Origin of the sequence: Actinomadura rifamycini DSM 43936 (assembly GCF_000425065.1) — a bacterium.
Lineage (GTDB): Bacteria > Actinomycetota > Actinomycetes > Streptosporangiales > Streptosporangiaceae > Spirillospora > Spirillospora rifamycini.
In genome coordinates this window covers 113845-229187 of record NZ_KE384301.1, presented here as the reverse complement: position 1 = coordinate 229187, position 115343 = coordinate 113845, and the positions used below count along the sequence as shown (strand labels likewise).

Sequence of the window (115343 nt, the reverse complement as noted above, 5' to 3'; positions counted from 1 at the left end):
CACGCGGGACGGGTCAGACCAGACCGGTCAGACCAGGCCCTGCGCGAGCATCGCGTCGGCGACCCGCTCGAAGCCGGCGATGTTGGCGCCGACGACGTAGTCGCCGGGGGCGCCGTACCGCTCGGCGGTCTCGAAGCAGGTGGCGTGGATGTCGCGCATGATCCGCGCCAGTTCGCTCTCGACCTGCGAGAACGTCCATGACTCGCGGCCCGCGTTCTGCCGCATCTCCAGCGCGCTGACCGCCACGCCGCCCGCGTTCGCGGCCTTCCCGGGCCCGAACGCCACGCCGGCGTCCTGCAGGATGTGGACGGCCTCGGGCGTCGTCGGCATGTTCGCGCCCTCCGCCACCGCCTTCACCCCGTTGCGGACGAGGATCCGGGCGGACTCGGCGTCCAGCTCGTTCTGGGTCGCCGACGGCAGCGCGATGTCGGCCGGCACGTCCCAGACCCGCCCCGCCGGGACGAACCGGGCCGAGGCGCCGCGCAGCTCCGCGTAGTCGGAGACGCGGCCCCGGTCGACCTCCTTGACGTGCTTGAGCAGGTCGAGGTCGATGCCCTTCTCGTCGACGACGTAGCCGCCCGAGTCGGACACGGTGATGACGTTCGCGCCGAGCGCCTGCGCCTTCTCGATCGAGTAGATGGCGACGTTGCCGGACCCGGACACCACGACCTGCTGCCCGTCGAGGTCCTCGCCGCGCCGCTTCAGCATCTCGGCGGTGAACAGGACGCTGCCGTACCCGGTCGCCTCGGTGCGGCCCGCGGAGCCGCCCCAGCCCTGCCCCTTGCCGGTGAGGACGCCGGCCTCCCAGCGGTTGGTGACGCGCCGGTACTGGCCGAACAGGAAGCCGATCTCGCGGCCGCCGACGCCGATGTCGCCCGCCGGGACGTCGGTGTGCTCGCCCACGTGCCGGTACAGCTCGGTCATGAACGACTGGCAGAACCGCATGATCTCGTCGTCGGACCGCCCGTGCGGGTCGAAGTCGCTGCCGCCCTTGCCGCCGCCGATGCCGAGCCCGGTGAGCGCGTTCTTGAAGATCTGCTCGAAGCCGAGGAACTTCACGATCCCCAGGTTCACCGTGGGGTGGAACCGCAGGCCGCCTTTGTACGGGCCGAGCGCGCCGTTGAACTCGACGCGGAAGCCGCGGTTGACGTGCACCCGGCCGGCGTCGTCCTGCCACGGTACGCGGAACATGATCTGCCGCTCGGGCTCGATCAGCCGCTCGATCAGCCTGCTCGCGGCCAGCCGCGGCCGCGCGGACAGCACGGCGGGCAGCGACTCGAGCACCTCGTGGACGGCCTGGTGGAACTCCGGCTCGCCGGGGTCGCGGCGCAGGACGCCGTCGTAGGTCTCCTCGAGCGCGGCCAGGACGTCGGGCGAGCCGGGCAGACGGGGGGACAGGGGCATGTGGTGGTTCCTTTCGGCGAACGGTGATCGTGCGGGTACGCCGGCGACCGAGACGTTCACCTCCCGCGGCCCCATTGCCGGGACGCCACGGCCTCAAGCGGCCTTCTCACTCTAAAACGTGATCGCCGTACGCATGACGCTGCTAAGCTGTCCCGTTTGCCAACATCTGCGCCGTCAGGGACATTCCACGCCGCGCCGCCGCTCAAACCCGGTGCGCCGCCTCCGGAGCGGGCCGGATGCGCGGATCGCGGGCGGTCGGGGAAGATGGTCGCGTGGTGACCCTCTCCCGGCTCGGCGGACTTCCGAAGCGCCTCGTGGGCGGCGGGACCGGCGCCCGCGGCGGGACCGCCGCGCGCGACGCGGTCCTCGCGCTGCTGCTGGCGGCGGCGGCCGTCGCCGCGGCCCTGGCGTGGCCGGGCGTGCGGCCCCTCGACGCGCCCGGCGCCGTGCTGCTCGCCGCCGCGCACCTCCCGCTGGCCGCCATCCGGCGCCGCCCGGCCCCCGGGCTCGCGGTCCTGGTCGCCCTGGCGCTGGCGTACCACCTGCTGCAGTACCAGCACCACGCGCTCGTCCCGGCCGAGGTCATCGCGCTGTTCGCCTACGCCGTGTTCGGCCGGCGCGTGCGGGTCGTGCTCGGCGCGGTCGCGTCCCTGCTGGGGATCTGCGTCATCGGGATGGCGATGCGGGCCGGGGGGAGCGGCGTCCGGGAGCAGATCGCGGTGATCGAGGCCGTGGTCGCGGTGGTGATCGCGGTGCAGGTCTGGCGGTCGCACCGGGCCCGGCTCGCGGCGATCACCGAGCGCGCCGAGCGGGCCGAGCGGACCCGCGAGGAGGAGGCCCGGCGCCGCGTCGCCGAGGAGCGGCTGCGCATCGCCCGCGACCTGCACGACCTCCTCGCGCACAGCATCACCGTGATCGGGGTGCAGGCCGGCGCCGCCGCCCACCTCGTCCGCGGGGACCGGCCGCTGGACCGCACCGAGCTGGCCGACGCGCTCGCCTGCATCGCCGCGACGTGCCGGGACGCCCGCGTCGAGCTGCGCGGCACCCTGCAGGTCCTCCGCGGGACGGACGCGCCCGTGTCCGGGCGGCCGCCGGGGCTGGACGGGATCGTCGAGCTGGTGGCGGCCGCCCGCGGCGGCGGGCTCCGGGTGACGTTCGCGGACGGGTCGGCCGGGCCCGCCGGGGAGCGCCCGCCGCCCGACGTGGGCGTCGCCGCCTACCGGATCGTCCAGGAGGCGCTGACCAACGTCGTCAAGCACGCGGGCGCGGCGTCGGCGGACGTGAGCCTCACCCGCGCCGGCGGCGACCTCGTCGTGCGGGTCGCCGACGACGGGCGCGGCCTCGCCGCGGACCCGTCCGGCGGACCCGGGGGCGGCGGGGGCGGGCCTTCCGGCTTCGGTGTGCTCGGCATGATCGAGCGGGCCCGCAGCGTCGGCGGGACGCTCGACGCCGGGCCCGCCCCCGGCGGCGGGTTCGCGGTCACCGCGGTCCTCCCCGCGGGCCGTCCGGCCGCTCCCGCCGGCACCCCCGTCGACAGCGCCGTCGACAGCGCCGTCGAAACCTCCGCCGACACCTCTTCCTGACCTCGGGGGACGCTCCGCGCGACGTAACCGCCCTCACATGATCCGCGCCGGGGTCTTTCCAATGCTGACCTGTAAGGTCAACATCAAGGGCATGGGGGAGGCGAGCGCGCCGGTGAGCACGGAGACGGGGACGACGTCCGAGGCGGCCGAACGGGTCTTCACGGTGCCCAATGTGCTCAGCATGGCGCGGCTCGTGGGCGTCCCGCTGTTCCTGTGGCTGGTCCTGGTCGAGGCCGACTGGTGGGCGCTCGGCCTGCTGGTGGCGGCCGGGCTGTCGGACTGGCTGGACGGCAAGCTGGCGCGGGCGCTGAACCAGACCAGCAGGCTCGGCATGGTCCTGGACCCCGCCGCGGACCGGCTCTACATCCTCGCCACCCTCGTCGGGCTCACCATCCGCGAGATCATCCCGCTGTGGCTGGTCGCGCTGCTGGTCGCGCGCGAGGTCGCGATCGTGCCGATCGCGCCGCTCGTCCGGCGGCTCGGCTACAACGGGACGCTCCCGGTCCACTTCATCGGCAAGACGGCGACGTTCTGCCTGCTGTACGCGTTCCCGCTGCTGCTGCTGGGCGACCACGACGGCGGCGCGGCGACCGCGGCGAAGATCATCGGCTGGTCGTTCGCGATCTGGGGGACGGCCCTGTACTGGTGGGCGGCCGTCCTTTACTGGGCGCAGACGCGGCGACTCATGTCGGCCGGCCGCGGCTCGCCGCCGGGGCCGCCGGCCGGGGACGCGTCCGGTCCGCCGGGCGGCCCCTCGCGCGATCCGTCGCGCGCCCCCGCCGCGGGCCCCCCGGCCGGCGGCCAGAAGGGAGCGGAGACCCCCCGATGAAGGCCGTCGTGATGGCGGGAGGCGAGGGGACGCGGCTGCGTCCGATGACCGCCAACCAGCCGAAGCCCCTGCTCCCGCTCGTCAACCGGCCCATCATGGAGCACGTGCTGCGCCTGCTGAAGCGGCACGGGTTCACCGAGACCGTCGTCACCGTCCAGTTCCTGGCCGCGCTCATCCGCAACTACTTCGGCGACGGCGAGGAGCTCGGCATGTCGCTGAGCTACGCCACCGAGGAGATCCCGCTCGGCACCGCCGGCAGCGTCAAGAACGCCGAGGAGGCGCTGCGCGACGACCGGTTCCTCGTCATCTCGGGAGACGCGCTCACCGACATCGACCTGACCGACATGGTGCGCTTCCACGAGGAGAACGGCGCCCTCGTCACCATCGGGCTCAAGCGGGTCCCGAACCCCCTGGAGTTCGGGATCATCATCGTGGACGACGAAGGCCGCGTGCAGCGGTTCCTGGAGAAGCCGACGTGGGGGCAGGTGTTCTCCGACACCGTCAACACCGGCATCTACGTCATGGAGCCGGAGGTCCTCGAGCACGTCGCGCCGGGGGAGTCGGTCGACTGGTCCGGCGACGTGTTCCCCGAGCTGCTCGCCGCGGGCGCGCCGCTGTTCGGGTACGTCGCCGACTGCTACTGGGAGGACGTCGGCACCCACGAGAGCTACCTGAAGGCGCAGGCCGACATGCTGTCGGGGCAGGTCGGGATCGACCTCGGCGGGTTCGAGATGTCGCCCGGCGTGTGGGTCGCCGAGGGCGCCGAGGTCGACGCCGAGGCCGTCCTGAAGGGGCCGCTGTACATCGGCGACTACGCGAAGGTCGAGGCGGGCGTCGAACTGCGCGAGTACACGGTGCTCGGCAGCAACGTCGTCGTGAAGGAAGGCGCCTTCCTGCACCGCGCCGTCGTCCACGACAACGTGTTCGTCGCGCCCTCCACGAACCTGCGCGGCTGCGTGATCGGCAAGAACACCGACATCATGACGGGCGCGCGCGTCGAGGAGGGCGCGGTCGTCGGCGACGAGTGCGTCATCGAGGCCGAGGCGTACGTCTCCAGCGGCGTGAAGGTCTACCCGTTCAAGACGATCGAGGCCGGCGCCGTCGTCAACACCAGCGTCATCTGGGAGTCGCGGGGGCAGCGCAACCTGTTCGGGCCGCGCGGCGTGTCCGGCCTGATCAACGTGGAGATCACCCCGGAGCTGGCGGTGCGGCTCGCCAGCGCCTACGCGACCACCCTGAAGAAGGGCGCCACGGTCGTCACCGGACGGGACGTGTCGCGGGCCGCGCGCACGCTCAAGCGCGCGGTGATCAGCGCGCTGACGTCCAGCGCGATCAACGTGCGCGACCTGGAGGCCGCGCCGCTGACCGTCGCCCGGTTCGAGACCGGCCGCGCCGAGTCGGCGGGCGGGATCTACATCCGCACCACGCTCGGCGACCCGCAGGGCGTCGACATCCTCTTCCTGGACCCCGGCGGCGCCGACCTGTCGCAGGCCGCGCAGCGCAAGCTCGAGCGGGTGTTCGGCCGCCAGGAGTACCGGCGCGCGTTCCCCGGCGAGATCGCCGAGCTGACCTACCCGCCGCGCGTCGTCGAGACCTACATCCGCGAGCTGCTGCGCGGCGTCGACATCAGCGGCGTCCGCGAGGCCGGGCTCAAGATCGTCCTGGACTGCGCGGGCGGGGTGTCCTCGCTCGTCCTGCCCGCCCTGCTGGGGCAGATCGGCGTGGAGGTCCTCACCCGCAACCACGGCCTGGACGAGGCCAACCCCACCGAGACCCTCGCCGAGCGGATGCGCGACCTGGAGCGGCTCGGCGAGCTGGTGTCGTCGGCGCGGGCCGCGTTCGGCGTCCGGTTCGACCCGGTGGGGGAGCGGATCTCCCTGGTGGACGAGAACGGGCGGCTGGTCGGGGACGACCGCGCGCTGCTGGTCATGCTCGACCTGGTGGCCGCCGAGCGGCGCGGCGGGCGGGTCGCGCTGCCCGTCACCACGACCCGCGTCGCCGAGCAGGTGTGCCGGTTCCACGGCGTCCAGGTCGAGTGGACCTCCACGTCGCAGGACGTCCTCACCAAGGCCGCCGCCCGGCCCGGGGTGATCTTCGCGGGGGACGGCCGCGGCGGGTTCCTCATGCCGGAGTTCAGCGGCACCGTGGACGGGATCGCGGCGTTCGTCCGCCTCGTCGGGCTCGTCGCCCGCACCCGGCTGACGCTCTCGCAGATCGACCGCCGCATCCCCGACGCGCACCTGCTGCGCCGGTCCGTCCCGACGCCGTGGGCCGCGAAGGGCAGCGTCATGCGGCACATCGTGGAGGCCGCGGGCGCCCGGACGGTCGACACCACCGACGGCGTCCGCGTCGTCGAGGACGACGGCCGCTGGGCGCTCGTCCTGCCCGACCCGTCCGAGCCCGTCACGCACCTGTGGGCGGAGGGGCCCGACGCGGACGCCGCGCAGGCCCTGCTCGAGGAGTGGGCGGTCGTCGTGGAGCGCGCCGGGGCCTGACGGCCGCCGCGGCCCCGCCGGCGGGTCAGTCGACGGGGGAGTCGTCGGGGCTGCCCGCGGCGATGTCGGCGAGGACGCCGAGGGCCCGGTCCAGCCCGTCCGGGGGCGGCGACGCCAGCATCAGCCGGACCGCGCGCGGCGCCGCGCCGGCGCCGGCGGCGAACGCCGCGCCGGGCGTGACCGCGATGCCGCGCCGCCCCGCCGCCGCGACGAACGTCTCCGCGCGCCACGGCGCGGGCAGCTCCCACCAGCAGAAGTACGAGCGCGGGTCGGCGCGGACGGTCCCGTTCCCCGCCCGCCCCGCCGCCAGCCGCGCGGCCGCCGTCCGCTGCCGCTCCGCGGCGTCCGCCCGCTTCGCGCGGGCCACGGCGGCGGCCGTCCCGTCGGCGATCCACGCGGCGGCCGCCGCCAGCGCGAACCCGGCCGGGCCCCACGCCCCCGAGCGCAGCGCGCCGGCGACGCGCCCGCGCAGCTCCGGCGGCGCGACCGCGAACCCGACCCCCAGGCCGGGCGCGAGCCGCTTGGCGAGGCCGTCGACGGCGATCGTGCGGGCCGGCGCGAACGCCGCCAGCGGGGGCGGCCCGTCCTCGGCCAGGAACGACCAGACCCGGTCCTCGACGGCGTGGACGCCGGTCCGCTCGAGGACGTCCGCGATCTCCGCCCGCCGCCGCGCGGGCATCGTCGTCCCGGTCGGGTTGTGCAGCGTGGGCTGCAGGAAGACGGCCGCGAACGGGGTCCTGCGGTGCGCGTCGGCGAGCGCGTCCGGGCGCAGCCCGTGCCCGTCCGCCGGGACCGGGACGAGCGCGACGCCGAGCCGCGCGGCGGTCGCCCGGACCACCGGGTAGGTGAGCTCCTCCACCGCGAGCCGCCCGCCCGGCGGGACCAGCGCCGCCACCGCCCCCGCGATGGCCTGCCGGCCGCCCGCGGCGAACAGCACGTCGTCGGGCGCGGGCGTCCAGCCCGGCACGGCCAGCAGGGCCGCCGCCGCCTCCCGGACGTCCGGGGTCCCGGCGACGCGGGCCGGGACGAGCGCCGCTCCGGCCGCCCGCGCCAGCCCCGGCGCCAGCAGCGCGCCCTGCCCGGGCGCCACCGGGTGCCCCACCTCCAGGTCGACCGGCGCGGCGACCGGCTCGCCGAGCGCCGGGGCGGGCGCGGGCCGGGCCGCGCGGACGAACGTGCCGCGCCCGACCTCGCCGACGACCAGGCCGCGCAGCGCCAGCTCCCGGTACACGCGGCTCGCCGTGGACGGCGCGATGCCGCGCTCGCGGGCGAACGCGCGCTGCGGGGGCAGGCGGTCGCCGGGACGCAGCCGTCCGGCCGCGATGTCGGCGGCGACGGTGTCGGCCACACGCCGGTAGTCGTCCATCTGCCCGCCCTCACCCCACATTGCACCGAGATCAATATCCGTATTGTGCCAGATTGCTCCGAGTTTTACGATCGGTGCAACACTCACGGCAGGAGCACCCATTGATCTCGTCCACCGCGGTGGCCGCCATCGCCCTCGTCTCCCTCGGACTGGTCCTCACCCCCGGGCCGAACATGATCTACCTGGTGTCGCGCTCGATCACCCAGGGCCGCCGGGCCGGACTGATCTCCCTCGCGGGCGTCGCCACCGGGTTCGTCGCCTACGTCCTCGCCGCGACCGCCGGGATCACCGCCGTGTTCGGGCTCGTCCCGCCCCTCTACACCGTCCTGAAGGTCGCCGGGGCGCTGTACCTGCTGTGGCTGGCGTGGCAGGCGGTCCGGCCCGGCGGCCGGTCGGCGTTCGAGCCGCGGGAGCTCCCGGCCGACCCGCCGCGCCGGCTGTTCGCCATGGGCCTGGTCACCAACCTGCTCAACCCGAAGATCGCGATCCTGTACATGTCGCTGCTGCCGCAGTTCGTCGAGCCCGAACGCGGGCACGTCGCCCTGCAGAGCCTGCTCCTCGGGCTCGTCCAGATCAGCATCGCGATCACCGTGAACGCCCTCATCATGCTCGGCGCCGGAAGCTTCGCGGCGTTCCTCGCACGGCGCCCCGCCTGGCAGCGCGCCCAGCGGTACCTCCTGGGCTCCGTGCTCGCCGGGCTCGCCCTGCACGTCGGCCTCGACCGCTCCGGCCCCGCCGTCGCCCGCCCGTAGCCGCACCGGCGGAACCGGAGACGGCCGCTTCCGGACGCCCGCCGCGACCCGCTCCGGGCCGTCCTGCGGCGCGGGCGGCGGGGACGGCGCGACGCGCAGCCACCACGGTGGCGTCCAGCAGGATTCCGCGGCCCGGCCCCGTCGCGAAGACCTTCACCTCGATGACCGGCGCGGCGGCCGGCGACGCGAACGCCGGGAACAGGACGAGCGCCGCGCTCGTCACCGGCCGCCCCGTCCGGCCGATCCCCTCGACGACCGCCGCCTCGGTGGACCGGTGCGCCCGCGCGCACGGCGGGCGGGCGGCCGCGGCGGACGTCCCCGCCGGCGGGGACGTCCCGACCGTCGCGCCGCCGATCGGGGAAGGCGGGGAGAAGGACGGGGAAACGGCCGCGGACGTGACCCTTCCGACAAGTTGATCACCCTGGGCGCGAGGACCGCCCCGGGCGCGATACGGTCGTGTCCTGAGGGGAACACGGGGGACGTGGTGGACCGGAGACCCGGCCGGTGCGTCATGACCGGAGGCGTGCCGCGCGGCGGCATGGACCTGCGATCATCGGCGGCGGTAGTTTGGGTCTCGCCGGCCCCGGTTGACCCCTCGGGTCATACCCGCGTAAGTTGCGGCGACCGTCGGTTGCGGCGACCGTGGCGAGCGCGGGCGGTGAGGATGGACCGTGGTCGGGGGCGGGTCCCCGGCGTGGGTTGGTTGAAGGATGCGCGTGACGCGCGCGGCTCCCGCGGCGAGCGGAGGTCCGCGAGCGGCACGCCGAGGTAGGAGGCCGAGCCGATCGATGCCGAGCGTCTACTGCACGCAGTGCGGTCACGCCAACCCGGATGATGCCCGCTTCTGCTCCTACTGCGGCACCCCGCTGACGCGGAACGCGCCGCCCCCTCGCGAGTCGCCCGGCGAGTCCACGTCCACGATCTCCATCGGGGGGATCGAGGCGCTGGACGCCGACACGGGCGCCGAGGAACCGCCCGTCCCGTCCGACCAGATGGGCGTGGACGCGCTGCCTCCCGGCACGGCGCTGCTCGTGGTCAAGCGCGGCCCGAACGCCGGCAGCCGGTTCCTGCTCGACCAGGACCGCACCTCCTGCGGCCGGCACCCCGAGAGCGACATCTTCCTGGACGACGTCACCGTCTCCCGCAAGCACGCCGAGTTCCTCCGCCAGGGCGGGACTTTCTCCGTCCGCGACGTCGGGGCCCTGAACGGCACCTACGTCAACCGGCAGCGGATCGACCACACCGCCCTCGCGGGCGGCGACGAAGTCCAGATCGGCAAGTTCCGGCTGGTCTTCCTCACCAACCCGCAGCACGGCTGACGAGCCGGCGATCCGGAGGCGAACCTGACGCGGCCATGACGGGACCACGATGGGAGGGGCCTTGAACGCGCAACCGGCCAGGTCCCTGATGACGATAGGGGACGTCCTCGGGCTGCTCCGGCCCGAGTTCCCCGACATCACCATCTCCAAGATCAGGTTCCTGGAGTCCGAGGGGCTGATCGAACCGCAGCGCAGCCCCTCGGGCTACCGCAAGTTCGGCGCCGGAGACGTCGAACGCCTCCGCTTCGTCCTCACCGCGCAGCGCGACCACTACATGCCGCTGCGCGCGATCCGGCAGCACCTCGAGGCCCGCGACCGCGGCGAGGCGGTCCCGCCGCTGGGCGCCCGCCGCCCCGAGCCCGACCGGAGCCGCCCCCGCACCCTCGTCGCCGCCGACGCGACCGCCGAGACCGCCGCCGTCCGGCTCACCCGCCGCCAGCTCCTCGACGGCGCCGGGATCGACGAGGCGCTCCTCGGCCGCCTGGAGGAGTACGGGCTGATCCGCCGCCGCGGCGCCCACTACGAGGCGGAGGCCCTCACCGTCGCCCGCGCCGCCGCCGCGCTCGGCGACTACGGTTTCGAGGTGCGGCACCTGCGGGCCGTCAAGGCCGCCGCCGACCGGCAGGCCGGGCTCATCGAGCAGACCGTCGCGCCCCAGCTGCGCCGCCGCAGCCCGGACGCCCACGAGCAGGCCGCCGAGACCGCCCGCGAGATCGCCGCGCTGTCGGTGAAGCTGCACGCCGCCCTGCTGTCGGCGAGCCTCCGGGAAAGCCTCGACCACTGATCACCCGCGCCTCGCAGGATTTTGCCGCCCCCGGGGCGCGGCGTTCCGTCCGAACCTGGGTGTACGTTGGCTACAGGGCTCGGGTTTCGGGCTCGGCGGGACTCGGTCCGGCCGCACGCGGATGATCGAGACAGCGAACGAGCAGGGAGCCGCAGTGAAGCAGATGGAGGTCGTCGGCGTCCGGGTCGAGATGCCCTCCAATCAGCCGATCGTCCTGTTGAAGGAGACGGAGGGCGAGCGGTACCTGCCCATCTGGATCGGGGCCGTCGAGGCCACGGCGATCGCCTTCGCCCAGCAGGGCGTGCTGCCCGCGCGCCCCCTCACCCACGACCTCTTCCGCGACGTCCTCGACGCGCTGAGCGTCCAGCTGAGCACCGTGAACATCACCGCGCTCCGCGAGGGCATCTTCTTCGCCGACCTGGTCTTCTCCAACGGCGTGGAAGTCAGCGCCCGGCCGTCCGACTCCATCGCGCTCGCCCTGCGCACCGGCGCCACGATCTTCGCCAGCGAGGACATCCTCGAAGAGGCCGGCGTGGCCATCCCGGACGAGCAGGAGGACGAGGTCGAGAAGTTCCGCGAGTTCCTCGACACCATCACCCCCGAGGACTTCGGCCGCGCCGGCTGACCCGGCGCCGCGCCTCCCGCGGGCCCGCACGGTCCCGTCGGCGCGCTCCCGCGCGGGGCGGAGGCGCACCGCTGACCCGGGCTTCACGAACCCGCTCAACGATCTTGAAAGACGCGGGGTCGTTTGCGCCGCCGCAGCGGGGTAGGTACGCCTGGGACGGGGGCGCCCGTGGGGAATATCACTCCGCGAGGTATATTCGAGGTCTGACGCCATTGGTCGTACATCGTCCTGGGAGTTGGCGGTTTCCGGGGGGCGTCCGGCGGGGTAGGACCGCAGTGGCGGAAAAGGTGCGCGGTTTGCCCACGTGAAGCCGGTTCATCCGGGCATGCGACGCGCCGACGGCGAACGTTGACCACACCCTGACCGGCACCTACCGTGCTGGTGGAACACCCGTGGTGTAATTCGTCAAACCCCCTTGACGAACCGGCACGGGCTGATAGAAGCCGGAGGTCCGCGTGGCGGTGAGCAGCGGCGAGGGCAAGGCCACCCCCGACAGGCACGTCGCGTCCCGGCGCGCCGGAGAGCAGGGCCTGCTCTTCGACACGCGGGTGTCGGCTCCGCCGGAGGACGTCGGCTACCGCGGCCCGACGGCCTGCTCGGCGGCGGGCATCACCTACCGCCAACTGGACTACTGGGCCCGCACCAAGCTCGTCGAGCCCAGTGTGCGGTCGGCGCACGGATCCGGCAGCCAGCGGCTGTACAGCTTCCGCGACATCCTGGTCCTCAAAGTCGTGAAGCGGCTCCTGGACACGGGCGTGTCGCTGCAGCAGATCCGCACCGCCGTGACCCACCTGCGCGACCGCGGCGTCCAGGACCTCGCGCAGATCACGCTCATGAGCGACGGCGTCAGCGTCTACGAGTGCACCTCGCCCGACGAGGTCGTCGACCTCCTCCAGGGCGGGCAGGGCGTGTTCGGCATAGCGCTGGGACGGGTGTGGCAGGAGGTCGAGGGGAGCCTCGCCGAACTGCCCGCCGAACGGGCCGCCACCAGCGACCGCGACGACCACCCCCACGACGAACTCGCCGACCGGCGGCGCGCCCGCCGCACCGGCTAGCCGCACGTCCCACCGCTCGTCAGGCCGCGGCTAGAGCGACTCCTTGCGCTGGAGGTACGCGAACGCCGCCCAGCCGGGCAGCACCGGCAGCCACAGCGTCAGCAGGCGGTACAGCAGGACGGCCGACGCCGCCGTCTCCGCCCCCAGCCCCGAGATCGTCAGCGCCAGCGTCAGCGCCCCCTCCACCGCGCCGAGGCCCCCGGGCGTCGGCACCGCCGACCCCACCGCGTTCGCCGTCAGGAACACCACCACCACCGTCGTCCACGGCAGCGAACCGCCGAACGCGCGGATCGAGGCGTCCAGGCACAGCACGAAGCCCACCGTCAGCAGCAGCGAGCCGCCGATCCCGGTGAACAGCTTCCGCGGCGACTGCAGGACGTCCACCAGCCGCGGCACCACGCCCGAGAACATGCTGCGCAGCCGGCCGGTGACCACCCGCCGCACCCGCGGGATCGTCATCGCCAGCCCCGCGACCAGCCCGATCAGCAGCACCGCGACCACGACGGTGCGGGACGGCGCCAGGTCCTTCGTCGCCGTGCCCGTCGACCCGGTCAGGAAGCCGAACAGCACCAGCAGCAGGACGTGCACCACCAGCCCGACGAGCTGGGACGCGCCGACGCTCGCCACCGCCGGGCCTGGCCGGACGCCCGACCGCTGCAGGTACCGGGTGTTGACCGCGACCCCGCCGACCGCCGCCGGCGCCACCAGCTTCACGAACGACGCGGCGACCTGCACCAGCACCGTCCGCCACAGGGGGAGCCGTTCGGGGACGAAGCCCATCAGCATGAACGCCGCCGCCAGGTAGGTCAGCGCCGCCCCGCCGAGCGCCACCCCCGCCCACCACCAGGTCGCCTTCGCGACCAGCTGCATCAGGTCGACGCTGCCGAACTGCGGGATCACGATGTAGGCGGCGATCGACAGCGCCACCATGCTGAAGATCGTCCGCGGCCGGAACCGCTCCAGCCGGACGGGCGCGGCCTCCGACTCGGGCTTCAGCCGGGCGATCTCCTCCCGGATGCGCGGCAGCAGCTCCCGGTCCCGCCGCACCGCCTGCCGCGTCGCCCGGGACAGCGCCACCCGCTGCAGCATCGGCACCGCCGCCGCCAGCGCCTCCTCGCCCAGCACCGGCACCGCCGTCCGCACGGCGCGCTCCGGGCCGACCCGCAGCGCCAGGGTCGTGAGCAGCTGCGCGAGGTCGAGCCGCAGCGCCAGGTCGCCCGCCGCGATCTCCCCGGACCACAGGTCGACGAGGTGGGCGGCGCCGTCGTCGCCGACCAGGACCGCGTCCTCCTCCAGGCGGCGGTGCGCCAGCCGGCCCTTCTGCAGCAGCCCGAACTGCCGCCACACGTCCGTCAGCAGCTCGTCGGTGACCTCCTCCGCGGGGACGTCGCGCAGCCGCCGCCCCGGCACGTGCTCGTACGCGAGCAGCGCCGCCTGCGTCCCCACCTCGAGCGTGCCGACCAGGCGCGGGGTGCGGGCGCCCGCCGCGGCGGCGGCGTACGCGGTGAGCGACTCCTGCTCCAGCGACCGGCGCAGCGACCGCAGCGTCCGCCCGGTCGTGGTGCGCCGCAGCCGCAGCATCCGCCACAGCCGGTACGGCAGCCCGGCGGTCTGCTGGTCGCGGTCCAGGACCCGCAGCTCCAGATGCCAGGCCCCGGTGCCCCCGCCGGACGCCGGGGCCGGGTCGGCCCCGGCGGGGGAGGAGGCCAGCAGGACGCCGTAGCGGCGCGCCTCCTCGCCGCCGTCCGCGGGATCGTCGAGCCGCGCCGCCCGCCGCGGGCACAGCCCCAGCCGCTCCAGCGCCGTCACCACCGTCATGCCCGTCGGGCGCGGGTTCGGGGTGCCGACCGCGTACAGGGTGCCGTGCCCGATCGCGCGGCCGAGGAAGTACGTCGCCGCGAGCGCCGACACCGACGCGTAGGCGGCGGTCAGGCCGGTCAGCGCGGCCAGCCCGATCATGGACCAGGTGGCCGTCTGCCAGCGGATCCGCCCGGCCATCCCGACCACGCTGACGAACGCGATCACCGGGGCGATGTCGGTGTGCACGGGGGCCGTGTCGGTGCCGCCCCAGATCAGCGAGTCGAGCACGCCGCCGGGCGCGGCCTGCACGACCAGGTCGTCCAGGGTGATGGTGACGGCGAGCGCGATCATCGCGGCGAGCAGCGCGATGGCGACCCGCATGCCGTCCTTGTGGAACAGCCGCTCGACGGCGAACGCGATCGGCACGGCCAGCACGCCGAAGCTCGACGCCAGGGTGGCCAGCGCCAGCAGCAGCTGGGGCGCGTGGGCGGTGCCCTCGGCGATGTCGGTCTGGATGCCGTGCGTGGTCTGCTGCGCGAACGACACCAGCAGCATGACCGCGGCCAGCCCCGCGCAGGAGACGCCGAACCGGATCGCGTCGGACGGGCGGCGGATGCGGTCCGGTTGCGCGGGCTCGTCGACGGGCACGCCCGCGGACGCGCCCCGCCTCGGGCGCACCGCCTCGTCGTGCGTCCGCGTCACCCGTCCCCGCTCCGGCCGTCCGGCGTGCTGATCGGCGTTCCGGCGATCAGCGTTCCGGTGCTCAGTGTTCCGGTGATCAGCGTCCCAGAACCGGCCGCGCTCGGTCGAGCGGCGGACCCCCGTCCGGCCGTCGCTCCGTCCACCCGTCGCCCCTCGTCGTCCGTCCCGCCGCGTGCCCGGCGGGGCGGTCATATCGTACTGTCCGGGGTACTCGCCGGTACGGCACCGGCGCCGAGGTCACGGCGGTGGAGATCCCGTTCCGGCACCGGGACGATCGCGGGCCGCCGCGGTTGGGTAGGGTTTGTCCCGGACATGCCGTCGACCCTGTGCGGGAGAGACCTCACGCAGCCGGCGTGGGGCGCCGAAGGGGCAACCTCCCCGGAACCTCTCAGGCAAAAGGACCGCTCGGGCGAGGCACCTCTGGAAAGCAGGCGTCGATCCCGGCGGAACGGGAACGGCGGCTCACCGAAGGGGAAACCCCGCGCGCGCGGGTGAAGCTCTCAGGTGCCGATGACAGAGGGGGAGACCGGCCGTCGGCCCGCGCGCCGTCGGTGGACCTGAGCGACCGCAGCTGCCAGGAGGCTCCTCCATGACCGCCCAGTTCTTCGCCCCCGTGGCCGCGCCGCAGCATCCCCGCGCCGCGTTCGCCGACCGGCACATCGGGCCCTCCCAGGCCGACCGCGACCGGATGCTGGCCGCGATCGGCTACTCGGGCGCGGAGGCGCTGATCGACGAGGCGGTCCCCGCCGCGATCCGCACCGGCCGCCCGCTGGACCTGCCGCCCGCGCTGAGCGAGACCGCCGCGCTCGACCGGCTCCGCGAGCTCGCCGCCCGCAACACCGTCCTCACCTCCATGATCGGCCTCGGCTACCACGGGACGACCACGCCGGGCGTGATCATGCGGAACATCCTGGAGAACCCTGGCTGGTACACCGCCTACACCCCGTACCAGCCGGAGATCTCGCAGGGGCGCCTGGAAGCGCTGCTGAACTTCCAGACCGTGGTCGCCGACCTGACCGGGCTGCCGGTCGCGAACGCCTCCATGCTGGACGAGGGCACGGCCGCCGCCGAGGCGATGGCGCTCGCGCACCGCGCGTCCCGGCGCAAGGAGCCCGGGCGGTTCCTCGTGGACGCCGACGCGCTCCCGCAGACGATCGAGGTCGTCCGCACCCGCGCAGTCCCGCTCGGGATCGAGGTGGTGGTCGCCGACGTGTCCGGCGGGCTGCCCGACGGCGACTTCTTCGGCGTGCTGCTGCAGTACCCGGGCGCGTCCGGTGCCGTCCGCGACCTGGCGCCGCTGTCCGCGCGGGCCCGCGAGCGGGGCGCGACGGTCGTCGTCGCCGCCGACCTGCTCGCGCTGACGCTGCTGCGCCCGCCGGGGGAGTCGGGCGCCGACATCGCGGTCGGGTCCGCGCAGCGGTTCGGCGTCCCGTACGGCTTCGGCGGCCCGCACGCCGGGTACATGGCGGTCGCCGACGACCTGCGGCGGCAGCTCCCCGGACGGCTCGTCGGCGTGTCCGTCGACGCCGACGGGTCGCCCGCCTACCGGCTCGCCCTGCAGACCCGCGAGCAGCACATCCGCCGCGAGAAGGCCACCAGCAACATCTGCACCGCCCAGGTGCTCCTCGCGGTGATGGCGAGCATGTACGCCGTCTACCACGGCCCCGAGGGGCTCGCCGCGATCGCGCAGCGCGCGCACCGCCGGGCCGCCGAGCTCGCCGACGGGCTCCGCCGCGGCGGCGTCGAGGTCGTGCACGGCGCGTTCTTCGACACCGTCCTCGCCCGCGTCCCCGGCCGCGCCGCCGAGGTCGTCGCCGCCGCCCGCGGGCGCGGCGTCAACCTGCGGCAGGACGGCCCCGACCGCGTCGGCGTCGCGTGCGACGAGACGACGCTGCCCGAGCACGTCGCCGCCGTCCTCGAGGCGTTCGGCGTCGACGCGGGCGCCGCCGGGGACGCGGACGGCGCCGCCGAGGCGCTCCCCGACGGGCTGCGGCGGGAGAGCCCCTACCTGACGCACCCCGTCTTCCACGCGCACCGCTCCGAGACCGCGATGTTGCGCTACCTGCGCCGCCTCCAGGACAAGGACATCGCCCTCGACCGGTCGATGATCCCGCTCGGCTCCTGCACGATGAAGCTGAACGCGACCGCCGAGATGGAGCCGATCACCTGGCCGGAGTTCGCGAACGTCCACCCGTTCGCGCCGCTGGACCAGGCCGCCGGGTACGTCGAGCTGATCGGGGAGCTGGAGGCGAACCTCGCCGAGATCACCGGCTACGCGAAGGTGTCGGTGCAGCCGAACGCCGGGTCGCAGGGCGAGCTGGCCGGGCTGCTCGCCATCCGCGGCTACCACGCGTCGCGCGGCGAGCGGCACCGCGACGTCTGCCTGATCCCGTCGTCCGCGCACGGCACCAACGCCGCGAGCGCCGTCATGGCGGGGATGCGCGTCGTCGTCGTGAAGTGCGACGAGGGCGGCAACGTCGCCCTGGACGACCTGCACGCCAAGATCGAGAAGCACGGCGACCGGCTCGCCGCGATCATGGTGACGTACCCGTCCACGCACGGCGTGTTCGAGGAGACGATCACCGAGGTGTGCGGGGCCGTGCACGCGGCGGGCGGCCAGGTCTACGTGGACGGCGCCAACCTCAACGCCCTCGTCGGGCTCGCCCGTCCCGGCGAGTTCGGCTCGGACGTCTCGCACCTCAACCTGCACAAGACGTTCTGCATCCCGCACGGCGGCGGCGGGCCGGGCGTCGGCCCGGTCGGCGTCCGCGAGCACCTCGCGCCGTTCCTGCCGAGCCACCCGCTGCGGCCGGAGGCCGGACCGTCCGACACCGGCGTGGGGCCCATCTCGGCGGCGCCGTGGGGATCGGCGGGCATCCTGCCGATCTCGTGGGCGTACATCGCGATGATGGGCCCGGACGGGCTGCGCGCCGCCACCGAGGGCGCGATCATCGCCGCGAACTACCTCGCCGCGCGCCTCGCCCCGCACTACCCCATCCTCTACACGGGCCGGAACGGGCTCGTCGCGCACGAGTGCATCGCCGACCTCCGCAAGATCACCAAGGAGACCGGGATCACCGCGGAGGACGTCGCCAAGCGGCTCATCGACTACGGCTTCCACGCCCCGACCCTGTCGTTCCCGGTCGCCGGCACCCTGATGATCGAGCCGACCGAGAGCGAGGACCTCGCCGAGCTCGACCGGTTCTGCGACGCGATGATCGAGATCCGGCGGGAGATCCAGCGGGTCGCCGACGGCGGCTACGACCGCGACGACAACCCGCTGAAGAACGCGCCGCACACCGCCGCGCAGCTGATCGCCGACGGCTGGAAGCACCCCTACACCCGCGAGGAGGCCGCCTACCCGCTGCCCGCGCTGCGCGAGGGCAAGTACTGGCCGCCGGTCCGCCGCATCGACCAGGCGTACGGCGACCGCAACCTCGTGTGCTCGTGCCCGCCGCCCGAAGCGTTCGAGGACTGACCGTTCGAGGACGGACCGTTCGAGGACGGACCGTTCGAAAGTCGACCGTCCGGGGAGCGGCGGGCGACCCCCTACTTCGGTAGGTGCCGCCCCCGCTCCCGCCGCCGCTACCTTAGGGCCCGTGAACAGGGGAAACCACGGCCGGGCGGCCGCCGTCATGGTCGCCGCGACCGGCGTCCTCGCCGCGCTGACCGTGTGGAGCACGGCCCAGGGCGGCGGGGCCCGCCATCTGCTCGGCCTCGACATCGCGGTCGCCCTGGTGAGCTGCGCGGCGGCGCCCGTCCTGCTGCGGCGGCCGGTCGGCGGCGCGCTCGGGCTGGGCCTGCTGGCGGCCGTGTCGCCGGCGGCGACGCCGGCGGCCACGGCGGGCGCCCTGCAGGCCGCGCGGTGCCGCCGGTTCCCGGTGGCCGCCGCGGTGGCCGGGGCCGGCGTCGCGGCGCACGCGGTCCAGGGGCTGTGGCGGCTCAGCGCGGGCATCTCCCTCGGCTGGTGGCTCGCGCTGATCGTCGTCGCGTACGGCGCGCTGGCCGGGTGGGGGGCCCTCCTCCGGGCGCGCGCGGCGCTCATCGCCTCGCTGCACGAGCGCGCCCGCCGCGCCGAGGCCGAGCAGGGCCGCCGGGTCGCCGAGGCGCGGATGCTCGAGCGGACGCGGATGGCCCGGGAGATGCACGACGTCCTGGCGCACCGGCTGTCGCTGCTCGCCACCTACGCGGGCGCGCTGGAGTACCGCCCGGACGCCCCGCCCGAGCGGCTCGCGCACGCCGCGGGCGTCGTCCGCACCGGGGTGCACCAGGCGCTGGAGGAGCTCCGCGAGGTCATCGGCGTGCTGCGCGACGAGGACCGCGACCACGGCGACCGGCCGCAGCCCGTCCTGACCGACGTGCCGCGCCTGGTGGAGGAGTCCCGGGACGCGGGCGCGACCGTCACGCTGCGCGACGAGGTCGACGCGCCGGACGCCCTGCCGCCGGCCGCGGGCCGCGCCGCCTACCGCGTCCTGCAGGAGGCGCTCACCAACGCCCGCAAGCACGCGGCCGGGCTGCCCGTCCGGGTGGCCCTGGAGGGACGGCCCGGCACCGAACTGGTGATCGACGTCCGCAACCCGCTGCCGCCGGACGGCGCCCCGGCGCTCGTCGCCGGCTCCGGGACCGGGCTCGTCGGGCTCACCGAGCGGGTCCGGCTGGCGGGCGGGCGGCTCGACCACGAGGCCGCGTCGGGGGAGTTCCGGCTGCGCGCACGGCTACCATGGCCCGCGTGACCCGGCAGGTGCGCGTACTCATCGTCGACGACGACCCGATGGTCCGCGCCGGGCTCACGATGATGCTCGACGGCGCCGAGGGCATCGCCGTCGTCGCGGAGGCCGCCGACGGCGACGAGGTCCCCGCCGCCGCCGACGCGCACGCCCCCGACGTGGTGCTGATGGACCTGCGGATGCCGCGGGTGGACGGCATCACCGCCACCCGGCGGCTGCGGAGCCGCGCCGCCCCGCCCGAGGTCGCGGTCCTCACCACCTTCGACAGCGACGAGAACATCCTGCGGGCGCTGCGCGCCGGCGCCGCCGGGTTCCTGCTGAAGGACACGCCGCCCGAGTCGCTCGTCCAGGCCGTGCACCGGGTCGCGGCCGGGGACCCGATCCTGTCCCCGCAGGTCACCCGGCGGCTGATGGAGCGCGCGGTGGTCCAGGCGGGGGCGTTCGAGCGGGCCCGCACCGCGCTGGAGGTCCTCACGCCCCGCGAACGCGACGTGGTCGTCGCCGTCGCCCGGGGGCGGTCCAACGCCGAGATCGCCGCCGAGCTGTTCGTGAGCCTGGCCACGGTGAAGGCGCACGTCTCGACCGTCCTCGACAAGCTCGGTTTCGACAACCGGACGCAGATCGCGCTGCTCGCCCACGACGCCGGGCTCGCCTGAGCCGCGGCGGGGCCGGCGGCATCGGGGCAAGGCCCCAGAAGTCGCCGCAAAAGGTGATGGGTGTCGCCACGGGACGCGGCGCCGCCGGATCGCTAGGCTCGGTGCCGACCCCGACCCCCAGAGGGCAGAAGACCGATGAGCGAGTCCCCGGATCCCGTACCCGCGGCCACCGAGCGCGCCGTGCCCGACGAGCACGGGCCGGACCCGGCCCGGCTGTGCGACCAGGCCCGCGACCTCGCCGAGCGCGGCGAGTCCGCGCGCGCCGCGGCCCTGTTCGACGAGGTGCTCGCCCTCGGCGACACCCCGTACCGGGCGCAGGCGGCGCTCGGGCTCGCGGTCGTCCTCGACGACGCCGGGGACACCGGGCGCGCGCGGGAGGCCGACCGGGCCGCCATCGCCACCGGCGACCCCGAGTACGGCCCGCGCGCCGCCTACCACCTGGCGCTCACCTACGAGCGGGCCGGGGAGCACGACCTCGCGGCGCCCGCCTGGCGCGTCGTCGTCGACTTCGGCAACCCCGCCTACCTGCCGCCCGCGCACCTCGCGCTCGCCCGGCTCGCCGACGACGCCGGCGACTTCGACGCCGCCCGCGGCCACTGGGAGGCCGTGCTGGCCACCGGCGACCCCGAGCACGGGCCGCCCGCCGCGCACGACCTCGCCCAGCGGCACCTCGAGCGCGGCGACCCCGTCCGCGCGCAGCGCGTCCTGACCGCCGGGCTCAAGCTGATCGACCGGGCCGCCGCGCCGTACGCGCACGCGCGGCTCGCCGTCACCCTCGGCATCGCCTGCCTCGACCAGGCCGTCGCCGCATTCGGCGCGGCCCTCGGCGACCCGGGGGAGCCCGCCGACCCCGAGGCCGGCCCGCTCGCCACCGAGCTGCTCGCCCGCACCCTGCCGCTGCGCGGCAGGGACGCCGAGGCCCGCGAGGTGTGGCGGCGCGGCCTGGCCGACCCGGGGACGGCCCCGCAGGTGCGGGCCCGGCTCCGCCGCGACTTCGGCGGCGACGACGAGGACGCCGACCCCGCCGACCTGTGGTGGGAGCCCGTCGTGGAGCAGGCCGTCACCGACGGGACGCTCCCGGCCCTCACCGGCGAGGCGTTCGGCGCCCTCGACCACATGTACGCGCTGCTCGCCGCCCGGCGGGCGGGCGACCCGCCCGGGCACCGTCCGGGCGAGGCCCGCGAGGCGATCGGCCGCGCCATGGACGTCCCGGCCGGCTACCCGTGGGGCCCGCTGCTGGAGGAGAGCTTCGCCGAGCGCCTCCGCCTGGCCGCCGACCCGGCCGACCCGGTCGACCGCTGACCCCGGCGCGGCGCCGCGGCGCGCCGCGCTCCCGGCGTGCGTTCCGGTGGCGGGGGTGTTCGAACACGTGTACGGTCTGATGGTGCCGTCCGCTCCCTGCGGGACGGGCGGGGGACTCGAGGAAATGCGGCGGCGACCAGCGCTGTTATGGATTCCGGGGACGATGCGTCCTCCCACTCCGCATCGCCGCGCCCAGAAGGGGAACCGGGAAACACCGTGCATGACCGACTCATCGTGCGTGGAGCGCGCGAGCACAACCTGAAGGACGTCTCGCTCGACCTCCCGCGGGACTCCATGATCGTGTTCACCGGTCTGTCGGGTTCCGGGAAGTCGAGCCTGGCGTTCGACACGATCTTCGCCGAGGGCCAGCGCAGGTACGTCGAGTCGCTGTCGGCGTACGCGCGCCAGTTCCTCGGGCAGATGGACAAGCCGGACGTCGACTTCATCGAGGGCCTGTCGCCCGCCGTGTCGATCGACCAGAAGTCGACCAGCAAGAACCCGCGGTCGACGGTCGGGACGATCACCGAGGTCTACGACTACCTGCGCCTGCTGTACGCGCGCATCGGCCACCCCCACTGTCCCGAGTGCGGGCGGCCGATCAGCAGGCAGGCGCCGCAGCAGATCGTGGACCGGGTGCTCGAGATGGAGGAGGGCACCCGGTTCCAGGTGCTGGCCCCAGTCATCCGCGGCCGCAAGGGCGAGTACGTCGAGCTGTTCCGCGAGCTGCAGTCGAAGGGCTTCTCCCGGGCGCTGGTGGACGGCGCGATGGTGCGGCTGGACGAGCCGCCGAAGCTCAAGAAGCAGGAGAAGCACGACATCTCCGTCGTGGTGGACCGCCTCTCCGTCAAGCCCTCCGCCCGGCAGCGCCTCGCCGACTCGGTGGAGACGGCCCTCGGCCTCGCCGGCGGCACGATCTTCCTCGACTTCGTCGACCTGCCCGAGGACGACGAGCAGCGCACCCGGATGTTCTCCGAGCACCTGTACTGCCCGTACGACGACCTGTCGTTCGAGGAACTCGAGCCGCGGTCGTTCTCGTTCAACTCGCCCTACGGCGCCTGCCCCGACTGCACCGGCCTCGGGACCCGCATGGAGGTCGACCCCGAACTGGTGATCCCCGACGCCGAGCTGACGCTCGGCGAGGGGGCCGTCCAGCCGTGGTCCGGCGGGCACGTCAGCGACTACTTCCTGCGCCTGCTCTCGGCCCTCGGCGACGCCATGGGCTTCGACCTCAACACCCCCTGGGGCGAGCTGCCCGCCAAGGCGCGCAAAGCCGTCCTGAACGGCCACGAGACCCAGGTCCACGTCCGCTACAAGAACCGGTACGGGCGGACGCGCTCGTACTACACGGCGTTCGAGGGCGTGATCCCCTACATCCAGCGCCGGCACGCCGAGTCCGAGAGCGACTACAGCCGCGACAAGTTCGAGGGCTACATGCGGGAGATCCCGTGCCCGACCTGCAAGGGCGCGCGGCTCAAGCCCGAGATCCTGGCCGTCACCATGGGCGGCATGTCGATCGCCGAGGTGGCCGCGCTGCCCATCGGCGAGTGCGCCAAGTTCCTGCTCGCGATGGAGCTGAACGACCGCGAGAAGCAGATCGCCGAGCGGGTGCTCAAGGAGATCAACGCCCGGCTCGGGTTCCTCCTCGACGTCGGCCTCGACTACCTCACGCTCGACCGGGCGTCCGCGACGCTCGCGGGCGGCGAGGCGCAGCGGATCCGGCTGGCGACGCAGATCGGCTCCGGCCTCGTCGGCGTCCTGTACGTGCTGGACGAGCCGTCCATCGGCCTCCACCAGCGCGACAACCACCGGCTGCTCGAGACGCTCCTGCGGCTGCGCGACATGGGCAACACGCTGATCGTCGTCGAGCACGACGAGGACACGATCGCCGCGGCCGACTGGGTCGTCGACATCGGCCCCCGCGCGGGGGAGCACGGCGGCGAGATCGTCGTGTCCGGCACGGTGGACGAGCTGCTGCGGTCGGAGAAGTCGCTGACCGGCGCGTACCTGTCGGGCCGCCGGGCGATCGCCGTCCCGGAGATCCGCCGGCCCCGCACCAAGGGCCGCGAGATCACCGTCAAGGGCGCCCAGCAGAACAACCTGCAGAACGTCGACGTGGCGTTCCCCCTCGGCGTCCTCACGGTGGTGACGGGCGTGTCCGGGTCGGGCAAGTCCACGCTGGTCAACGACATCCTCTACAACGCGCTCGCCAAGAAGGTGAACGGCGCCAAGACCGTCCCCGGCAAGCACCGCCGGGTGAACGGCATGGACCAGCTCGACAAGGTCGTGCACGTCGACCAGTCGCCGATCGGGCGCACCCCGCGCTCCAACCCGGCGACCTACACCGGCGTGTTCGACCACATCCGCAAGCTGTTCGCGCAGACGACCGAGGCGAAGGTCCGCGGGTACCAGCCGGGCCGCTTCTCCTTCAACGTCAAGGGCGGCCGCTGCGAGAACTGCTCCGGCGACGGCACCATCAAGATCGAGATGAACTTCCTGCCGGACGTCTACGTCCCGTGCGAGGTGTGCCACGGCGCCCGCTACAACCGCGAGACGCTCGAGGTCCACTACAAGGGCAAGACGATCTCCGAGGTGCTCGACATGCCGATCGAGCAGGCCACCGCGTTCTTCGAGCCGATCAGCGCGATCCACCGGCACCTGAAGACGCTCAACGACGTCGGCCTCGGCTACGTCCGGCTCGGCCAGCCCGCGCCGACCCTGTCGGGCGGCGAGGCGCAGCGGGTCAAGCTCGCGGCCGAGCTGCAGAAGCGCTCCACCGGCCGGACCGTCTACGTGCTGGACGAGCCGACGACCGGCCTGCACTTCGAGGACATCAACAAGCTCCTCGGCGTCCTCAACGGCCTCGTCGACAAGGGCAACTCGGTCATCGTCATCGAGCACAACCTCGACGTGATCAAGACCGCCGACTGGATCATCGACATGGGACCCGAGGGCGGCTCCCGCGGCGGCACGGTCGTCGCCCAGGGCACGCCCGAGGACGTCGCGAAGGTGGAGGGCAGCCACACCGGCCAGTTCCTCGCCAAGCTCCTCGGCTGACCCGCCCGGCGCCCCGCCTCCGGCCCCCGTCCGTGTCCCGCTCGGCGCGCTCGCCGGGCGGGGGCGGCGCGGTGCGCACGCCCCGAGGACGGGGGTCGGTGCGGGGTTCCGGGGGGTGTCCGCCAGGATTGGGGACATGAGCAACGAAGAGACGCCCGGAGCCGCGTGCGAGGCCGCGCGGGCCGCCGGGAGCGGGGGTATCGGGCGGCGCGCGGTGCTGTGCGGCGCGGGCGCCGCCGGTGCCACGGCCGTGCTCGCGGGCTGCGGGTCCGGCGGGGAGACGAAGTCGGCGGAAGAGCTCAAAGGGCAGGAGATCGCGAAGGTCTCGGAGATCCCGGTGGGCGGCGGCAAGACGTTCGGCGACACCAAGCTCGTGGTGACGCAGCCCGAGGAGGGGCGGTTCAAGGCGTTCACCGCCGTCTGCACCCACCAGGGGTGCACGGTCGGGCGCGTGGCGGACGGTCTGATCAACTGCGCGTGCCACGGCAGCGAGTTCAAGATCACTGATGGGTCGGTGCAGAAGGGCCCCGCCGACCAGCCCCTCAAGGAGTACCCCGTCCAGGTCCGCGGCGACGGGATCGTCATCGTCGCCTGATTGATGTTCGGATGTGAACCATCCGGCGTCCGGCCCCGTGCTCTCCGGTGAACGAACCACAAGCACCGGAGGGCTCGACATGGCACAGGAGACGACCGAACACACGCGCCGGACGCTGCTCGTCGGCGCGGGCCTCGCGGGCGTCGCCGGTCTCGCGGCGGCGTGCGGCGGGGACGACGAGCCGGCGGGCGGGTCCGGCGAGGCAGGCGGGTCCGGCGACGCCGGCGGCGGCGCCACCGGCGGCGGGACGGGCGGCGGGCAGGCGCTCGCCACGACCGCGGAGATCCCGGTCGGCGGCGGGAAGGTGTTCGAGGACGCGAAGGTCGTCGTGTGCCAGCCCGCGCAGGGCGAGTTCACGGCGTTCTCGGCGGAGTGCACCCACAAGGGGTGCAGCGTGAAGTCCGTGTCCGACGGGGCGATCGTCTGTCCCTGCCACAACAGCAGGTTCAGCATCACCGACGGGTCGGTGGTGCAGCCGCCCGCGGAGAAGCCGCTGCCCCGCAGGAACGTGACCGTCCAGGGAGAGAACATCACCCTGGCCTGAGCACGCCCGACGCGCGCACCGGGCCGTCCTACTCCCGGACGGCCCGGTCGCCGCCTCTCTTCCGCACCCACCGCCGGACGGTGCCGCGGTGGAGGAGCAGGCCGACCGCCACCAGCACCGCCGCGGCGAGCGCCGGGAGCAGGTGGTCGAGCGGCCGCGGATCCGGGGTGGCGAAACCGCCGGCCTCCAGCAGCCGTTCGGTCTCCGTGCCGGAGCCGCCGTCCCGAAGCGCCGACAAGGACTGCCAGAGGGCGTAGACCAGGAACACCGTCCCGGGCAAGACCAGCATCATCTTGAGGTAGCGGATCGCCGCGGACCCGCCCTCCCACACGCGCCAGAACCAGACGAGGAGAGCCGCCGTCCAGCCCACGACGTAGAAGAACGTGATGTTCGGGTCGTCCTCGCCGCCCAGGCCCGACAGCGCCCGGCCGATGAAGAGGACCCAGACCACGCCCACCGCCGCCAGGGCGGCGACCACCTCCCAAGGACGCCCGCGCATACACGCCTCCGATACCGCCGATGCCACCGGTTACGACGGGGCGCGGCGGCGGAGGGTTCCGGCTCGGCCGCGCCGTGACGGCGGCCGCGCCGTCAGGCGCCGCGCACGGGGCCGTTGGCGCGGCCGCCCTCGGACGGGCGGGAGGCGTCGGCCCGGGCCGACGCGGCCGGTGCGCCCGGCTCGCTCTGCCCGGTCTGCAGTGGCGCGTCCGGCGCGTCGGTGCGGAAGCGGGGGAGCGCGTCCGGATGGTGCGTGCGCACGTAGGAGATCAGGTGCTCCCGGACGTCGCAGCGGAGGTCCCACGTGGCGGACGAGTCCGCGGCGGTCATGATCGCGCGCAGCTTCACCAGGCCGTTCGGGAGGACGTCGGTGGCCTGCAAGGCCCAGTCGCGGCCGTCCCACAGCCGGTGCCCGCGCAGGTACGCGTGCAGCGACTCGCGCAGCTCGTCCAGCGGGACCGACCAGTCGACGGCCAGCTCCACCGAGCCGTACAGGCGGGTGGAGTGCCGGGTCCAGTTCTCGAACGGCTGCTCGGTGAAGTACGACACCGGGAAGATCATCCGGCGGTCGTCCCACAGCCGCACCACCACGTAGGAGAGCGTCAGCTCCTCGACGCGCCCCCATTGGCCGTCGGCGACCACGACGTCGTCCAGCCGCAGCGCGTCGCCGAACGCCAGCTGCAGGCCCGCGAGCAGGTTGCCCACGGCCGGCTTGGCGGCGATGCCGACGACGACGCCCGCGAGGCCCGCGGACGCCAGCACCCCGGCGCCGATCGCGCGGACGGCGGGGAAGGTGAACAGCGCGGCGCCGACCGCGAGCACGATCAGGACGACGGCCCCGATGCGGCGCAGCAGCAGCATCTGGGTGCGGGTCCGCCGGGCCCGCCGGTTGCGGTCGCCGCCGACCTCCATGAGGCGGTCCAGCGGCGGGTCGGTCAGCGCGTAGATGATGCGGAGCACCAGCCAGGCGGTCGCGCCGATCACCGCGATGCGCAGCGCGTGCGCCACGACCTGCTGGCCGCCGTCCCACAAATGCTCGTACGGCATCGCGCCGCCGAGGCTCGCGACCACCGCGAACACGAACGCCGGCGCCGCGCAGCGGCGGGCGACGTTGCCGGCCGCCGGCCAGCGCGCGGACAGCCGCCCGGCCAGCAGCCGCCGCACGGCCTCCACGACGACGACGCAGACGGCGACGGCGGTGGCCAGCACGATCCAGGCCCAGAAAGCGGACACGGTCGCTTCGACCCCCTCGGAGAGCACGAAAAGAGCAGTTCAACGATACTTTCCGATGGCTTTGCCGATATACGCGTGTGCCGCCGAGATCTCGGTCACCGGCCCCGCGGTCCCGTCCATCGGGAAGGGCGGGCGCCGCCGGGGGCGGAGGCGCGCGGCGTGTCGGCACCGCCCACTAGCATTTCGAGCGTGGCAGATCCGGCGACCTACCGACCAGCACCCGGCTCCGTCCCGGAGTCCCCGGGCGTGTACCGGTTCCGCGACGAGCACGGCCGCGTCATCTACGTCGGCAAGGCCAAGAACCTGCGCTCGCGGCTGAACTCCTACTTCGCCGACTTCACGGCCCTGCACCCGCGCACCCAGACGATGGTGCGGACCGCGGCGCGGGTCGACTGGACGGTCGTCGGCACCGAGGTCGAGGCGCTGCAGCTCGAATACTCCTGGATCAAGGAGTTCGATCCGCGGTTCAACGTCCGCTACCGCGACGACAAGTCCTATCCCTATCTCGCGGTCACCCTCGGCGAGGACTTCCCGAGGGTGATGGTGATGCGGGGCGCCAAACGCAAGGGCGTGCGCTACTTCGGGCCGTACTCCCACGCCTGGGCGATCCGGGAGACGGTCGACCAGCTCCTGCGCGTGTTCCCCGTCCGGACGTGCAGCGCGGGCGTGTTCAAGCGGCAGCACCAGCTCGGCCGGCCGTGCCTGCTCGGCGACATCGGCAAGTGCTCCGCGCCGTGCGTCGGCCGCGTCTCGCCCGACGGGCACCGGGCCCTCGCCGAGGACTTCTGCGCCTTCATGGCGGGCGAGACGGGCCGCTTCATCAAGAGCATCGAGACGGCGATGCGCGCGGCCGCCGCCGAGCAGGAGTACGAGCGCGCCGCGCGGCTCCGCGACGACATGCGCGCCCTCGAGCGGGCGCTGGAGAAGCAGGCGGTGGTGCTGCCCGACAGCACCGACTGCGACATGATCGCCTTCGCCGAGGACGAGCTGGTCGCGGCCGTCCAGGTGTTCTACGTGCGCGGCGGCCGCATCCGGGGGCAGCGGGGCTGGGTCGTCGACAAGGTCGAGGAGGTCACGACCGCCGACCTCGTCGAGCACTTCCTCATCCAGATCTACGGGGAGAGCGAGGCGGTGCCGCGCGAGGTGCTCGTCCCGGAGCTGCCGCCCGAGCCCGACCCGATGGCCGAGCTGCTGGCCGAGCGCCGCGGCGGGCCCGTCCGGCTGCGGGTGCCGCGGCGGGGCGACAAGAAGGCGCTGCTGGAGACGGTCGAGCGCAACGCGCACGAGGCGCTCAAGCAGCACAAGACGCGCCGCGCCGGCGACCTGACGACCCGCAGCGTGGCGCTGCGCGAGCTGCAGGAGGCGCTGGAGCTGGACGACGCGCCGCTGCGGATCGAGTGCTACGACGTGTCGAACCTGCAGGGCACGAACGTCGTGGCGTCCATGGTCGTGTTCGAGGACGGGCTGGCCCGCAAGAGCGAGTACCGGCGGTTCACGATCAAGGCGGTGGAGGGGCAGGACGACGTCCGCTCGGTGCACGAGGTGATCACCCGCCGGTTCCGCCGCTACCTGGCCGAGAGCGAGCGGACCGGCGAGCTGGACTCGCTCGGCGACCCGGAGGCCGAGACCGGGGGGACGCCGGACGGCGGGACGCCGATCGACCCGGAGACCGGGAAGCCGCGCAAGTTCGCCTACCCGCCGAACCTGGTGGTGGTGGACGGCGGCCCGCCGCAGGTCGCGGCGGCGCAGCGGGCCCTGGACGAGCTCGGCATCGAGGACATCCCGGTCTGCGGCATCGCCAAGCGGCTGGAGGAGATCTGGCTGCCCGGGGAGGACGACCCGGTGATCCTCGCCCGCAACAGCGAGGGCATGTTCCTCGTCCAGCGGCTCCGCGACGAGGCGCACCGGTTCGCCATCACGTTCCACCGGCAGCGGCGTTCCAAGGCCATGACGTTCAGCGAACTCGATAATGTTCCCGGTCTGGGCCCGGCGCGGCGCTCGGCGCTGCTGAAGCACTTCGGCTCGGTGAAGCGGCTGAAGGAGGCGACGCCGGAGCAGGTCGCCGAGGTCCCGGGCATCGGGCTGCGCAGCGCCGAGACCATCGTCGCCGCGCTGCACGGCACGACCGGCCACGGAGCACCGGGCCACGGAGCACCGGGCCCGGAGACGACGGAGCAGGGCACGACGGAGCAGGGCACGACGGAGCAGGGCACGACGGAGCAGGGCGCGACGGAGCACGGCACGGCCTCGGGCACGGGCCCGGGGAGCACGACGGGGAAGGAACCGGGCGACGGGCCCGCGGACACGGACGCGGGCGGGCCCGCGGCCGACGGGGAGCACAGGGGGAGACGGGCGTGACCAGCGAGACCAAGATTCCGGACATCGTCATCGTCACCGGGATGTCCGGGGCGGGCCGCAGCACCGCGGCCAAGTCGCTGGAGGACCTCGACTGGTTCGTGGTCGACAACCTCCCGCCGGGGCTGCTGGCCACCATGGCCGACCTCGGCGGGCGGGTGAAGGACGCGGTGCCGCGCATCGCGGTCGTGGTGGACGTGCGCAGCCGCGCCTTCACCGAGGACCTGCACTCCTCGATCGCCGAGCTCGAGGCGCGGGGCGTCCACCCGCGGGTGGTGTTCCTGGAGGCGAGCGACGCCGACCTGGTGCGGCGGTTCGAGAGCGTGCGGCGGCCCCACCCGCTGCAGGGCGACGGGCGGCTGGTCGACGGCATCGCGCGGGAGCGGGAGCTGGTCCGCGAGGTGCGCGCCGAGGCCGACCTGGTGATCGACACCAGCGGGCTGAACGTGCACGAGCTCCGCGCGAAGATCATCGGCTACTTCGGCACGGACACGGGGGAGTCGCGGCTGCGGGCCACCGTGGTGTCGTTCGGGTACAAGTACGGCCTGCCGGTGGACGCCGACCTGGTCGTCGACTGCCGGTTCCTGCCGAACCCGCACTGGGTGCCCGAGCTGCGGCCGAAGACGGGGCGGGACGGCGCCGTCCGCGACTACGTGCTGGGGCAGCGCGGCGCGAAGGAGTTCCTGGAGGCGTACACCGACGTCCTGCGGCTGCTCGCCGACGGGTACGAGCGCGAGGGCAAGCACTACGTGACGCTCGCCGTGGGATGTACCGGCGGCAAACACCGTAGTGTGGCCATGGCGGAACAGATCGCCGCCCGGCTGCGGGACGAGGGCCTCGACGTGCAGGTCGCCCATCGTGATCTCGGCCGTGAGTGAGACCCGGGCCGCGGTGACCCGGTGCGGGTCCCGGACGAGGAGAGAAACGGCACGGTGAAGCCCCTCGGGCCGAAGGTCGTCGCGCTCGGCGGCGGCCACGGACTGTACGCCTCGCTGTCGGCGCTGCGCCGCGTCACCGACCGGTTGACCGCCGTGGTCACGGTCGCCGACGACGGCGGTTCCAGCGGACGGCTCCGCCGCGAACTGGGCGTGCTGCCGCCCGGCGATCTCCGGATGGCGCTCGCGGCGCTGTGCGGCGACGACGAGTGGGGGCAGACCTGGCGGGACGTCGTGCAGCACCGCTTCCGGAGCGAGGGCGACCTGCGCGGCCACGCCGTCGGGAACCTGCTGATCGTCGCGCTGTGGGAGCTGCTCGCCGAGAACCCCGACTCGACCGTCGCCGGGCTCGACTGGGTGGGGCGGCTGCTGGGCGCGCACGGGCGGGTGCTGCCGATGGCGGCCGTCCCGATGGACATCGTCGCCGAGGTGCGCGGCGCCGACCCGTCCCGCCCGGACGAGGTCGGCCGGGTGCGGGGTCAGGTGGCGTGCGCCAGCACCCCGGGCGCCGTCCTCGGCGTGTCCCTGGTGCCGGCCGACCCGCCCGCCTGCCCGGAGACGATCGCGGCGGTCGAGGACGCCGACTGGATCGTGTTCGGCCCCGGCTCGTGGTTCACCAGCGTGCTCCCGCACCTGAAGGTGCCCGCGCTCGCCCGCGCCCTGACCTCGTCCAAGGCCCGCCGCGTCGTCGCGCTGAACCTGGCTCCGCAGCCCGGCGAGACCGACGACTTCTCCCCCCAGCGCCACCTCGAGGTGCTCCAGGCGCACGCCCCCGACCTGACGGTGGACGTGGTCCTGGCCGACGACGGCGTGGTGGACGACCCGGACGCGCTCGACAAAGCCGTCCGGGAGCTCGGCGGGCGCCTCGTGCTCGCCGGGGTCGCCGCCGACGACGGCTCCCCGCGTCATGAACCCGCCCGCCTGGCCCAAGCCTTCGTACAGATATTCAGCGAGTGACGACCGGCGCGGCCGTTTTCGGCCACACTGCTGGAAGTCCGATAGGGGGAGGGGTCAACAGATGGCGATGACCGGTGTGGTCAAGGACGAGCTGAGCAGGCTCACGGTACTGAAGCCGTGCTGCCGCAAGGCGGAGGTCTCGACGCTGCTGCGTTTCGCGGGGGGTCTGCACCTGGTCAGCGGCCGCATCGTGATCGAGGCAGAGATCGACACGAACGTCGCCGCGCGGCGGCTCATCAAGGACATCTCGGAGGTGTTCGGGCACACCTCGGAGGTGGTGGTGCTCGCGCCGAGCGGGCTGCGCAAGGGCAACCGGTACGTGGTCCGGGTGTTCCGGGACGGCGAGTCCCTGGCGCGGCAGACGGGGCTGATCGACAACAACGGCCGCCCGGTGCGGGGGCTGCCGCGGCACGTGGTCGCGGGGGCGGCCTGCGACGCCGAGTCGGCCTGGCGGGGCGCGTTCCTGGCGCACGGGTCGCTGACCGAGCCGGGCCGGTCGATGTCGCTGGAGGTGACGTGCCCGGGCCCGGAGGCGGCGCTCGCGCTGGTCGGCGCCGCCCGCCGGCTCAAGATCCACGCGAAGGCCCGCGAGGTCCGCGGGGTGGACCGCGTCGTCGTCCGCGACGGCGACGCGATCAGCGCCCTGCTGACCCGGCTCGGCGCGCACGGCGCCGTGCTGCAGTGGGAGGAGCGGCGGATGCGCCGGGAGGTGCGCGCCACCGCGAACCGGCTCGCCAACTTCGACGACGCGAACCTGCGCCGCTCGGCGCGCGCGGCGGTCGCGGCGGGCGCCCGGGTGGCGCGCGCGCTGGAGATCCTCGGCGACGACGCGCCCGAGCACCTGGTGAACGCCGGGCGGCTCCGGCTGGAGCACAAGCAGGCGTCGCTGGAGGAGCTGGGCCAGCTCGCCGACCCGCCGCTGACCAAGGACGCCATCGCCGGCCGTATAAGGCGTCTGCTCGCCATGGCCGACAAGCGCGCCGGCGACCAGGGCATCCCCGGTACCGAGGCGAACCTCACCGCCGAGATGCTCGCCCCCTGACGCGGCCCGGCGGCGCGCCGTCCGGCGCCCGCCGGACGGCCGCGGCGCGGCCCGTCAGCGGGCGTGGTCGCCGCGCAGGATCCGTTCGATCAGGTCGTCGCGGAGCTGGCCGTACCCGGTCGCGGCCCACACGCTCCCCTCCGGGTCCGCCTCGAAGTACGGGACGGGACGGTCGCCGCGCTCGTCCAGCAGGTACTTCGGGGCGGTGCGGTTCTTCGCGGCGCGGGCGCACTCCCGGCAGGCCCGCACGTGCAGGCTGCGGCGGGTGCCCGGCGGCCGCCAGGTGAGCCGCTCGGCGACGTCGCCGTGCAGCGGGTTGAAGAAGCACAGCGGCTCGGCCGGGATCTCCGGGCCGCCGGAGGCCAGGGACGCCGCCGAGGCGAGCGCGTCCCGCCCCTGGTCGACCAGCACCAGCACGCCCGCGAGGTCGGGGACGCCGCGGGCGGCGTCGAGCACCTTCCCGGCGGCGGAGTAGGCGTCCAGCGCGCGGGCCAGCGGCCCGCGGACCGCGGGGTCGCCGCCCGGCAGGTCGGTGCGGTCCAGCGCCTCGCCGAACGCGATGACCTCGGCGGACGCCTGGGCGCGCAGCTCGTCGAGGGTGGCGCGGTCCGCCGTGGCGAACACCGTCCGCGGCAGCAGCAGCGCGTCGGCCCGGGACGTCCGCGCCTGTGCGGCCGCCGCCATCCGCCGCTGCCGCCACAGCAGCAGCCCGCCGACGGCCGCCGCCGCGACCGCCGCGCCGCCCAGCGCGGGGCCGAGGAACCCGCCGTCGCCGTCCCCCGCGCCGCCGGACCGCTCGCGGGACCGTGCGTCCAGCGCTTTCGCCTGCTTCTGGTACTCCTCGTTGCCCTTGCGGGTGCGGAGCAGTTCCAGCGTCCGGTCCAGCCGGTCGGCGAGCGACGCCTTCTTGAACTTCGGGTCCAGGGTGACCGCGAGGGCCGCGCGGCGCACCTCGCGGCTCTCGTCGCTGCCCGGATCGTCCGGCACGAGCCGGGAGGCCAGGGCGTCGGAGTAGTCGCCGAGCGTGACGAAGGCGCCGGAGCCGCCCAGCCGGGACTGGACCACGGCGGCGAGCTGCTCGGGCTCCTGCCAGGTGCCGCCCGCGATGATCGGCACGAGGACGACGTACGTCGGGCGGGGCTGCCGGCGCAGCTCCGCCAGGACCCGCCGCTTGCGCTCCGCGGGCAGCGCCGACTCCAGCGACGGGTCGACGTACAGCGGGGACCGGCGCAGCGCGGCGGCGATCTCCTCGCCGGGGGAGGGGGCGGTCATGACTCGACTCCGAGATGGGTGAGGACCTCCGCGGCCAGCGGGGCGCGCGCGCCGTACTCGGCGGCGACCCACGGGCCGGTCAGGTCGTGGTGGGGGACCCTCCCGCCGGGGCGCGGGATCCGCAGGGTCAGCGACGCGATCCGGGAATGCTGCGCGTCGGCGCACGGCGCGCAGACGCGCCGCCGCTCGTTCCGGCCGGCGGCGCGGATCCGCTTCCGCCGCTCGGCCGGGCCGTGCAGCGGGTTGACGAAGCAGGGCGGGGCCGCCCGGTCCCCGGCGAGCGCCGCCGCCCCGTCCCGGGCGAGCACGATCACCACGACCAGGTCGTGGGCGCGGTCCGAGTCCGAACCGATGTCGTCGAACAGGATCTGCGCGGCGTCGAACGCCTCCGTCGCGCGCCGCTCGTTCGCTGCGCCGTCGCCCTGGGCGCCGACGAGCGCCGTGCGCAGCGCGGCCAGCTCGCTCTCGGCCTGCCGCCGCAGCCACCGCAGGCTGGGCGCGGACGGCGCCTGCGGCCGCTTGCGGTCCGTGCGGTCCCTGCGCCGCCACCGGCGGACCAGCCGCACGGCGGCGTAGAGGGCGCCGCCGGCGGCCGGGCCGATGAGCAGCAGCCCGAGGAAGAACGGCCCGGCGGGTTCGGGCTCGACGTCGCGGAGCGGCCTGTGCTCCGCGCCGAACGGGTCCAGCGTCCCGTAGAGGCCGCGGTTCTGCGGGGTCTCGGTGGCGGGCAGCGCCCGCACCTCCCGGATCCGGTCGATGATCCGCCCGCCGAGCCCGGCGAGGCGGTCGTCCTCGGGCGGCCTCTCGTCCTCGTAGTCCATCGCCGTGAGCCGGCGGCGGACATCGAAAGCCGTCACGTCCAGCCAGCCGCGCGCGTCGGCCACGACGTACAGGCCGCCCGTCCCGGTGCGCTGCTGCAGCAGGCGGGCGAGCAGGGGGCCCTGCCCCTGCGACTCCGACTCCGCCGGGTTGGGCACCACGACCACCCGGACCGGGACGCCCAGCTCGGCGGCGGCGTCCCGCACCTCCGCCCGGACGCGGGCGAGGTCCGCGCCGGGCAGCGCCGTCGGCAGGTCGGGGTCGACGAAGACGGGGTCGCGCGCGAGGGCGGCGGCGATCCGGTCCACGCGGGCGTAGCCGTGGTCGGGGAGCCGGGGCAGCGGATCGTCCGGGCCGGCGGCGGCGGGCGGCGCGAGCAGCGGCACGGCGAGGACGGCGGCGGCGAGCGCCGCGAGCAGCGACGCGGCGCGCCGGAGGTGCCTTCTCATTTCGCGCCCCGCTTCTTCCGCGTGCGCCCCCGCCGGACGCCGACTCCGGTGAGCAGCCCGATCGTGGCGAGGGCGCCCAGCGCGGTGCCGCCGAGCACGGCGGCGCGCTCGGCCGCGGCCGCCGCGGCCTCCTGCCGCTCCCGCCGGTCGAGCTGGATGCGCACCCTCGACTTCGGCTGCTGGTCGACCGGAAGGCGCTCGTCGGCGGTGCCGTCCAGGATCACCTGGACGAACGTGTCCACCAGCTTGACCACGCCGGCGTCGGAGGGCAGCCGGGACCGGGCGGACATCAGGGCGTCCTTGGCGGGCACCGAGCGCCCGCCGCCGAACATCCGGGCCGCTCCGCTGCGGTGGTTCAGCACGAGGTAGAGGCCGGGGCGGTTCAGGCGGTCGTACAGCAGCGCGGCGAACTTCTCCTGGTCCACATAGGACTCCAGCGACGCCGGGAAAACGACGACGTAATAGGGCACGTCGAGCCGGTCGAGGGCCCGCGCGACGCGGGGGCCGGTATCCGGCGGGACGGCACGGAGCATGTGGTCCGTGACGTACACGGGGTTCTCGCGCAGTGCGCGGGCCATCCGGTCGGCCCGCAGCCCGTCGGCGGACGCGCCCGGGGCCGGGGCGGCGAGGACCGCGGCCGGCGTCGCGAAGGCGAGCAGCACCGCGGCCATCAGCACGTACGCGATCCGCAGCATGGCATGAGATCTTAGGGGTCAGCCTAATAAAAGGCATTTGGGGTGCTAAATAACCCCACGATGGGCGGGTGCGGGCCGCCCGCGGGTTCCGGTCACCGCTCGCGGCGGAGGGTGCCGTCGGCGGCCGCGGTGAACACGAGCGGCCGCCCGTCAAGCAGCGCCTCCACCCGCACCCCGCCGTCCGGCAGCGGCGCCGCCCGGACCTCCGGCGGGGCCCCGCCCCGGACCGGGGCGATCAGCGTCAGGATCCGGGCCCGCTCGCCGCGGGCCCGGAACTCGACGACGGGCGCGGCGACCCGCTTCCCCGGGCCAGGGAAGACCCACCCCTGCGGCGGCGACGCCCGGCCCCGCACCGCCTCGGCCGCGCCCGGAGCCGCCGAGCCCGGCAGCGGGATCCGGACGAAGTGGACGCGGACGCCGTCCGCCTCGGCGACCGCGCCCGTTCCCTCGGCCGCCGCGGTGAACGCCGCCGGGAGGTGCCAGGACTGCGTGATGGCGCGGGGCGCCGCCGAGCGGGCCTCGTCGAGCACCGCGAGCGCGTCCGGACCGGACGCCGCCAGCACCGAGCGGGTCCGGGTCGTCCCGGCGAACGCCCTGTCGGAGAACGAGAACGTGTCGGCGCCGTCCGCGAACCGGTGCCGCGTCAGCTCGGTCCCGGCGGCGTGGTCGAACGCCGCCCCTTCGACGACGAACGTGTTGTGCGCGCGCGGAGAGTGCAGCCACTCGCGCCACGCCCGGTCGTTGTACCCGACGTGCCCGCTCGGCACGAGGACGTCCCGCCCGAGGGCGAAGAACGTCAGCGCCATGTGGTCGTTGTGGCCGTGCGCGTACCGGCCGGGCCCGAACCGCGCCGTGTACGCCATCTCGTCCTCGTAAGCCCGCTCGCCGTTCCCCCAGCCGGAGCGGCCCATCACGTACCCCGCCTCGTACACGCGCGCCCGCGCGTCCGGCGGTGCGCCCTTCTTCCCCCGCGCGGCGACGTAGGCGAGCGGCCCGCCGCCCGCCGTCCCGATGTCCTCGGCCCTCCCGGCCTGCGACTCGCCGATCTGCACGAGGTCCCCGGCCGGGGTCGTCTGGAACGCGATGAACTCGTCCATCAGCGCGTGCCTGCGCTCCAGTTCGGGCGGGACGGCCCGGCCGCACGCGCGCATCACCGTCATCGCCTTCCGCCACCGCGACCGGTTGTAGACGGTGTAGTGCGTCGACTGCTCGTTGTTCGCGCCCTGCGCGTCGATCGCGGGCCGGACCCCGTCCGGCGGGTCGAACACCGAGTCCAGCAGCCGCCCCGCGGCGAGGTCCGCCAGGTCGCGGCGGCCGATCGCGCAGGCGGCCGCCAGCAGGGTCATCGACTCGTCGGTGCCGTGGTTCCAGGGGCCGGAGTAGTGCTCGGGGTCGGCCAGCCAGGACGCGTGCCGGGCGATGGCCGCGTCGAGCCACGGCGCCGCCCGGTGCCCGCGCAGGCACACCAGCGTGGCGAGGCGGAACTTGGTCCCCTCGGCGATCGCCTCGCGCCGGTCCGCCCCGAACCGCTCCGGATCGCGGTTGTCGGCCAGCCAGTCCCGGACGATCCCCGCCGCGAGGTCGAGGGCGGCGGCGTCGCCCGTCCGCTCGTGCGCCTCGATCGTCCCGCCGAGCCATTCGAGGGAGTGGAACCACAGCAGCCACGTCCGGTCGCCGTACGGGTCCAGGCTCCAGTCGACGTCCGTCCCGGACGCGACCCGCACGGGCTCCCTGCCGACCGTCCGGAACCGCCCGGCCGCGGTCTCCGCGAGCGGATTCAGCCGGTCGAGCCCGTTGTAGCCGAGGCACACGCCCCGCACCCCGGCGGCGACGGCCTCCGCCGGAGGCACGGCGCTCTCCGGCGCGGCGTCGCGGCATCCGGACGCCGCCACCAGCAGCAGGACCGTCGCGGCGATGGCCGCGGCGCACGGGTAGCGGATCATCATGAGGCAGGGAAAACGGAAGACCCGGTAGGGATGACCAGCGCCGATGTCGGGACGGTGAACGCTCCGTAGGCCCGGCGGAACGGCGGGCGAACTCGCGGCCGGGGCGGGCCGCCGGGGGGCGGCGGTGCCGGTCGGGCCTCCCTCGCGCGGGGGAGGGCGGGTCACCCGGCGTTTCCCACGTGACCGGTGTCAAGCTACCGGCGGGTCATTGGATAGGGTCGGAGGCGGGGAGATCCCCGGAGATCCCTGCACCGACCGTAACCGTCCTGGACGACGCGCCGGGCGATTGACGTACGAGGAGAGCCGTTCCGTGACCATCCAAGTAGGCATCAACGGGTTCGGCCGGATCGGCCGCAACTTCTTCCGCGCCGTGAAGGCGAGCGGGGCCGACATCGAGATCGTGGCGGTCAACGACCTGACCGACAACGCCACGCTCGCCCACCTGCTGAAGTACGACAGCATCCTCGGCCGCTTCCCCGAGGACGTGCACGCCACGGCCGACGAGATCGTCGTCGGCGGCAAGACGATCAAGGCGTTCGCCGAGCGCGACCCCGCCAACATCAAGTGGGGCGACGTCGACGTCGTCGTCGAGTCGACCGGGTTCTTCACCGACGCCACCAAGGCCAAGGTGCACGCCGACAACGGCGCGAAGAAGGTCATCATCTCGGCGCCCGCCAAGAACGAGGACCTGACCGTCGTGCTCGGCGTCAACGAGGACAAGTACGACCCGGCGGCCCACACCGTCATCTCGAACGCGTCCTGCACCACCAACTGCCTGGCCCCGCTGGCGAAGGTCCTGCACGACAACTTCGTCATCGAGAAGGGCCTGATGACGACGATCCACGCCTACACGCAGGACCAGAACCTCCAGGACGCGCCGCACAAGGACATGCGCCGCGCCCGCGCCGCCGCGCTGAACGTCGTCCCGACGTCCACCGGCGCCGCCAAGGCGATCGGCCTCGTCCTGCCGGAGCTGCAGGGCAAGCTCGACGGCTACGCGCTGCGCGTCCCGGTGCCGACCGGCTCCGCCACCGACCTCACCGCGAAGGTCTCCCGCGACGTCACCGTCGACGAGGTCAACGCCGCGTTCAAGGCCGCCGCCGAGGGCCCGCTCAAGGGCTACCTGACCTACACCGAGGACCCGATCGTCTCGGCCGACATCGTCACCGACCCGGCGTCCTGCATCTTCGACGCCGGCCTGACGAAGATCATCGGCGACCAGGTCAAGGTCGTCGGCTGGTACGACAACGAGTGGGGCTACTCCAACCGCCTCGTCGACCTCGTCAAGCTCGTCGGCGCGCAGCTCTGACGCGCAGTTCCGAGCCCGTCTTTCCCGCCGTGGCCGCGCGACGCGCGCGGCCACGGCGGGGCCGTATCCGGAAGGACACCGCATCCCGATGCGCACCATTGACGATCTCGACGTCGCCGGTCGGCGCGTGCTCGTCCGCGCGGACCTGAACGTCCCGCTCGAAGACGGGACGATCACCGACGACGGCCGGATCCGGGCGGCGCTGCCGACGATCTCGCGGCTGCGGTCCCGCGGCGCCCGCGTCGTCGTCTGCGCCCACCTCGGCCGTCCGAAGGGCGAGGTCAGGCCCGAGTTCTCGCTGGGCCCCGTCGCGACCCGGCTCGGCGAGCTGCTCGGCACCCGGGTCGTGTTCGCCGACGACGTCGTCGGCCCGTCCGCCCGCGCCGCCGCCGGCGGCCTCGGCGACGGCGACGTCGCGCTGCTGGAGAACCTGCGCTTCGAGCCCGGCGAGACCAGCAAGGACGACGCCGAGCGCGGCGCGTTCGCCGACGAGCTCGCCGCCCTCGCCGACTGCTACGTCGGCGACGGGTTCGGCGCCGTGCACCGCCGGCACGCCAGCGTCTTCGACGTGCCCGCGCGGCTCCCGCACGCGGCCGGCGAGCTGATCGACGCCGAGGTCTCCGTGCTGCGCCGGCTCACCGCCGACGTCGCCCGCCCGTACGCGGTCGTCCTCGGCGGCTCCAAGGTCTCCGACAAGCTCGGCGTGATCGACAACCTGCTCGGCAAGGCCGACCGCATCCTCATCGGCGGCGGCATGGTGTTCACCTTCCTCAAGGCGCAGGGCCACGAGGTGGGCCGGAGCCTCCTCGAGGAGGACCAGCTCGACACCGTCCGCGAGTACCTGCGGCGCGCCGAGGCGAACGGCGTCGAGTTCGTCCTGCCGGTGGACGTCGTCGCCGCGACCGCGTTCGCCGCGGACGCCGACCACGCCGTCGTCCCGGCCGACGCGATCCCCGCCGACCGGCTCGGCCTCGACATCGGCCCCGAGTCCGGCAAGCTGTTCGCGTCCCGGCTGGAAGGCGCCGGGACCGTCTTCTGGAACGGCCCCATGGGCGTGTTCGAGATGGAACCCTACGCGCACGGCACCCGCGCCGTCGCCCAGGGCCTCCTCGACTCGGGCGCGTTCACCGTGGTCGGCGGCGGCGACTCCGCCGCGGCCGTCCGGCGGCTCGGCTTCGACGAGAACGCCTTCTCCCACATCTCGACCGGCGGCGGCGCGAGCCTCGAGTACCTCGAGGGCAAGACGCTCCCCGGCCTGCAGGCACTGGAGGACTGACCCGATGGCAGCCGCACCTTCCCGCAAGCCGCTCATGGCGGGCAACTGGAAGATGAACAACAACCACCTCGAGGCGATCGCGCTCGTCCAGAAGATGGCGTTCGCGCTCAAGGAGGCCGACTACGACGCCGTGGACGTGGCGGTCGTCCCGCCGTTCACCGCCATCCGGTCGGTGCAGACCCTCGTCGACGCCGACAAGCTCGGGATCGCCTACGGCGCGCAGGACGTGTCGCAGCACGCGTCCGGCGCCTACACCGGGGAGATCGCCGCGTCGATGCTCGCCAAGCTCGGCTGCACCTACGCGGTCGTCGGGCACTCCGAGCGGCGGCAGTACCACAACGAGGACGACGCGGTCGTCAACGCCAAGGCGAAGGCGGCGCTCGCCGCGGAGCTCACGCCGATCCTGTGCGTGGGGGAGGGCCTGGACGTCCGGAAGGCCGGCGAGCACGTCGCGCACGTCCTCGCGCAGGTCGACGGCGGCCTGGAGAAGATCCCCGCCGAGCAGGCCGAGAAGGTCGTCATCGCCTACGAGCCGGTCTGGGCGATCGGCACCGGCGAGGTCGCCACCCCGCAGGACGCGCAGGAGGTCTGCGCCGCGATCCGCACGCGGCTCGCCGAGCTGTACGACGGGGATCTCGCCGACCGGGTGCGTATCCTGTACGGCGGCTCGGTGAAGGGGAGCAACGTCGCCAAGCTCATGCAGGAGGCCGACGTGGACGGCGCCCTGGTGGGAGGTGCCAGCCTTGACCCCGGTGAATTCGTCAAGATCTGCCGGTACCGGGACCTTCCGGCCTGATCAAAAGTGATCAATTCCTCGTGACATGGGGGTTCTTGCCGAACCAGCGGGTAGTTCGTCGTACCCTTTCAGGCGGACGGGTAAACCGCCCGGCTCGACCCTCGACCTTGAACCACAGACACGTCCCGCTCATGCGGGTCCGGCCAGAGAAGGCGCTTGAACCGTGATCATCGCAACGTCCGCCGTGCTCATCCTCTCGAGCCTCCTGATGGTCGTCCTCGTCCTGATGCACAAGGGCAAGGGCGGCGGCCTGTCCGACATGTTCGGCGGCGGCGTCTCGTCGTCGCTCGGCGGGTCGTCGGTGGTCGAGCGCAACCTGGACCGGCTGACCGTCGGCACCGGGGTGATCTGGTTCGCCTCGATCATCGTGCTGGCGCTGCTGTTCAAGGGCGACGCGGGCTGAGCCGCCTGATCCACCGTACGAGCGCCGTGCCGTCCTCCCGAGGTCACGGGCGGCCGCGGCAGAGTGAACGAGGAGTAGTCCGTGGGTAGTGGCAACGCGATTCGGGGCAGCCGCGTCGGGGCCGGTCCGATGGGTGAGGCGGAGCGCGGCGACGCCGCGCCCCGCGTCTGGGTGACCTTCTACTGCGCGAACCGGCACGAGACCCGCCCCAGCTTCGCGACCGACGTCGCGGTGCCCGAGACGTGGGACTGCCCGCGCTGCGGGTTCCCCGCCGGGCAGGACGCGGACAACCCGCCGGCTCCGCCGAAGACCGAGCCGTACAAGACGCACCTCGCCTACGTGAAGGAGCGCCGCAGCGACGAGGACGGCGAGGCCATCCTCGAGGAGGCGCTCGCGAAGCTGCGGGAGAAGCGCGCCGCGGTCAAGCAGCACATGGAGGCCGCGGCCCGCGGCTGACGCGGTTCCGCGCCGCGGCCCGGCACCCGGACGGGTGCCGGCCCGCGGCGCGTCCGGACGTTCAGCAGTCGGGGGCGCACAGCCTGCGGGCCGTCGCCTCCCCGAAGATCCGCAGGATGTCCGAGGGCCGGTCCGCCGTGTAGACGCTGCCGCGCGTGGCGTCCGCGAGCCGCTTCAGCTCGCCCGTGTCGACCTCCGGCCCGAACCCGATCACGATGATCTGCACCGGCCGCCGCGGGTCGCTCCCGTCCCGCAGCCGGGCGATGGCCTCGTCCAGCGACGGCCCGTCGGGGTCGTCGTTGCGGCCGTCGGTGAACACCAGCACGGTGTTGATCATCTCGGGCTTGTGGGTGCGGCGCATGAACGCCACGGCCGCGAGCAGCGTGTCGTACAGGCCCGTGTCGCCGTCCGGCTTCGGCCGCAGCGACGTGAGCGTGCCCAGCACCCGCTGCCGCCGCGTCGCCGACCCGATCCGCTCCCCGAGCGGGCCGATCGGCACGGTCTCGCGCCAGTCCCGCCGCCCGTCCATCCGCGTCGAGAAGACCCACTGGCCCAGCTCCGTGCCGTCCGGCTGGAGCGCCAGCCCCTGCTGGGACGCCTGCGCGATCGCCTGCAGCCGCGTCAGGTCCGTGCCCGGCACCTTCGCCGCCATCGACCCCGACACGTCGATCACCGACAGCATCCGCGACCCCAGCGCGAGCCGCGCCCATCCCTGCGCGACCTCCCGCACTTCCTCGGACGTCGGCGCGGCCAGCTCCGCGGGCCGCTGCGCCCGCACGCCCGCGGCGCTCCGGAAGTCCGGCGGCGGCGCGCCTCCCGTGTCGCGGAAGCCCAGCGCACGCAGCGCGTCCCGCGCCCCCGGGGTGCGCAGCGCCCCCTCGAACAGCCGCGCCGCCTCGTCCCGCTCCGGATCGACGAGCACGAACGGGTAGTCGAGCGACAGCGTGCCCTCCCGCGGGTACACCGCCTCCGCGGGCGCCTTCGGCCCCGTGCGGTTGTACGCCCAGACGCTCTGCTCCGGCACGAGGAGCACGGGCAGCATGCTCTCCCCGCCTCCTGCGAGGTACTTGAATGCTCCGGCCGCGTCCTGCGCCATGTTCTCCTGCGCCGCCCGCGCGAACGCGGCGAACGACGCCTGCGCCGCGTGCAGCCGCGCGTGCACGAGCAGCAGCGCGGTCAGCCCGGCGCCCGTCCGGGCCGGGTCCGCCACGGTCAGCCGGATCGACCGCGCGTCCCCCGCTCCGGGCATCGACGCCCGGAGCAGCCCGTCCCACGTCGGCGCGGCGACGTCGTCGGCCCGCCGCCGCGGCACCGCCGCCACCAGCGGCGACCGCGCGACCGGACCCCCGACCGTCTCCGGCGGGTCGTCGAGCGTCCGCAGCCACAGCGACGAGTCCGGCACCCACACGTCCGGCCGGCGGACCCCCGCGTCCGGCGGGATCCGGCCCGACAGCAGCGCCGCCACCCCCGCCGGGCCGGCGGCGCGCACCGCCACGCGCACGCACCTGCCGCCGACCCGGCGCTCCCGCCGGTTGAAGTCGTCGCCGGCCCGCGCCACCGCCGGAACCAGTTCCGGCGCCACCGCCACGTCCAGCGCGACCGGGCTCCCGCCGCACCCGCCGCTCTCCGACACGGCGTACACGGACGTCCCCGCCACCACCGCGAGGGCCGCCCCCGCGATCACCAGCGCCCGCCGCACCCGCCGGGCACGGCCGCCATGCGGGCCCCCCGCACGATGAGCTCCGCTCACGTTCACCCTCGATCCCCGGGCGGCCGCGCCGCCGCCTCTGCCTCGGCCGGACATTCTGGGGACACCCGCCGCCCGCCGCATCGGCGAAATCACCGGTCTCGCGCTCGTCCGGCCTCCCGAACCGGACACCGAACGCACAACGGCGCGAACCTCCGCTCGCCCCGGCATCGGCCGCGAGCACGATGTGCCCATCGACACACCACAACCGCAAGAGCGGACTCGCCGAGCCCCTCCGCCCGCTGCCGGCCCCAGGGCTTGCGGTCGTTGGGGTGGGTGGGCGGGGGCCGAATATTCTTCGGGGGCAACGGCTCTCGGGCGTGGATGCGCGTGCGAGGGTTCGGCATCGGACCAGGGAACGAGGGATGCGACATGGACGCGGTCGACCAGGCGATCCTGCGGCGCCTGCAGCGGGACGGACGGCAGACGAACCGGGAGCTCGCCGAGGCGGTGGGGGTCGCGCCGTCGACGGCGCTCGAGCGGACGCGGGCGCTGCGCTCGCGGGGCGTCATCACCGGGGTCCACGCGGCGGCCGACCTGGAGCGGCTCGGCCGGGGCGTGCAGGCGCTCATCTCGATCCGGATCCGGCCGCAGTCGCGGGAGGCGATCGAGTCCGCGCGGGACGGGATGGCGGCGATGCCCGAGGCGGTCGGGGTGTTCGTCGTGACCGGGAACGAGGACCTGCTCGTCCACGTGGCGGTGCCCAGCACCGCGTACCTGCGCGACTTCGTGCTCGACCGGCTGGCGCGGCGCAAGGAGTTCGTGGACGTGCGCACCACCGTGGTCTACGACTACGTCCAGCCCGTCGAGCAGTCCGAACTTCCGGCGGCGGACGAGCGTGCACGCCGAACGTCGTACGCGTGACGGCGACCGGGTGGGGATCTCGCCGAATAGGTAGCGGACGGTGATGGCACAACCGAATGAATGACCGGTCGCTGTGCGGTATCGCCGTATGACCTTCTAGCTTCGTCCGCATGTACCGGTGGAATGGCATGTCGGGGACGTTGCCGGTGCTGGCCGCGGGCGTCCTGTGGGGGACGGTCGGGCCGGCGCAGGTGCTCGCGGCGGCGGACGCGAGCCCCGTGGCGGTCGGGGGCGCGCGGATCCTGTTCGGCGGGGCGATCCTGGCCCTGTTCACCCTCGTGGCCGATCGCGGTGCGTTCGCGGTCCGGCGGGACGCGTGGCGGCCGGTGCTCGCGGCCGCGGCGGCCACCGGGACCTTCCAGGCGGCGTTCTTCAGCGCGGTGGACCGGACCGGCGCGGCCGTCGCGACGGCCGTGGTGTTCGGGCTGGTGCCGGTGTCGACGGGGGTGTGCGAGCGGCTGGTGCTCGGTGCCCGCCCGGGGCGCGGCTGGTGGGCCGGGACGGCGTGCGCGGTCGGCGGTGTCGCCCTGCTGGCGCTGCCGCAGGGCGCGGTGCGCGTCGACCCGGCGGGCGTCGCGCTGAGCCTGGCGGCGGGGTGCTGCTTCGGCGTCTACACGGTCGCGGCCAAGCGGATGGCCGGGAGCGGCGCGGGCACGGCGGCGGCCGTGTCGGTGACGCTGCTGGCCGGCGGGGCGGTCCTGGCGCCCTGGACGATCGCGGCCCTGCCGGCGCTCGCGGAGCCGCGCGCGGCGGCGCTGGTCGGCTGGCTGGGCGTCGCGGCGACGGCGGTGGCCTACATGTGCTTCGTCACCGGGCTGGGACGGGTCGGCGCCGCGACCGCGGGGACCCTGAGCCTCGTGGAGCCGCTGGTCGCGGTCGTCCTCGCCGTGCTCGTGCTGGGCGAGTCCATGTCCGGCCCGGTGGCCGCCGGGACGGCGCTGCTGCTCGGCGGGCTCGCCGTCGTGTCGGTGCCCGCGCCGCGCCGGCGGGCCGGTCGGTATGATGACGTCCACGCGACTGGCGCAGTCAAGGTGGAGACGACCACCGGGGAGCGACCGTAGTCCGCGCACCGCGCGCCTGGGTGTTCGGGCCCCCTTCACCGGGGCGCCCTGCCGCCCCGGCCGACAGCGCGGAGAGCGACATGCACGAACCCGCCGTACCCCATCTGCGCGGCAGCGACCCCGACATCGCCCGGCTCGTCGAGGACGAGGCGCGCCGCCAGTTCGAGAAGATCCGGCTGATCGCGTCCGAGAACTACGTCTCGCCCGCGGTGCTCGAGGCTACCGGGTCCGTCCTGACGAACAAGTACTCCGAGGGCTATGCGGGCCGCCGCTACTACGAGGGCCAGCAGAACATCGACCCGCTGGAGGAACTGGCGGTCGACCGGGCGAAGTCGCTGTTCGGCGTCGAGCACGCGAACGTCCAGCCGTACTCCGGGTCGCCCGCGAACCTCGCCGTGTACATGGCGTTCCTGCGGCCGGGCGACACGGTGATGGGCCTGTCGCTGCCGATGGGCGGCCACCTGACGCACGGCTGGTCGGTGTCGGCGACCGGCGCCTGGTTCCGGCCCGTCCGGTACGAGGTGCGGGCCGACACCGGGCGGATCGACATGGACCAGGTGCGCGACCTCGCCCTGAAGGAGCGGCCGAAGCTGATCTGGTGCGGCGGGACGGCCGTGCCCCGGACGATCGACTTCCCGGCGTTCGCGGAGATCGCCCGGGAGGCCGGCGCGGTGCTGGCGGCGGACGTCGCGCACATCGCGGGGCTGATCGCGGGCGGCGCGCACCCCTCGCCGGTCGGGCACGCCGACGTCGTCACCACGACCACGCACAAGACGCTGCGGGGCCCGCGGGGCGCGATGGTCATGTCGACGGCCGAGCACGCGAAGGCGATCGACAAGGCCGTCTTCCCGGGGCTCCAGGGCGGCCCGCACAACCACACGACGGCGGCGATCGCGGTCGCGCTGCGGGAGGCCGCGCAGCCCGGCTTCGCCGGCTACGCCCGGCAGATCGTCGCGAACGCGAAGGCGCTCGCCGCCGCGCTGGTCGAGCGCGGGTACGACCTGGTGTCCGGCGGCACCGACAACCACCTGATCCTGATCGACCTGACGAACAAGGGCGTCGCGGGCAAGCCCGCGGCGAAGGCCCTCGACCGGGCGGGCATCGAACTGAACCACAACGCCGTCCCGTTCGACCCGCGCAAGCCGTTCGACCCGTCGGGGCTGCGCCTCGGCACCGCCGCGATCACCACGCGCGGCCTCACCGAGGAGCGGATGCCGCAGGTCGCGGCGTGGCTCGACGAGGTCGTGCAGGCCGTGGCGAAGGACGACGCGGACGCGGTCGTCGAGCGGGTCGCGGCCGAGATCCGCGAGCTGCTCGCCGGCTACCCGATGCCCGGCTGGGCGCCCGCGGGCTGACCGGCCCGCAGGATCGTGATCATGCGCCAGGCTTCGGGGTCGGTGAGGGCGACCGCGTCCGCGCCGTCCCCGAAGTCGCCGTACCGCGCGACGGCCGTGAGGCCGCCCGCGAGGCGGATCGCGGCGTCGAGCTCCCCGGCCGTCCAGAACCGGTAGGGGACGACGTCGCGGACGGTGCGGGCGCCGCCCGGCTCCTCGATCGCCACCGTGACGCGGTCGTCGGCGATCTGGGTGACGGGGTCGAGCCGGTCGCCGGGCTCGCCCCACCGGACGGACGCGCGCACGCCGTCGCGCTCGACCGTCCACGCGGTGCCGACGCTCGGGTCGTCGTCGCCCAGCCGGTCCCGGGGGTGCGACATCTCGACGATGTACAGGCCGCCGGGCGCCAGGTGGGCGGCGACGCGGCGCAGGTGCGCGACGAACGCGTCGAGCGTCATCAGGTGCGACGTCGAGTCGAGCATGGTGACGACGAGGTCGAACCGGCGGCCCAGGTCGAACGCGGTCATGTCGGCGCGGACGACGTCGAGGCCGACGCCGTCCCGCGCGGCCGACTTCGCCGCGTACCCGCACATCGCGGCGTTCAGGTCGAGCGCGGTCGCGGCGAGGCCGCGCCGGGCGAACCCGCGGGCGTGCTCGGCGGGCCCGGCGGCGAGCTCCAGGACGGTCCGGACGGGCGGGGCCCCCGGCGCGCGGTGCCGGGCGCACCACGCGAGCAGGACGTCGACCTCCGCGGCGACGTCGCGGAACGAGCACGCCAGCTCGTAGGCCCAGGGGTCGTCGTAGATGCCGGTCACCCGTCCATCCTGCCAGCGCGGGCCCCTGCCGTGATCGACAGGTCGGCACCGCGTCACGGTTCCATATTGCGGACGGGTCTTGAGCGGCCCGCGCCGACCGCCTACCGTGCGGTACGTGATCGACCCCGTGAGCGGTGAGCACGTCGCCGACCGCCAGCGCCGCGAGCCGTCCGCGTCGCGGCTGCCCCTGCTGCCGCCCGGCGCGCTCGCCGACGAGCAGCGGGCCGTGTACGAGGCGGTGACGGGCGGGCCGCGCTCCGGCCGGTCGCCCGCGTTCCGCTTGACCGACGAGGACGGGCGGCTGCTCGGCCCGTTCAACGCGATGCTGTACAGCCCGTCGGTCGGCCTCCCCCTGCAGGACCTCGGCGCCGCGCTGCGGTTCCGCACCGCGTTCACCAAGCGGGAGCGGGAGATCGCGACGCTGGTCGTCGCGGCGCACCTGCGCTCGGACTTCGAGTGGTACGCGCACGAGCGGATCGGGCTGCGCGCGGGCCTGGACCAGGAGGAGATCGACGCCCTGCGCGAGGGGCGCGCGCCGATGCTCGGCGACGTCCGGGAGCGGGTGGTGTACGAGGCGGTGCGGCAGCTCGCCGCCGAGCAGGACGTGTCGGACGCGGTGTACGCCGAGGCGGTCGCGACGCTCGGCCGCTCCGCGGTGGTCGAGCTGGTCACGCTCGTCGGGTACTACACGGCGCTGGCGATGCAGCTGCGCGTGTTCCGGGTCGGGGTGCCGGAGGGGGAGCCCGCGCCGGAGTGGCCGCAGGACGGGGACGGGCATGCGTGAACTGCTGCGCACCGAGCGGCTGGCGCTGCGACCGGTCAGCATGCGCGACCACCGGCCGCTGCTGGCGCACTGGACGCGGCCGCCGGTCCGCCGCCACCTGTTCGGCGACGCGGCGGTGTCGGCCGTGCAGGTCACCGAGATCATCGCGGCGAGCCGGCGGGACTTCGCCGCGCTCGGCTACGGGCTGTGGACGCTGCGCCCCGCGCGGCCGGCGGACGAGCCGCTGATCGGCGTCGCGGGGCTGACCGGCCGGGACGGGCCGGGCGCCGGCGTCGAGATCGTCTACAGCCTGGAGCCGGAGCGGTGGGGCGAGGGCCTGGCCGCCGAGGCGTCCCGCGCGGTGCTCGACTACGCGTTCGGCGTGGTGGGGCTGCGGCGCGTCGCCGCCGAGATCGACCCGGACAGCGCGGTGTCGGTGCGGGTCGCGGAGCGGCTCGGGATGCGCCCGGTGCCCGACGGCCCGGCCGGGCCGGACGGCGCGTCGTTCTACGCGGCCGACCGGTCCGGCTGGACCGCCGCGCGGATCCCGGCGGACGGCGTGGACGCCGTCCGCCCGGTCACGCCAGCAGCGACGTCAGCGGGGTGAGGTCGTCCAGGCGGGCGAGCCCGTAGACGAGCTCGGTGATCCGCCCGGCGCGCTCGGCCGGGACGGCCCGGGACGCGTTCAGCCGGAACTTCGTCGCCAGCTCGTCGGCCGACAGCGGGTTGCCGGGGCCGCCGCGGTTGGCGTCGACGCGCTCCTCCAGGACGGCGCCGCCGCGGGTGCGGACGCGCAGCACCGCGGGGAACTGGTGCGGGAAGATCTCGTCGCAGCGCGGGTCGGGGACGCACCGCACCTTCGCCGCCAGGGCGAGCCGCGCCGGGTCGGCGGCGGCCTCGTCGGTGAAGTCCTCGTGGAAGACGCCGAGCCCGCCGCCGCCGAGCAGCGCCGCCGCGACCGTGTACGGGCCGGAGAACGCCGCGTGGTACCCGGACTTCGGACGGATCTTGTCCTCGTGGGGTTCGCCGATCGTGCGGAGCACCGGCGCGGGGGCGCCCAGCTCGATCTCGTCGACGTCGGACGGGTCGAGCCCCCGCGCGCGCAGCGCCAGCGCGGCGTCGACGCCCGCGTGGGTGAAGTGGTTGCACGGGTACGGCTTGAAGAAGATCCCCGGCAGTTCCCAGTGCTCCCCGAGCCGGTCGGTGAGCGCGTCGAGGTCGACCCGGTCGCCGCAGAACGCCTGCAGCAGCCCGAACCGCCCCTCCAGGACGGTCGGCGGGCCGGTGAGGCCGGCGCGGGCGAGCCCGGCGGCGGTCACGGCGGCGTGCGCCGCCCAGCCGCAGTGCACCCGCTTGACGGTGCCGCCGGTGCGGTTGGCCTCCAGGATCCCCGACCCCATGCTGGCGGCGATGCCCATCGCGTCGGCGATCCCGTCGGCGTCCAGGCCGGACAGCATCGCGGCGGACGCGGCGGCGCCGACGGCCCCGCAGATGGCCGTGGCGTGCTGGCCGCGCTCGAAGAACACCGAGTTGCCGAGCTCCCGGTCGTACCCGGCCATGCCGATCCGGACGGTGATCTCGACGCCGACGGCGACCGCGTCGAGCAGCCGCGCGCCGGACGCGCCGTGCGCCTCGGCGGCGGCGAGCGCGGCGGGCACGACGGACGCCGACGGGTGCAGCACCGACGGCAGGTGGGTGTCGTCGAAGTCGAGGGAGTGCGCGAGGGTGCCGTTGAGCAGCGCGGCGCTCGGCTCGGGCAGCCGGGCGGCGGTGCCGATCCCGGTGGCGCGGCCCGCGCCGCCCCACTCGGCGACGAGCTGCCCGACGGCGCGGGCCGGGGGCTCCCCGGTGGCGGCGAGGCTGTTGCCGAGGGCGTCCAGCACCCGGCGGGCGGCGTCGTCGCGCAGTTCGGCGGGCAGGCCCTCGGCCCGCACGCGGTCGGCGAGGGCGGCGAGCCGCTGGACGGGCGTCGCCGCGGTCCGCGTCGTGGTCACGCCGACCCCTCCCCGCGCGGCGCCGTCCCCGCGGAGACCGCGGCGAGCGGCCGCACCGGGGAGCCGGTGCCGCCCTTGATCCGCAGCGGGGCCAGCACGAACACGAACTCGTGCCGTCCCTCGGCGGCCAGGGCCTCCAGGTTCAGGTGCTCCATGATGAAGATGCCCGACTCGACGAGCAGGACCCGGTGGACGGGCAGGACGGCGTGGCCCGCGCCCGCCGCGATCTGCTCGTAGGCGGTGGTGTCGGCGCCGGTCGCGACGATCCGGCGGTCGGCGAGCCAGCGGGCCGCCTCGGGCGTCGCGCCGGGCACGCCGGTCTCCTTGCCCAGGTAGGCGGTGGTGTCGCCGAAGTTGCGCGCCCAACCGGTGCGGATCAGCGCGACGTCGCCCGCGCCGGGCTCGGCGCCCGCCCGCTTCGCGGCCAGGTCGAGGTCCTCGGCGGTCACGCCGTAGCCGGGCGGCAGGACGTCCACGCCGTGCACGGCGGCGACGTCCAGCAGCACGCCGCGGCGCAGCAGGCCGGGCAGGTTCTCGGCGCCGTGGCTGGTGAAGGCGCCGCCGCGCTGCGCCTCCGCCGCGTCGATCCCGCCGTGCAGCTCGCCGTCGTGGCTGACGTGCGACAGCGCGTCGATGTGGGTGCCGACGTGCCCGCCGGTCACGATGATCTCGTTGGCGGCGGAGCCGCCGTCGGGGCGCATCATGTCGCCGTGCCGCCGGATCAGCGTCATCCGGAAGCCGGGGTGGTTCGGCGAGCACGGCATGCCGGTGAAGAACGGCTGGCCCAGCTCGATCAGCCGGACGCCGCCGGCGACCGCGGCGAGCAGCGGGTCGGGGGAGCTCATGGACGTGTTCCTTCCTTGGGGGCTGTTCCGGCGGCGGCTTTCGCGGCCTCGAGAATGGCGAAGGCGCGTTCCACGACGGCCTTGTCGACGAACCGGCCGTCCGCGTCGAGCCACGCGGCGTCCGCGTCCGGCGCGTCGCCGCGCTCGGCGAGGCGGCCGGTCAGGTCGCGCGCCCAGGCGACGTCCGCCGGGTCGGGCGCGCACGCCTCGTGCACGACGGGGATCTGCGCGGGGTGGATCACCGACCGGCCGAAGAATCCGGCGCGCTGCCCGGCGCGGGTGTCGGCGGCCAGGCCGTCCAGGTCGCGGACGGCCGTCCAGACGCTCTGCGGCGGGCTCGGCAGCCCGGCGGCGCGGGCCGCCACGACGATCCGGGAGCGCGGCCACGCGAGCGCGTCCCCGCCCGCCCGCAGGTCGGCCGACAGGTCGGCCTCGCCGAGCGAGATGCCCGCGACCAGCGGGTGCGCGGTGGCGAGCGCGAACGCCCGCTCGACGCCGAGGGCCGACTCGACGACGGGCAGGACGGGCGCCCCGAGGGCGTCGGCGACGCGGCGCAGCCCGTCCGGGTCCTCGCACTTGGGGATGCGGACGCCCGCGAGCGCGCCGGGCGACGCGGCGAGGGCCCGGACGTCCGCGTCGCCGTCGGCGGTCCCGGGCGCGTTGATCCGGACGTACGCCGGGCGGCCCTCGGCGAGGACGCCGACGACGGTGCGGCGCGCGTCCGCCTTCGCGGCGGGCGCCACGGCGTCCTCGAGGTCGAGGATCACCGTGTCGGCGGCGGAGCCGAGGGCCTTGGCGACGCGGTCGGGCCGGTCGCCGGGCACGTACAGCCACGTGCGGGGCGTCACCTGACGACGCCCTTCGCGCGCAGCTCGTCCAGCTCCGCCTCGCCGACCCCGTAGCGGCCGAGGATCTCGGCGGTGTGCGCGCCGAGCGGCGGGCCCGCCGACTCGATGCGGCCGGGCGTCCGCGACAGCCGGAACAGCACGTTCTGCATCTTCACCGGGCCGAGCTCGTCGTCGGGGACGGTCGCGATGGTGCCGAGCGCGTCGAACTGCGGGTCGGTCATCACGTCGGCGGCGGTGTAGATCGGCGCGACGGCGGCCTCGGCCTCCTCGAACGCCCGGACGACCTCGTCGCGGTCGCGTTCGGCGATCCACGAGCCGACGGCCTCGTCCAGCTCGTCCGCGTGCTTCGCGCGCTCGGCGCCGGACGCGAACCACGGCTGGTCGATGAACTCGGGGCGTCCGACGAGGCGCATCACCCGCTCGGCGATCGACTGGGCGCTGGTGGAGATCGCGACCCAGCCGCCGTCGCGGGTGCGGTAGGTGTTGCGCGGCGCGTTGTTGTGCGACCGGTTGCCGGTGCGGGCCTGCAGCTCGCCGAGCTGGTCGTAGGTGATGATCTGCGGACCGAGCAGGGTGAGGATCGGCTCGATGATCGCCAGGTCGACGACCTGGCCCTCGCCGGTGGCCTCGCGCGCCCGAAGCGCCGTCATCACCGCATACGCTGTGGTCAGGGCGGCGATTCCGTCGGCGAGGCCGAACGGCGGCAGCGTCGGCGGCCCGTCCGGCTCACCGGTGATCGCGGCGAACCCGCTCATCGCCTCGGCGAGCGTCCCGAACCCGGGCCGCCGCGCGTACGGGCCGGTCTGCCCGAATCCCGTGACGCGGGCCAGCACGAGCCCGGGGTTGATCTTCTTCAGCTCGTCGTAGCCCAGGCCCCACCGCTCCAGCGTCCCGGGCCGGAAGTTCTCGATCACCACGTCGGCGTCGGCGGCGAGCCGGCGGAACAGCTCCTGCCCCTCGGGGGACCCGAGGTAGAGCGTGACCGCCTTCTTGTTGCGGCCGAGCATCTTCCACCACAGCCCGACGCCGTCGCGCTGCGCGCCGTGGCTGCGCACGGGGTCGCCCTTCGGGTGCTCGATCTTGACGACCTCGGCCCCGAAGTCGGCGAGCAGCGTCGCCGCGAGCGGCCCGGCGAAGAGCGTGGCCGCGTCGAGCACGCGGACTCCGGACAGGGCGTCGGTCATGGGCTACCGCCTTCGGTCGGATTGTTTCCGGTGTGTTTCGCTTAGAGGAACGATAGTCGATGTGCGATCGAGATGACCCTCGGTTCCGATGCTCACAAGTTGGCACCGGCCATCGAGTTCAGTCAAGTTTCACCTAGATATTGACCCGATTGCGTGACGGGTGCCACCATGACGCATCGGTTGTCCGGCGTTTCTCCAAGCGGAACAAGAAGGATCGCGGGGGGCGAACGGCGCCGGACACGTTGGGCGGGAGAGGTGAATGTCGGCTCGAAAGCTCGTCGCCGGGCTCGGCGCCTGCGCGGTCCTGCTGGCCGCCGCGGGCTGCGGCGGCTCGGCGCCTTCCGGCGCCGCCGGAGCGGCGGCCGGACGCGACCGGGGACCCGTCAAGATCGGTGCGCTGCATCCGGTCAGCGGCGCCTACGCGGTCGACGGCCAGCAGATGCGGCGCGGCGCCCGGATGGCGGTGGAGGCGATCAACGCGAACGGGGGGATCAAGTCCCTCGGCGGCCGCAAGGTCGAACTGGTCACCGGGGACACCCAGGGCAAGGCCGAGGTCGGCCAGAGCGAGGCCCAGCGGGTGATCTCCGAGGGCGCCGTCGGGCTCGTCGGCACCTACCAGAGCGCCGTCAGCACGAACGTCGCGGTCGTCGCCGAGCGCAACGAGGTCCCGTTCGTCATGGACGTCACCGCGTCCGACGAGATCTTCGCGCACGGCTACGACCACTCGTTCCGCGTGCAGCCCGGCAGCGAGGTCATCTCGGTGGCCGCCGCGAAGTACCTCAAGGAAGTCTCGGAGCAGGCCGGCGAGCCGGTGAAGAAGGTCGCGTTCCTGCACGAGCAGAGCGACTTCGGCAGCGGCGCCGCCGAGGCGTTCGCCGCCGCGGCCGAGGGCCTCGGGATCGAGGTCGACCCGGTCATCAGCTACGACGCGGCGACCGTCTCCGACCTCACCGCGCAGGTCACGCAGGTCAAGGCGTCCGGCGCGGACGTGCTGGCGGTCGCCGGCTACTACCGCGACGGGCTGCTCGCCGCGAAGGCGATCAACGCGGTCAAGCCCGACCTGAACGCCGTCTGGGGCGTCTCGAACGGTGCGTTCGACCAGCCCAAGTTCGTCACCGACGTCGGCGCCCTCGGCGAGCGGTACTTCAGCACCAACTACCACTTCGACGCGCAGGACCGGGAGACGCGGAAGCTGCGCGCCGAGTACGAGCGGCGCTACGGCGCCCCCATGCGCACGGGCGCGGTCCTCGCCTACGACGCGGTCCAGGTGATCGCGGCGGGCGTCGAGCGCGCGGGCGGAACCGACCCGGAGAAGGTCCGCGACGCCATCGCGGCCTCCGAGGTCGAGCCCCTCACGGTCGGGTCCGGCCCGATCTCCTTCGCCCCCAACGGAGACAACGAGAACGCCCTCCCGGTTCTCATGCAGGTGCAGAACGGCAAGGTCGTGCAGGTCTATCCGCAGGAGAAGGCCGAGGCCGAGCCCAACTACTCGGTGACGTGGCGGTCATGAGCGACATCAAGAACGGCGGGGCGGCACCCGCCCTGAACCCCGCAACCCCCGAATCGGCATCGGCGCTCCGGCGCCTCGCCCGCTCCGACGGGACCGGCGCCCTGCTGCGGCGCGCCGGCGTCGTCGGCGGACTGGCGGCGGTCGCGATCGCGATCGCGCTGCTCAAGTCCGGCAGCGGCCTGGTCGTCTGGCAGTCGGTCGTCACCGGCCTGCTGATGGGCGGGCTGTACGGGCTCATCGCGATGGGCCTCACGCTGATCTTCGGCGTGCTGGACATCGTCAACTTCGCGCACGGCGCCCTGCTGGCCATCGCGATGTTCATCGCGTTCGGCGTCGTCCAGGGCACCGGGCTCCACCCCTATCTCACGCTGCTGGTGGCGGTGCCGGCGCTCTTCCTCATCGGCGCCGCGGTCCACCGCGGCCTGCTGTCCGGGACGGGCGGCGCGTCGCTGGAGAACCAGCTGCTGATCACCCTCGGGCTCTCGCTGCTGCTGGAGAACGGCCTGCTGATGTTCTTCGGCGCCGAGCCCAAGAACGTCTCGCTGCCCGGCGACTTCCAGTTCTCCCTCTTCGGCGCGGTCGTCGCCGGGGGCCGGCTGTACGCGTTCCTCGGGGCGCTGCTCATCGGCGGGCTGCTGTTCTGGCTGCTGCGCCGCACCCGGTTCGGGACGGCGATCCGCGCGGTCGCCGCGAACGGGCAGGGCGCGGAGCTCGTCGGGCTGAACGTCCGGCGCATCCACACCCTCACGTTCGCGATCGGGACGGCCTGCGCCGGCGCCGCCGCCGTCCTGGCCGCGCCGCTCGTCACCGTGACGCCCACGCTCGGCGAGCAGTTCAACATCACCGCGTTCGTCGTGGTGGTGCTCGGCGGCATGGGCAACGTCGCGGGCGCGCTCGTCGGCGGCCTGCTCATCGGGCTCGTCGAGCAGCTCACCACGATCTACATGGACGGCCAGAGCTCGCTGCTCGGCGTGTTCGCCGTCTTCCTGGTCGTGCTGTTCCTGCGGCCCCAGGGTCTGTTCGGGAGGCGCGCATGACCGGCATCACCATCACCGGGGGGCGGGACGCGGCCGCCGCCCGCTCCGCCAAGGCGCCGCCGCTGCGGCCGCAGTACCGGCAGCTCGCCGTGCTCGGGGTGCTGCTGCTCGCCGCGATCCCGCTGCCGCTGCTGCTGCCGTCCGCGCAGGGCGCCGTCGCCGTCCGCATCCTGATCTTCGCGATCATGGCGATCGGCTGGAACACCATGAGCGGCTTCGGCGGCATGTTCAGCTTCGGGCACGCCGCGTTCTTCGGCCTCGGCGCCTACACCAGCGCCTACCTGCTGGTGAACCACGGCGTCTCGCCCTGGATCGGGATGCTCGCCGGCATGGCCGTCGCCGCGGCCGCCGCGGTGGTCATCGGCTACTTCGCGTTCCGGTACAAGCTGCAGGGCGCCTACTTCGCGCTGGCGACGTTCGCGTTCGCCGAGATGCTGCGGCTCATCGTCACCACCAGCGAGTTCACCAACAAGGCCGTCGGGTTCTCGATCCCGCTGATCGACGGCTCCTCGCTGTGGAAGATCCAGTTCCCCGCGGACTCGCCCGCCTACTTCTGGGTCGCGCTCGCCCTCGCCGGCGTCGCCGCGCTGGTCAGCATCCTGTTCCTGCACTCGCGGACCGGGCGGTACGTCACCGCGATCCGCGACGACGAACTGGCGGCCGCGTCCCTCGGCACCCCCGTCATGCGCTACAAGCTGATCACCGTGGCGCTGTCCGCCGCGATCACCGCGGTGGCCGGGGCGTTCTACACGCAGTACTACCTGTTCGTGAACCCCGAGCTGGCGTTCGGCTCGTCGGTGTCGGTCCAGGCGATCGCCACCGTCGTGATCGGCGGGATCGGGACGATCTGGGGCCCGGTCGTCGGCGCGGTCATCGTCGGCTCCCTGTCCGACGTCACCGCGACGCTGCTGCGCACCCCGCCGGAGTTCCTGAGCTTCCTGCAGGGCCGCAGCGGCCTCGACGTCGCGCTGTACGCGGTCCTGCTGATCGTGATCGTCCGGGTGCTGCCCAAGGGCATCGTCGGCACGCTGACCTCGAAGATCTCGGCGAGGAGGAGACGATGACCATTCTCGAGGCGACCGGCGTCGGCAAGGACTTCCGGGGCCTGCGGGCCCTCTCCGACGTGGACTTCCGCGTGGAGCAGGGCGAGATCCTCGGCATCATCGGCCCCAACGGCGCCGGCAAGACCACCCTGTTCAACGTCGTGTGCGGCGCCCTCGCGCCCGACACCGGCAGCGTCAAGCTGAGCGGCGCGGACATCACCGGCGCGAAGCCGCACCGCATCGCCCGCGCCGGCATGGTCCGGACGTTCCAGCTCATGCGGCCGTTCGCGAGCATGACCGTGCAGGAGAACGTCGCCCTCGCCGCCCAGCACCGGCGCCTGTCCGCCCGCCGGCTCCGCGACGCGTCCATGGAGATCGCCGAGCGGGTCGGCCTCGGCGACTGGGCGCACCGGCCCGCGACCGAGCTGCCCACGGCCGGGCTCAAGCGCCTCGAACTCGCCCGCGCCCTCGCGATGAGGCCGCGCGTGCTGCTCCTGGACGAGGTGCTCGCGGGGCTCGTCCCGTCCGAACGCGAACCCGTCCTGGACCTCCTGGCGGACCTGCGCGAGAAGGACGGCACGACCCTGCTGTTCATCGAGCACATCATGGCCGCGGTGATGCGGCTGTCGGACCGCGTCCTCGTCCTCGACCAGGGCACGGTGCTCGCCACCGGGTCGGCCGAGGAGGTCACCTCCGACCCCCGCGTGATCGAGGCGTACCTCGGAGAGGAGCCCGGCGATGCTGAAGCTTGAGCGGGTCTGCTGCGGCTACGGCCGCATGCAGATCCTGCACGACGTCGACCTGCGCCTGGACGAGGGCGAGATCGTCGCGCTCGTCGGCGCGAACGGCGCGGGCAAGACCACCACCCTGCGCGCCGTCTGCGGGCAGCTCCGCCCCGGCTCCGGGACGATCACGTTCGACGGGAAGTCGACCCTCGGGCGCCGCCCCGACGAGCTCGTCCGGGACGGACTCGTGCACGTCCCCGAGGACCGCGCCCTGTTCGGCACCCTCACGGTCGAGGAGAACCTCCGCATGGGCGCCTGGACCCGCACCTCCGAGGAGTGCGAGGAGTCCATGCGCGAGGTGTTCGACCTCTTCCCCGTCCTGGCCGAGCGGCGCCACCAGGTCGCGCAGACCTTCAGCGGCGGCCAGCAGCAGATGCTCGCGATCGCCCGCGCGCTGATGGCCCGCCCCCGGCTGCTCATGCTGGACGAGCCGTCCACGGGCCTGTCGCCCAAGCTGACGTGGACGATGCTCGACGCGGTCAAGCGCATCCGCGACACCGGCGTCGCGGTCCTGCTGGTGGAGCAGAACGCCAAGCAGGCGCTCGGCATCGCCGACCGCGCCTACGTGATGGAGAGCGGCGCCACCGTCCTGCACGGCACCGGCGCCGAGCTGGCCGGCTCGGCCGAGGTCCGGAAGGCGTACCTGGGGCTGTGACGGACGTGAACACCGGTCAGGGCACGGACACCAAGGCCCGCGCGCGGGAGGGCACCGCGCGGCTGGGGGAGTGGGTCGCCGGGCTCGACGTCGCGGACGTCCCGGCGCCGGTCGCGGCGCGGCTGTCGCTCGTCCTGCTCGACACGCTGGGCGTCACCGCGCTGGGCGCCGCGCTGGACGAGCAGCGGGCGCTGCGCGCCGCCTGGAACGCCCCCGACGGGCCCGCCCCGCTGATCGGCGGCGGCCGGTCGGCGACCGTGGACGCCGCCGCCTGGCTGAACGCGAACGCGCTGGTCGCGCTCGAACTGGACGAGGGCAACAAGTACGCCAAGGGGCATCCGGCGGCGCACGGCTTCCCGGCCGTCCTGGCGCTGGCCGCCGAACGGGACGCGTCCGGCGCCGACACGGCCGCCGCGCTGCTGGCGGCCTACGAGGTCGCCGCCCGGTTCGGCCGCGCCGCCCGGCTCCGCGCGGGCGCCCACCCGCACGGCAACTGGGGCGTGGCGGGCGCCGCCGCCGGCTGCGCGCGGCTGCTCGGCCTGGACGCGGGCGCGGCGGCGGCCGCGATCGACGCGGGCGCGGGCATGCCGATCGCCGGGCACTTCGCGTCCGCGACCGACGGGAACCCGGTGCGGAACGCGTGGATGGGCGCGTCGAACGCCGCGGGCCTCGCGGCGGCCCGCATGGCGGCGGCCGGGATCGCCCGCAACACCGGCACGGCCGCCCTGACGCTCGGCGACCTGCTCGGCGAGCTCGACCCCGGCGAACTGACCGGCGGGCTCGGCGAACGCTGGGACGTGACCCGCGGCTACTTCAAGCGGCACGCGTCCTGCTCGTTCACCCATCCGGCCGCCGACGCCGCCCTCGACCTGCGCGGCGACCTCGACCCGTCCCGCGTCGCGGCGGTCCTGGTGGAGACGCACGCGCTCGGCGCGGGCCTCGCGTCCGCCGAGTGGGACAACCGGCTGTCGGCGATGTTCTCCACCCCGTTCGCCGTCGCCGCCGCGCTGCTCGACGGCGAGGTCGGCCCCGGCGCGTCCGGCCCGGACCGGCTCGCCGACCCGGCGCTGCGCGGGCTCGCCCGCCGCGTCCGGGTGGTGGCCGCCGACGATCTGACCGCGCGCCTCCCCGACGAGCGCCCCGCCCGCGTCACCGTCGAGCTGGACGACGGCACGCGGATCGTCCGCGAGGCGCCGAACCCCGTCGGGGACGCCGACCACCGCCCCCTGGACGAGCGCGACGTCGTGCGGCTGCTGCACCGGTGGCTGCCCGGCGGGTCCGCGCTGATCGACCGGGCCGCCGGGTTCGCCCGCGACCTGCCCGCCCTGCCGCGCGTCGGCGCGCCCCTGCGCGGGCTCGCCGGCGCGCCCGACGGCACCGAGAAGTGAAGTGAGGAGATGAGCGGATGCGCGCCCTCGCGGTGACGCCGATCCATCTGCCGCCGGACGAGGTCCGGCGGCGGCAGGCCCGCTACGACCGGCTGGCCCCGCCCGGCCTGACGGTCGAGCTGCGCGACGTCGGCCCCGCCGCGCCCCCGTCGCTGGAGGACGAGGCGGCCGTGCGGGCGTCCGAGAGCGCGGTGGCGGCCGCCCTCGCCGAGGCGGGGGACGGCTTCGACCTCGCCTTCCCCGACTGCGTGCTCGACCCGGCCGTCCCGGACGGCGCGGCGGCCCCGGGCGGCGGCGTGCCGGTGAACGGCCTCCTCAAGCTGAGTAGTATGCACCTCTCTGCGCTGAACGTCCGGTTCGGTGCGGTGGTGCGGAACGAGGCGATCGCCGCGGAGCTGGACCGACGCCTGCGGGCCTACGGCCTCGCCGGGAACCTCGCCGGGATCGCGATCCTCGCGCTGCCGTTCGACGCGATCGCCGACACGGCCGCGTGGAACGCCGCGCTCGGCGACGCCGTCGCCGTCCTGGCGGAGGCCGGGGCGACCGCGGTGATCAACGGCTGCTCGGCCGTGGACGTCGAGGACGCGGCCCTGGCCGCCGCCGTCGTCGACCCGACGGCCCTCGCGCTGCGGCTCCTCGTCGCCCGCGCCGAGGCGGACGCGGCGGTCACCGGAAAGAAGGACGCATGAGCGACGGACCCGACCTCGTCGTCGCGGGCGCCGGCGGCGGCCTCGCCGGAGCCCTGCGCGCCGCCGAACTCGGCCTCGACGTGCTCGTGGTCGAGGCCGACGAGCACTTCCGGCGCGGCAACAACACCTCGATGTCGACCGCGATGTTCCCCGGCGCCGGCTCGCGCTGGCAGCGGGACGCGGGCATCGACGACTCCCCGGACCGGTTCGTCGCCGACATCGACGCCAAAACCGGCGGGACGGCCGACGCGCGGCTCGCCCGCACCCTCGCCGACGTCAGCGCGCCGCTCGTCGAGTGGCTCGCCGACTCGGTGGAGCTGCCGCTGTCGCTGGTCACCGACTTCAACTACCCGGGCCACGCGGTCCCGCGCTGCCACTCCGTCCCCGGACGGCACGGCTCCACCGTGATCGACCACCTGGCCCGCCGCGTCCGCGCGCACCCGGGCATCGACCTGCTCGTCCCGGCCCGCCTCGCCGACGTCGCGACCGGCCCGGACGGCGCCGTCCGCGCGGCGGTCGTCCAGTACCCGGACGGGACGCGCGAGGAGATCCCGACCCGCGCGGTGCTGCTCGCGACCAACGGGTTCGGCGCCGACCGCGACCTCGTGGCCGAGCACCTCCCGGAGATCGCGGGCGCCCTCTACCACGGCGGCGAGCACTCGCGCGGGGACGCGCTGCGGATCGGCGGCGGCCTCGGCGCGGCCACCGGCTACCTGGACGCCTACCAGGGCCACGGGGCCGTCGCGCCCGGCGCGGGCACCCTCGTCGGCTGGGCGACGATCATCCACGGCGGGTTCATCGTGGACGCCGGCGGGCGCCGGTTCGGCAACGAGACCCGCGGCTACTCCGAGTACGCCGCCGAACTCGCCGCCCGGCCGGGCGCCACCGGCTGGATCGTCCTCGACAAGACCGTCCACGACCAGTGCGGCGCGTTCCAGGACTTCCGCGACACCGTCGAGTCGGGCGTGCTGGTGTGGGCCGACGATGCGGCGGGGCTCGCCGAAGCCGCGGGCCTCCCCGCGGACGCCCTCGCCGACGAGATCGCCCGCACGGCCGCCGTCGCGCGCGGCGAGACCCCCGACGCGCACGGGCGCACGAACTGGGAGCGCCCGCTCGAACCCCCGTACGCCGCCGTCCGGGTCGTCCCGGCCCTGTTCCACACCCAGGGCGGCCTCATCGTGAACGAGGACGCGGCCGTCGTCCGTCCGGACGGCACCCCCGTCCCGGGCCTGTACGCGTCGGGCGGCGCGGCGGCCGGGATCTCCGGGCACGGCGCCGCCGGCTACCTGCCCGGCAACGGCCTGCTGCCCGCGTTCGGGCTCGCGTACCTGGCGGCCGGCGCCGCCGCGCGCGGGCGCACCGCTCCCACCCCGCACACCGAAGGAGAATGAGATGGCCACGACCGAACTGCTGATCAAGAACGTGCGGGTGGTCCGTCCCGACGCCGCCGACGGCACCGAGCCCGAGGCTCTGGACATCGCCGTCAACGACGGCAAGATCGTCCGCCTCGCCCCGGACCTGCCGGACGACGACGCCGCGACCGTGGTCGACGGCGGCGGCCTGCTGGCGTTCCCCGGCGTGGTGGACGCCCACCAGCACTGGGGCATCTACAACGAGCTGGCCACCGACACCCGCACCGAGAGCCGCGCGAGCGCGCAGGGCGGCGTCACCGCGTCGCTGACCTACATGCGGACCGGCCAGTACTACCTGAACAAGGGCGGCCCCTACCGCGAGTTCTTCCCCGAGGTGCTGGCGGCCTCGCAGGGCAACGCCTACGTCGACTACGCGTTCCACCTGGCGCCGATGATGGCGCAGCACATCGACGAGATCCCCTACCTCGTCGAGGAGCACGGCGTCACCTCCTTCAAGATCTTCATGTTCTACGGCAGCCACGGGCTGCACGGCCGCTCCACCGGCCAGAGCGACTTCCTGATGACACCGCCGGACGAGCGCTACGACATCGCGCACTTCGAGTTCGTCATGCGCGGGATCCAGAAGGCCCGCGAGGAGCTGTCCGACTACGCCGACCACATCTCCCTCTCGCTGCACTGCGAGACCGCCGAGATCATGACGGCGTACACCAAGCTTGTCGAGCAGGACGGCTCCCTCACCGGCCTGCGCGCCTACAGCGCGTCCCGCCCGCCGCACTCCGAGGGCCTCGCGGTCACGATCGCGTCCTACCTCGCGCACGAGACGGGCCTGCCGAACATCAACCTGCTGCACCTGTCGTCGGAGAAGGCGCTGTCGGCCGCCCTCACCATGAAGGCCGCCTTCCCGCACGTCGACTTCCGCCGCGAGGTCACCATCGGGCACCTGCTCGCCGACGTCGACACCGCGCACGGCCTCGGCGGCAAGGTCAACCCGCCGCTGCGCGACCGCGACGACGTCGAGGCCCTCTGGCGGCACGTCCTGGCGGGCGAGGTCGACTGGGTGGTCAGCGACCACGCCTGCTGCCGCGACGAGATGAAGTTCGGCGCCGACCGCGACGACATCTTCCTCGCCAAGTCCGGCTTCGGCGGCGCCGAGTACCTGCTGCCCGGCCTCGTCGGCGAGGGCACCAAGCGGGGCCTGTCCCTCCAGCAGGTCGCGCGCCTCACCTCGTGGAACCCGGCCCGCCGGTACGGCCTGGTCGGCAAGGGCGCGATCGCGGAGGGCTTCGACGCCGACATCGTCCTCGTCGACCCCGACGCGTCCTGGACGGTCCGCGCCGCCGACTCCGAGTCCACCCAGGAGTACACGCCGTTCGAGGGCTTCGCGATGTCGGCGAAGGTCACCGACACGTTCGTCCGCGGCAACCGCGTCTACACGGGCGGAAAGGTCGTCGGCGACCCCGTCGGCCGGTACGTCCCGCGCGGCCGATGAGGTTCCCTAGGATCTTCGCGTGACCAACCAGACCGCCGCACCGCCCGCCGGCGGCACCGAGGTGGCGGGGCGCGTCGCCGACGTCCTGCTGCTGTTCGCCGGCGGGCCCGAGTACCTCGGCGTCAGCGCGATCAGCCGGGAGCTCGGCATCTCCAAGGCCGTGGTGCACCGCATCCTGCAGTCGCTGCTGTCGCGGGAGATGCTGGAGACCGACCCGGGCACCGCCCGGTACCGGCTCGGCCCCGCCGCCGTCGCGCTGGGCGTGAGCGCGCTCCGCCGCTTCAACATCCGCAACGCCGCGGCGCCCGCGCTGCGCAGGCTGCGGGACGAGACGGGCGAGACGACGACGCTGTCGGGGCTCGTCGGCGACGAGCGGGTCTACCTCGACCAGTTCGAGAGCCCGTACGAGGTCAAGATGACGGTCGAGGTCGGGCGCCGGTTCCCCCTGCACGCGGGGTCGTCGAGCCGGGTGATCCTGGCGTTCCTGCCCGAGGAGCGGCGCGAGGCGATCCTCGCCCGCCCCCTCGCCGCCCTCACCGACCGCACGGTCACCGACGGGGCGGTCCTGCGCGACCGCCTCGCCGAGGCCGCCCGCGAGGGCGTCGCGGTCTCTTTCGGGGAACGCCAGGCCGACGCCGGCTCGGTCGCGGCGCCGCTGTTCGGCCCGGACGGCGAGGTGCACGGCGCGATCAGCGTCTGCGGCCCCCGCCACCGCTTCACCTCCGAGGCCGTCGACCGCTACCGCGTCCTCGTCCGCGACGCCGCCGACGAGATCACCCGTAACTGGACGACGCGGCGCTAGAACGTCCGGAAGACGCCGTCCAGTTGCAGGTCGCTGACCTGCACGAAACGGTCATGCCGACGAACCCGGGGAGGACCGGGCCGGTCGTGAGAGCCGTTCGGCGGCCGGAAACGCCCGACAGTGGACCGCGCCCTACCGCGGGGCCAGCGGCAGCCGGACGGCCGGCGGCAGCGGCGCCGGGACGGGCCTCGCACGGAACGACTGGAGCATCAGGGCCGCGAAGCGGCGGGACGCGGCCGCCCGCAGCGCGGGCGACTCGGCGCGGATGCCGTCGTTCGCCATCATCGCCAGGACCATGTCCTCCAGGACGAAGTCGCCGCGCAGCTCGCCCGCCTCCTTCGCGCGGCGGATCAGTTCGAGCAGCCCCCGGATCGCGCGGTCGCGGTCGGCGGTGAAGTCGACCGCCCGGGGGAGCTGCGATACGAACGCGTGGAACCCCCGGTCCAGGGCGTGCGCCTCCAGGAGCTTCGCGATCACCAGGCTGAAGCCGCGCCACGGGTCGTCCGCCGCCAGGCCCTCCTCGACGAGGGACGAGCACACGGCGAGCTGCTCGGAGAACGCCTCGGCGAAAAGGGCCTCCTTGGTCGGGAACCGCCGGTAGACGGTCGCGGTGCTCACCTCCGCGCGCCGGGCGATCTCCCGGACCGGCACGTCGAAGCCGTCCGCGGCGAACGCGACGCGGGCCGCCGCGAGAATGCGCGCCCGGTTGTCGACGGCGTCCGAACGCAGTTTCCGACTCACTTCGGCCGTCACGACTCTCACTTTAGTCAACCGGCCGCGAGGTCTCTTTACGGTTCGGCTCATGAGAGCTGTTCAATTTTCCCAGTACGGACCGCCCGGCGTCGTGCACGTGGCGGAGGTCGAGGAACCGCACCCGGGGCCGGGAGAGATCCGCATCGCCGTCCGGGCGTCCGGACTCGCGACGGGCGAGGTCTCCCTCCGCGCCGGGACCCTGCGCGACGCGATGCCCGCGGCGTTCCCGTGGCGCACCGGAGCCGAGGCCGCCGGCGTGGTGGACGAGCTCGGCGACGGCGTGACCGGAACCGACGTCGGCGACGAGGTGTTCGGCCTGACCCCCATGGCCGTCCGCGGCGCGAACGCCGACCACGCCGTCCTGGCCGCGTGGGCGCCCAGGCCCGCCGCGTGGAGCTGGGAGGAGGCGGGCGGTGCCGCGGGCGGTGCCGAGACCGCCACCCGGGTCTTCGACCGGCTCGCGGTCGGCGCGGGGCACACGGTGCTGGTGCAGGGCGCCGCGGGGGCCATGGGCACGATCGCCGTCCAGATGGCGGCCGCCCGCGGGGCCCGCGTCATCGGGACGGCGAGCGCCCGCAACCACGACTTCCTGCGGTCGCTCGGCGCGGAGCCGACGGTGTACGGGCCCGGCCTGGTCGAGAGGATCCGGGCGCTGGCGCCGGCGGGCGTCGACGCGGTGTTCGACTGCGCCGGCGGCGCGCTGCCCGATCTGGTGGCCGCCGCCGGGGACCCGGCGCGCGTGGTGACGATCGCCCCCGACCCCGCCGCGGGCGCCCACGGCGTCCACATGTCGCACACCGCGCCGGCCGGCGGCGGGGATGGGCCCCTGGGCGGCGCCGACCCGCAAGCGTCGCACGGCCTGCGGATCGCGGTCGACCTCGCCGCCGCGGGACGGCTGCGGGTGCCGGTCGCGGCGGCGTTCCCGCTCGCCGAGGCCGCGGCCGCCCACGAACTGAGCGAGACCCGCCACGCCCCCGGGAAGATCGTTCTGGTGAACTGACGCCGGGCGCGGCGCGGGCGGGCGCTCGCGGCCGTCGGGAGCGCCCGCCCGGGGCGGATGTCAGTGCTCCGGGCGCTCCAGCGCGACCCTGGGCAGGACGCGGGCGAGGGGAGCGGGGAGCCACCAGGCGCGGTCGCCCAGCAGGCGCATGACCGCCGGGACGATCAGGCAGCGGATCACGACCGCGTCGAGCAGGACGGCGACGGCGAGGCCGAGGCCGAACTGCCGGAGCATCCGGTCGGGGCTGAGGACGAACGCGCCGAACACGACGATCATGATGGCGCCGGCGGCCGTGATGACCTTGCCCGTGGCGGCGAGGCCCTCGCGGACCGCGTGCGCCGAGTCGCGGGTGCGCTCCCACTCCTCGTGCATGCGGGACACGAGGAACACCTCGTAGTCCATCGACAGCCCGAACACGATCGCGAAGATCATCACCGGGATGAAGGACTCGATCGGGCCCGGCGGGACGCCGAACCGGCCGTCCTGGAAGACGAGGGCGATCGCGCCGAGCGCGGCGGCGATCGACAGCAGGTTCAGCGCCGCCGCCTTGAGCGGGATCAGCAGCGACCGGAACACCACCATCAGCAGCAGGGCCGACAGCCCGACGACGACGGCGACGAACAGCGGCATCCGGTCGGCGACGGAGTCGGCGAAGTCCTGCGCGGCGGCCGTCGGGCCGCCGACGAGGTACTCGGCGCCGGTGCGGTCCGCCAGGGACGGCAGGACGCCGTCGCGGAGGTCGTGGACCAGGTCGGCCGTCCGCTCGTCCTGCGGGGACGTCTCCGGGTAGGCGATCACGGTGTGCGCCCCGCCGTCGGCCGAGGGGAACGCCGGGCTCGCCGAGGCGATGCCGGGGGCGTCGCGCAGCGTCTCGCTCAAATCCGCGGGCGAGCCCTCGGTGACCACGATCAGCGGCCCGTTGAAGCCCGGCCCGAAGCCCTCGGCGAGCAGGTCGTACGCCTGGCGGCTGGTGCTCGAGGCGGCGCCGTTGCCCGCGTCGGCGAAGCCGAGCCGCAGGTCGAGCGCGGGCGCCGACAGCCCCAGCAGCAGGACGACCGGGATCAGCAGCGCGGGCCACGGGCGGCGCTGCACCGCCGCGCCGAGCCGCCGCCACCGCTCGTCCCGCACCTTGTGCGCCCGCTTGCGGACGTGCCGCCGGATGCGGTCGCCGAACACGGCGAGCAGCGCGGGCAGCATCGTCAGCGCGGCCGCCATCGTCATCAGGACGGTCAGCGCGACGGCGAGCGCCACGCCCTGCAGGGCGCCGAGGCCGAGCACGATCAGGCCGAGCAGCGCGATGATCACGGTGCAGCCGGCGAAGAAGACGGTGCGCCCGGCGGCGTCGAGGGCGGTGCGGGTCGCGGCGGCGGGGTCGGCGCCGCGGATCAGCTCGTGCCGGAACCGGTAGAAGATCAGCAGCGCGTAGTCGACGCCGACGCCGAGCCCGATCAGCATCATGATCGGCGGGGTGAAGTCGGCGACGGTGAACACGTGCGAGGCCAGCGCGATCAGCCCGACCGCGCCGCCGACCGCGAACAGCGCCGTGGCCAGCGGCAGCGCCGCCGCGACGAGGGAGCCGAACAGGAACACGAGGATCACCAGGGCGGCGAGCATCCCGGCGCCCTCGGCGGCGCCGCCCCCGCCCTCTTCGGCGCCCCGCACCGGGTCGCCGCCGAGCTCGATCCGCAGCCCGTCGCCCGCGGCGCCCTGCGCCGTCTCCATGATCTCGGTGACGTGCTCCTTCGGGACGTCCTCGGCCGACCCGTCGAGGGTGACGGCCGCGTACCCGATCGTCCCGTCCTCGCTGAGGCCCCCGCCGCCGCGCGGGTCGAACGGGCCGCCGACCTCGGCGACGCCCGGCAGTCCCCGGACCTTGTCGAGCATCGGCTCGACGACCGCCCGGTTCCCGCGCAGTCCCGCGGCGTCCTGCATGACGATCTGGACGGTCGCGCCCGCCTGCACGGACCCGTGCCGCTCCATCAGGTCCGACGCGGCCTGCGAATCCGTCCCCGGGAGCGAGAAGTCGTTGTGGTAGGCGCTGCCCGCGGCCTGCGAGCCGACGGTGATCCCGGCGACGACCACGACCCAGAGCAGCAGGGCCGTCCAGCGGTGCCGCTGCGACCAGGACGCCAGCCGCCCGAAGACGCCTGGACGCGCGTCCTGCGACCCCGCGCGGGCCGATTCGGCGGTGTTCGCGCTCATCCGGCTCACCGCCCCGCCCCGCCGCGGCCCGCGACCCGGGCGCCGACGACCGCGCCCACGACGGCGCCGGCGAGCGGCAGACCGGCGAACAGGGCGAGCAGGGCGGCGTCGCCCTCGACGTCGAGGGTGGTGTCCAGCACGAAGTGGAAGAAGATGGCGATGGTCTCGGTCAGGACGAAGCCGACCGCCCCGCCGACGAGGAAGCCGACGAGCGCGGCGCCGGCCTTCTTGCTCGCAGTCGATGTCATGCCCCCACGGTGGAGGCGCGGAGTCCCCCGCGGCATCGGCCTGCGGACGGCATCGGCGCTACCGCCCCGGTTGCGCGGGGCCCGCCGCGGCTACCGCTCCGGTTGCTGCCCGCTCATCCAGCGGGGGCTGACCATCGCCGACTCGTAGGCCATGACGACGAGCTGCGACCGGTCCCGCACGTCCAGCTTCGACATGATCCGGCTGACGTGCGTCTTGGCCGTCGCGGGGCTCAGCACGAGCTTCGCGGCGATCTCGTCGTTGCTCAGCCCGGCCGCGACCAGCAGCATCACCTCGCGCTCCCGGTCGGTGAGCGCGTTCAGCCGCGGGCCGGGCGCGGGCGCGGTGACCCGCCCGGCGAACTCCGCGATCAGCCGCCGGGTGACCGACGGGGTGATCAGCGCGTCGCCGCGCGCCGCGACCCGGACGGCATGGATCAGCTCCTCGGGCTCGGTGTCCTTGAGCAGGAACCCGGCGGCGCCCGCGCGCAGCGCCCCGTACACGTACTCGTCGAGGTCGAAGGTGGTGAGGATGACGACGCGGACGTCGTCCAGCCGCCGGTCCCGCGCGATCCGCCGGGCCGCCTCGAGGCCGTCCATGCCCGGCATCCGGATGTCCATCAGGACCACGTCCGGGCGCAGCTCGCGGCACGCGGCGAGGGCCCGCTCCCCGTCGGCGGCCTCGCCGACGACGGTGATGTCCTCCTCGTCGTCGAGGATGGAGCCGAACCCGGCCCGCACCAGCCGCTGGTCGTCCGCCAGCAGGACCTTGATCATCGTTCGTCTCCGTTCCGGTACGGGAGGCGGGCGCGGACCAGGTGGCCGCCGTCCGGCCCCGGGCCCGCGGTGAGGTCGCCGCCGAGCGCGCGGGCGCGCTCGCGCATCCCCAGGATGCCGCTGCCGGGGACCGCGGCGTCCTCGCCGGCGGGGGCGGCGCCGCGGCCGTCGTCGGCGACCTCGACCAGCACCTCCCGGGCGCCCCGCTCCACGCGGACGGTCACGTGCGCGGCGCCCGCGTGCCGCACCACGTTCGTGAGGGACTCCTGGACGATGCGGTAGGCGGCCAGCCCGACCTCGGTGGGCACCGGGCGGTCCGCGCCGTCGACGCGGGTGCGCACGTCCAGGCCCGCGGCCCGCGCGGGCTCGACCAGCTCGCCGATCCGGTCCAGGCCGGGGAGGGGCGCGGTGGGCGCGTCCTCGTCGGCCTGCCGCAGCACGCCGAGCGTCGCCCGCAGCTCCCGCAGCGCCTCCCGGCTCGTCTCCTTGATCGCCGCCAGCGCCGCCTCGGCCTGCGCCGGGTCGCGGTGGAAGCGGTGCAGCGCGGTGCCCGCCTGCACGTTGATCAGCGAGATGTGGTGCCCCGTGACGTCGTGCAGCTCCCGGGCGATGCGCAGCCGCTCGTCGCCCGCCGCCCGCCGCTCGGCCTCGGCCAGGAAGACGCGGCGGCTGTGCCGCACCCAGCCGAGCGCCACCATCGCCACCACCCAGCCCGCCAGCATGAACAGCGCGACACCGTTGACGTCGCCGTTGCCGGACAGCGTACCGAGCGCGGTGCCGATGACGATCAGTGCCGCGATGCCCGACGCCGCCTGCAGCCGTCCCCGGGACGCCAGCAGGTACAGCGCCAGGACCGGCGCGATCATCAGCGGCCCGTCGTAGGTGCTGACGACGTAGTAGACGCCCGTCGCGACGGTCGACACGATCGCCGCGGCGAGTCGCGCCCGCCGGGCGAACAGGACCCCGCAGGCGATGTAGATCAGCACCCAGCCGGCCGCGGTCTGCGCCCACGGCTCCTCGCGCGCGCCGATGAGCGACCGCATGCTGCCGACGGCGACCACCACCAGCACCGCGACGGCGAGCGCCTCGTCCGTCACACGCCATCGAGCACGCATGCGGCCAGCCTAGACGGCCGGACGGCCGCGGCGGCTCGGCGCGAAGATGCGACCCGCCATGCGACCGGCGGTGTACGCGCGCCCCGCCGCCCGCAACTCGCGCGGTAGGGCCGCGCCCGATAGTTAGCCTTTGCGTTAACCATCGCCCGCCTGTAATATTTAGCCCCGTGGCACAGTATTCGGCACAACTGGACGGGGTGTTCGCGGCGCTCGCGGACCCGACCCGGCGCGCCGTCGTCCGGCGCCTCGGCCGCGGGCCCGCGAGCGTCGGCGACCTCGCCGGCGAGTTCCCGATGACCCTTCCCTCGTTCATGAAGCACGTGCGGACGCTCGAGGCGAACGGGCTGATCCGCACGATCAAGACCGGCCGGGTGCGCACGTGCGTGCTCGACCGCGAACGGCTCGCCCTGATCGACGACTGGCTCGCGGAGCAGCGTCGGCTGTGGGAGGAGCGCACCGACCGCCTCGAGCGGTTCGTCACCGACCCGGAGGAGGACCCGAAGTGAATCCCGATCTCGATCTCGGCCTGGAGCGGATCATCCGCGCCCCCCGCGCCGCCGTGTGGCGGGCGTGGACCGACCCGTCCCGGCTCGAACGGTGGTGGGTCCCGGCGCCGGCACGCTGCCGGGTGGAGCGCTTGGACCCGCGGCCCGGCGGCGCGTTCGTCACGCGCTACAGCGACGACGGGGCGGCGTTCGTCCCGCACATGGACGCGTGCTTCCTCGCCGCGGAGGAACACGAGCGCCTCGTGTTCACCAACGCGGTCGACAGCACGTGGGCGCCCGTGACTCCCGAGCCGGTCGCGATGACCGCGACGATCACGCTGGCCGACCACCCGGACGGCACGGCCTACCGGATCGTCGTCCGGCACGGCGACCCGGAGGCCCGCGCCCTGCACGAGAAACTCGGCTTCGCCGAAGGCTGGGGCACCGTCGCCGCCCAGCTCGCCGCGTTCGCGGAGGGCACCCGATGAGACTCGCCCTCACCCAGTTCCTCACGCTCGACGGCGTCGGCCAGGGCCCCGGCTCGCCGGACGAGGACCCCTCGGACGGGTTCGCCGGCGGCGGCTGGCTCGTCCCGCACATGGACGGCGCGTTCGCCCGGCGGGCGTCCGAATGGCTCGACCTCGCCGACGGACTGCTGTTCGGACGGCGGACCTACGAGGCGTTCGCGCGCGACTGGCCGCGGATCACCGACCCGGCCGACCCGTTCGCCGAGCGGATGAACTCCCTGCCGAAGTACGTCGTGACCGGCACCCTCACCGAGGGGTCCTGGCACCCCACGACCGTTCTCGGGGGCGACCCGGTCCGGACGGTGGCCGAGCTCAAGGCGCGGCCGGGCCGGGAACTCCAGATCCACGGCAGCGCCCGCCTCGGCGACGTGCTGCTGGCGGCGGGCCTGGTCGACACGCTCCGCCTGGTGGTCGCCCCGGTCGTCCTGCGGTCCGGTCGGCGGCTGGTGTCCGGCGCGGGCGAGTCGTCCGGGCTGCGCCTGCTCCGCCACGAGGCCACGCCGAACGGCCTGCTGCTCCTGGAGTACGAGGTGGCCGGCCGTGCGCGCCGGGGCGCGTACGAGGGCGTCGCCGCGCTCGTCTAGGACCGGAGGCGGCCGGGGGAGGCGCGACTCCGGTCGCCGTAGCCGTCGACGAAGCGGGCCGGGAGGCGGGCGGACCCGGCGCGTTCGGCGTCGGTGGCCGGCCGCCGCCGGCGCGCCCCGTCAGAGGCGCGACTCCACCTTCGCCATGATGGCGAGGATCGCCGTGCGGGCGTCCTCGGCGACGTCGTCCAGGGCCTCCCGGGCGAGGTCGAGGTGCTCGCGCGCCAGTTCCATGGTCCGGTCCAGGCCGCCGGACGACTCGATGAGCGCGCGCACGGCCGGCAGGTCGCCGGCGGTGAAGGACGGCGACAGCAGGAGTTCGGCGAGCGCGCCCGAATCGTCGGCGGCGAGCGCCGACAGCGTCGGCGCGCCGAAGAGACCCAGCATGTGGTCGGTTCCGACGGACTTGTCGAGGTCGCCCGGGGTGAGGTCGAGGCAGTCGTCGAGCATCTGGAAGGCGATCCCGAACTCGCGGCCGAACAGCGAGAGCGCCCGGACCTCCCGTTCGGCGCGGGCGGCCTCCGCGGCGCCCAGCAGGCAGGTCATCTGGAAGAGGACGCCGGTCTTGCGCTCGGTGAGCTCGAGGTAGTCCTGGAGCGCGTAGGTGGTGTCGAAGGTCCGCTCGATGTCGAGGAGCTGGCCGTGGGCGAGCTCGCTCAGCGTGCGGCTGACCAGCATGGCGACCCCGGCGCCGAGGTCGGCCGATTCGGTGCCGGCCAGCGCGAACGCGGCCAGTCCGGCGAGGGAGGCCCGTTCGGGGCCGACGAGCGTGTGCGCGGTCGGTTGCCCGCGCCGCAGCGCCGCCCGGTCGACCACGTCGTCGTGGATCAGCGACGCCAGGTGGACGAGCTCCACCAGGGCGCCGAGCCTGACCAGCCGCGCCGGGTCCACCGGGACGTCGCCCACGCATGCCGCCAGCAGACCCGAGCGCAGGCTCTTGCCCGGGTTGGCGGCCAGTGCGGCCACCGGGCCCCGCAGGGACGGCCCGAGCCCCGCGGCGAGCTCGTCCACCCTCGCCAGGACCCGCGCGGAATAGCCCAGCTCCGCGCCGGGGGCCGGGCTCTGGACGGCGGTCATTCGGTCGGCTCCGGTTCCATGTGCTTGAACGGCGCGTTCATCTCGATGTCGGGGGCCGCCGCCACGGCGTCGTGAACCTGGCCGTACACCGCGGGATTGTTCATGTAGGCGTACACTTCCCGCCTGTTCATCCCCAGTGTGGGTACGAGCGAATCCCGGTACAGCGTGAGGGCGAGCTTGGATTCGTCGGCGGTCAGAACGGTCTGTACGAGGCCGGTGATGATGAAGGACGCGTCGTCGAGGTGTTCCTGGGTGACGACCTCGGGCGAATCGGGATCGTCGAGCACGCCCGCCATGAAGTCGCGGTACTTGGTGTAGTACTGGTTCGCGTACGCGACTTCGTCCGCCCTGCCCTGCCGGTCTTTCAAGCGATCCACGAGTGACTGGGAGTTCACGTAGGTGAGTTCGACCAGCAGCTTTCCGGTCAGGCTCTCCAGGAAGAACTCGTCGCGCACTTTGTCCGCGAGCGGGTTTTCCTCCCTGAGCGGAAGGCGGTAGTAGTCCGACAGCGACCCCAGTACGACGCATTCGAGCATGACCCCGCCCGGAACTTGGGTCTTCCCGTCGCCGCCCGCGAAAACGACCGACCCGGAGTCGCCGGCGCTGCTGAAGAACTCGGTGTAGATCAGGTCCTGGTACATGACGGTCCCGATCGGTGTGCTCACGGGCGCCTGGACTCCGATCGCCACGATCGTGCTGGAGGTGTACCCGGTCGTCCGCCCGACCTTCTCGATCGCCATCCCCGGCTGGGGGTCGGCGATCCCCGTCCCCGGCCCCGCGCACGGCAGGGCGGCGGCGGACGTGGACGCGGACGCCTGGCCGATCGGGAGGCGCACGTCGAGGGCGTCGAGCGTCAGGTCCATCCGGGTCAGCAGGCAGGCGCCGAACGAGTCGCCCGCGGCGACCATGCCGACGACCGGGTGGTCGGCCGAGACCGGGGGCATCAGGTCCTGCGCCACCTCCAGGGTGTAGGCGTCCTGGTCGGTCAGCTGCGCGATGGCCCCGTCGACCTTCGTCCCCGCCGCGGGCATGGGGGCCCAGCGCTTCAGGGTCGCGATTTTGTCGCGCGATGTGCCGCCGTCGTAGGCGCCGGGCTGGATGATCGCCTCGCCCACCTTGCCGCGCCCCATCCGCGCGATCACGTGGTTGCAGGTCAGCACGCAAACCGTGTCGTCGGTGTTGTCGACCACGAAGAGGCCGAGCGTGCCGGCCGTCACGCCGTCGACGGGGTTGGAGACGCTGGCGCCCTGCCGCGGCGGGCGCATCCGCTCGGTGATCTCCTGCCCGGCCGCCGCCCGCGCCGGCGCGAGGGCCGTCTGCGCCCCCGACGAGAACGGGCCGGCCTGGATCACGTCGACCTGGTACGTCGTGGAGTCGACCTCGACCGTGCGCGGCAGCAGCCGGCGGCGCGATACCAGGGCCTCGCGGCGCTTCTTGGCGACCAGGACGACGACGGCGGGCTCTTCCGTCGTGACGCCGGCCCGGCGGCGGAAGCCGATCCCGACCCCGGTGACGTTCGGGTCCGAGCCGTAAGCGTCGTAGATCTGCTGCCTGGCGCGTTCCAGCTTGCTTTGGTCGTCCCCGCAGTAGTTCATGGTCCTCCGTCGTCAGTTCAAAGGGGGAATCGGCTGCGGCTGGCGGCCGCGACGCTGCAGGTCGCTGAGCCCGCCGAGCCAGATCTCCGCCACATGGTCGTCGGCGGGGTCGAAATGGGGGGACAGGGTCGCGACGCCGAGCGCGACGAACGCCAGCAGGTCCCGCTTCCCGTCGGCGTCGGCCTGCGCCGCCTGCCGTCCGATGCCCGCCAGCATCCTGCCCTGCGCCGCGCCCAGCAGGCCCAGCGCGATCAGCGCGTCGGCGCCCGCCCAGGCCCGCGCCAGGCGCTCGGGGTCGAGCCTGCGCTCGGCCGCCCGCAGGCGGGCCGGCGTGGCGCGCTCCGCTCCCTCGGCGGACTCCCCGAAGCCGCGGAACTCCACCGGATAGACGGCGCCGACCCGCGCGACCTGGAGCAGCATCTCCCGCCGCCGGGAGAGCGGTGCCGCGGCGGCGCCGGACCGCCCGCCCGGGGCCCCGGCGTCCGGTGCCCCCGCGGCGGCCGTCGGGTCGGCCTGGGCGGAGCCGGACCCGCCCAGCATCGTGGCGGTCACGGCCGTGACCGAGCCGGCGACGGCCGTCTTCCCGAGGAATCCGCGTCGGGAGACCTGGGGGGATCGCTTTCCGTAATCGGGTCGTGCGGTATTTTCAGCAGAAGTCATCGGACCACCGTTTCGTAGCTGAACGATCCGCAGAGTTGATCACCAGCGGCACGTTAGCCCGAAGCCCGGTAAACGCTCGAAAAATGGCCGCATCCGGCCAGGGGTCTTTGGAACCGGGCCTGATCTGACGGAACTCGCCAATTCTGGACCGGCGGTTCCGGCCGTTTCTGCCAATCGCGCTTCGGAGCATTGACACCAAGATCGTCGCGTGTTGCGATCATGGCGATCAACGTCCGGGGGCGTTCGCATACCACGTGTGCGGACGCCCTTCTCCTGGGTGGGGAAGTGAAATGCGACAACGCGGCCTTTTCATCGCGGGAACCTGCTTCACCGTTCTCGCGGCCTCGTCGGCGGTGGCGCCGGCGGCACCGGCCGCGGCGCCGGGCCGGTGGGTCGCGATGGGCGACTCCTACCAGGCCGGCGTCGGCGCGGCCGACTACTACCCCGACAGCGGCGACTGCCACCGGTCGCAGTACTCGCACCCGGCGCTGCTCGACGCCGACGGCGTGCTCGGCGGCGACTTCACCTTCGTCGCCTGCAGCGGCGCCACCACCCAGGACGTCCACGACGGCAAGTCGGGCGAGCCGTCGCAGTTCGAGGCGCTCGGCACCGACGTCTCCCACGTGACCCTCGGCATCTCCGGCAACGACATGGGGTTCGCCGACGTCGTCACGGCCTGCGTCAAGGCATCCGCGCTGAAGACCTGCGAGGGCGATCAGGACGCCAAGCTCCAGACCGCCTTCGACAGGCTCAACGAGGGCACCACGGCGAACACCAACCGTGTGCAGGAGATCTTCAAGGAGATCATGCGGCGCGCTCCCCAGGCGCGGATCTTCGTGCCGACCTATCCGAAGTTCTTCCCCGACGAGGGCGGGAGGGACGGCACGTCGAACGTGCCGTGGCCCACCCAGCGCTGCCAGATGATCCGGCTCACCGACCAGTTGTGGATGAACAGCTGGGTCCAGCGGCTCGACAACTACCTCGTCACCTCGGCCACCATCGCCGGGGCCGTGCCGATCGACCTCTACGACTCGAGCGACGGCCACGAGATCTGCCCCCCGCAGGGCGCGGAGCGGTTCCTCAACGGAATCGTGCCCACCAAGCGCGAGGAGTCCTTCCACCCGACCCGGGCCGGCTACGCCAACACCGCGTGCATCGTCCGGGAGGCGTTCCTGCGGCCGGCCCCGGCCGCCCGGGTGGCCGGCGACGCCGGGGTGACCCGGAAGGCGAACGATGTCACGGTCCAGCCGGGCCAGACGGTCCGGGTCCCGGTCGCGCTGGCGGGCGGCGGTCTCGGCGCGGGGTTCGGCGCGACCTGGCAGGAGGGGGACGTCACGATGCGGGTGGTGTCGCCGAACGGCGAGCGGACGTCCGAAGCGCGGCACCGCCGGAACGGCACCAAGCGGGCCTCCTACGACAGCGTGTACGTGCCCGGCGCCGCGGCCGGAGGCTGGAAGGTGGAGCTGACCGGCGGCGACCGGCCGACGCGGGTCCGCGTCACCACGACCGAGCTCGCGCGGCCCAAGAGCCCGCCGAAGGCCGAGATCACCATGAAGCGGACCGGCCCCGACACCGTGGTTCTTGACGCCTCCGAGTCGACCGGCTCGGGCGGCGGCGAGGTCGAGAAGTACCTGTGGGAGTTCGCCGACGGGACGCTGGCCACCGGTGCGAAGGTCACCCACACCTACGCCGAGCCCGGCACCTACACCGTCAGCCTCGCCATCACCGGCGACGACGGCCAGATGGGATTCGGCGCGGCCGAGCCCGTCACCGTCACCGAATGATCCGCGCCGAAGGAGACGGGACGTGGGCGTGCCGGCGAGGCCGATGGCGCTGACGGTGCCCGGCTGCGTGCTGGTGGTCGTCGGAGCAGTGCTGCTGCTCAAGGGCCTGTACGACTGGTCCGGCCGCACCGACCTCGCCGCCGCGCGGCCGCTGCAGGGCGAACGCGTCGCGGTGTTCCCGGCCGCCGCGCTCGTCGCCGCGGGCGCGTTGCCACTGCACCTGGCCGGCGAACGCGGGCCCGCCCTGGTGGTTCTGGTCACCGCGCTCGTCCCCGTGCTCCTGGTCATACCGGGGATCTCCGGGGGCTCCATGGCCTTCTATGCGTGCCTGGCCACGGTGCCGGTCGGCGCGGCGCTGGCGCTGCGCGCGGTACTGGCGCCGAAGACGCCGGTCACCGTCCTCGCGATGCTGGTGTTCGCCCTGGTCGCCGTGGCCGGGAGCCTCCTGCTGGCCGGTCTTTCGGACGCCGTGCCGTTCATGGCGGCGTTCAGCGAGGAGGAGGCGCGCCGGGCGGCGGCCGGACGCCTGACGGCGGGGCTGGCGGGCCCGGCCCTGGCGGCGGCGCCGGTGCTGCTGCTGCTCGCCGACCGCAAGGTCGCCGCGGGGCTCGCCGCGCCGTTCGCGCTGGTGGCGCTCATCGTCGTCCTGGACTCCCAGACCCTGGCGGCGTGGGCGGCCTACCTCGTCGCCGGGCCGCTCGCCATGGGCACCTCGGTCCACCTCCTGTTCACCGACCGATGACGACCGACCACACTTTGGAGACGCCCGTGACCGAGCAGGTCGATGTCCTCGTCGTCGGCGGCGGCCCCGCCGGCACCGCGGCGGCCGCCGCCCTCGCCCGCCGGGGCCTGCGGACGGCGCTCTGCGACGACCCGCCGGGGGGAACGTTCCACGACGTCATCGTCAGCGGCCCCGCCCGCCATGCCCTGGGGACGCTCGGCGGATGGGACGAGGCGTCCACGCGTCCGATCGAGACGCTCGACCTGTGGTTCGGCGCCCGCACCCGGCGCGTGATCGACGACGCGGGGATGGCCGTGTGCGACGGCGCCCGGCTGACCGCGTCGCTCCGCGTTGCCGCCGCCGAGGCGGGGGCCGTGCCGCTGGGCGGACGGGTGACCGGCCTGGACCGCACCGGCGACGGCCACCGCGCGACACTGGCGGACGGCTCGGTCGTCACCGCCGCGCACGTCGTCCTCGCCACCGGAGCCGCCTCGAGCCGCCGGCATGCCGGCGGCGATGCCGGCGCCGCCGGCGCGCGGTCGCAGTGCGCGCGCCGCTTCACCGGTGTCGAGGCCGATGACCGGATCCTGCTCCAGCTGGTCACTCCCGACGCCGCCGACCCCAAGGCCCAGCCGTCCTGCGTCTGGGTGCTGCCCGCCTCCGGCGGCGGGGTCACGATCAGCGTCACCGGAGGCGGCCGGGACCCGGAGGCCCTGATGGCCGGGGCCCTCCAGGGGCTCGCCGAGGCCGATCCGCGGTTCGCCGGAGCACGCCCGGACGGCCCGCTCTCGTGGGGCCCGGTCGACAGCGGCTTCGCCCCCGAGCAGGCGGTGGACGACGGCCGCCTGGTGGTCGGCGACGCCGCCGGCCTCGTCAACCCGTTCACGGGCGAGGGGCTGAGCTACGCGGTGCAGAGCGGGCTGCTGGCCGCCGAGTCCATCGCCCGCCACCCCGGCGACCCCGAGGCGGCGGCGCGCTCCTACGGCAGGGCGCTCGCCCGGGCGTTCGTCGGCTACTTCGAGACGGCCCGGCACGCCGCCCGGCGCTACCACCTCGCCTGGCGGGTGCTCGCGGCGACCGCCGAGAGCGACCACCCGTTCTTCTCCAAGGGCCGCCGGGCGGTGCTGCTGCCCGAGGGCATCGCGGGCGTGACCGCCGCCGAGCCCTTCGACGCGGGCGCGGAGGAGTCGCTGCTGCTGCAGCCCTTCCTCGCCGGCTGCGACGAGGTGTCGGTCGCGGCCGTCCGGCGGGAGTGGCCGTTCATCGCGCGGATGCTCATCACCGGCGGCGGGCCCACCCACCGCAGCCTCCGGCCGGCGGTGCTGCTGTGCGCCGGCCTCATGAGCGCCGGCGCGTTCCCCGACATCGGACGCGTCACGACCGGCTCGGCCATCGAGCTGGCCTCGCTCGGCGGGCTGGCCTTCCTCGGCCCGGCGGCGCCCGCGCTGCCCGGCGGCCGGGGCGTCGACTGGTCGTCGGCCACCACGGTCCTCGCCGGGGACTTCCTCCTCGCCCAGGCGTGCACGCTGGTCGCCAAGCACGCACCCGAGCTGTCGTGGTCGTTCTCCGACTGGCTCGCGGAGCTGACGGTGCTGCGGGCCCGGTACCTGGACGCCGCCCCGGGCACCTCGGCCACCGACGTGTTCGCCGCGATGTTCGAGTATCCGCTCCGGGCGGGGGCGCTGCTCGCGGACGCGCCCTCCGGGGCCGTCGCCCCGCTCCGCGAGTTCGGCCGGCACTGCGGCCGCGCCTTCGTGCACGCCGAGGACCTCCTCGCGCTGCGCGGGGAGCGCACCCGCCTGGACACCTCCCTGGCGGCGATGCTCGACGGGCGGGTCTCGGCCCTCCCGGAGCTGCTCGACGAGCCCGGACTCACCGCCGCGCGGCTCGCCGCCGACGCCGGGCTGCGCGATGCGGCGCTCGCCGCGGCGGCCGCCGCCTGCCTGGAGGAGCGCGGCCTCGCGCGGAAGGCCGCCGCCGAGCTGACGGAGGACCTGCCCGCGCGTGTCCTGCTCGGCTTCGCCGACGCGGTGGCCGCGCCCGCCGCGTCCGGAGGGCACCGGTGAGGGACGCTTTCGAGGTGCTGCACGCCCTGTGCGTGAAGGGGACGGCGGGAACCGCGCACCTGACGCTGATGACCGGCCGCCCCGAGCCCGCCGTCCGGCGCGCCGCGCAGGACCACGCCGCCGCGGGCACGGCGGTCTTCGTGGCCGCCCGCGAGGCGTGGCGGGTCACCGCCCGGGGACGGTCGCTGCACGCGGCGGAGCTGCGCGCGGACCTCGCGCCCGATGCCGCCGGGGTGCTGCGCGCCTGCCACGAGCGGTTCCTGCCGCTCGACCACCGCGTCAAGGACCTGTGCACCCGCCGGCAACTCGGGGAGACGGCCGAGGCGGCCGCCCGCGCGGAACTGGCGGAGCTGCACCGGGACCTGCTCGCGGTGGCGGAGCGGATGGCCGGCGCACGGCCCCGCTACGCCAGGTACGCGAGCCGCCTCACCGCCGCGCGCGACCGCTTCGAGTCCGGGGACTCCACCGCGCTGACCGGCGTGCTCTGCGACTCCTACCACGAGGTCTGGATGGAACTGCACCGCGACCTGCGGCTCACCCTGGAGCTGCCGTGACCGCCGGGCTCCTGGAATGGCTCGACGCGCCGTCGGCGTCCGAAGGACTGCGGTACCTGACCGACGACGGCACCTGGGAGTCCGTCCCGTACACGCGGCTCGCCGAGCTCGTCCGCGCGACCGCCCGCGACGTGCGCGACCACGGGCTCACCACCGGGCAGGCCGTCGCCGTCCTGCACCGGACCGGGCCCGGGTTCGCCGCCGCGTTCTTCGGGGTCCTCGCGGCCGGCGGCACCCCGGCGCCGCTCGCCCCGCCCGCCGCCCTCGGCGACACCCGGCGGTGGCGTGCGCACGCGGCGCACGTGATCGAGGAGTGCGGCGCCGCCCTGGTCCTCGCGGAACGGGACCTGGCCGAGGTGGCGGCCGACGTCGCCGGGCCGTCCCGCGCGGTCCTCCCGCCCCCGGACGCGCGCGACGCCGCGCCCGGATCGTGGACGCCGGCGGAGACGGCCCTCCTGCAGTTCACCTCGGGTTCGCGCGGCAGGGCCCGCGGCGTCAGGGTGAGCCGGGGCAACCTGGAGGCCAACATCGCGATGATCGGGCAGCGCTGGGCCGACCGGGCGGCGGGCACCGGCGTGTCCTGGCTGCCGCTGTACCACGACCTCGGTCTGATCTTCGGGTTGCTCACCCCGGTGGTCCGAGGGGAGTCCGTCGGGCTGATGCGGCCCGAGCAGTTCGTCCAGCAGCCGCTGCGCTGGCTGCGCGAGCACCACGGCCGGCCGGGCACGGTCATGCTGGTGCCCAACTTCGGCCTGGAGTACGTCGTGCGGCGCGTCCGGCCCGACCGGCTCGGCGGGCTGGACCTGTCCGGGGTCGAGGCGATCGTCACCGGCGCGGAACGGGTCCGCCTGGACGCGGCCGCCGCGTTCCTGGAGCTGCTCGGCCCCTGCGGCCTGCGCCCGTCGGCGCTGAGACCCGCCTACGGGCTGGCGGAGGCCACGCTCGGCGTCTCCTGCGCACCGCTGGGCCGGGTCGCGAGAGCCGTCGCGGTCGCCCCCGGACCCGTCCGGATGGGCGAGCCGCTGCCGCTGGTCGGCTCGGCGACGGTCTCGCGCCGCCCGCCCGCCGGACCCGGGACCTGGCACGTGGGCTGCGGGACTCCGCTCGACGGGCTCACGGTGCGGATCGTCGACGACGCCGGCCGCGCTCTCCCGGACGGGAGCCTCGGAGAGATCGCCGTGCGCGGGCCGTCGGTGGCGCTGGGCCACACCAGCGAACAGGAGGACCGGGCCACCCGGTTCGAGGACGGCGAGCTGTTCACCGGCGACGCGGGCTTCCTGCTCGACGGGGAGCTGTACGTGGTGGGCCGCATCGGCGACAGCCTCCAGGTGCGCGGGCGCAACGTGTACGTCGAGGACCTCGAAGCGGCGCTCGCGGAGGAAGGGCTGCTCACCCGGCAGCGGACCGCCGTGCTCGCCGGGTACCTGGGTGACGAGCCGACCGTGTGCGTGCTCACGGCGGCGCCGTCCGCGGAGAACGTCGTCGCCTGCCTCGCCCCGCTGGTGGGTCCGGACGTGACCGTCCGCGTCGTGCGGGTGAAGGCGGGCGTGATCGCGCTGACCTCCAGCGGCAAGCCCCGCCGCCGCACGATGTGGCGGCGGCTGCTGGCAGGGGAGATCGACGGCCCGCTGCTGGCCTCGTCCGAGCACGCGGGGGCCCGGCCGTGACGCCGCCGCTGTACGGGGCCGGCCTCACCGGCCCGCACGTGGACGCCTTCCGCGACCGGGTCCGCGCCGCCGTGGACGACGGGATCATGCCGCTGGTGCCGGCGGCGGAGGAGGCGGGCGAGTTCCCCCGCGCGGCGCTCGCCGCGCTGGGCCGCACCGGGCTGATCCGGGAACGCTGGACGCCGGGTCCGGGCGGCGATCCGGGGCGCGCCGCGATCCTGGCGGAGGAACTGGCCCGGGCGGGCGGTGTCGGCATCGGCGTCGGCGTCGTGGTGGAGACCGTGGCCGCGGCCCTCACCCGGTACGGCCGGTCGGACCTGCTCGCGGGCACGCTGGAGGGCGTGCTGAGCGGCGATCTGGTCGGCTGCTTCGGCGCGTCCGAGCCCACCGGCGGCTCGGATCTGAACGGCATCGCGACCACGGCGGTCCGGGACGGGACGGGCTGGCGGGTGCGCGGTGAGAAGAAGTTCCTGTCGCTGGGGCGTGCCGCCGACTTCGCCCTGCTCCTGTGCCGTACGGGCGACTCGGGCCTCGCCGCCCTCAGCCTGGTCCAGGTCCCCGCCGAGGGTTTGCGCGAGGTCCGCAGGCTGACCAAGCTGGGCACCGCGTCGCTGGACACCACCTGGACGGCGGTCGACACGTGGGTCCCCGGCGAGGCGATGGTGGGCCGCCCCGGGCTCGGCCTGACCGTGGCGACGTGGGCGCTGAGCCACGAGCGGATGGCCGTCGCGGCGCACGCGGTCGGGGTGTGCGAGCTGGCGATCGGGCTGGCCTGCGCGCACCTGCACCGCCGCGAGCAGTTCGGCCGGCCGCTGATCGAGCACCAGGCGCTCCGCCTGCGGCTGGCGCGGCTCCAGGCCGAACTGGTCGTGCTGCGCTCCGGGGTGCACGGCGCGGCCGCGACGGCGTTCCAGCCGGGCGGCGCGGGCGCGCGGGAGGCGGCCGCGCTGAAGGTCACCGCCGTCCGGTTCGCGGAGAAGACGGTCACCGAATGCATGCACCTGTTCGGCGGCGCCGGATACCTGGAGGACGAGACACCCATGGCGAGGATGTGGCGGGACGTCCGGATCGGCCGGGTCGGCGGCGGGACGGACGAGATGATGTGGGAGATGGTGGCGTCCGGGCTCGTCCCCGACTTCGCCGCCTACGACGCCACCGTCGGGACCGGCGAATGAGGCTCCTGGTGGCGGGCGCCACCGGTCAGCTCGGCGCCGGCCTGCTGGAGACGATGGGCGAGGCGGGCTGCACGATGATCCCGCTGCTGCGCGTCCCGGAGCCGGGACGCCGGACGGCGGGGCGGCTGCGGCCGCCCGATCCGGCGCTGGTCGGCGAACCCGTGCGGGGCGATGTGCGGGTGCACCGCTGGGGCCTGGACGAGGCCGCGGTCCGGCGGCTCGCGGACGAGGCCGACGCCGTCGTGAACCTCGCCGGCCAGACCAACTGGGCCGGACGCGGCAGCGACATCTACGCCACGCACGTGCTGGGCGCCGAGCACGGGTACCTCCTGGCCCGGGAGCTCACCGCGCTGTCCGGGCGCCGCATCCCCTACCTGTACGCCGGGTCGGCCTACGCGGCCGGCGGCGCGGTCGGCGCGGTCGCCGAACAGCCCTACCCGCGCCGTGCCGACCGGACGGTCTACGAGCAGGCCAAGCTGCTGGCGGAGCGGCGCCTGACGGCGCTGGCCGGCGAGGACTCCCCGCTGCTGATCCTCCGGCTGTGCGCGCTGGTGGGCAACAGCGCGACGGGGCGGACGCTCCGCCGCAACTCCCTCTACATGCTCGCGGACCGCTGGGACGACCTGCCCGGCGGAGTGCTGCCCGCGATGCCCGCCGCGCGGGTGGACGCGCTCCCCAGGGACGTGGCCGCGCGCACGCTGCTGCGGGCGGTGCGCCGGCTGGCGGGGCTGCCGGGCACCGAGGCGCTGATCTGCCATCTCGGCTTGGGCGAGACGGCTCCCAGCGTCCGCGGCCTGCTGGACGCGGCGTTCACCGCCGATCCGGAGCGGTTCCGGCGCGCGCCCCGCGTCGTCTCCGCGTCGGCCCGCCAGATCGTCTGGACGAGCCAGAACGCCCACCGGTTCCTGCCGCTGACGCCGACGGCGCACAACGCGCTCATCGGGCTGCGCTACGTCGGGCTGGACCGCGTCTTCGACCGGTCGCGGCTGGCGGCCCTGCTCGGCGGCGGGCTCCCGGAAGCCGGCCTCGGCCTGCTCGCCGGGCTGCTGTTCGGGCCGCCGCGGCGGCCCGACGCCGTGGCCGCCGGCGGCTCGATGGCGAGGTTCCCCGGATGAAGGTCCTCGTCGTGGGCGCCTCGGGCTACCTGGGCGGCGCGGTGTGCGCCCGCCTGGAGCGGGCCGGCCACGAGGTGATCGGCCTCAGCCGCTCCGGCGGCGGACCCGCGCGGCGCACCCTGCGGGGCGACGTGACCCGGCCGGCGCTCGCGCTGGCGGGCGCGGCGCTCGAGGAGGTCAGGGCCGAGGTGACCCACATCGTGACCGCCTTCGGCAGCGTCGACTGGGACTGCGGGCCGGACACGGCCCTGGACCTGCACGCCGCGGGGATCCGCAGCGTGCTCGGCCTGGCCCGCACGTGCGACCGGTTCACCGGGCTCGTCCACGTCTCGTCGCTGCTCGCGCTCGGACGCGCGTCCGGCCGGGTCGGGAACCGCGAACTGTACGTCGGCCAGACGTTCCGGAACTGGTACGAGTACGGCAAGTACGTCGCCGAGAGTCTCGTGCGGGCGGCCCGTGACGTGCCGTCCACGAGCGTGCGGTTCGGCCCGCTCCTGGGCGTCCCCCCGGCGGCGGGCACCCTGTCGGCGCGGCACGGCCTGCTCGCCGTCCTGCCGCCGCTGCTCCAGGGGTACCCGGTCCACCTGCGCGAGGGCGGGGAGTTCCCGTGCTACGCGGGCGAGGTGACGGGTGCGGCGGAGGTGGTGCACCGCGCGGTCGAGACGCCCGCCTCGGGACGCACCTGGACCTGGTTCGACCCCGCGGACCCCACGCTCGCGGAGGTGCTGCGGGCGCTGTGCCGCCCCCTCGGCCGCGTCCCGCGCATCGTCGACAGCGCGACGGTGGGCCGCCTGCAGCGCCTCCTCGCGTCCCGCACCGGGACGCCGGACGCCCTCCTCGGCTACGCGGAGCCGTGGTTCGACCTGGACCCGTCCGTCCTGGACGCCGTCCCGGGCGGTCCGCCGCGCTGCCCGGCCGGATACCTCGAGGCGACGGGCCGGGAGGTCTTCGCATGAACCCGCGCTTCCCGCCGATCGACGTCGACCCGAACCCGGCGTTCCCCGTCTACAGCGCCGGGAACTTCGGGGAGGTCGCGCCGGACCGGATCTCGCCCGTGTCCTGGTCGCTGGTCGGCACGCCCATGGAACGGGCCACCCGGCGCCTGGTCCGGCGCTGCTGGGGGGAGCGCTCCTGGGCCCAGGGCGGCCACTACGTCTTCGTCGGCTACTTCGCGTGCAAGCCCTACCACAACCTGTCCGCCTACACGCGGCTGGCGAGCCGGTTGCCCATGGTGAGCCCCGAGGACGTCACCGCCGCCTACTTCGAGGGCACCCGCCCGCCGCGGCTCGGGAAGGCGCGGGAGGGCGGGCTGCGGCAGGCCGCCGCGCTGCCGCGGCTGATCCGCGAGCTGACCCGGCTCGGCCCGTCGCTGCTGCGGCTGGAGGAGGAGGTCGCCGACCTGGAGATGCTCGCCCGTACCGCCGTGTCGCTGCGCAGCGAGGCGGGCATGGTGGAGGTCCTCACGCGCGCCGCGCCGATCCTGGACGACGCCTGGGACGCCCACATCGTCGCCGCCACCGGGCTGGTGCCGCTCGCCGTCGTGCAACGGCGGGTGAACGGCCTGATGGTCCCGCACGCCGAGACCGTCACCCCGTGGCTCAACCGGCCCGGGGAACTGGTGTGGGACCGGCTGCACGCCTTCACCGGCGACCTCGCGCCCGGCGAGTTCCTGGGCACCTCGTTCTACGAGGTGGCCGAGGGGCGGGAGCCGTGGTCCCGGTTCGCCGTCCGGCGGGGCACCGGACCCGGCTCCGAGCCCGGCGGCGGCCCCGGCACCGATCCCGTCGTCGACCCGGCCGAGGCCGCGATCGGCATGCTGAGCCGGCGGCGCCGTCACCCGGTCGGCGCGCTCGCCCGGATCATGGCGGAGATGATGGCCTCCAGGGAGCACTCGAAATCCCTGGTCATGCGGACGCTCCACGTTCACCGCAGGGTGCTGCCGGAGCTGGCCCGCCACTGGTCGCTGGACGACACGGAATGGCCCTACCTCACGATCGAGGAGCTCCGCCGCGTCCACCTCGCTCCCGGCCTCGCCGACCGCGCGGCCGACCGCGCGGCCGCCTGCGCCGAGGCGGTCGGGACGCCGATGCCCGACCGCCTCGACTTCTCCGGCGGGGCGGGGCCGGTGCGGCCCGGCGCGGCCCGCGCCCGGGGAGTGTCGCCCGGCCGCGTGACGGGCGTGGTGGTGCACCCGCCCGCCGACGACGTCCCGGAGGACGGGTCCGCGATCCTGGTCTGCGAGTCGGCGGACGCCGATGCCGCGCCCCTGCTGGGCCTGGTCGGCGGGGTCGTCACGGGGCGGGGCAGCGCGATGTCCCACATCGCCATCCTGGCCCGCGAGCACCGGCTGCCCGCCGTGGTCGGCCACCCCGACGTCTCCGCGCTGCGCCCGGGGGATCTGATCACCATCGACGGAACGACGGGAGAGGTCCATGTCGAGTCGGCCTTCGCTGGATGAGTTCCTCACCGTCCTGGAGGACGCCTACGAGACCGCCAAGCGGATCCGGCGCACGATCCGCCCGGAGGACGATATCGCGCGCGGACTGGGGCTCGACTCCCTCGACGCCCTGGAGCTGCTCGTCGTCCTGGAGCTGACCTACGGCACGTCGCTGATCGATGTGCCCGCCATCGTCGACGTGGAGACCGTGGGGGACCTGTACGAACTGCTCATCGCCCGGTCACCCTGACGACGCCGGCGCCCCCGTCGACCGTGACGCGCGTTCCGTCGCCCAGCCTCAGGAGCGCGTCCCGGACCCCGGTGACGCAGGGGACGCCCAGCTCGCGGGCGACGATGGCGGCGTGGCACAGATTCCCGCCGACGGTGGTGACCATGGCGGCCGCCTCCGCCATGAGCGGCACCCAGTCCGGACCGGTGTCGGCGATCACCAGTACCGACCCGGGCCGCCAGGACGGGTCGTACGGATCGGCCGGGCGCGCCACCGTCCCCGTCGCGACGCCCGGTGACGCGGGGACGCCGGTGAGCGGCCCGGCGTTCTCGACCCGTTCGGGCACCGGCCGGGTGACCGGCCGGTACTGCACCCAGGTCAATCCCGACTCCAGGACGGCGAACTCCAGGTCCGCCACGCCTCCGAGAGCGCGCTGCACTCCGAGGCAGGCCCGCCCGGCGGGCCCGGTGCCGCTCCCGCCGGTGCACTCCTCGGCCTCGCCGGACGCCCACTCCAGGCGGCCGGCGTCCGGCGTCCGTCCGATCCACACTCCGGCCGCCCGGGGCGGCTCGTACCGCTGGAGCACGACGGCCACCTCGACGTCCCGGACGGCGAGGCCGGCCCTGGCCTGGTAAGCCCGGACGCGCTCGGCCGCCCCGGAGCCGGCGACCCGGGCGATGGCGCCCGGCAGGCCGTCGAACGGGACTCCCAGTTCGGTGCGGAAGAGCCCGGCGAAGGAGTGCTCCGGCCCGTCCTCGACGGCGGCGGAGCTGCGGACGGCCCACGAACCCGGGCCGGCGAGCCCGCCGAGGTCGGCGCCGCCGAGATCGGCCGGGGAGGGTCCGGCCGGCAGCACCCATGTCGCGGGCACGCGGAACCCGTGGCGCCGCAGCACGGCGAGGCCGCGGCACTTCCCGCCCAGCGCGGTCCGCGTGTCGTCCGGTTCCACTTCGTCGAGCTCGAGCGGCTTCACCGGACGGAGGATACGCCCGGCCCGTCAGCCCGGTCCACCGCCGCCGCCGGTTCACCGCCTCGCCCGGCGCCGTATCCGGCTCAGCCGTCGTAGCCGTCGACGAAGCGGGCCAGGAGGCGGGCGAACTCGGCGCGTTCGGCGTCGGTCCAGTCGCCCATCGCCCTCGCGAAGTGCTCCTGGCGGGTGCGGCGGGTGGCCTCGACGACCGCGCGGCCCGCGTCGGTGAGCTCCAGGTGGATGCGGCGCCCGTCCTCCTGGGAGGCGACCCGCCGGACGTAGCCGGACTTGACGGCCTCGGCGACGATGCGGCTGCCGCGCGAGGCGTCCACGCCGAGGCGGGCGGCGACGAGCCCGACGCTGACCTCCTGGCCGGGCCGGTCCGGGCCCTCGTCGACGATGTCGACCACGTGCAGGACCTGCACGTCCACGGGGAGGTTGTGCTCCCGGACCGCCGCCTTGCCGAGCCGCTGCCGGGACATCCCGCGGCGCAGCCGCACCATGCTCCGCTCGACGGCGTCGATCGCCTCCTCGCTCATGGCAGGAGAGTCTAACGCCGCCGTTGCGTCGCTCATGTATGTGCGTCTAGCATTCATCTGACTTTCGCACATGAATGTGAGGTGCACGGATGACCGTGGCAACGGATGGGCGGGCGCCGGGGGACGGCATGACCCCCCGGCGCCGGGTGCTGGTGTTCGGGGGCCTCATGCTCGCGGGCCTGATGTCGTCGCTGGACGCGACGGTGCTCGCGACGGCGCTGCCCACGATCGCCGGGGACCTCGGCGGCGCCGACCGGCTCGCGTGGGTCTCGACCGCCTACATCCTGGCGACGAGCGTCACGGTGCCGCTCTCCGGACGGCTCGGCGACCTGTTCGGCCGCAAGCCCGTCTACCTGATCGGGCTGCTGGCCTTCCTCGCCGGCTCGGCGGCGTGCGGGGCGGCGCCGTCGATGGCCTGGCTGCTCGTGTTCCGGGCGGTGCAGGGCGCCGGCGCGGGCTGCCTCATGGGCTCGACGTTCGGGCTCACCGGCGACCTCTTCGAGCCCCGGGAGCGGGCCCGGTACCAGGGCTACTCCGCGGTCAACTTCGCGGTCGCGACCGTCGCGGGGCCGATCCTCGGCGGCTTCCTCACCGACCACGCGTCCTGGCGGTGGGCCTTCTACCTGAACCTGCCGCTGGGCGTCGCGGCGGCCGTCGTGATCGTCGCGTTCCTGCGGCTGCCCGCGCCCGACCGCGAACCGCGCGTCGACTACCTCGGCATCGTGCTGCTCGGCGCCGCCGTCACCTGCTTCACCCTGTTCACGAGCCGGGCCGGGACGCACCACGCGTGGACGTCGCCGGCGGTGCTCGGCCTCGCCGCCGGGGCGGCCGTCCTGTTCGCGGCCTGGCTCCTCGCCGAGCGGCGGGCCGCCGAACCGGTCGTGCCGCCGCGGCTGTTCCGCGACCGCTCGTACGCGGCGGCCTGCGCCGTCGCGGCCGTCGGCGGCGCCACCGGCTTCGGGCTCGCGACCTACCTGCCGATGTTCTTCCAGGTCGTCGGGGGAGCGGACGCCACCCGCTCCGGACTGCTCGTGCTGCCGATGATGCTCGGCCTGCTCGCGTCCTCCCTGCTGGCCGGGCGCTACATCGCGCGGACCGGCCGCTACCACCGGCTCCCCGCCGCGAGCATGGCCGTCAGCGCCGCGGGCGTCGCGCTCCTGGCGGGCATGGACGCCGGCACGGGCATGCTCGCCGCCGGGCTGTACATGGCGGTGCTGGGCTTCGGAGCCGGCCTGTCGCAGCAGGTCGTCGTGCTCATCGCGCAGAACGCGGCGCCGCGGCGCGACCTCGGCGCGGCGGGTTCCGGGGTGTTCGCGACGCGGATGCTCGGCACCGCTGCCGGAACGGCCGTGTTCGGCGCGATCGTGACGAACCGGTTCGCCGCGGAGGCCGCGGACCGGATGCCCGGGGACGCGCCGCCGCTGCGGGACGCCGTCCGCCCCGAGGTCCTCGAAACGCTGCCCGCGCCCGTCCGGGACGGCGCGGCCGACGCCTTCGCGCACGCGTTCTCGGCCGTGTTCCTGTCCGCGCTGCCGCTGCTGGCCGTGGGCCTGGCGGCCGCGCTCGCGCTGCGGCACGTCCCGCTGGAGCCGCGCGGCCGCTGAGGCTACTCGCCGAGGTCGGCGTCGTGGACGAGCAGCGCGACCTGCACCCGGTTGTTCAGTTCGAGCTTGCTCAGCAGGCGGGAGACGTACGCCTTGACCGTCGCCACGCTCAGCGACAGCTCGCGGCCGATCTCGGCGTTCGTCCGGCCCCGGCCGACCAGCAGCGCGACGGCCCGCTCGCCGTCGCTGAGCCGGCCGAGCAGCCCGCGGGCGCGGTCGCGGGCCGGGTCGACCCCGGAACCCGCCGCGTACGACATCAGCCGCCGCAGCACCGTCGGCGACATCATCGGCTCCCCGGCGGCGACCTGCCGGATCGCGCGGATGATCTCCGGGGGAGGGGTGTGCTTGAGCAGGAACCCGCTCGCGCCCGCCCGCATCGCCCGCACGATGTGGTCGTCGGTGTCGAACGTCGTCAGGATGATGATCTCCGGCGGATCGCGGCGGGACCGCAGCAGCTCCGTCGCGGCCAGCCCGTCCAGCCGCGGCATCCGGATGTCCATCAGCACCACGTCGGGCCGGTGCTCGTTCACCGCGGGCACGACCTCGGCGCCGTCGGCGACGTCCGCGACGACGTCGAGGTCGCCCGCGTTCGACAGCATCATCGACAGGCCCGCGCGGACGAGCGCGTCATCGTCCACGATGAGCACGCGGAGGGAATCCATGCCGCAGACTCTACGGGGCCGGAGGGGCGTCAGGAGCGGTGCAGGCGCCGCCCGCTCACCTCTCCGGCGGTCAGGCTGAACCAGGCGCCGCGGTGCCCGGCGGGCCACGGCTCCACGCTCGCGACGGCGTCCCGCTCGTCCTCCGACAGCGGATGGGCGCCGCCGCGCAGCAGGACGCTCCACCCCTCGTGCGTCGCGGAGTCGATCCGGTCGACCTCGAACGCCATGCGGACCTGCCCGCCCGGCACGGCCGTCAGCAGGCTGCGGTTCATCCGCGCCGACTCCGACGTGCGGAAGATCACCGACTCGCCGTCGACCGCGTAGTTCACCGGGATGACCGTGGGGCCCTCCCCGTCGTCGAACGCGACCCGGCCGATGCCGCCGGGCGCGATGAGGCGCAGGCACTCCGCCCGGTCGAGCTCTTCCAGGACGGGCCGCGCGGAAGACTCAGAAGCCATGTCCCTCCCCATGCCCCGGCGCCCCGCCCGCCATGCATCCTCACAGGGGCAGCCGGGCGCGGAGCCGGAACCGGCCCCCTGCGGCGCCGTGCTCGAGCGTCCCGCCGAGCAGCGCCACCCGCTCCGCCAGCCCCACCAGGCCCGCCCCGGCGCCCGGCAGCGCCGGTTCCCGGCGGGGCGCCGTGGCGTTGTCGAGCTCGATCGTCAGCTCCGGCCCGGCGTCCAGGACGACCCGCACGGCGGCGTCCGGCGCGTGCTTGCGGGCGTTCGTCAGCCCCTCCTGGACGATCCGGTAGGCGTGCCGCCCGACCCGGTCGGGGACGGCGGCGGGATCGGGCACCCGGTCGTCCAGCTCGATCCGGGCCCCGGCGGCCCGCGCCTCCCGGACCAGCTCCGGGACGTCGGCGAGCGTCGGCTGCGGGCGCTGCGGGTCCTCGCCCGCGCCGGGGGCGCGCAGCACCCAGATCACCTCCCGCAGGTCCTCCATCGCCTCGTGCGCGCTGCGCCGGATGATCCCGACGGCCTCGCGGTGCTCCTCGGGCGTGTCCGGGCGGAACTCCAGCGCCCCGGCGTGCACGGCCAGCAGCGAGATGCGGTGCGCGAGGACGTCGTGCATCTCCCGGGCGATCCGCTCCCGCTCCAGGTGGCGCGCCTCCTCGACGCGCAGCCGCTGCCCCTCCTCGGCCTGCCGCGCCCGCTCCCGCAGCGACTCGACGAGCTGCCGCCGCGACCGGATCAGCAGCCCCGTGGCGACCAGGAGCGCGTAGCCGAGGACGAAGACGGCCACCGACTCCAGCCGCTCCCGCGTCGTCAGGTCGGCCGGCAGGCCGAGGAACGCGCTGAGGATGAGCCCGCAGTTCAGCCCGGCCACGGCGAGCGCGGACCGCCAGGGGCGGTGCACGGCGACGCCGAACACCGCCATCGCGGTGGCGCCCCACGCCACCGAGCTGGTGAGCCCCCACACGGTGAGGAACAGCGCCGTGTGCATGGGGCGCGACCGGCGGAACAGCAGCAGCACCAGCATGCTGATGCCGCCCAGGACCGCCTCCTTGACGTCCTCCCATCCCGAGACCGCCTCATAGGTGTCCCGGGCGCCCGCGAGGACGAGAAGACCGATCACGAGGGCGCACGCCGTGACGAAGACGTCGCGGACCCACTCGCGGAAGGACCTGCGGAGACTCACGCGCACCACGCTAGCGGCCGGGCGCCCCGCCGGCAGTGGCCGCAGGTCGCCCGGACGATCGACTTTGGTAGCCCCCCGCGGGGATCAGCCGAGCTTCGCGACCGTCAGCAGGACGACCGAGTCCTCCAGCGCGTCGAGGGCGTGGCGGGCCGGCGGGACGATCAGCAGGTCGCCCGCGATCCCGTCCCAGGCGTCGTCGCCGCTGCGCAGCCGGACGCGCCCGGACCGCACCAGCACCGTGGCCTCGCCCGGGTTCTCGTGCTCGGACATGCCCGTGCCGGCCGTCAGCGCGATCAGCGTCTGCCGCAGCACGTGCTCGTGCCCGCCGTGGACGGTCTCGGCCGCCCGCCCCGACGATGCGGCGGACGCCTGCTCGAGGAGCCTGCGGGCCTGCGCGTCCAACGAGAGCTTCTGCATGCCCGTGGTCATTCCCGCGCCCCCCGCCCGTCACACGGGCCGCCCGGGGCGCGGGAACCGTGTTCCGTCCGGCTACCGGGGCCCCGGCCCGCCGCCGGCGGCGGCGCGGTCCACCAGGAGGAGGGTGCGCTCGGCGCCCCGGGCGCCCGCCACCGGCGCCTTCTCCGGTGCCGTGCCGGGCGCGAGCGCGAGCCGCACGGCGTCGGCCTTGCTCTCGCCCGCCGCCAGCAGCCACACCTCCCGCGCGGCCCGCAGCGACGGGTACGTCAGCGAGATCCGGGTCGGCGGCGGCTTCGGGGCGTCCCGCACCGGCACGACCGGGCCCGCGGCGGTCAGCTGCGGCATCCCGGGGAACAGCGACGCGACGTGCGCGTCCGGCCCGACGCCCAGCATCAGCACGTCGAACGCGGGCACTGGACCGTTCCCGCCGGCCGCCGCGGCCAGCTCGGCGGCGTACCGCCGCGCCGCGGCGTCGACGTCGTCGCCGTCGGGACCGTCGGACGCGGGCATGGCGTGCACGCGGGCCGGGTCGACGTCGACGCGGTCGAGGAGCGCCTCCCGCGCGCCCGTCTCGTTGCGCTCGGGATCACCGGACGGCAGGAACCGCTCGTCGCCCCACCACACGTCCACGCGCCGCCAGTCGACCGCGCGCCGGGCGGGGGAGGAGCCGAGGGCCGCGAGGACGGCGGTGCCGACGCCGCCGCCGGTCAGCACGATCGACGCGCCGCCCCGCTCGGCCTGGGCGTCGGCGATCGCCGTGACGAGCCGGGCCGCGGCGGCCTGCGCGACCGCGTCCGCGTCCGGGTGCGGGACCGCCAGCGGGGCGCTCACGCGTCCCCCGCCGCGCCCGCGAGGTCCTTGGCGAACCGGGCCGCCGCCTCCTGGTACACCTCGTCGGGGTCGAGCCGCCGCAGCTCCTCGGCCAGCAGCTCCGACATCGGCCGCCGCATCAGCGACACCTGCCGGTCCGGCTGGTCCGGCCGGCACAGCGTCGCGACGCGGCCGTCCGGGCGGTGCACCACGATGTCGCCGGACGCCGTCCGCAGCCGGACGCCGGTGATGCCGGGCCCCTCGGAGACCGTGCGCTCCACGGGCACCCCGAGGCGGATCGACAGCCACGCCGCCAGCAGCTCCGCGCTGGGGCTGTCCGGCTCGGCCATCACCTCGCCGGACAGGATCTCGTCGTGGTCCTGGTCGAGCGCCGCCGCCAGCAGGGACCGCCAGTTCGTGACCCGCGTCCAGGTGAAGTCGGTGTCGCCCGGACGGTACCCGGCGGCGAGCTGCGCGAGGGTGCCGAGCCGGTCGCGGGCGGCGTAGGCGTCGGTCACCCGGCGCTGCGCCAGCCGGCCGAGCGGGTCCTTGGCGGGCACCTTCGGCACCTTCCCGCCGGGCCACCACGTCACCACGGGGGTGTCGGGCATCAGCAGCGGGACGACGACCGAGTCGGCGTGCTCGGCGAGCGGGCCGTACATCCGCAGCAGCACCGTCTCGCCCGGCCCCGTCTCGCCCATCCGGATCTCGGCGTCCAGGCGGGAGGAGTTGCCGCGCGGGTCCCGCGAGATGACGGTCAGCACCCGGCACGGGTGCTCCCGCGCCGCCTCCGTCGCGGCGCGGACCGCGTCGTACTGCGCCGACTCGTCCGTCACGATGATCAGTGTCAGCACCATGCCGACCGCGGGCCCGCCCATCAGGTGCCGCGCCTGCGTCAGCGCGTCCTGAATCTTGCGGGTCGAGGTCCCGGTGAGGTCGATGTTCATCAGAGCCTCCTCCACGAGCGGCCGTCCCGCGCCATCAGCTCGTCGGCGCTGTCGGGCCCGTAACCGCCGGACTTGTACTGGTCGAGGTCGCCGCGCTCGGCCCAGAACTCCTCGATCGGGTCGAGGATCTTCCAGGACAGCTCGACCTCCTCCTGCCGGGGGAACAGCGGCGGGTCGCCGATGAGCACGTCCAGCAGCAGCCGCTCGTACGCCTCGGGGGACGCCTCGGTGAACGACTCGCCGTACGCGAAGTCCATGTTGACGTCGCGGATCTCCATCGAGGTGCCGGGCACCTTCGAGCCGAACCGGACCGTGATGCCCTCGTCCGGCTGCACCCGCATGACCAGGGCGTTCTGCCCCAGCTCCTCGGTGTCGGTCTGCGAGAACGGCTGGTGCGGCGCCTGCTGGAACACGAGCGCCACCTCCGTCACGCGGCGGCTGAGCCGCTTGCCGGTGCGCAGGTAGAACGGGACGCCCGCCCAGCGGCGGTTGTCGATCTCCAGCTTGACCGCGGCGTAGGTCTCGGTGCGGGAGTCGGCGGGGATGCCGTCCTCCTGCAGGTAGCCCTTGACGTTCACGCCGCCCTGCCAGCCCGCCGCGTACTGGCCGCGCGCGGTGGACTCCGCCAGGTTGCCCGGCACCCGCACCGACGACAGGATCTTGGCCTTCTCGGCGCGGACGGCCTCCGCGCTGAACGACGTGGGCTCCTCCATCGCCGTCAGCGCCAGCAGCTGCAGCAGGTGGTTCTGGATCACGTCGCGGGCCGCGCCGATGCCGTCGTAGTAGCCGGCCCGGCCGCCGATTCCGATGTCCTCGGCCATCGTGATCTGCACGTGGTCGATGTACCCGCGGTTCCAGATCGGCTCGAACATCGAGTTGGCGAACCGCAGCGCCAGGATGTTCTGCACCGTCTCCTTGCCGAGGTAGTGGTCGATCCGGAAGATCGACTCCTCGGGGAACACGCGGTGGACGGTGGCGTTCAGCTCCTTGGCGGTCGCCAGGTCGCGGCCGAACGGCTTCTCGATCACGACCCGCCGCCACGACCCGTCCGTCCGGTCGGCCAGGCCGCTGCGCTGCAGCTGCTCCACGGCCTGCGGGAAGAACTTCGGCGGGATCGACAGGTAGAACGCGTAGTTGCCGCCCGTGCCGCGGCTCTCGTCGAGCTCCTTGACGGCCATCGCCAGCGCCTCGAACGCGCCCGGGTCGCCGAACTCGCCGGGGACGAAGTGCATGCCCTCCGACAGGTGCCGCCAGACGTCCTCGCGGAACGGGGTCCGGGCGTGCGCCTTCACCGACTCGTAGGCGATCTGCCGGAAGTCCTCGTTCTCCCAGTCCCGGCGGGCGAAACCGACCAGCGAGAACCCCGGCGGGAGCAGGCCCCGGTTCGCCAGGTCGTAGATGGCCGGCAGCAGCTTCTTGCGGGACAGGTCGCCGGTGACGCCGAACAGCACGAGCACGCACGGCCCGGCGACCCGCGGCAGGCGCTTGTCCCGCGGATCCCGGAGCGGATTCGCTGACTCGGTCACGTGGCGGCCCCCTCTGCTCGCACCCTGTCTTCTCCTGCTCTGTCCGCCGCGGGTATCCTCACGGCCACTCTCGTCACTGGGCATCTGTCACTGGGCATCATGCTCAAGACACGCATACATGTTCTGATCCCGTGTGTCCCCCGACGGCGCCGAATTAGTGGCGCCGGGGCGGGATCACCCCTCTCCTCTTGCGGCGTCGAGCAGCCGGGCGAGTCCCGCCCAGCGGTTCTCCAGGTGCAGCCGGACCACCGGGCGGCCGTCCGCGCGCGCCGCCCGCGCGTCCCCGAGGGCCCGCGCGAGCTGCAGCATGCCCAGCCCGTGGTGGCGGTCCGGGACGGGCACGTCGCGGACGACGTTGCCCGTCACCAACAGGTAGACGCCCCGGTCCCGCTGATCATTCCCCGCGCCGGACTCGGCGGGGGAGCCGTCCGGCACGGGGCGGCGGCCGCCCCACGCGACGGTCACCGGACGGTCGCAGCGCGCGGCCAGCAGCGCGGCCAGCCGCCGCACCTGCGTGCCCTGCCCGCGCGTCTCGTCCGGGTCCAGGTAGGCGACGACCGCCAGGTGCTCGCCCGGGCCGACCAGCGCCGCCAGGCCGTCCAGGAGGCGGGGCAGGTCCGGCGCCTCGGCGAGCGACGGGACGGTCGTGTGCACCTCGACGGCCCGGCCCGGGTCGCCGTCGGCGAACACCGGGTCGCCCGTCCCGTCGTCCACCGTCAGCGGCGCCCGCCGCGGCGGCGGGGCGAGCGGGTCGCCGCCCAGCAGGTAGGCGGCCACGGCGGCCGCGTACTCCCACAGGACGAGCTGCGCCGCGAGCGGGCCCGACACCGTGGCGTCGTCCTGGTGGGGGCGGCCGTCCAGCGTCACGAGGAACAGGTCCGGGTCGGGCACCAGGGGCAGGCCGCCGCCCTGCACGACCGTCGTCAGCCGGCCGCCGGTCGCCTCGTCCAGCAGCCGCGCCGCCCACCCGGCCAGGCCCGGCAGCGCGGCGGGGTAGCCGCCGAGGACGAGCGTGCCGCGGCCCGCGCGCACCGCCCCGCCCAGGATCGCGCCGAGCACCAGCCCCGGGTTGTCCTCCGGGCGGGTCAGCGCGGGAAGCACCGCCGACGCGCCGTCCAGCAGCGCCGCCGCGTCCGCGCCCGCGAGCGCCGCCGGGACGAGCGCGTACGGCGACAGCGCACCGAACGCCGTCTGCGCGGGCGCCTCGACGAGCGGCCGGCCGTCCTCGGCCGCCGCCTTGGCCGCCGCCGAGCCGGCGGGCGCCACCGTGACGAACCGGCGCGCGAGATCGTCCGGGGCGAGGCCCGCGTCGCGCATCACCGCGTGCAGGGCGCGGCGGAGCGTGTCGGTGACCGGGTCGTCCCCGGCGACCACGACCAGGGTCCCGGCGAGGCCCGCCGGGTCGGCGGCCAGGCGGGTGAGCGGACCCGGCTCCAGGTCGTCCAGCACGGTCAGCGGCAGGACGCCCGGGGCGTCCGGCCCGGCGGCCCGGACGACCGCCTCGGCGGCGCGCACCGCGGTGCCCCGCCCCACCAGGACGACCCGCGTCGGCGGCCCCGGCTCGGCGGCGTCCCCGAACAGCCCCCGCCGCAACTCCGCGACCCGCTCCAGCACGGCGCGCCCCGGCCCCGGCCGGCCCGGCCAGCACAGCCGCCTCCCCTCGACCTCGGCCGTGGCGGCCGACGGCCACAGCATCGCGTCCTCCGACGCCAGCCGGACCGGGACCTGGTCGATCCACAGCCGGCCGAGCACCCGCTCCGCGGCGTCCTTGAGGGGCCTGCGCGCGGTGACGGCGGCGTCGCCCGCGACGACCGAGCTGTGGTCCGCGACTCCGGGGGTGCCGTGTCCCGGTCTCACTGCCCCCGCCCCGCGGAGACCATCGATGCGACCTCCCGCACCGCCTCGGTCAGCCGTCCGGCGCCCTCCACCGGGTTGCGCAGGTGCAGCCGGATGACCGGCAGGCGGCGCGCGCGCAGCGTCCGCAGCTCGCCCAGCGCGCGCGCCAGCCGCAGCTGCGCCAGGCTGTAGGGACGGCCGGGGACGGGGTGCGCGGCGAGCGCGTCCCCCGGCACCGGGTCGCCGGTGATGATCAGGAACGCGCCGTTGCCCGGCCCCTCCTTGTGCACCGGAGCGGTCGCGTGCGGGTAGGCGGGGCCCGGCCCGTACGCCACCGGGCGTCCGGACGCGCGGGCCAGCGACGGCGCCAGGTAGCGGCCGGAGAAGTCGCCCGACAGGTACGTCATCACGGCCAGGTAGCCGTCGGCGGGCACCGACCCGACCAGGCCGCCGAGGACGGTCCGCAGATCGGCGTGCGCGGGCCACGGGAAGTCGACGTACACCTCGATGTCGTCCTCGGTGTACGCGGGGCGCTCCGCGGTCAGCGGGCCGCCCGCCGCCGCGCGCAGCAGCGTCGCCGCGTCGTCCTCGGCCTCCTGCACCGCCGTGGCGCCGGTCTCGAACGGGTTCACCCCGAGCAGCCACCCGGCGACCGCCGTCGCGTACTCCCACAGCAGGAACTGCGCGCCGACCGGCGCCAGCACCGCGGTGTCGGAGTCGTCGTGCGCCGCCGACGGCGGGTTCAGCGCGATGCCGTGCACGTCGGGGAACGACCCGCGGCAGCCGGACGGCTCGAACGCCACCACGCCGCGGCCCCGCCGCCCGGTGCCGACCGCGAGGAGCTGCGACACCCACGCGCTCAGGGCGCCCGGGCCGCCCGGCTCCCGCAGCACCACCTTGTCGCGCGCGATCCCGCCGGGGCCCTGCTGCGCGCAGCCGCCCAGCACCGCCCCGAGCAGCAGCCCGGGGTTGTCCTCCTCCTTGGACAGCGACGGCACCAGCGACGCCGCGTCCTCCAGCAGCGCGTTCGCGTCGGCGCCCGCCAGCACCGCCGGGACCAGCCCGTACGCCGACAGCGCGCCGAAGTGCCCCGGCAGGTACGGGTCGGTCAGCCCGATCCGGTAGCCGTTCTGCCGGGCGAAGTCGTGCAGCGGGCTGCCGTGGTCGGTGATCACCAGGAAGCGGCCCGCGATCTCCCGCTGCGACAGCCCGAGGTCGCGGAACGCGTTCGCGAAGATGCGGCGGTAGGCGTCCCCCTCCAGGGACACGCCCGCCTTGCTGGCCAGCACCACGAGCGTCCGGTCCAGCCGCTCCAGCGCGAACGCGAGCGCCGCGGTGTCGCTGCCGTCCAGCACGGTCAGCTCGCCCGCCGGGCGGTCCGGCCGCCCGGCCGCGCCGCCGGACGCGTGCGCCTCCATGATCGCCTGCGCGGCGAGGCTCTCGGCCCCGACGCCGATCAGCACGATGTGGTCGAGACCGGAGTAGCGCGCCTCGGCGACCAGGCCCTCGACCTGGTTCAGCAGCCCGCGGGACGCGAACGGCAGGTCGAGCCAGCCGAGCCGGCTGTGGTCGACCGCGCGCCGCCCCCACAGCTCGGGGTCCTTGGCGGCGAGCGCCCCGGGGACGCCGCAGCTCACCAGATAGTCCCGCGCCTGCAGCGCCGAGTCGAGCACGTCGCCGCGCGTCAGTACGTCGAATCCGGACACGTTCCCTCCTGCCTGTCCCCATCGTTTCAGGAGAGAACGGTCATTGGCGACCATCTCCGTTGATCTTCCGTTGTGCCGTGACGATCAGGGCGGCGCGGGACAGAGTAGCGCGACCCCGGGCAGTCCGTATCCGTCCCGCGGATCCCCGCGGTCCGGCGGCCGCCCTCCGGGACGGCCGGTCAGCAGAGCGCGTCGGCGAGCTGCGCCAGGCCCTCGGCCCGGTCCCGCAGGTGCAGCCGGACCGCCGGACGGCCCAGCGACCGCAGCACCCGCAGGTCGCCGAACGCCTGCGCGAGCTGCAGCTCGCCGAGGCTGTACGGCCGCCCCGGCACCGGCACGTCCGTCCTGACCGCGCCCGTGATCTGCAGGAACGCGCCGTTGCGCGGGCCGCCCTTGTGGTACTGCCCGGTCGTGCGCAGGTACCGCGGCCCCCAGCCGAACGTCACCGGGACCGGACGCCGCCGCACCTTCGCCGCCCGCGCGGCCAGCAGCGGCCGCAGCCCGGCCGCCTCCGCGTCGGCACGGCCGTCCAGGTACGCCAGCACGCCGAGGTAGCCGCCGTCCGGCGCCGCCTCCACGACGGCCTCCAGCGCCCCCGAGAGCGTCGCCGCGCCCTTCAGGGCGTCCTCCCGGGCGTGCACCTCCACCGCGCCCTCGACCAGGGCGGGCGGGCGGCGCACCACCGTGGGCGCCGTGCCCTCCTCCGACCGCAGCAGCGCCGCGATGCTCGCCGCCGACTCCCGCACGTCCGGCTCGCCGAACGGGTCGACGCCGAGCACCCGCGCCGCGACCGCCGTCGCGCACTGCCACAGCAGGAACTGCGCGCCGAGCGGCCCCGCCACGCTCACCCCCGCCTCGCGGCCGGGGCCGGGCTCGTCGGGGCGGCGGCCCAGGATCACCCGCCGCATGTCGGCCGTCAGCTCGAACCCGGGCGCCTCGACGTCCTCGACCACGACCGGCAGCAGGCCCCGGCCGTCCTTGCCGAGCGCCCCCGCCACCAGCTGCTCCGCCCACGCCCCGAAGCCGGTCAGCCCCGAGCCGTGGTCGGCGATCACGAGCTTGTCGCGCCCGGCGAGCGCGGACGCGCCCAGCGCGGCGCCGAGCGTCAGCGCCGGGTTGTCGTAGGGCTGCCGCAGCGTGCCCGCCAGCGCGGCGGCCTCGTCCAGCAGCGCCGCGACGTCGACGCCCGCGAGCGCGGGCGCGGTCAACGCGCGCGCGTCGAGGGCGCCGTACCGCCCGTCCACGTCCGGGGCGGCCTCGACCAGGTGGTGCCCGGCCTCCGGCGCGGCGCGCGCGGCGGCCGACCCGGGCGGCGCCACGACGACGAACCGGCGCGCGAGGTCCGCGCCGGACAGGCCCGCGTCGCGGAACGCCCCCGCGAAGACCCGCCGCAGCGCGTCCACCTCGAGCCCGTGCCCGGCGCCGTCCGCGCCGTCGTCTATGCCGTCGTCCGCCACGACGACGATCGTGCGGTGCGGGTCGCCCGCGAGCGCCCCCGTCACCTCGTGCGGATCGGTGGAGTCGACGACGGTCAGGTCGGCCCCCGCGGCCGCGCAGACCGCCTCGGCGGCCACGGCGGGCCCGCCCGACGCGATCAGCACGACCCGGTCCAGACCGGCGCCGCGGGCGAACCCCGCCGGCCCGGACAGCCGGGCCGGCAGGGAACGCGCGGACTCCTGCGGCCCGAGCCAGCCGAGCCGGCGGGCCGCCGCGGGGGCCGCGTCCGGGCCCCACAGATGCGGATTGCGGGACGCGAGGGCCCCGGGCACCCCGTCGGAGACGAGACGGTCCAGGACCGTCTCGCCCTCGTCGACGACGGCGCCGCGGATGGTGACCGAGATCCCCCCGGCGGTCACCACCGACGTCACGCGCCGGCCCTCTTGCTCTCCAGCTCGCCGCTGATGGAGCCGAGCAGCTCCTTCCAGGACGCCTCGAACTTCTCGACGCCCTCCTCCTCCAGCACCCGCACGACGTCGTCGTAGTCCACGCCGGCGTCCTTCAGCGCCGCCATGTGCGCGCGGGCGTCGTCGTAGGTGCCGCGGACGGTGTCGCCGCGCACCTGGCCGTGGTCGGCCTCGGCCACCAGCGTGGCCTCCGGCATCGTGTTCACGGTGCCGGGCGCCACCAGCTCGTCCACGTACAGCGTGTCGTTGAGGTTCGGGTCCTTCACCCCGGTCGACGCCCACAGCGGACGCTGGGGACGGGCCCCGGCGTTCTTCAGCGACGTCCAGCGCTCGGTGCCGAACTTCTCCTCGTACAGCGCGTACGCGAGCCGCGCGTTGGCCAGGCCCGCCTTCGAGCGCAGCGCCTTCGCCTCGTCCGACCCGATCTTGTCGAGCCGCTTGTCGATCTCGGTGTCGACCCGGCTGACGAAGAACGACGCCACCGACGCGATCTTGGTCAGGTCGCGGCCGTTCTCCCGCGCCTGCTCCAGACCCGCGAAGAACGCGTCGATCACCTTGCCGTAGCGCTCCAGCGAGAAGATCAGCGTCACGTTCACGCTGATGCCCTCGGCGAGCGCCGCGGTGATCGCCGGCAGCCCCGCCTCGGTCGCCGGGATCTTGATGAACAGGTTCGGCCGGTCCACCGTCCACCACAGCGCCCGCGCCTCGGCGATCGTCCGCGCGGTGTCGCGCGCGAGCCGCGGGTCGACCTCGAGCGACACGCGGCCGTCGAGCCCGTCCGTCCGGTCGTACACGGGGCGCAGCACGTCGCAGCCCCACCGGATGTCGTAGGTGGTGATCGCGTGGGCCGCCTCGTCGACGGTCACTTCGCGCAGGGCCAGGTCGCGGACCTGCGCGTCGTAGGCCGTGCCCTTGCTCAGCGCCTTGGCGAAGATCGTCGGGTTGGAGGTGACGCCGACGACGTGGCTCTCCTTGACCAGGTCCTCGAGGTTTCCGGTGCGCAGCCGCTCGCGGCTGATGTCGTCCAGCCAGATCGACACGCCCTCGTCGGACAGCCGCTTCAGAATCTCACTCATCGCTTCGCTATCTCCCTCGTCATCGAGTGTTCCGCGAGGCCGGAGGGTCAGTTGCCGGTGGTCTCGCCGCGCCCGGCGTGCTTCACGTTCGCCTTGATCAGGCTCGCCTCCGCGGCCGCGACGACCCGGTCGGCGGTGATGCCGAACTGCCGGAACAGCGTCTTGTAGTCCGCCGAGGCACCGAAGTGCTCCAGGCTCACCGACTCGCCGGCGTCGCCGATGTAGGCCCGCCAGCCCATCGCGATCCCGGCCTCGACCGACACCCGGGCCTTCACGCCGGGCGGCAGCACCTGCTGCTTGTAGGCGTCGGTCTGCGCCTCGAACCACTCCACGCACGGCATCGACACGACCCGGGTCGGGGTGCCCTTCGCCTGCAGCGCCTCGCGGGCCTCCAGCGCCAGCGACACCTCGCTGCCGGTCGCGATGATGATCACGTCGGGCCGCCCGTCGGTGGCGTCCGCCAGGACGTACCCGCCCTTGGCCGTGCAGTCCGCCGAGGCGAGCTCGCCGTCGCGGTCCAGCGTCGCGAGCTTCTGCCGGGTCAGCGCCAGCCCCGCCGGACGGTCGGAGTGCTCCAGGATCGTGCGCCACGCGACGGCCGTCTCGGCCGCGTCCGCCGGGCGGACGACGTCCAGGCCCGGGATCGCCCGCAGCGCCCACAGGTGCTCGACGGGCTGGTGCGTCGGGCCGTCCTCGCCGAGGCCGATCGAGTCGTGCGTCCACACGAACGTCACCGGCAGCTTCATCAGCGCGGCGAGCCGCACCGCCGGGCGCATGTAGTCGCTGAACACCAGGAACGTCCCGCCGTAGGGACGGGTGCCGCCGTGCAGCGCGATGCCGTTGCAGATCGCGCCCATCGCGTGCTCGCGCACCCCGAAGTGCAGCGTCCGCCCGTACGGGCCGCCCGGGAACTCCTTGGTCTGGAACTCCTCGGGGACGAAGGACGGCTCGCCCTTCATCGTCGTGTTGTTGCTCTCGGCCAGGTCGGCCGAACCGCCCCACAGCTCCGGCAGCACCGGCGCCAGCGCGGCCAGCACCTCGCCGGACGCCGCGCGCGTCGCGACCTCCTTGCCCGCGGGGAACGTCGGCAGCGCCTTCTCCCAGCCGGGCGGCAGCGCCCGCCGGGAGATCCGGTCGAACTCGGCGGCCCGCTCGGCGTTCGCCGCGCGCCACGCCTCGAACCGCTCGGTCCACCGCGCGTGCGCCGCGCGGCCCCGGTCGGACACGGCGCGGGCGTGCGCCAGGACGTCCTCGGGCACCTGGAAGCTCTCCGCCGGGTCGAGGCCGAGGATCCGCTTGGTCGCCGCGACCTCCTCGGCGCCGAGCGCCGAGCCGTGCGCCTTGCCGGTGTTCTTCTTGTTCGGCGCCGGCCAGCCGATGATCGTGCGCAGCGCGATGAACGACGGGCGGGACGTCTCGGCCTGCGCGGCGGCGAACGCCGCGGCGAGCTTCCCGACGTTCTCCTCGTAGTCGCCGTTCTCCGTCCAGTCGACGGTGTGGACGTCCCAGCCGTACGCCTCGTAGCGGGCCCGCACGTCCTCCGACAGCGCGATGGCGGTGTCGTCCTCGATCGAGATGTGGTTGTCGTCCCACAGCAGCACCAGGTTGCCCAGCCGCTGGTGGCCCGCCAGCGCGGACGCCTCGTGGCTGATGCCCTCCTGGATGTCGCCGTCCGAGCAGAACGCCCAGACGGTGTGGTCGAAGGGGGACTCGCCCTGCGGCGCGTCCGGGTCGAACAGCCCGCGCTCGCGGCGCGCCGCCATCGCCATGCCGACCGCGTTCGCGATGCCCTGGCCGAGCGGCCCGGTCGTCGTCTCGACGCCCGCGGTGTGCCCGTGCTCGGGGTGCCCCGGCGTCAGGCTGCCCCACTTGCGCAACGCCTTCAGCTCGTCCAGCGTCAGCGGGTAGCCCGAAAGGTAGAGCTGGATGTAAAGGGTCAGGCTGGAGTGGCCGCAGGACAGCACGAACCGGTCCCGGCCCGCCCAGTCGGGGTCGGTCGGGTCGTGCTTGAGGAACCGCTGGAAGAGCAGGTAGGCGGCCGGGGCCAGGCTCATGGCGGTGCCGGGGTGGCCCGAGCCCGCCTCCTCGACCGCGTCCATGGCCAGGGCGCGGACCACGTCCACCGCCCGCCGGTCCAGGTCAGACCATTCAAACGTGCTGTTGTCCCTAGTCACGGAACGCCAGGCTCCTCTCGAAACCGCTCTATGTACATGATCGCGCCGTGCGGCGAGTCGACGTGCGGCGAAACGCCGCGCCCCCCTCTGTGGAGCGGTGCGCTGTGGGCAGGACGCCCGGCCGAAGATCACGCCGTGCCCGATTCGAGCCTATCGCGCGGCCGTGCGGCCCACGCGTGACCGCGCGCACGTCACCGCCCCCCACCGCCGGGGACGTCCGCCGGACGTTCGCGCGCATGCTCCGGCGGGGGCCGGGCCGCTCCCTGCACCCTTGCCCGATCGCCCTTCCGCTAACCCCCCCGACGGGGGGATAAGACGGGGGATTCGGGCGGGGCACCGCCCCGTGCCGCGGGCCCCGCGACGGGCGCCGCGGACCCGCCGACACGCCGGTCACGGTGTGTCAGGCGACCCGGTGCACGACCTCCGGAGGGGTCGGACTACAGTGATTGCGCGGTTGACAACGAGCGGCCGCCGTATTCGCCAAGCCGAAAGTCGCACCCAGCCGAGGTCGGCCCGAACACGGGGGCACCGCCGAGTTGGTACGCGATTTCACATGCCTAGTTGAACGTGGACCCGATTGTGACGGTGCTCAGTAACAAGCGCGGGGTGGAGCTCGACGAGCACATGCCGATCGCGCCCCCCGAGCCGACGCCGGCCGAACCGGCCGCGCGCCGGTCGATCGGCGAGAGCGTGCGCGCCTACGTCGCGCTCACCAAGCCGCGTGTGATCGAGCTGCTCTTGATCACCACGATCCCGGTGATGTTCCTGGCGGCCGGGGGCGTGCCGCCGCTGGGCACGGTACTGCTCACGCTGGCGTTCGGCACGATGTCCGCCGGGGCCGCCAACGCGATCAACTGCTACATCGACCGGGACATCGACGCCAAGATGCGCCGCACCCGGCGCCGCCCGCTGGCCCGCGCCCAGGTCACCCCCGCCCGCGCCCTGGTGTTCGGGATCACCCTCGCCGTGCTGTCCACGGTCGGGTTCGCGGTCGCCGTCAACCCGCGTGCCGCCGCCGGTTCGCTGTTCGCGATCCTGTTCTACGTCTTCGTGTACTCGCTGCTGCTCAAGCGGCGCACCTCACAGAACGTCGTGTGGGGCGGCATCGCCGGCTGCATGCCCGTCCTCATCGGCTGGACGGCCGTCACCGACGAGATCTCCTGGACGCCGTTCGTCCTGTTCGGCGTCGTCTTCCTGTGGACGCCGCCGCACACCTGGACACTCGCGATGCGCTACCGCGAGGACTACGCGGTCGCCAACGTCCCGATGCTGCCGGTCGTCAAGGGCGAGCGCCGCGTCATCGTGGAGAGCCTCGTCTACACCTACGCCACCGTGGCGTGCTCGCTGCTGCTGTGGCCCGTCGGCGGGATGACCCCCGTCTACGGCGCGGTCGCCGCGGTGCTCGGCCTGGCGTTCCTCGCCGAGGGGCACCGCCTGCTGAAGGCGGTCCGCGCCGGGGTGACGGGCGTCCACCTGCGGCCCATGCGGTTCTTCCACCTGTCGAACGTCTACCTGGCGCTGCTGTTCCTCGCCGTGTCCGTCGACCCGCTCCTGCACTGACGGCCCCCGCGCCCCGGACACAACGATCACGCAACGTGACCGTCCCGTCCCGGCGGCGCGGCCCGGCGCCGGTTACGCTCACGTCATGGCGCGTGTGGACCCGAAGGCGGTGCTCGAGGGGCGGATCCCGGGGCGCCCGCCGATCGGCCTCATCGCCGGGCTGACGGTCTCGGGGCTGTGCGCCCTCGCCGCCCTCGGCGTCGACGTCCTGTCCGGCGGGGGCGGCTTCTGGGTGGGGCTCCTGCTGGCCGTGCTGCCCATCCCGCCGCTGATCGCGCTCGCGCTCGCGCTGGACCGGCTGGAGCCCGAGCCGCCGCGCGCGCTCGTCTTCGCGTTCATGTGGGGCGCGGGCGTCGCCGTCCTGGGCGCCCTCGTCCTGAACACGGCGGGGCTGCTCTACGTCACCGTCCCCGTCTTCGGGGAGGCGGACGGCCACTTCGTCAGCGCCACCTTCGGCGCGCCGGTCATCGAGGAGACGCTCAAGGGCGCCGTCCTGTTCGGCATGCTGTGGCTGCGCCGCAACGAGATCGACGGGTTCGCCGACGGGCTGATCTACGCCGCGATGGTCGGCCTCGGCTTCGCGATGATGGAGAACATCACCTACTACATGCGGGCGTTCGAGGACGGCGGCGCCCAGCAGCTCCAGGCCGTGTTCATCCTCCGCGGGCTCGTCGCGCCGCTCAGCCACCCGCTGTTCACCTCGATGACCGGCCTCGGCGTCGCCTACGCCGCCACGCACCGCCGCGGCCAGCTCCTCGCCCCCCTCGCCGGGCTGCTCGGCGCCATGATCCTGCACGGCCTGTGGAACGGCGCCGCGTCGACCGGCCTCGCCGGGCTCGGCGTCGTGTACCTGCTGGACTTCTGCATCCTCGTCGGACTGATCGCCATCGTCGCCGTCGAGCGCCGCAGCACCGTCCGCCGCATCGAGACGTACCTCCCGCTGTACGCCGCGACCGGGCTCGTCACCGCCGCGGACGTCCGGATGCTGCGCTCCATCCCGGCCCGCCGCGCCGCCCGCCGCTGGGCCCGCGCCGTCGGCGGCCCGCCCGCCGGCCGCGCCATGGTCGACTACCAGCTCGCCGCGACCGAGCTGGCCCTGCTGCACAAGCGCGTCGACCGCGGCGTCGCCGACCCGCACTGGTTCACCGCGCGGCGCGACGCCCTGCTCAACCTCATGGCGCTGGCCCGGCACGCGTTCCTGCGCGTCCCGCAGGCGCCCCGCGCCCCTGGCGGGCCGCCGTGGGCCCCGCGCGGGCCGTCCGGCTTCCTCCGGCCCGACCTGCGGAAACGGTGACCCGGCACCGCTCCCGGGGGGTTGTGTCACGGGTGCGCGGGGGCGGCCATAGCATGGTCGGCGTGACAAAGCGAGAGTCGACCCCCAACCCGCTGATCCGCGCGCGGGACGCCGTGTGGCGTCCGACGGCGGGTTCGTTCCGGCTGCTCGCACTGCTCGGCGTCATCGGCAACGTGCTCATCGTCGTCAGCGGCGGCGCCGTCCGCGTCACCGAGTCCGGGCTCGGCTGCCCCGAATGGCCCAAGTGCACCGGCGACAGCCTCGTCCCCACCCCGCATCCCGAGCACGAGACCATCAACATGGCGATCGAGTTCGGCAACCGGATGATCACCTTCGTGGTGCTGGCCGTCGGGATGCTCGTCTTCGTCGCCGCGCTCCGCCTCGTCCCGCGCCGCAAGGACCTGGTGCGGTGGGCGCTCGCCCAGCCGATGAGCGTCGTCGCGCAGGCCGTCATCGGCGGCATCGTCGTGCTGACCGAGCTGCACCCGGCCGCCGTCGGCCTGCACTTCCTCGTCTCCCCGGCCCTGCTCGTCTTCTGCGTGGCGCTGTGGATCCGGTCCGGCGAGGGCGACGCGCCGCCCCGGCCCCTCGTCGCCCCCTGGATCCGCGCCCTCGGCGCCGCGCTCCTGGCCGCCAGTGCCGTCGTGCTCGTCGCCGGCACGGTGGTCACCGGCACCGGCCCGCACGCCGGGGACGCCTCGTCGCGCCGCTACGGCTTCGAGATCACCGACGTCACCCGCGTCCACAGCATCACCGCCTGGGTCGTCTGCGCACTGACCGCGGTCATCGCCGTGGCCCTGTACCGGACGGACGCGCCCGCGGCGGCACGCCGCCGCGTCAACGAACTCCTCGTGCTCATCGTCGCGCAGGGCGCGCTCGGGTACGTCCAGTACTTCCTCGGCGTCCCCGCCGTCCTGGTCGTCCTGCACATGCTCGGCGCGGTCCTGATGTGGGTGGCCGCCTTCCGGCTGTTCTTCGCCCTCCGCGACCGCGGCCCCCGCGCCGGCACGGGCCCCGACGCGGCGTCCGGACCCGCCGAGCCCGCCCTGCAGACGCCCCAGCCCGCCTGACGCGCCGGCCCCCGCACGGGACGGCGCTCGCCCGTGCGGGCCCTCCGGACCGCCGCCGGTGGCGCGGTCAGGTCTTGCCGAGGAACCCGCGGAGGCGGTCGAGGGGCCAGGTGTTGATGACGTCGTCGGGCGTGAGCCAGCCGCGCTGGGCGGTGCCGACGCCGTAGCGGATGTTGCGGTGGTGGCCGACGGAGTGGGCGTCGGTGTCGACGGAGAACTTCACCCCGAGGCGCTTGGCGCGGCGGATCAGGTCGGCGGGCAGGTCGAGGCGGTCGGGGAACGAGTCGATCTCCAGGGCGGTGCCGGTGCGGGCGGCCGCGCGGAACACCTCGTCCCAGTCGGCGTCCACGGGCGGGCGGCGGCCGATGCTGCGGGCGGTCGGGTGCCCGATGACGTGCACGTGCGGGTTCTCGCACGCCCGGACGAGGCGGCGCGTCATCGCCTCCCGGTCCTGCGTGAAGTGGGAGTGGATCGACGCGACGCAGATGTCGAAGCCCGCCAGGAAGTCGGCGTCCCAGTCGACGCCGCCGTCGGGGTCGATGTTCAGCTCGGTCCCGTGCAGCAGCGCGAGGTCCGGCCAGGACGCCTGGAGCTCTCGGACCCGCTCGCGCTGCGCGAGCATTTTCGCGTCGGTCATCCGCTGCATGAACAGGTTCGGCGCGTGGTCGGTGATCGCGTAGTACTCCAGGCCGCGGGCCGCGGCGGCGGCGACCATGTCCTCGAGCGGGGCGATGCCGTCGGTGAGGTCGGTGTGGCTGTGCAGGTCGCCGCGCAGGTCGCCGACGGTGACCAGGCGGGGGAGCCCGCCGGCGAGGGCCGCCTCGATCTCGCCGGTGTCCTCCCGCAGCGCCGGGTGCACCCAGGGGAGCCCGAGGCGCTCGTACACCTCGTCCTCGGTCGCGGAGACGATCAGCTCGCCCGACTCGGCGTCGAACAGGCCGTACTCCGACAGCTTCAGCCCCGCCTTCACGGCGATCTCGCGGGTGCGGATGTTGTGCGCCTGCGAGCCGGTGAAGTACTGCAGCGCCGCGCCCCACGACTCGGGCGGGACGACCCGCAGATCGACCTGGAGGCCCTTCGCCGTGCGGATCGAGGTCTTCTTGTCGCCGCTCGCGATCACCTCGTGGACGAGCGGCAGCGCGGCGAACGCCGCCATGATCGGGTGCGGGTCGGCGGAGGCCGCGAGGACGTCCACGTCGCCGATCGTCTCGCGCATCCGGCGCAGCGAACCGGCGTGCTCGCAGCGCTCCACCTGCGGCAGCGCGGAGAGAGCCGCGACGACCTCGTCGGCGACGCTCGCGGCGGCGTCCACGAGCACGCGCTCCCCGGCGTCGCGCATCAGCTCGATGCCGCGCAGGATGTTCTCCTCGGTCTTGGCGCCGAACCCCTTGAGCCCGCGCAGCCGGCCCGCGCCGATGGCGGTCTCGAGCTCCTCCACCGACGACACGCCGAGCTCCTCGTAGAGGGCGAGGGCCTTCTTGGGGCCGAGGGTGGGGATCGCGGTGAGGGCGCGGACGCCCGCGGGGATCTGCGTCCGCAGCTCCTCCACCTGCCGGATCGTGCCGGTGGAGGTGTAGTCGAGGACCTTCTTCGCGATCGCCTCGCCGACCGTGGGGATCTTGCGCAGCCCGGCCAGGTCGAGGCCGGAGATGTCGTCGGGGTGGCCGGCGATCGCCCGCGCCGCCTTCTCGTACGCCCTGATCTTGAACGCGTCGCCGCCCGTGATGGACAGCAGGTCCGCCAGTTCCTGGATGAGGGCCGCAGCCTCGTCGTTCGCCCGTGCCATACGGTCGATGTTACGGGCCGGGTCCGACGTTTCCGGGGGTCAGCGCAGCGGCGCCACGGGGCCGTCCGGGTGCTCCATGCGGCCCGTCACGACCTCGTCGACGATCTCCGCCACCTCGTCCTCGCCGAGCGCCCGGTAGCCGTCGTCGGTGACGACCGCGATCGTCGGGTAGATCCGGCGGGCCCGGTCGGGGCCGCCGGTCGCGGAGTCGTCGTCGGCGGCGTCGTAGAGGGCGTGCACGCAGACGGTCGCGGCGTCGCGCTCGGACAGGTCGGGGCGGTACAGCTTCTTCAGCGCCCCCAGCGCGTACGGGGAGCCGGAGCCGTCGGCGTGGTAGTCGCGGGCCTCCTGCGGCGCGCCGGTGATGTCGTAGGTGTAGATGCGCCCGGTGCCGGTGCGCTCCTCGTACCCGGCGAACAGCGGGACGACGGCGAGGCCCTGCATGGCCTGCGCGAGGTTCGCCTGGATCACGGCGCCGAGGCGCCGGGCCTTGCCCGGCAGCGACAGCGGCGCGCTCTCCATCTTCTCGTAGTGCTCCAGCTCGACCTGGAACAGCCGGACCATCTCCAGCGCCAGCCCGACGGTGCCCGCGAACGCGACGACCGAGTACTCGTCGGCGCGCTGGACCTTGTCGAGCTCGCGGTAGGCGATGCGGTTGCCCTGGGTGGCGCGGCGGTCCCCGGCCATCATGACGCCGCCCGGGAAGGTCAGCGCCAGGACGGTCGTGCCGTGCGGCAGGTCGGGCGCGGTCCCGGCGCCGGGCACCCGGTTGACGGGCAGCAGGTCGGGGGAGTGGAGGCGCAGGAAGTCCACGAACGACGCCGATCCCGCCTCGAAGTACTCCGGCGGCATTCCCTGGTCCTCGTTCCGGCCGATCACGCGGACTCCCCTCCGGTCGATTGCAGGTGGTCCCGTCCCGATCCTTCCACGCCCGGCCGCGCGGTCGCCACCGCACCGCGGCCCGGCGCGCCCGTCCGGCCGCTAAGCCTCGGGCGCCTCGGGCGGGTCCTTCTGGCTCCGCGTGGCGCCGACGCTGGCCACGACCACGCAGACGATCGCGAGCCACTGGCGCCAGCCGAGGATCTCGCCGAGCAGCGCGACGCCGACGAGGGCGGCGGCGGCCGGCTCCAGGCTCATCAGGACGCCGAAGACCCGCGCGGGCATCCGCCGCAGCGCCTCCAGCTCGAGCGAGTACGGGATCACCGACGACAGCAGCCCGACGCCGAGGCCGATCAGCAGCAGCCGCGGGTCGAGCATCTCCGCGCCGCCCTCGGCGACGCCCACCGGCAGGACGGCCGCGGTGCCGACGATGCTCGCGACGGCCAGGCCGGACGATCCGGCGAACCGCCGCCCGGTCGCGGCCGTCAGCAGGATGTAGGCCGCCCAGCACACCCCGGCGACCAGGGCGAACGCGACGCCGACCGGGTCGAGGTCGCCGCCGCCCCGGGCGAGCATCACCACGCCCGCGCCCGCCAGCAGCGCCCACAGCACGTCGCGGGGCCGCCGGGACGCCAGCAGCGCCACGCTCAGCGGCCCGAGGAACTCGATCGTCACCGCGACGCCCAGCGGGATGCGGGCGAACGACTGGTAGATCGAGAAGTTCATCCCGGCGAGCGCGAGCCCGAACCCGGCGGCGATCGCGAGGTCCTGCCGGGTGTGGTCCCGCAGGACGGTCCGCAGCGCCTTGCGGGCCAGGAACGCCAGGACGATCGCGGAGGTCAGCAGCCGCAGCGTCACGACGGCGCTCGGCGGCAGCCGGTCGAACAGGTTCTTGGCCAGACCGGCCCCGACCTGCACGGAGATGATGCCGAGCAGGATCAGCGCGGGCGGGGGGACGGAACCCAGGGAGAGCAGCGTCGTCCGGCCGGGCGCGCGGGACGCGCCGCCGAGGGAACCGGACGCCTCAGCCAGTGCCATGCGTCACGTCCGAGATCACTCCCATGCGAAGAACCGGGCGGCGAGGGCGAGTCCGGCGACGGCCCACACCCCGAGGACGAGCAGCGGGCCGCCGGGAACCGCGGCGCCGTCCCGCAGGACGTCCCGCAGCCCCTCGGCCAGCGCGGAGATCGGCAGCAGCTCCAGGGCGCTCCGGACCGTCTCGGGGAACTCGTCCAGCGGGAACACCACGCCGCCGACGGCCAGCAGCAGGACGTACGCGAGGTTCGCCGCCGCGAGGGTCGCCTCGGCGCGCAGCGTCCCGGCCATGAGCAGGCCGAACCCGCTGAACGCGGCGGTGCCGAGCAGCAGCAGCGCGAGCACCGAGAACGGGTCGCCGTGCGGTTCCCAGCCGAGCCCGAGGGCGACGGCGCAGATCAGCGCGGCCTGGATCACCTCGACCGCGAGGACGGAGAGGGTCTTGGCGGCGATCAGCCCGGCGCGCGGCAGCGGCGTCGCGCCGAGCCGCTTCAGCACCCCGTAGCGGCGTTCGAAGCCGGTGCCGATGGCCTGGCCGGTGAACGCGGTCGACATCACCGCGAGCGCCAGGACGCCCGGGGCGAGGAAGTCGACGCGGCTCCCGGGGCCGAGGTCCAGCAGCGAGGTGGCGCTGAAGAGCACGAGCAGCACCACCGGGATGATCATGGTGAGCAGCAGCTGCTCGCCGTTGCGCAGCATCGCGCGCAGCTCGTACGCCGTCTGCGCCAGGACCATCCGCGGCAGCGGCACCGCGCCCGGCGCGGGCGTGAAGTCCAGCGCGGCGGACGGCTCCGCCCGCGCCCCCCCGACCGTCATGCGCGCAGCTCCCGTCCGGTCAGCTCCAGGAAGACGTCCTCCAGCGTGCGGCGCTCGATCCGCAGGTCCTCGGTCAGCACGCCGTGCGACGCGCACCACGCGGTGACGGTGGCCAGCAGCTCGGGCCGCACGTCCGCCTCGATCAGGTAGTGCCCGGCGGGCGACTCCTTGGCGGCGCACCCGGCGGGCAGCGCCGACAGCAGCTCCTCCAGGCCGAGCCCGGGCCGGGCGCGGAACCGCAGCTGCCGCTCGGCGCCGGTGAGCGCCGCGGGGGCGCCCTCGGCGACGACCCGGCCGCGGTCGACGATCACGACGTGGTCGGCGAGGGTCTCGGCCTCGTCCATGTTGTGCGTGGTGAGCACGATCGACACCCCGGCGGCGCGCAGCTCCCCGATCAGGTCCCAGGTCGCGCGCCGGGCCTGCGGGTCGAGCCCGGTGGTGGGCTCGTCCAGGAAGACCAGCTCGGGACGGCCGACGACCGCGACGGCCAGCGACAGCCGCTGCTGCTGCCCGCCCGACATGCGCCGGAACGGTGTGCGGGCGTGCTCGGTGAGGCCGAGCCGCTCCAGCAGGGCGGCGGGGGCGAGCGGCGCGGCGTGGAAGGACGCGACGAGCCCGAGGAACTCGGCGGCGCGCGCCGTGCCCGGCACGCCTCCCGACTGCGGCATCACCCCGACCCGCGGTTTCAGCGCGCGGGCGTCGGCGGCCGGGTCCAGGCCGAGGACGCGGACCGTTCCCGCGTCGGCCCGGCGGTACCCCTCGCAGATCTCGATCGCGGTGGTCTTCCCGGCGCCGTTGGGGCCGAGCAGCGCGGTGACCTCGCCCCGGGCGGCGCGCAGCGACAGCCCGTCCACGGCCGTCGCCGCTCCGTAGCGCTTCACGAGCGACTCCAGCTCGACGGCGCCGTCTCCCGGGGGTGTCATGCCCACGAGTTTAGGACGGGGCGCGGACCGGTCGGCGCCCGCCTCCGGGCGCCCGCCCCGGGGACGGCCGGACGGGCGGGCAGGCCGGGGCCCGGAGGCGGGCCTGGGAGCCGGACCGGACGGCCGCGCCCGGCGGGGGTTTCGGCGGCGCCGCCGGGGGAATCCGCGATCGGGGGGTGTTGATCATGCGGGTGGTCGTCGCGCTGGGCGGCAACGCGCTCGTCGGCCGCGGCGAGTCGCCCGACGACGGGCCGCAGCGCGCCAACGTGGCCCGCGCGGTGCGGGCGCTGGCCCCGCTCGCCCGGCGGCACGAGCTGATCGTCACGCACGGGAACGGGCCGCAGGTCGGCGTGCTGTCGCTGGAGAGCGTCAACGACCCGAACCTGACCCGCCCGTATCCGCTCGACACCGTCGGCGCGGAGACGCAGGGGATGATCGGCTACTGGATCCTGCAGGCGCTGCAGAACGCGCTGCCCGGCCGCCAGGTGATGGCGATGATCACGCAGACGCTCGTGTCGGCGGTCGATCCGGCGTTCGGGGAACCGAGCAAGTTCGTCGGGCAGGTGTACGAGCGGGACGAGGCGGAGAAGCTCGCCGCCGACTACGGGTGGACCGTCCGGCCGGACGGCGGGCACTGGAGGCGCGTGGTCCCGTCGCCGCGGCCGCAGCGCGTCATCGAGACCCGGCTGATCCGCGAGCTGGTGCGGCTCGGGACGGTCGTGGTGTGCGCGGGCGGCGGCGGCGTCCCGGTGTTCCGCAACGACGTGGGTCGGCTGGAGGGCCTCGAGGCGGTGATCGACAAGGATCTCACCGCGTCGGTGCTCGCCGAGAGCCTGGACGCGGACGCGCTGCTCATCCTCACCGACGTCCCGCGGGTGGTGCGGCGCCGCGGCACCCCCGACCAGGAGGAGATCACCCACACCACCCCGCACGAGCTGCGCGGCGAGGAGTTCCCCGCGGGGTCGATGGGCCCGAAGGTGGAGGCGGCCTGCCGGTTCGTGGAGCGGACGGGCGACATGGCGGCGATCGGGCTGCTCGACGAGTGCGCGGAGATCCTCGACGGCACCGCCGGGACGATCGTCACGCCGAACGCCACGTGGCCGCTGGAGAGCACGCTTTGACCGCGCCCACCGGCCCGTCC

Annotated in this window: 101 protein-coding genes, 1 pseudogene and 3 riboswitches (1 of these 105 running past the window's edge); of the genes and pseudogenes, 60 read left to right on the top strand and 42 right to left on the bottom strand. The window is 74.7% G+C overall.

The genetic code is table 11. The features are described 5' to 3' along the window. Window positions 1-27: 27 nt before the first annotated feature. Window positions 28-1404, bottom strand: coding sequence for an NADP-specific glutamate dehydrogenase (gdhA, locus tag H505_RS0137835; protein ID WP_034521833.1), 1377 nt, complete (start codon window positions 1402-1404; stop codon window positions 28-30). A 272-nt stretch (window positions 1405-1676) separates the two neighbouring features. Here gdhA and H505_RS46905 point away from each other — a divergent pair, with 272 nt between their 5' ends. From H505_RS46905 to H505_RS0137820, 3 genes are all read left to right on the top strand, one after another. Then, window positions 1677-2987 (top strand): sensor histidine kinase, encoded by a 1311-nt coding sequence (locus H505_RS46905; RefSeq protein WP_211238639.1) that lies wholly within the window; start codon window positions 1677-1679, stop codon window positions 2985-2987. Between the two features lie 91 nt (window positions 2988-3078). Then, on the top strand, window positions 3079-3816 hold the full coding sequence (clsA, locus tag H505_RS46900; RefSeq protein WP_051301642.1) for a cardiolipin synthase ClsA: 738 nt from the start codon (window positions 3079-3081) through the stop codon (window positions 3814-3816). Then, entirely contained in the window at window positions 3813-6311 is a 2499-nt protein-coding gene (locus H505_RS0137820; RefSeq protein WP_026406121.1) for a mannose-1-phosphate guanyltransferase, read from the top strand. The genes clsA and H505_RS0137820 overlap by 4 nt, the downstream gene beginning before the upstream one ends. A 25-nt stretch (window positions 6312-6336) precedes the next feature. Here the strand turns inward: H505_RS0137820 and H505_RS0137815 are convergent, their stop codons facing one another. Then, the gene (locus H505_RS0137815) at window positions 6337-7677 is read right to left on the bottom strand and encodes an aminotransferase-like domain-containing protein (RefSeq protein WP_026406120.1); all 1341 of its coding nucleotides are present in this window, start codon (window positions 7675-7677) and stop codon (window positions 6337-6339) included. A gap of 101 nt (window positions 7678-7778) precedes the next feature. On the opposite strand from H505_RS0137815, the gene H505_RS0137810 reads away from it, so the two are divergent. The 6 genes from H505_RS0137810 (at window position 7779) to H505_RS0137785 (ending at window position 12212) form a co-directional block, all read left to right on the top strand. Then, window positions 7779-8429 carry a LysE family translocator gene (locus tag H505_RS0137810; RefSeq protein ID WP_026406119.1) on the top strand — a complete coding sequence of 217 codons (651 nt, stop codon included), beginning with the start codon at window positions 7779-7781 and terminating at the stop codon, window positions 8427-8429. Between the two features lie 161 nt (window positions 8430-8590). Then, window positions 8591-8845 (top strand): hypothetical protein, encoded by a 255-nt coding sequence (locus H505_RS0137805; RefSeq protein ID WP_157433275.1) that lies wholly within the window; start codon window positions 8591-8593, stop codon window positions 8843-8845. Between the two features lie 372 nt (window positions 8846-9217). Beyond that, complete coding sequence (locus H505_RS0137800) at window positions 9218-9748, top strand: FHA domain-containing protein (RefSeq protein ID WP_026406117.1); 531 nt, start codon at window positions 9218-9220, stop codon at window positions 9746-9748. Between the two features lie 88 nt (window positions 9749-9836). Next, the gene (gene ftsR, locus H505_RS0137795) at window positions 9837-10532 is read left to right on the top strand and encodes a transcriptional regulator FtsR (protein ID WP_233617458.1); all 696 of its coding nucleotides are present in this window, start codon (window positions 9837-9839) and stop codon (window positions 10530-10532) included. 154 nt (window positions 10533-10686) lie between these two features. Further along, on the top strand, window positions 10687-11157 hold the full coding sequence (locus H505_RS0137790; protein ID WP_026406115.1) for a bifunctional nuclease family protein: 471 nt from the start codon (window positions 10687-10689) through the stop codon (window positions 11155-11157). 455 nt (window positions 11158-11612) lie between these two features. After that, complete coding sequence (locus H505_RS0137785; protein WP_026406114.1) at window positions 11613-12212, top strand: MerR family transcriptional regulator; 600 nt, start codon at window positions 11613-11615, stop codon at window positions 12210-12212. A 30-nt stretch (window positions 12213-12242) separates the two neighbouring features. Here the strand turns inward: H505_RS0137785 and H505_RS0137780 are convergent, their stop codons facing one another. Then, window positions 12243-14714, bottom strand: a complete 2472-nt coding sequence (locus H505_RS0137780; RefSeq protein ID WP_026406113.1) for a lysylphosphatidylglycerol synthase transmembrane domain-containing protein — start codon at window positions 14712-14714, stop codon at window positions 12243-12245. Window positions 14715-15033: 319 nt separating this feature from the next. Further along, window positions 15034-15128: riboswitch (glycine riboswitch) on the top strand. Beyond that, window positions 15129-15241, top strand: a riboswitch (glycine riboswitch). Between the two features lie 62 nt (window positions 15242-15303). Between H505_RS0137780 and gcvP the strand changes: the two genes are divergently transcribed. From gcvP to H505_RS0137745, 7 genes are all read left to right on the top strand, one after another. Further along, complete coding sequence (gene gcvP / locus H505_RS0137775; RefSeq protein WP_026406112.1) at window positions 15304-18192, top strand: aminomethyl-transferring glycine dehydrogenase; 2889 nt, start codon at window positions 15304-15306, stop codon at window positions 18190-18192. Between the two features lie 121 nt (window positions 18193-18313). After that, window positions 18314-19447, top strand: a complete 1134-nt coding sequence (locus H505_RS0137770; RefSeq protein WP_026406111.1) for a sensor histidine kinase — start codon at window positions 18314-18316, stop codon at window positions 19445-19447. After that, on the top strand, window positions 19435-20097 hold the full coding sequence (locus H505_RS0137765) for a response regulator (protein WP_026406110.1): 663 nt from the start codon (window positions 19435-19437) through the stop codon (window positions 20095-20097). Before H505_RS0137770 ends, H505_RS0137765 begins: the two co-directional genes overlap by 13 nt. 135 nt (window positions 20098-20232) lie before the next feature. Next, window positions 20233-21399 (top strand): tetratricopeptide repeat protein, encoded by a 1167-nt coding sequence (locus H505_RS0137760; RefSeq protein WP_084551276.1) that lies wholly within the window; start codon window positions 20233-20235, stop codon window positions 21397-21399. Between the two features lie 216 nt (window positions 21400-21615). After that, the gene (gene uvrA / locus H505_RS0137755; protein ID WP_026406108.1) at window positions 21616-24453 is read left to right on the top strand and encodes an excinuclease ABC subunit UvrA; all 2838 of its coding nucleotides are present in this window, start codon (window positions 21616-21618) and stop codon (window positions 24451-24453) included. 136 nt (window positions 24454-24589) lie between these two features. Continuing rightward, entirely contained in the window at window positions 24590-25048 is a 459-nt protein-coding gene (locus H505_RS0137750; protein ID WP_026406107.1) for a Rieske (2Fe-2S) protein, read from the top strand. A gap of 79 nt (window positions 25049-25127) precedes the next feature. After that, window positions 25128-25592 (top strand): Rieske (2Fe-2S) protein, encoded by a 465-nt coding sequence (locus tag H505_RS0137745; RefSeq protein ID WP_026406106.1) that lies wholly within the window; start codon window positions 25128-25130, stop codon window positions 25590-25592. Window positions 25593-25620: 28 nt separating this feature from the next. Here H505_RS0137745 and H505_RS0137740 read toward each other — a convergent pair whose 3' ends face one another. Together H505_RS0137740 and H505_RS46895 are read right to left on the bottom strand one after the other, a co-directional pair. Next, on the bottom strand, window positions 25621-26091 hold the full coding sequence (locus H505_RS0137740) for a hypothetical protein (protein WP_157433274.1): 471 nt from the start codon (window positions 26089-26091) through the stop codon (window positions 25621-25623). Window positions 26092-26183: 92 nt separating this feature from the next. Continuing rightward, window positions 26184-27323 (bottom strand): mechanosensitive ion channel family protein, encoded by a 1140-nt coding sequence (locus H505_RS46895; protein WP_034521996.1) that lies wholly within the window; start codon window positions 27321-27323, stop codon window positions 26184-26186. Window positions 27324-27512: 189 nt separating this feature from the next. On the opposite strand from H505_RS46895, the gene uvrC reads away from it, so the two are divergent. The 4 genes from uvrC to whiA all read left to right on the top strand — a co-directional run bounded on the left by uvrC (window position 27513) and on the right by whiA (window position 32612). Next, on the top strand, window positions 27513-29681 hold the full coding sequence (uvrC, locus tag H505_RS46890) for an excinuclease ABC subunit UvrC (protein ID WP_084551275.1): 2169 nt from the start codon (window positions 27513-27515) through the stop codon (window positions 29679-29681). After that, window positions 29678-30556, top strand: coding sequence for an RNase adapter RapZ (gene rapZ / locus H505_RS0137725; protein WP_026406104.1), 879 nt, complete (start codon window positions 29678-29680; stop codon window positions 30554-30556). Before uvrC ends, rapZ begins: the two co-directional genes overlap by 4 nt. A 54-nt stretch (window positions 30557-30610) precedes the next feature. After that, window positions 30611-31570 carry a gluconeogenesis factor YvcK family protein gene (locus H505_RS0137720; protein WP_026406103.1) on the top strand — a complete coding sequence of 320 codons (960 nt, stop codon included), beginning with the start codon at window positions 30611-30613 and terminating at the stop codon, window positions 31568-31570. A 61-nt stretch (window positions 31571-31631) separates the two neighbouring features. Then, window positions 31632-32612, top strand: coding sequence for a DNA-binding protein WhiA (whiA, locus tag H505_RS0137715; RefSeq protein WP_026406102.1), 981 nt, complete (start codon window positions 31632-31634; stop codon window positions 32610-32612). A gap of 54 nt (window positions 32613-32666) precedes the next feature. Here the strand turns inward: whiA and H505_RS0137710 are convergent, their stop codons facing one another. From H505_RS0137710 to H505_RS0137695, 4 genes are all read right to left on the bottom strand, one after another. Then, window positions 32667-33884 carry a hypothetical protein gene (locus tag H505_RS0137710; protein WP_026406101.1) on the bottom strand — a complete coding sequence of 406 codons (1218 nt, stop codon included), beginning with the start codon at window positions 33882-33884 and terminating at the stop codon, window positions 32667-32669. Continuing rightward, the gene (locus tag H505_RS0137705; RefSeq protein ID WP_026406100.1) at window positions 33881-35152 is read right to left on the bottom strand and encodes a hypothetical protein; all 1272 of its coding nucleotides are present in this window, start codon (window positions 35150-35152) and stop codon (window positions 33881-33883) included. The genes H505_RS0137710 and H505_RS0137705 overlap by 4 nt, the downstream gene beginning before the upstream one ends. Further along, window positions 35149-35847: a hypothetical protein gene (locus H505_RS0137700; RefSeq protein WP_026406099.1), complete on the bottom strand. Its 699-nt coding sequence runs from the start codon at window positions 35845-35847 to the stop codon at window positions 35149-35151. Before H505_RS0137700 ends, H505_RS0137705 begins: the two co-directional genes overlap by 4 nt. A 92-nt stretch (window positions 35848-35939) precedes the next feature. Then, window positions 35940-37793, bottom strand: coding sequence for a heparinase II/III domain-containing protein (locus H505_RS0137695; protein WP_026406098.1), 1854 nt, complete (start codon window positions 37791-37793; stop codon window positions 35940-35942). A gap of 310 nt (window positions 37794-38103) precedes the next feature. On the opposite strand from H505_RS0137695, the gene gap reads away from it, so the two are divergent. The 5 genes from gap to H505_RS0137670 all read left to right on the top strand — a co-directional run bounded on the left by gap (window position 38104) and on the right by H505_RS0137670 (window position 42033). After that, window positions 38104-39102 carry a type I glyceraldehyde-3-phosphate dehydrogenase gene (gene gap, locus H505_RS0137690; protein ID WP_026406097.1) on the top strand — a complete coding sequence of 333 codons (999 nt, stop codon included), beginning with the start codon at window positions 38104-38106 and terminating at the stop codon, window positions 39100-39102. Window positions 39103-39190: 88 nt separating this feature from the next. Next, window positions 39191-40378, top strand: a complete 1188-nt coding sequence (locus H505_RS0137685) for a phosphoglycerate kinase (RefSeq protein ID WP_026406096.1) — start codon at window positions 39191-39193, stop codon at window positions 40376-40378. A 4-nt stretch (window positions 40379-40382) separates the two neighbouring features. Next, the gene (gene tpiA, locus H505_RS0137680; protein WP_026406095.1) at window positions 40383-41174 is read left to right on the top strand and encodes a triose-phosphate isomerase; all 792 of its coding nucleotides are present in this window, start codon (window positions 40383-40385) and stop codon (window positions 41172-41174) included. Between the two features lie 163 nt (window positions 41175-41337). Continuing rightward, complete coding sequence (gene secG / locus H505_RS0137675) at window positions 41338-41577, top strand: preprotein translocase subunit SecG (RefSeq protein WP_026406094.1); 240 nt, start codon at window positions 41338-41340, stop codon at window positions 41575-41577. Between the two features lie 81 nt (window positions 41578-41658). After that, on the top strand, window positions 41659-42033 hold the full coding sequence (locus H505_RS0137670; RefSeq protein WP_084551273.1) for an RNA polymerase-binding protein RbpA: 375 nt from the start codon (window positions 41659-41661) through the stop codon (window positions 42031-42033). Between the two features lie 61 nt (window positions 42034-42094). On the opposite strand, the gene H505_RS46885 is transcribed toward H505_RS0137670, so the two are convergent. Beyond that, the gene (locus H505_RS46885) at window positions 42095-43783 is read right to left on the bottom strand and encodes a substrate-binding and VWA domain-containing protein (protein WP_169528910.1); all 1689 of its coding nucleotides are present in this window, start codon (window positions 43781-43783) and stop codon (window positions 42095-42097) included. A 369-nt stretch (window positions 43784-44152) separates the two neighbouring features. Between H505_RS46885 and H505_RS46880 the strand changes: the two genes are divergently transcribed. From H505_RS46880 to H505_RS0137650, 3 genes and pseudogenes are all read left to right on the top strand, one after another. Next, window positions 44153-44644 (top strand): Lrp/AsnC family transcriptional regulator, encoded by a 492-nt coding sequence (locus H505_RS46880; RefSeq protein WP_051301605.1) that lies wholly within the window; start codon window positions 44153-44155, stop codon window positions 44642-44644. 110 nt (window positions 44645-44754) lie between these two features. Continuing rightward, window positions 44755-45600 (top strand): annotated as a pseudogene (locus H505_RS52875) (DMT family transporter); the annotation flags it as partial. A gap of 47 nt (window positions 45601-45647) precedes the next feature. Beyond that, window positions 45648-45734, top strand: a riboswitch (ZMP/ZTP riboswitch). A 51-nt stretch (window positions 45735-45785) separates the two neighbouring features. Further along, entirely contained in the window at window positions 45786-47060 is a 1275-nt protein-coding gene (locus H505_RS0137650) for a serine hydroxymethyltransferase (protein ID WP_026406092.1), read from the top strand. Here H505_RS0137650 and H505_RS0137645 read toward each other — a convergent pair. Further along, window positions 47027-47854, bottom strand: coding sequence for a class I SAM-dependent methyltransferase (locus tag H505_RS0137645; RefSeq protein WP_026406091.1), 828 nt, complete (start codon window positions 47852-47854; stop codon window positions 47027-47029). The genes H505_RS0137650 and H505_RS0137645 overlap by 34 nt on opposite strands. A gap of 115 nt (window positions 47855-47969) precedes the next feature. Between H505_RS0137645 and H505_RS0137640 the strand changes: the two genes are divergently transcribed. Both H505_RS0137640 and H505_RS46870 read left to right on the top strand, forming a co-directional pair. Continuing rightward, window positions 47970-48638 (top strand): carboxymuconolactone decarboxylase family protein, encoded by a 669-nt coding sequence (locus H505_RS0137640; protein ID WP_051301640.1) that lies wholly within the window; start codon window positions 47970-47972, stop codon window positions 48636-48638. Continuing rightward, window positions 48631-49224 (top strand): GNAT family N-acetyltransferase, encoded by a 594-nt coding sequence (locus H505_RS46870; RefSeq protein WP_034521825.1) that lies wholly within the window; start codon window positions 48631-48633, stop codon window positions 49222-49224. Before H505_RS0137640 ends, H505_RS46870 begins: the two co-directional genes overlap by 8 nt. Here H505_RS46870 and H505_RS0137630 read toward each other — a convergent pair. From H505_RS0137630 to H505_RS0137615, 4 genes are read right to left on the bottom strand one after another with little or no spacing between them, the layout of a single operon-like run. Continuing rightward, window positions 49196-50611, bottom strand: a complete 1416-nt coding sequence (locus tag H505_RS0137630; protein ID WP_026406089.1) for an MmgE/PrpD family protein — start codon at window positions 50609-50611, stop codon at window positions 49196-49198. The genes H505_RS46870 and H505_RS0137630 overlap by 29 nt on opposite strands. Continuing rightward, a complete protein-coding gene (locus H505_RS0137625; protein ID WP_026406088.1) occupies window positions 50608-51456 on the bottom strand; it encodes a cyclase family protein in 849 nt (282 codons plus the stop codon). Before H505_RS0137625 ends, H505_RS0137630 begins: the two co-directional genes overlap by 4 nt. Next, window positions 51453-52304, bottom strand: coding sequence for an HpcH/HpaI aldolase/citrate lyase family protein (locus tag H505_RS0137620; RefSeq protein WP_026406087.1), 852 nt, complete (start codon window positions 52302-52304; stop codon window positions 51453-51455). Before H505_RS0137620 ends, H505_RS0137625 begins: the two co-directional genes overlap by 4 nt. After that, entirely contained in the window at window positions 52301-53488 is a 1188-nt protein-coding gene (locus H505_RS0137615) for a CaiB/BaiF CoA transferase family protein (RefSeq protein WP_026406086.1), read from the bottom strand. Before H505_RS0137615 ends, H505_RS0137620 begins: the two co-directional genes overlap by 4 nt. A 259-nt stretch (window positions 53489-53747) precedes the next feature. Here H505_RS0137615 and H505_RS0137610 point away from each other — a divergent pair, with 259 nt between their 5' ends. The 10 genes from H505_RS0137610 to H505_RS0137565 are packed head-to-tail and all read left to right on the top strand — an operon-like array spanning window position 53748 to window position 64259. Beyond that, on the top strand, window positions 53748-54998 hold the full coding sequence (locus tag H505_RS0137610) for an ABC transporter substrate-binding protein (RefSeq protein WP_026406085.1): 1251 nt from the start codon (window positions 53748-53750) through the stop codon (window positions 54996-54998). Then, on the top strand, window positions 54995-56035 hold the full coding sequence (locus H505_RS0137605; RefSeq protein WP_051301639.1) for a branched-chain amino acid ABC transporter permease: 1041 nt from the start codon (window positions 54995-54997) through the stop codon (window positions 56033-56035). The genes H505_RS0137610 and H505_RS0137605 overlap by 4 nt, the downstream gene beginning before the upstream one ends. Beyond that, window positions 56032-57099 carry a branched-chain amino acid ABC transporter permease gene (locus H505_RS0137600; protein ID WP_026406083.1) on the top strand — a complete coding sequence of 356 codons (1068 nt, stop codon included), beginning with the start codon at window positions 56032-56034 and terminating at the stop codon, window positions 57097-57099. The genes H505_RS0137605 and H505_RS0137600 overlap by 4 nt, the downstream gene beginning before the upstream one ends. Next, entirely contained in the window at window positions 57096-57830 is a 735-nt protein-coding gene (locus H505_RS0137595) for an ABC transporter ATP-binding protein (protein ID WP_026406082.1), read from the top strand. Before H505_RS0137600 ends, H505_RS0137595 begins: the two co-directional genes overlap by 4 nt. Further along, entirely contained in the window at window positions 57817-58518 is a 702-nt protein-coding gene (locus H505_RS0137590) for an ABC transporter ATP-binding protein (protein WP_026406081.1), read from the top strand. The genes H505_RS0137595 and H505_RS0137590 overlap by 14 nt, the downstream gene beginning before the upstream one ends. Then, a complete protein-coding gene (locus H505_RS0137585) occupies window positions 58515-59906 on the top strand; it encodes an MmgE/PrpD family protein (protein ID WP_026406080.1) in 1392 nt (463 codons plus the stop codon). The genes H505_RS0137590 and H505_RS0137585 overlap by 4 nt, the downstream gene beginning before the upstream one ends. 17 nt (window positions 59907-59923) lie before the next feature. Beyond that, window positions 59924-60595: an aspartate/glutamate racemase family protein gene (locus H505_RS46865; protein ID WP_051301604.1), complete on the top strand. Its 672-nt coding sequence runs from the start codon at window positions 59924-59926 to the stop codon at window positions 60593-60595. Further along, window positions 60592-61986 (top strand): FAD-dependent oxidoreductase, encoded by a 1395-nt coding sequence (locus H505_RS0137575; protein WP_026406079.1) that lies wholly within the window; start codon window positions 60592-60594, stop codon window positions 61984-61986. Before H505_RS46865 ends, H505_RS0137575 begins: the two co-directional genes overlap by 4 nt. Window position 61987: 1 nt before the next feature. Further along, entirely contained in the window at window positions 61988-63457 is a 1470-nt protein-coding gene (locus tag H505_RS0137570; protein ID WP_026406078.1) for a dihydroorotase, read from the top strand. A gap of 19 nt (window positions 63458-63476) precedes the next feature. Then, window positions 63477-64259, top strand: coding sequence for an IclR family transcriptional regulator (locus H505_RS0137565; RefSeq protein ID WP_026406077.1), 783 nt, complete (start codon window positions 63477-63479; stop codon window positions 64257-64259). Between the two features lie 132 nt (window positions 64260-64391). Here H505_RS0137565 and H505_RS0137560 read toward each other — a convergent pair whose 3' ends face one another. After that, window positions 64392-65012, bottom strand: a complete 621-nt coding sequence (locus H505_RS0137560) for a TetR/AcrR family transcriptional regulator (RefSeq protein WP_026406076.1) — start codon at window positions 65010-65012, stop codon at window positions 64392-64394. 49 nt (window positions 65013-65061) lie between these two features. Between H505_RS0137560 and H505_RS0137555 the strand changes: the two genes are divergently transcribed. Beyond that, a complete protein-coding gene (locus tag H505_RS0137555) occupies window positions 65062-66012 on the top strand; it encodes an NADP-dependent oxidoreductase (RefSeq protein WP_026406075.1) in 951 nt (316 codons plus the stop codon). Between the two features lie 60 nt (window positions 66013-66072). Here the strand turns inward: H505_RS0137555 and H505_RS0137550 are convergent, their stop codons facing one another. From H505_RS0137550 to H505_RS0137535, 4 genes are all read right to left on the bottom strand, one after another. Next, window positions 66073-68214: an MMPL family transporter gene (locus H505_RS0137550; protein ID WP_051301603.1), complete on the bottom strand. Its 2142-nt coding sequence runs from the start codon at window positions 68212-68214 to the stop codon at window positions 66073-66075. A gap of 5 nt (window positions 68215-68219) precedes the next feature. Further along, a complete protein-coding gene (locus H505_RS0137545) occupies window positions 68220-68462 on the bottom strand; it encodes a hypothetical protein (protein WP_026406073.1) in 243 nt (80 codons plus the stop codon). A gap of 90 nt (window positions 68463-68552) precedes the next feature. Further along, window positions 68553-69236, bottom strand: coding sequence for a response regulator (locus tag H505_RS0137540; RefSeq protein WP_026406072.1), 684 nt, complete (start codon window positions 69234-69236; stop codon window positions 68553-68555). Then, window positions 69233-70351: a sensor histidine kinase gene (locus H505_RS0137535; protein ID WP_026406071.1), complete on the bottom strand. Its 1119-nt coding sequence runs from the start codon at window positions 70349-70351 to the stop codon at window positions 69233-69235. Before H505_RS0137535 ends, H505_RS0137540 begins: the two co-directional genes overlap by 4 nt. 167 nt (window positions 70352-70518) lie before the next feature. Here H505_RS0137535 and H505_RS0137530 point away from each other — a divergent pair, with 167 nt between their 5' ends. Genes H505_RS0137530 through H505_RS0137520 form a run of 3 tightly spaced genes read left to right on the top strand, consistent with a single transcriptional unit; the run spans window position 70519 to window position 71947 of the window. Then, the gene (locus H505_RS0137530) at window positions 70519-70857 is read left to right on the top strand and encodes an ArsR/SmtB family transcription factor (RefSeq protein WP_026406070.1); all 339 of its coding nucleotides are present in this window, start codon (window positions 70519-70521) and stop codon (window positions 70855-70857) included. Next, window positions 70854-71324, top strand: a complete 471-nt coding sequence (locus H505_RS0137525; RefSeq protein WP_026406069.1) for an SRPBCC domain-containing protein — start codon at window positions 70854-70856, stop codon at window positions 71322-71324. Before H505_RS0137530 ends, H505_RS0137525 begins: the two co-directional genes overlap by 4 nt. After that, window positions 71321-71947: a dihydrofolate reductase family protein gene (locus H505_RS0137520; RefSeq protein ID WP_026406068.1), complete on the top strand. Its 627-nt coding sequence runs from the start codon at window positions 71321-71323 to the stop codon at window positions 71945-71947. Before H505_RS0137525 ends, H505_RS0137520 begins: the two co-directional genes overlap by 4 nt. Window positions 71948-72067: 120 nt before the next feature. Here the strand turns inward: H505_RS0137520 and H505_RS46860 are convergent, their stop codons facing one another. Genes H505_RS46860 through H505_RS0137505 form a run of 3 tightly spaced genes read right to left on the bottom strand, consistent with a single transcriptional unit; the run spans window position 72068 to window position 75171 of the window. After that, window positions 72068-73024: a polyprenyl synthetase family protein gene (locus H505_RS46860; protein WP_051301602.1), complete on the bottom strand. Its 957-nt coding sequence runs from the start codon at window positions 73022-73024 to the stop codon at window positions 72068-72070. Continuing rightward, a complete protein-coding gene (locus H505_RS0137510; RefSeq protein ID WP_026406067.1) occupies window positions 73021-74619 on the bottom strand; it encodes a chymotrypsin family serine protease in 1599 nt (532 codons plus the stop codon). Before H505_RS0137510 ends, H505_RS46860 begins: the two co-directional genes overlap by 4 nt. A 12-nt stretch (window positions 74620-74631) precedes the next feature. Further along, the gene (locus H505_RS0137505) at window positions 74632-75171 is read right to left on the bottom strand and encodes a hypothetical protein (RefSeq protein ID WP_026406066.1); all 540 of its coding nucleotides are present in this window, start codon (window positions 75169-75171) and stop codon (window positions 74632-74634) included. Between the two features lie 398 nt (window positions 75172-75569). Here H505_RS0137505 and H505_RS0137500 point away from each other — a divergent pair, with 398 nt between their 5' ends. Genes H505_RS0137500 through H505_RS46850 form a run of 10 tightly spaced genes read left to right on the top strand, consistent with a single transcriptional unit; the run spans window position 75570 to window position 87048 of the window. Further along, complete coding sequence (locus H505_RS0137500; RefSeq protein ID WP_084551269.1) at window positions 75570-77063, top strand: PKD domain-containing protein; 1494 nt, start codon at window positions 75570-75572, stop codon at window positions 77061-77063. 22 nt (window positions 77064-77085) lie between these two features. Continuing rightward, window positions 77086-77805, top strand: a complete 720-nt coding sequence (locus tag H505_RS0137495) for a hypothetical protein (RefSeq protein ID WP_157433271.1) — start codon at window positions 77086-77088, stop codon at window positions 77803-77805. Window positions 77806-77831: 26 nt separating this feature from the next. Next, window positions 77832-79850: a lycopene cyclase family protein gene (locus H505_RS0137490; protein ID WP_169528909.1), complete on the top strand. Its 2019-nt coding sequence runs from the start codon at window positions 77832-77834 to the stop codon at window positions 79848-79850. Continuing rightward, window positions 79847-80404 (top strand): hypothetical protein, encoded by a 558-nt coding sequence (locus H505_RS50850; protein ID WP_026406062.1) that lies wholly within the window; start codon window positions 79847-79849, stop codon window positions 80402-80404. Before H505_RS0137490 ends, H505_RS50850 begins: the two co-directional genes overlap by 4 nt. Beyond that, complete coding sequence (locus tag H505_RS46855; protein ID WP_051301601.1) at window positions 80401-82071, top strand: AMP-binding protein; 1671 nt, start codon at window positions 80401-80403, stop codon at window positions 82069-82071. Before H505_RS50850 ends, H505_RS46855 begins: the two co-directional genes overlap by 4 nt. Then, a complete protein-coding gene (locus H505_RS0137475; protein WP_211238637.1) occupies window positions 82068-83246 on the top strand; it encodes an acyl-CoA dehydrogenase family protein in 1179 nt (392 codons plus the stop codon). Before H505_RS46855 ends, H505_RS0137475 begins: the two co-directional genes overlap by 4 nt. After that, the gene (locus H505_RS0137470) at window positions 83243-84361 is read left to right on the top strand and encodes an SDR family oxidoreductase (RefSeq protein WP_084551263.1); all 1119 of its coding nucleotides are present in this window, start codon (window positions 83243-83245) and stop codon (window positions 84359-84361) included. Before H505_RS0137475 ends, H505_RS0137470 begins: the two co-directional genes overlap by 4 nt. Beyond that, on the top strand, window positions 84358-85317 hold the full coding sequence (locus H505_RS0137465) for an NAD-dependent epimerase/dehydratase family protein (protein ID WP_026406059.1): 960 nt from the start codon (window positions 84358-84360) through the stop codon (window positions 85315-85317). The genes H505_RS0137470 and H505_RS0137465 overlap by 4 nt, the downstream gene beginning before the upstream one ends. Further along, window positions 85314-86819 (top strand): PEP-utilizing enzyme, encoded by a 1506-nt coding sequence (locus H505_RS0137460; protein WP_026406058.1) that lies wholly within the window; start codon window positions 85314-85316, stop codon window positions 86817-86819. Before H505_RS0137465 ends, H505_RS0137460 begins: the two co-directional genes overlap by 4 nt. Further along, on the top strand, window positions 86794-87048 hold the full coding sequence (locus tag H505_RS46850; RefSeq protein WP_034521820.1) for a phosphopantetheine-binding protein: 255 nt from the start codon (window positions 86794-86796) through the stop codon (window positions 87046-87048). Before H505_RS0137460 ends, H505_RS46850 begins: the two co-directional genes overlap by 26 nt. Here H505_RS46850 and H505_RS52225 read toward each other — a convergent pair. Both H505_RS52225 and H505_RS0137445 read right to left on the bottom strand, forming a co-directional pair. Then, window positions 87029-88000, bottom strand: coding sequence for a PEP-utilizing enzyme (locus tag H505_RS52225; protein WP_026406057.1), 972 nt, complete (start codon window positions 87998-88000; stop codon window positions 87029-87031). The genes H505_RS46850 and H505_RS52225 overlap by 20 nt on opposite strands. An 80-nt stretch (window positions 88001-88080) precedes the next feature. Next, window positions 88081-88536 carry a MarR family winged helix-turn-helix transcriptional regulator gene (locus H505_RS0137445; protein WP_125611910.1) on the bottom strand — a complete coding sequence of 152 codons (456 nt, stop codon included), beginning with the start codon at window positions 88534-88536 and terminating at the stop codon, window positions 88081-88083. Window positions 88537-88625: 89 nt separating this feature from the next. On the opposite strand from H505_RS0137445, the gene H505_RS46845 reads away from it, so the two are divergent. Next, a complete protein-coding gene (locus tag H505_RS46845; protein ID WP_034521817.1) occupies window positions 88626-90140 on the top strand; it encodes an MDR family MFS transporter in 1515 nt (504 codons plus the stop codon). A gap of 2 nt (window positions 90141-90142) precedes the next feature. Here H505_RS46845 and H505_RS0137435 read toward each other — a convergent pair whose 3' ends face one another. From H505_RS0137435 to tkt, 12 genes are all read right to left on the bottom strand, one after another. Further along, complete coding sequence (locus H505_RS0137435; RefSeq protein WP_034521814.1) at window positions 90143-90802, bottom strand: response regulator transcription factor; 660 nt, start codon at window positions 90800-90802, stop codon at window positions 90143-90145. 29 nt (window positions 90803-90831) lie between these two features. After that, the gene (locus H505_RS0137430; protein ID WP_026406054.1) at window positions 90832-91260 is read right to left on the bottom strand and encodes a pyridoxamine 5'-phosphate oxidase family protein; all 429 of its coding nucleotides are present in this window, start codon (window positions 91258-91260) and stop codon (window positions 90832-90834) included. A 40-nt stretch (window positions 91261-91300) separates the two neighbouring features. Further along, window positions 91301-92443: a sensor histidine kinase gene (locus H505_RS46840; RefSeq protein WP_157433269.1), complete on the bottom strand. Its 1143-nt coding sequence runs from the start codon at window positions 92441-92443 to the stop codon at window positions 91301-91303. Window positions 92444-92527: 84 nt separating this feature from the next. Beyond that, window positions 92528-92860 carry a cupin domain-containing protein gene (locus H505_RS0137420; protein WP_026406053.1) on the bottom strand — a complete coding sequence of 111 codons (333 nt, stop codon included), beginning with the start codon at window positions 92858-92860 and terminating at the stop codon, window positions 92528-92530. A gap of 72 nt (window positions 92861-92932) precedes the next feature. Next, on the bottom strand, window positions 92933-93691 hold the full coding sequence (gene pgl / locus H505_RS0137415; RefSeq protein ID WP_026406052.1) for a 6-phosphogluconolactonase: 759 nt from the start codon (window positions 93689-93691) through the stop codon (window positions 92933-92935). After that, a complete protein-coding gene (opcA, locus tag H505_RS46835) occupies window positions 93688-94617 on the bottom strand; it encodes a glucose-6-phosphate dehydrogenase assembly protein OpcA (RefSeq protein ID WP_034521809.1) in 930 nt (309 codons plus the stop codon). The genes pgl and opcA overlap by 4 nt, the downstream gene beginning before the upstream one ends. Continuing rightward, window positions 94617-96143, bottom strand: coding sequence for a glucose-6-phosphate dehydrogenase (gene zwf / locus H505_RS0137405; protein WP_026406051.1), 1527 nt, complete (start codon window positions 96141-96143; stop codon window positions 94617-94619). The genes opcA and zwf overlap by 1 nt, the downstream gene beginning before the upstream one ends. Window positions 96144-96317: 174 nt before the next feature. After that, entirely contained in the window at window positions 96318-98000 is a 1683-nt protein-coding gene (locus H505_RS46830; RefSeq protein WP_051301598.1) for a hypothetical protein, read from the bottom strand. Further along, window positions 97997-99685, bottom strand: a complete 1689-nt coding sequence (locus H505_RS0137395) for a phosphoheptose isomerase (protein ID WP_051301597.1) — start codon at window positions 99683-99685, stop codon at window positions 97997-97999. Before H505_RS0137395 ends, H505_RS46830 begins: the two co-directional genes overlap by 4 nt. A gap of 179 nt (window positions 99686-99864) precedes the next feature. Further along, window positions 99865-101553 carry a glucose-6-phosphate isomerase gene (locus H505_RS0137390; protein ID WP_026406049.1) on the bottom strand — a complete coding sequence of 563 codons (1689 nt, stop codon included), beginning with the start codon at window positions 101551-101553 and terminating at the stop codon, window positions 99865-99867. Then, on the bottom strand, window positions 101550-102665 hold the full coding sequence (tal, locus tag H505_RS0137385) for a transaldolase (RefSeq protein WP_026406048.1): 1116 nt from the start codon (window positions 102663-102665) through the stop codon (window positions 101550-101552). The genes H505_RS0137390 and tal overlap by 4 nt, the downstream gene beginning before the upstream one ends. Window positions 102666-102712: 47 nt before the next feature. Next, the gene (gene tkt / locus H505_RS46825; RefSeq protein ID WP_034521806.1) at window positions 102713-104839 is read right to left on the bottom strand and encodes a transketolase; all 2127 of its coding nucleotides are present in this window, start codon (window positions 104837-104839) and stop codon (window positions 102713-102715) included. A gap of 624 nt (window positions 104840-105463) precedes the next feature. On the opposite strand from tkt, the gene H505_RS0137375 reads away from it, so the two are divergent. The 3 genes from H505_RS0137375 to H505_RS46820 all read left to right on the top strand — a co-directional run bounded on the left by H505_RS0137375 (window position 105464) and on the right by H505_RS46820 (window position 108763). Then, window positions 105464-106399, top strand: a complete 936-nt coding sequence (locus tag H505_RS0137375) for a heme o synthase (RefSeq protein WP_034521966.1) — start codon at window positions 105464-105466, stop codon at window positions 106397-106399. An 85-nt stretch (window positions 106400-106484) separates the two neighbouring features. Further along, window positions 106485-107693 carry a PrsW family intramembrane metalloprotease gene (locus tag H505_RS0137370; protein ID WP_026406046.1) on the top strand — a complete coding sequence of 403 codons (1209 nt, stop codon included), beginning with the start codon at window positions 106485-106487 and terminating at the stop codon, window positions 107691-107693. 62 nt (window positions 107694-107755) lie between these two features. Then, on the top strand, window positions 107756-108763 hold the full coding sequence (locus tag H505_RS46820; RefSeq protein WP_245592734.1) for a COX15/CtaA family protein: 1008 nt from the start codon (window positions 107756-107758) through the stop codon (window positions 108761-108763). Window positions 108764-108830: 67 nt separating this feature from the next. On the opposite strand, the gene polX is transcribed toward H505_RS46820, so the two are convergent. The 5 genes from polX to H505_RS0137340 all read right to left on the bottom strand — a co-directional run bounded on the left by polX (window position 108831) and on the right by H505_RS0137340 (window position 114202). Then, window positions 108831-110549 carry a DNA polymerase/3'-5' exonuclease PolX gene (gene polX / locus H505_RS0137360; protein ID WP_026406045.1) on the bottom strand — a complete coding sequence of 573 codons (1719 nt, stop codon included), beginning with the start codon at window positions 110547-110549 and terminating at the stop codon, window positions 108831-108833. 39 nt (window positions 110550-110588) lie between these two features. Further along, entirely contained in the window at window positions 110589-111401 is an 813-nt protein-coding gene (gene prcB / locus H505_RS0137355; RefSeq protein ID WP_026406044.1) for a proteasome subunit beta, read from the bottom strand. 129 nt (window positions 111402-111530) lie between these two features. Beyond that, window positions 111531-112466 carry an EamA family transporter gene (locus H505_RS0137350; RefSeq protein WP_026406043.1) on the bottom strand — a complete coding sequence of 312 codons (936 nt, stop codon included), beginning with the start codon at window positions 112464-112466 and terminating at the stop codon, window positions 111531-111533. Window positions 112467-112481: 15 nt separating this feature from the next. Continuing rightward, complete coding sequence (locus tag H505_RS0137345) at window positions 112482-113279, bottom strand: ABC transporter permease (RefSeq protein WP_034521803.1); 798 nt, start codon at window positions 113277-113279, stop codon at window positions 112482-112484. After that, window positions 113276-114202 (bottom strand): ABC transporter ATP-binding protein, encoded by a 927-nt coding sequence (locus tag H505_RS0137340; protein ID WP_026406041.1) that lies wholly within the window; start codon window positions 114200-114202, stop codon window positions 113276-113278. Before H505_RS0137340 ends, H505_RS0137345 begins: the two co-directional genes overlap by 4 nt. A 185-nt stretch (window positions 114203-114387) precedes the next feature. Here H505_RS0137340 and H505_RS0137335 point away from each other — a divergent pair, with 185 nt between their 5' ends. After that, window positions 114388-115323, top strand: coding sequence for a carbamate kinase (locus H505_RS0137335; protein WP_026406040.1), 936 nt, complete (start codon window positions 114388-114390; stop codon window positions 115321-115323). Further along, window positions 115320-115343: the start of an amino acid permease gene (locus H505_RS0137330; RefSeq protein ID WP_034521801.1), read on the top strand. The gene runs 1443 nt beyond the window's last position; the window shows 24 of its 1467 coding nt (coding positions 1-24); it begins with the start codon at window positions 115320-115322; its stop codon lies beyond the right edge, outside the window. Before H505_RS0137335 ends, H505_RS0137330 begins: the two co-directional genes overlap by 4 nt.

Bases quoted from the DNA above. Each gene is read 5' to 3' on its own strand.
- H505_RS0137460 (WP_026406058.1), top strand. From the start codon at position 85,314: ATGAACCCGCGCTTCCCGCCGATCGACGTCGACCCGAACCCGGCGTTC.
- H505_RS0137595 (WP_026406082.1), top strand. From the start codon at position 57,096: ATGACCATTCTCGAGGCGACCGGCGTCGGCAAGGACTTCCGGGGCCTG.
- H505_RS0137605 (WP_051301639.1), top strand. From the start codon at position 54,995: ATGAGCGACATCAAGAACGGCGGGGCGGCACCCGCCCTGAACCCCGCA.
- prcB (WP_026406044.1), bottom strand. From the start codon at position 111,401: ATGCCGCCGGAGTACTTCGAGGCGGGATCGGCGTCGTTCGTGGACTTC.
- H505_RS0137705 (WP_026406100.1), bottom strand. From the start codon at position 35,152: ATGAGAAGGCACCTCCGGCGCGCCGCGTCGCTGCTCGCGGCGCTCGCC.
- gcvP (WP_026406112.1), top strand. From the start codon at position 15,304: ATGACCGCCCAGTTCTTCGCCCCCGTGGCCGCGCCGCAGCATCCCCGC.
- H505_RS0137750 (WP_026406107.1), top strand. From the start codon at position 24,590: ATGAGCAACGAAGAGACGCCCGGAGCCGCGTGCGAGGCCGCGCGGGCC.
- H505_RS0137340 (WP_026406041.1), bottom strand. From the start codon at position 114,202: ATGACACCCCCGGGAGACGGCGCCGTCGAGCTGGAGTCGCTCGTGAAG.
- H505_RS0137740 (WP_157433274.1), bottom strand. From the start codon at position 26,091: ATGCGCGGGCGTCCTTGGGAGGTGGTCGCCGCCCTGGCGGCGGTGGGC.
- H505_RS0137550 (WP_051301603.1), bottom strand. From the start codon at position 68,214: ATGAGCGCGAACACCGCCGAATCGGCCCGCGCGGGGTCGCAGGACGCG.
- H505_RS46870 (WP_034521825.1), top strand. From the start codon at position 48,631: ATGCGTGAACTGCTGCGCACCGAGCGGCTGGCGCTGCGACCGGTCAGC.
- H505_RS0137545 (WP_026406073.1), bottom strand. From the start codon at position 68,462: ATGACATCGACTGCGAGCAAGAAGGCCGGCGCCGCGCTCGTCGGCTTC.
- H505_RS0137650 (WP_026406092.1), top strand. From the start codon at position 45,786: ATGCACGAACCCGCCGTACCCCATCTGCGCGGCAGCGACCCCGACATC.
- H505_RS0137570 (WP_026406078.1), top strand. From the start codon at position 61,988: ATGGCCACGACCGAACTGCTGATCAAGAACGTGCGGGTGGTCCGTCCC.
- H505_RS0137555 (WP_026406075.1), top strand. From the start codon at position 65,062: ATGAGAGCTGTTCAATTTTCCCAGTACGGACCGCCCGGCGTCGTGCAC.
- H505_RS0137430 (WP_026406054.1), bottom strand. From the start codon at position 91,260: ATGGCTTCTGAGTCTTCCGCGCGGCCCGTCCTGGAAGAGCTCGACCGG.
- H505_RS0137610 (WP_026406085.1), top strand. From the start codon at position 53,748: ATGTCGGCTCGAAAGCTCGTCGCCGGGCTCGGCGCCTGCGCGGTCCTG.
- clsA (WP_051301642.1), top strand. From the start codon at position 3,079: ATGGGGGAGGCGAGCGCGCCGGTGAGCACGGAGACGGGGACGACGTCC.
- H505_RS0137695 (WP_026406098.1), bottom strand. From the start codon at position 37,793: ATGATGATCCGCTACCCGTGCGCCGCGGCCATCGCCGCGACGGTCCTG.
- H505_RS0137625 (WP_026406088.1), bottom strand. From the start codon at position 51,456: ATGAGCTCCCCCGACCCGCTGCTCGCCGCGGTCGCCGGCGGCGTCCGG.
- H505_RS0137600 (WP_026406083.1), top strand. From the start codon at position 56,032: ATGACCGGCATCACCATCACCGGGGGGCGGGACGCGGCCGCCGCCCGC.
- H505_RS0137765 (WP_026406110.1), top strand. From the start codon at position 19,435: ATGGCCCGCGTGACCCGGCAGGTGCGCGTACTCATCGTCGACGACGAC.
- H505_RS0137470 (WP_084551263.1), top strand. From the start codon at position 83,243: ATGAGGCTCCTGGTGGCGGGCGCCACCGGTCAGCTCGGCGCCGGCCTG.
- H505_RS0137510 (WP_026406067.1), bottom strand. From the start codon at position 74,619: ATGAACTACTGCGGGGACGACCAAAGCAAGCTGGAACGCGCCAGGCAG.
- H505_RS0137465 (WP_026406059.1), top strand. From the start codon at position 84,358: ATGAAGGTCCTCGTCGTGGGCGCCTCGGGCTACCTGGGCGGCGCGGTG.
- H505_RS0137700 (WP_026406099.1), bottom strand. From the start codon at position 35,847: ATGCTGCGGATCGCGTACGTGCTGATGGCCGCGGTGCTGCTCGCCTTC.
- H505_RS0137445 (WP_125611910.1), bottom strand. From the start codon at position 88,536: ATGAGCGAGGAGGCGATCGACGCCGTCGAGCGGAGCATGGTGCGGCTG.
- H505_RS0137370 (WP_026406046.1), top strand. From the start codon at position 106,485: ATGGCGCGTGTGGACCCGAAGGCGGTGCTCGAGGGGCGGATCCCGGGG.
- H505_RS0137815 (WP_026406120.1), bottom strand. From the start codon at position 7,677: ATGGACGACTACCGGCGTGTGGCCGACACCGTCGCCGCCGACATCGCG.
- H505_RS0137820 (WP_026406121.1), top strand. From the start codon at position 3,813: ATGAAGGCCGTCGTGATGGCGGGAGGCGAGGGGACGCGGCTGCGTCCG.
- H505_RS0137335 (WP_026406040.1), top strand. From the start codon at position 114,388: ATGCGGGTGGTCGTCGCGCTGGGCGGCAACGCGCTCGTCGGCCGCGGC.
- H505_RS0137800 (WP_026406117.1), top strand. From the start codon at position 9,218: ATGCCGAGCGTCTACTGCACGCAGTGCGGTCACGCCAACCCGGATGAT.
- H505_RS0137540 (WP_026406072.1), bottom strand. From the start codon at position 69,236: ATGATCAAGGTCCTGCTGGCGGACGACCAGCGGCTGGTGCGGGCCGGG.
- polX (WP_026406045.1), bottom strand. From the start codon at position 110,549: ATGGCACGGGCGAACGACGAGGCTGCGGCCCTCATCCAGGAACTGGCG.
- tpiA (WP_026406095.1), top strand. From the start codon at position 40,383: ATGGCAGCCGCACCTTCCCGCAAGCCGCTCATGGCGGGCAACTGGAAG.
- H505_RS0137350 (WP_026406043.1), bottom strand. From the start codon at position 112,466: ATGGCACTGGCTGAGGCGTCCGGTTCCCTCGGCGGCGCGTCCCGCGCG.
- H505_RS0137760 (WP_084551276.1), top strand. From the start codon at position 20,233: ATGAGCGAGTCCCCGGATCCCGTACCCGCGGCCACCGAGCGCGCCGTG.
- H505_RS0137435 (WP_034521814.1), bottom strand. From the start codon at position 90,802: ATGGATTCCCTCCGCGTGCTCATCGTGGACGATGACGCGCTCGTCCGC.
- H505_RS0137345 (WP_034521803.1), bottom strand. From the start codon at position 113,279: ATGACGGTCGGGGGGGCGCGGGCGGAGCCGTCCGCCGCGCTGGACTTC.
- H505_RS0137520 (WP_026406068.1), top strand. From the start codon at position 71,321: ATGAGACTCGCCCTCACCCAGTTCCTCACGCTCGACGGCGTCGGCCAG.
- H505_RS0137805 (WP_157433275.1), top strand. From the start codon at position 8,591: ATGACCGGCGCGGCGGCCGGCGACGCGAACGCCGGGAACAGGACGAGC.
- H505_RS0137420 (WP_026406053.1), bottom strand. From the start codon at position 92,860: ATGCAGAAGCTCTCGTTGGACGCGCAGGCCCGCAGGCTCCTCGAGCAG.
- ftsR (WP_233617458.1), top strand. From the start codon at position 9,837: ATGACGATAGGGGACGTCCTCGGGCTGCTCCGGCCCGAGTTCCCCGAC.
- H505_RS0137745 (WP_026406106.1), top strand. From the start codon at position 25,128: ATGGCACAGGAGACGACCGAACACACGCGCCGGACGCTGCTCGTCGGC.
- H505_RS0137375 (WP_034521966.1), top strand. From the start codon at position 105,464: ATGCCGATCGCGCCCCCCGAGCCGACGCCGGCCGAACCGGCCGCGCGC.
- H505_RS0137590 (WP_026406081.1), top strand. From the start codon at position 57,817: ATGCTGAAGCTTGAGCGGGTCTGCTGCGGCTACGGCCGCATGCAGATC.
- H505_RS46860 (WP_051301602.1), bottom strand. From the start codon at position 73,024: ATGACCGCCGTCCAGAGCCCGGCCCCCGGCGCGGAGCTGGGCTATTCC.
- H505_RS0137535 (WP_026406071.1), bottom strand. From the start codon at position 70,351: ATGCGTGCTCGATGGCGTGTGACGGACGAGGCGCTCGCCGTCGCGGTG.
- H505_RS46865 (WP_051301604.1), top strand. From the start codon at position 59,924: ATGCGCGCCCTCGCGGTGACGCCGATCCATCTGCCGCCGGACGAGGTC.
- tal (WP_026406048.1), bottom strand. From the start codon at position 102,665: ATGAGTGAGATTCTGAAGCGGCTGTCCGACGAGGGCGTGTCGATCTGG.
- H505_RS0137615 (WP_026406086.1), bottom strand. From the start codon at position 53,488: ATGACCGACGCCCTGTCCGGAGTCCGCGTGCTCGACGCGGCCACGCTC.
- opcA (WP_034521809.1), bottom strand. From the start codon at position 94,617: ATGAACATCGACCTCACCGGGACCTCGACCCGCAAGATTCAGGACGCG.
- H505_RS0137575 (WP_026406079.1), top strand. From the start codon at position 60,592: ATGAGCGACGGACCCGACCTCGTCGTCGCGGGCGCCGGCGGCGGCCTC.
- H505_RS0137710 (WP_026406101.1), bottom strand. From the start codon at position 33,884: ATGACCGCCCCCTCCCCCGGCGAGGAGATCGCCGCCGCGCTGCGCCGG.
- whiA (WP_026406102.1), top strand. From the start codon at position 31,632: ATGGCGATGACCGGTGTGGTCAAGGACGAGCTGAGCAGGCTCACGGTA.
- H505_RS46880 (WP_051301605.1), top strand. From the start codon at position 44,153: ATGGACGCGGTCGACCAGGCGATCCTGCGGCGCCTGCAGCGGGACGGA.
- gdhA (WP_034521833.1), bottom strand. From the start codon at position 1,404: ATGCCCCTGTCCCCCCGTCTGCCCGGCTCGCCCGACGTCCTGGCCGCG.
- H505_RS0137500 (WP_084551269.1), top strand. From the start codon at position 75,570: ATGCGACAACGCGGCCTTTTCATCGCGGGAACCTGCTTCACCGTTCTC.
- H505_RS46845 (WP_034521817.1), top strand. From the start codon at position 88,626: ATGACCGTGGCAACGGATGGGCGGGCGCCGGGGGACGGCATGACCCCC.
- H505_RS46850 (WP_034521820.1), top strand. From the start codon at position 86,794: ATGTCGAGTCGGCCTTCGCTGGATGAGTTCCTCACCGTCCTGGAGGAC.
- H505_RS0137685 (WP_026406096.1), top strand. From the start codon at position 39,191: ATGCGCACCATTGACGATCTCGACGTCGCCGGTCGGCGCGTGCTCGTC.